Annotated in this window: 120 protein-coding genes, 2 pseudogenes and 2 riboswitches (2 of these 124 running past the window's edge); of the genes and pseudogenes, 27 read left to right on the forward strand and 95 right to left on the reverse strand. The window is 34.4% G+C overall.

The features are described 5' to 3' along the window. The 3 genes and pseudogenes from NCCP28_RS01090 to NCCP28_RS01100 all read right to left on the reverse strand — a co-directional run. On the reverse strand, positions 1 to 994 hold the 5' portion of the coding sequence (locus tag NCCP28_RS01090) for a sensor histidine kinase (protein ID WP_248559570.1). It extends 146 nt beyond the left edge of the window; only the first 994 of its 1,140 coding nucleotides appear in the window; it begins with the start codon at positions 992 to 994; the stop codon falls past the left edge of the window. A gap of 194 nt (positions 995 to 1,188) precedes the next feature. Next, the gene (gene desA / locus NCCP28_RS01095) at positions 1,189 to 2,220 is read right to left on the reverse strand and encodes a Delta(5) desaturase DesA (RefSeq protein WP_248559571.1); all 1,032 of its coding nucleotides are present in this window, start codon (positions 2,218 to 2,220) and stop codon (positions 1,189 to 1,191) included. Between the two features lie 228 nt (positions 2,221 to 2,448). Then, a pseudogene (locus NCCP28_RS01100) lies at positions 2,449 to 2,638 on the reverse strand (PH domain-containing protein); the annotation flags it as partial. Between the two features lie 291 nt (positions 2,639 to 2,929). On the opposite strand from NCCP28_RS01100, the gene NCCP28_RS01105 reads away from it, so the two are divergent. Beyond that, positions 2,930 to 3,640 (forward strand): DUF3298 and DUF4163 domain-containing protein, encoded by a 711-nt coding sequence (locus NCCP28_RS01105; protein WP_248559572.1) that lies wholly within the window; start codon positions 2,930 to 2,932, stop codon positions 3,638 to 3,640. A 144-nt stretch (positions 3,641 to 3,784) separates the two neighbouring features. Here the strand turns inward: NCCP28_RS01105 and NCCP28_RS01110 are convergent, their stop codons facing one another. After that, entirely contained in the window at positions 3,785 to 4,303 is a 519-nt protein-coding gene (locus NCCP28_RS01110) for a pyrophosphohydrolase domain-containing protein (protein ID WP_248559573.1), read from the reverse strand. A 235-nt stretch (positions 4,304 to 4,538) separates the two neighbouring features. Between NCCP28_RS01110 and NCCP28_RS01115 the strand changes: the two genes are divergently transcribed. Next, positions 4,539 to 4,865, forward strand: coding sequence for a hypothetical protein (locus NCCP28_RS01115; protein ID WP_248559574.1), 327 nt, complete (start codon positions 4,539 to 4,541; stop codon positions 4,863 to 4,865). Positions 4,866 to 4,974: 109 nt separating this feature from the next. Here NCCP28_RS01115 and NCCP28_RS01120 read toward each other — a convergent pair whose 3' ends face one another. Continuing rightward, positions 4,975 to 5,127, reverse strand: coding sequence for a hypothetical protein (locus NCCP28_RS01120; RefSeq protein WP_248559575.1), 153 nt, complete (start codon positions 5,125 to 5,127; stop codon positions 4,975 to 4,977). 428 nt (positions 5,128 to 5,555) lie between these two features. On the opposite strand from NCCP28_RS01120, the gene NCCP28_RS01125 reads away from it, so the two are divergent. From NCCP28_RS01125 to NCCP28_RS01135, 3 genes are all read left to right on the forward strand, one after another. Further along, the gene (locus tag NCCP28_RS01125; protein ID WP_248559576.1) at positions 5,556 to 6,425 is read left to right on the forward strand and encodes a LysR family transcriptional regulator; all 870 of its coding nucleotides are present in this window, start codon (positions 5,556 to 5,558) and stop codon (positions 6,423 to 6,425) included. Between the two features lie 215 nt (positions 6,426 to 6,640). Then, positions 6,641 to 7,012 (forward strand): CidA/LrgA family holin-like protein, encoded by a 372-nt coding sequence (locus NCCP28_RS01130; RefSeq protein ID WP_375709356.1) that lies wholly within the window; start codon positions 6,641 to 6,643, stop codon positions 7,010 to 7,012. Further along, on the forward strand, positions 7,009 to 7,704 hold the full coding sequence (locus NCCP28_RS01135) for an LrgB family protein (RefSeq protein WP_248559578.1): 696 nt from the start codon (positions 7,009 to 7,011) through the stop codon (positions 7,702 to 7,704). Before NCCP28_RS01130 ends, NCCP28_RS01135 begins: the two co-directional genes overlap by 4 nt. Before the next feature lie 49 nt (positions 7,705 to 7,753). Here the strand turns inward: NCCP28_RS01135 and NCCP28_RS01140 are convergent, their stop codons facing one another. After that, on the reverse strand, positions 7,754 to 7,957 hold the full coding sequence (locus NCCP28_RS01140) for a cold-shock protein (protein ID WP_193603778.1): 204 nt from the start codon (positions 7,955 to 7,957) through the stop codon (positions 7,754 to 7,756). Positions 7,958 to 8,242: 285 nt separating this feature from the next. Here NCCP28_RS01140 and NCCP28_RS01145 point away from each other — a divergent pair, with 285 nt between their 5' ends. Further along, the gene (locus NCCP28_RS01145) at positions 8,243 to 8,533 is read left to right on the forward strand and encodes a DUF6509 family protein (RefSeq protein ID WP_248559579.1); all 291 of its coding nucleotides are present in this window, start codon (positions 8,243 to 8,245) and stop codon (positions 8,531 to 8,533) included. 63 nt (positions 8,534 to 8,596) lie between these two features. Here the strand turns inward: NCCP28_RS01145 and NCCP28_RS01150 are convergent, their stop codons facing one another. The 16 genes and pseudogenes from NCCP28_RS01150 to ribE form a co-directional block, all read right to left on the reverse strand. Then, positions 8,597 to 8,992, reverse strand: coding sequence for a cytosolic protein (locus NCCP28_RS01150; protein ID WP_248559580.1), 396 nt, complete (start codon positions 8,990 to 8,992; stop codon positions 8,597 to 8,599). Between the two features lie 212 nt (positions 8,993 to 9,204). Then, complete coding sequence (locus tag NCCP28_RS01155; RefSeq protein WP_101177498.1) at positions 9,205 to 9,405, reverse strand: cold-shock protein; 201 nt, start codon at positions 9,403 to 9,405, stop codon at positions 9,205 to 9,207. A gap of 145 nt (positions 9,406 to 9,550) precedes the next feature. After that, complete coding sequence (gene cshA / locus NCCP28_RS01160; protein WP_248559581.1) at positions 9,551 to 11,026, reverse strand: degradosome RNA helicase CshA; 1,476 nt, start codon at positions 11,024 to 11,026, stop codon at positions 9,551 to 9,553. Between the two features lie 460 nt (positions 11,027 to 11,486). Then, entirely contained in the window at positions 11,487 to 11,687 is a 201-nt protein-coding gene (locus tag NCCP28_RS01165) for a cold-shock protein (RefSeq protein ID WP_248559582.1), read from the reverse strand. 235 nt (positions 11,688 to 11,922) lie between these two features. After that, positions 11,923 to 12,762 (reverse strand): bifunctional 5,10-methylenetetrahydrofolate dehydrogenase/5,10-methenyltetrahydrofolate cyclohydrolase, encoded by an 840-nt coding sequence (locus NCCP28_RS01170; protein ID WP_248559583.1) that lies wholly within the window; start codon positions 12,760 to 12,762, stop codon positions 11,923 to 11,925. 40 nt (positions 12,763 to 12,802) lie between these two features. Further along, positions 12,803 to 12,884: riboswitch (ZMP/ZTP riboswitch) on the reverse strand. A 569-nt stretch (positions 12,885 to 13,453) separates the two neighbouring features. After that, positions 13,454 to 15,127, reverse strand: a complete 1,674-nt coding sequence (locus NCCP28_RS01175) for a glycerol-3-phosphate dehydrogenase/oxidase (protein ID WP_248559584.1) — start codon at positions 15,125 to 15,127, stop codon at positions 13,454 to 13,456. Positions 15,128 to 15,338: 211 nt separating this feature from the next. Beyond that, positions 15,339 to 16,829 carry a glycerol kinase GlpK gene (gene glpK, locus NCCP28_RS01180; RefSeq protein ID WP_248559585.1) on the reverse strand — a complete coding sequence of 497 codons (1,491 nt, stop codon included), beginning with the start codon at positions 16,827 to 16,829 and terminating at the stop codon, positions 15,339 to 15,341. A 70-nt stretch (positions 16,830 to 16,899) separates the two neighbouring features. Beyond that, complete coding sequence (locus NCCP28_RS01185; RefSeq protein ID WP_248560259.1) at positions 16,900 to 17,718, reverse strand: MIP/aquaporin family protein; 819 nt, start codon at positions 17,716 to 17,718, stop codon at positions 16,900 to 16,902. Positions 17,719 to 18,173: 455 nt separating this feature from the next. Next, positions 18,174 to 18,719: a glycerol-3-phosphate responsive antiterminator gene (locus NCCP28_RS01190; RefSeq protein WP_248559586.1), complete on the reverse strand. Its 546-nt coding sequence runs from the start codon at positions 18,717 to 18,719 to the stop codon at positions 18,174 to 18,176. 64 nt (positions 18,720 to 18,783) lie between these two features. Continuing rightward, positions 18,784 to 19,452 (reverse strand): phosphatase PAP2 family protein, encoded by a 669-nt coding sequence (locus NCCP28_RS01195; protein WP_248559587.1) that lies wholly within the window; start codon positions 19,450 to 19,452, stop codon positions 18,784 to 18,786. A 262-nt stretch (positions 19,453 to 19,714) separates the two neighbouring features. Then, the gene (locus NCCP28_RS01200; protein ID WP_248559588.1) at positions 19,715 to 20,440 is read right to left on the reverse strand and encodes a thermonuclease family protein; all 726 of its coding nucleotides are present in this window, start codon (positions 20,438 to 20,440) and stop codon (positions 19,715 to 19,717) included. A 139-nt stretch (positions 20,441 to 20,579) separates the two neighbouring features. Next, entirely contained in the window at positions 20,580 to 21,572 is a 993-nt protein-coding gene (gene dapF / locus NCCP28_RS01205; protein WP_248559589.1) for a diaminopimelate epimerase, read from the reverse strand. A 328-nt stretch (positions 21,573 to 21,900) separates the two neighbouring features. After that, on the reverse strand, positions 21,901 to 23,199 hold the full coding sequence (locus NCCP28_RS01210) for an NCS2 family permease (protein WP_248559590.1): 1,299 nt from the start codon (positions 23,197 to 23,199) through the stop codon (positions 21,901 to 21,903). A gap of 456 nt (positions 23,200 to 23,655) precedes the next feature. After that, on the reverse strand, positions 23,656 to 24,123 hold the full coding sequence (ribH, locus tag NCCP28_RS01215) for a 6,7-dimethyl-8-ribityllumazine synthase (RefSeq protein WP_248559591.1): 468 nt from the start codon (positions 24,121 to 24,123) through the stop codon (positions 23,656 to 23,658). 23 nt (positions 24,124 to 24,146) lie between these two features. Continuing rightward, positions 24,147 to 24,743 (reverse strand): annotated as a pseudogene (gene ribB, locus NCCP28_RS01220) (3,4-dihydroxy-2-butanone-4-phosphate synthase); the annotation flags it as partial. A gap of 36 nt (positions 24,744 to 24,779) precedes the next feature. Next, complete coding sequence (gene ribE / locus NCCP28_RS01225; protein ID WP_248559592.1) at positions 24,780 to 25,433, reverse strand: riboflavin synthase; 654 nt, start codon at positions 25,431 to 25,433, stop codon at positions 24,780 to 24,782. Between the two features lie 420 nt (positions 25,434 to 25,853). Then, a riboswitch (FMN riboswitch) is annotated at positions 25,854 to 25,998 on the reverse strand. Positions 25,999 to 26,262: 264 nt separating this feature from the next. Between ribE and NCCP28_RS01230 the strand changes: the two genes are divergently transcribed. Beyond that, positions 26,263 to 27,063, forward strand: coding sequence for an EcsC family protein (locus NCCP28_RS01230; protein ID WP_248559593.1), 801 nt, complete (start codon positions 26,263 to 26,265; stop codon positions 27,061 to 27,063). Positions 27,064 to 27,202: 139 nt separating this feature from the next. Here NCCP28_RS01230 and NCCP28_RS01235 read toward each other — a convergent pair whose 3' ends face one another. Then, complete coding sequence (locus NCCP28_RS01235; protein WP_248559594.1) at positions 27,203 to 27,988, reverse strand: hypothetical protein; 786 nt, start codon at positions 27,986 to 27,988, stop codon at positions 27,203 to 27,205. Between the two features lie 106 nt (positions 27,989 to 28,094). Here NCCP28_RS01235 and NCCP28_RS01240 point away from each other — a divergent pair, with 106 nt between their 5' ends. Beyond that, on the forward strand, positions 28,095 to 28,658 hold the full coding sequence (locus NCCP28_RS01240; protein ID WP_248559595.1) for a YdcF family protein: 564 nt from the start codon (positions 28,095 to 28,097) through the stop codon (positions 28,656 to 28,658). Positions 28,659 to 28,703: 45 nt separating this feature from the next. Here the strand turns inward: NCCP28_RS01240 and NCCP28_RS01245 are convergent, their stop codons facing one another. Beyond that, positions 28,704 to 29,576, reverse strand: coding sequence for a patatin-like phospholipase family protein (locus NCCP28_RS01245; protein ID WP_248559596.1), 873 nt, complete (start codon positions 29,574 to 29,576; stop codon positions 28,704 to 28,706). Between the two features lie 261 nt (positions 29,577 to 29,837). Continuing rightward, positions 29,838 to 30,161: a DUF4870 domain-containing protein gene (locus NCCP28_RS01250; protein ID WP_248559597.1), complete on the reverse strand. Its 324-nt coding sequence runs from the start codon at positions 30,159 to 30,161 to the stop codon at positions 29,838 to 29,840. Positions 30,162 to 30,358: 197 nt separating this feature from the next. Here NCCP28_RS01250 and uptA point away from each other — a divergent pair, with 197 nt between their 5' ends. From uptA to NCCP28_RS01275, 5 genes are all read left to right on the forward strand, one after another. Continuing rightward, complete coding sequence (uptA, locus tag NCCP28_RS01255; RefSeq protein ID WP_248559598.1) at positions 30,359 to 30,958, forward strand: undecaprenyl phosphate transporter UptA; 600 nt, start codon at positions 30,359 to 30,361, stop codon at positions 30,956 to 30,958. Between the two features lie 313 nt (positions 30,959 to 31,271). Then, positions 31,272 to 31,832: a GNAT family N-acetyltransferase gene (locus NCCP28_RS01260; RefSeq protein ID WP_248559599.1), complete on the forward strand. Its 561-nt coding sequence runs from the start codon at positions 31,272 to 31,274 to the stop codon at positions 31,830 to 31,832. A 329-nt stretch (positions 31,833 to 32,161) separates the two neighbouring features. Continuing rightward, complete coding sequence (locus NCCP28_RS01265; RefSeq protein WP_248559600.1) at positions 32,162 to 33,520, forward strand: MATE family efflux transporter; 1,359 nt, start codon at positions 32,162 to 32,164, stop codon at positions 33,518 to 33,520. A gap of 433 nt (positions 33,521 to 33,953) precedes the next feature. Next, on the forward strand, positions 33,954 to 34,436 hold the full coding sequence (locus tag NCCP28_RS01270; RefSeq protein WP_248559601.1) for an Hsp20/alpha crystallin family protein: 483 nt from the start codon (positions 33,954 to 33,956) through the stop codon (positions 34,434 to 34,436). 29 nt (positions 34,437 to 34,465) lie between these two features. Then, on the forward strand, positions 34,466 to 34,888 hold the full coding sequence (locus NCCP28_RS01275; RefSeq protein WP_248559602.1) for an Hsp20/alpha crystallin family protein: 423 nt from the start codon (positions 34,466 to 34,468) through the stop codon (positions 34,886 to 34,888). Positions 34,889 to 34,970: 82 nt separating this feature from the next. Here NCCP28_RS01275 and NCCP28_RS01280 read toward each other — a convergent pair whose 3' ends face one another. Next, positions 34,971 to 35,474 (reverse strand): GNAT family N-acetyltransferase, encoded by a 504-nt coding sequence (locus NCCP28_RS01280; protein ID WP_248559603.1) that lies wholly within the window; start codon positions 35,472 to 35,474, stop codon positions 34,971 to 34,973. A gap of 444 nt (positions 35,475 to 35,918) precedes the next feature. After that, entirely contained in the window at positions 35,919 to 36,698 is a 780-nt protein-coding gene (locus tag NCCP28_RS01285; protein ID WP_248559604.1) for a CAP domain-containing protein, read from the reverse strand. Positions 36,699 to 37,232: 534 nt separating this feature from the next. Between NCCP28_RS01285 and NCCP28_RS01290 the strand changes: the two genes are divergently transcribed. Then, entirely contained in the window at positions 37,233 to 37,478 is a 246-nt protein-coding gene (locus NCCP28_RS01290; RefSeq protein WP_248559605.1) for a DNA alkylation repair protein, read from the forward strand. 75 nt (positions 37,479 to 37,553) lie between these two features. Here NCCP28_RS01290 and NCCP28_RS01295 read toward each other — a convergent pair whose 3' ends face one another. The 5 genes from NCCP28_RS01295 to deoD form a co-directional block, all read right to left on the reverse strand. Then, the gene (locus tag NCCP28_RS01295; RefSeq protein WP_248559606.1) at positions 37,554 to 38,390 is read right to left on the reverse strand and encodes a hypothetical protein; all 837 of its coding nucleotides are present in this window, start codon (positions 38,388 to 38,390) and stop codon (positions 37,554 to 37,556) included. Between the two features lie 97 nt (positions 38,391 to 38,487). Then, on the reverse strand, positions 38,488 to 39,399 hold the full coding sequence (locus NCCP28_RS01300) for a CobW family GTP-binding protein (protein WP_248559607.1): 912 nt from the start codon (positions 39,397 to 39,399) through the stop codon (positions 38,488 to 38,490). A gap of 66 nt (positions 39,400 to 39,465) precedes the next feature. Beyond that, entirely contained in the window at positions 39,466 to 40,962 is a 1,497-nt protein-coding gene (locus NCCP28_RS01305) for a lmo1851 family serine protease (RefSeq protein ID WP_282579512.1), read from the reverse strand. Between the two features lie 461 nt (positions 40,963 to 41,423). Then, positions 41,424 to 42,278: a M15 family metallopeptidase gene (locus NCCP28_RS01310; protein WP_248559608.1), complete on the reverse strand. Its 855-nt coding sequence runs from the start codon at positions 42,276 to 42,278 to the stop codon at positions 41,424 to 41,426. Between the two features lie 75 nt (positions 42,279 to 42,353). After that, positions 42,354 to 43,055, reverse strand: coding sequence for a purine-nucleoside phosphorylase (deoD, locus tag NCCP28_RS01315; protein WP_101176681.1), 702 nt, complete (start codon positions 43,053 to 43,055; stop codon positions 42,354 to 42,356). Positions 43,056 to 43,295: 240 nt separating this feature from the next. On the opposite strand from deoD, the gene NCCP28_RS23550 reads away from it, so the two are divergent. After that, on the forward strand, positions 43,296 to 43,421 hold the full coding sequence (locus NCCP28_RS23550; RefSeq protein WP_268877060.1) for a hypothetical protein: 126 nt from the start codon (positions 43,296 to 43,298) through the stop codon (positions 43,419 to 43,421). Between the two features lie 181 nt (positions 43,422 to 43,602). Here NCCP28_RS23550 and NCCP28_RS01320 read toward each other — a convergent pair whose 3' ends face one another. The 3 genes from NCCP28_RS01320 to NCCP28_RS01330 form a co-directional block, all read right to left on the reverse strand. Beyond that, positions 43,603 to 44,370 (reverse strand): sporulation protein, encoded by a 768-nt coding sequence (locus tag NCCP28_RS01320; RefSeq protein WP_248559609.1) that lies wholly within the window; start codon positions 44,368 to 44,370, stop codon positions 43,603 to 43,605. Between the two features lie 20 nt (positions 44,371 to 44,390). After that, entirely contained in the window at positions 44,391 to 45,155 is a 765-nt protein-coding gene (locus tag NCCP28_RS01325; protein WP_248559610.1) for a serine/threonine protein kinase, read from the reverse strand. Between the two features lie 380 nt (positions 45,156 to 45,535). Further along, complete coding sequence (locus NCCP28_RS01330; protein ID WP_248559611.1) at positions 45,536 to 45,706, reverse strand: YozD family protein; 171 nt, start codon at positions 45,704 to 45,706, stop codon at positions 45,536 to 45,538. Between the two features lie 162 nt (positions 45,707 to 45,868). On the opposite strand from NCCP28_RS01330, the gene NCCP28_RS01335 reads away from it, so the two are divergent. After that, positions 45,869 to 46,027, forward strand: a complete 159-nt coding sequence (locus NCCP28_RS01335; RefSeq protein WP_248559612.1) for a hypothetical protein — start codon at positions 45,869 to 45,871, stop codon at positions 46,025 to 46,027. 42 nt (positions 46,028 to 46,069) lie between these two features. Here NCCP28_RS01335 and NCCP28_RS01340 read toward each other — a convergent pair whose 3' ends face one another. The 4 genes from NCCP28_RS01340 to msrA form a co-directional block, all read right to left on the reverse strand. Continuing rightward, on the reverse strand, positions 46,070 to 46,765 hold the full coding sequence (locus tag NCCP28_RS01340; protein WP_248559613.1) for a hypothetical protein: 696 nt from the start codon (positions 46,763 to 46,765) through the stop codon (positions 46,070 to 46,072). Between the two features lie 772 nt (positions 46,766 to 47,537). Then, positions 47,538 to 47,768, reverse strand: coding sequence for a YozE family protein (locus NCCP28_RS01345; protein WP_248559614.1), 231 nt, complete (start codon positions 47,766 to 47,768; stop codon positions 47,538 to 47,540). A gap of 466 nt (positions 47,769 to 48,234) precedes the next feature. Beyond that, on the reverse strand, positions 48,235 to 48,666 hold the full coding sequence (gene msrB / locus NCCP28_RS01350; protein ID WP_248559615.1) for a peptide-methionine (R)-S-oxide reductase MsrB: 432 nt from the start codon (positions 48,664 to 48,666) through the stop codon (positions 48,235 to 48,237). Continuing rightward, entirely contained in the window at positions 48,656 to 49,195 is a 540-nt protein-coding gene (gene msrA, locus NCCP28_RS01355; RefSeq protein ID WP_248559616.1) for a peptide-methionine (S)-S-oxide reductase MsrA, read from the reverse strand. Before msrA ends, msrB begins: the two co-directional genes overlap by 11 nt. A gap of 191 nt (positions 49,196 to 49,386) precedes the next feature. Here msrA and NCCP28_RS01360 point away from each other — a divergent pair, with 191 nt between their 5' ends. Beyond that, positions 49,387 to 50,148, forward strand: a complete 762-nt coding sequence (locus NCCP28_RS01360; protein ID WP_248559617.1) for a DUF4397 domain-containing protein — start codon at positions 49,387 to 49,389, stop codon at positions 50,146 to 50,148. A 117-nt stretch (positions 50,149 to 50,265) separates the two neighbouring features. On the opposite strand, the gene NCCP28_RS01365 is transcribed toward NCCP28_RS01360, so the two are convergent. The 5 genes from NCCP28_RS01365 to ilvA form a co-directional block, all read right to left on the reverse strand. Continuing rightward, on the reverse strand, positions 50,266 to 50,847 hold the full coding sequence (locus NCCP28_RS01365; RefSeq protein ID WP_248559618.1) for a YpmS family protein: 582 nt from the start codon (positions 50,845 to 50,847) through the stop codon (positions 50,266 to 50,268). A 63-nt stretch (positions 50,848 to 50,910) separates the two neighbouring features. Further along, positions 50,911 to 51,726: an SGNH/GDSL hydrolase family protein gene (locus NCCP28_RS01370; RefSeq protein ID WP_248559619.1), complete on the reverse strand. Its 816-nt coding sequence runs from the start codon at positions 51,724 to 51,726 to the stop codon at positions 50,911 to 50,913. Positions 51,727 to 52,317: 591 nt separating this feature from the next. Next, positions 52,318 to 52,491: a DUF2639 domain-containing protein gene (locus NCCP28_RS01375; RefSeq protein WP_248559620.1), complete on the reverse strand. Its 174-nt coding sequence runs from the start codon at positions 52,489 to 52,491 to the stop codon at positions 52,318 to 52,320. A 110-nt stretch (positions 52,492 to 52,601) separates the two neighbouring features. Next, a complete protein-coding gene (locus NCCP28_RS01380; protein WP_248559621.1) occupies positions 52,602 to 53,444 on the reverse strand; it encodes a DegV family protein in 843 nt (280 codons plus the stop codon). 383 nt (positions 53,445 to 53,827) lie between these two features. Continuing rightward, on the reverse strand, positions 53,828 to 55,093 hold the full coding sequence (gene ilvA / locus NCCP28_RS01385) for a threonine ammonia-lyase IlvA (RefSeq protein WP_248559622.1): 1,266 nt from the start codon (positions 55,091 to 55,093) through the stop codon (positions 53,828 to 53,830). Between the two features lie 198 nt (positions 55,094 to 55,291). Here ilvA and trhA point away from each other — a divergent pair, with 198 nt between their 5' ends. Continuing rightward, on the forward strand, positions 55,292 to 55,915 hold the full coding sequence (gene trhA / locus NCCP28_RS01390; RefSeq protein WP_248559623.1) for a PAQR family membrane homeostasis protein TrhA: 624 nt from the start codon (positions 55,292 to 55,294) through the stop codon (positions 55,913 to 55,915). A gap of 52 nt (positions 55,916 to 55,967) precedes the next feature. Here the strand turns inward: trhA and NCCP28_RS01395 are convergent, their stop codons facing one another. From NCCP28_RS01395 to NCCP28_RS01425, 7 genes are all read right to left on the reverse strand, one after another. Further along, entirely contained in the window at positions 55,968 to 56,462 is a 495-nt protein-coding gene (locus NCCP28_RS01395; protein ID WP_248559624.1) for a dihydrofolate reductase, read from the reverse strand. Beyond that, positions 56,459 to 57,253, reverse strand: coding sequence for a thymidylate synthase (locus tag NCCP28_RS01400; protein WP_248559625.1), 795 nt, complete (start codon positions 57,251 to 57,253; stop codon positions 56,459 to 56,461). Before NCCP28_RS01400 ends, NCCP28_RS01395 begins: the two co-directional genes overlap by 4 nt. Before the next feature lie 86 nt (positions 57,254 to 57,339). After that, positions 57,340 to 58,047, reverse strand: coding sequence for an anthrax toxin lethal factor-related metalloendopeptidase (locus NCCP28_RS01405; protein WP_248559626.1), 708 nt, complete (start codon positions 58,045 to 58,047; stop codon positions 57,340 to 57,342). 267 nt (positions 58,048 to 58,314) lie between these two features. After that, positions 58,315 to 58,893 carry a TerD family protein gene (locus NCCP28_RS01410; RefSeq protein WP_248559627.1) on the reverse strand — a complete coding sequence of 193 codons (579 nt, stop codon included), beginning with the start codon at positions 58,891 to 58,893 and terminating at the stop codon, positions 58,315 to 58,317. Positions 58,894 to 58,987: 94 nt separating this feature from the next. After that, the gene (locus tag NCCP28_RS01415) at positions 58,988 to 59,596 is read right to left on the reverse strand and encodes a TerD family protein (protein WP_248559628.1); all 609 of its coding nucleotides are present in this window, start codon (positions 59,594 to 59,596) and stop codon (positions 58,988 to 58,990) included. A 36-nt stretch (positions 59,597 to 59,632) separates the two neighbouring features. Then, on the reverse strand, positions 59,633 to 60,727 hold the full coding sequence (locus NCCP28_RS01420) for a toxic anion resistance protein (protein ID WP_248560261.1): 1,095 nt from the start codon (positions 60,725 to 60,727) through the stop codon (positions 59,633 to 59,635). Positions 60,728 to 60,742: 15 nt separating this feature from the next. Then, a complete protein-coding gene (locus NCCP28_RS01425; protein WP_248559629.1) occupies positions 60,743 to 62,380 on the reverse strand; it encodes a YceG family protein in 1,638 nt (545 codons plus the stop codon). 684 nt (positions 62,381 to 63,064) lie between these two features. Between NCCP28_RS01425 and NCCP28_RS01430 the strand changes: the two genes are divergently transcribed. Beyond that, positions 63,065 to 63,313 carry a hypothetical protein gene (locus tag NCCP28_RS01430; RefSeq protein ID WP_248559630.1) on the forward strand — a complete coding sequence of 83 codons (249 nt, stop codon included), beginning with the start codon at positions 63,065 to 63,067 and terminating at the stop codon, positions 63,311 to 63,313. Positions 63,314 to 63,319: 6 nt separating this feature from the next. Here the strand turns inward: NCCP28_RS01430 and NCCP28_RS01435 are convergent, their stop codons facing one another. From NCCP28_RS01435 to NCCP28_RS01500, 14 genes are all read right to left on the reverse strand, one after another. Then, the gene (locus NCCP28_RS01435; protein ID WP_248559631.1) at positions 63,320 to 64,126 is read right to left on the reverse strand and encodes an HAD family hydrolase; all 807 of its coding nucleotides are present in this window, start codon (positions 64,124 to 64,126) and stop codon (positions 63,320 to 63,322) included. Then, complete coding sequence (locus NCCP28_RS01440; RefSeq protein ID WP_248559632.1) at positions 64,123 to 65,235, reverse strand: cysteine protease StiP family protein; 1,113 nt, start codon at positions 65,233 to 65,235, stop codon at positions 64,123 to 64,125. Before NCCP28_RS01440 ends, NCCP28_RS01435 begins: the two co-directional genes overlap by 4 nt. Further along, positions 65,235 to 66,602, reverse strand: a complete 1,368-nt coding sequence (locus tag NCCP28_RS01445; protein ID WP_248559633.1) for a phosphoribosyltransferase family protein — start codon at positions 66,600 to 66,602, stop codon at positions 65,235 to 65,237. The genes NCCP28_RS01440 and NCCP28_RS01445 overlap by 1 nt, the downstream gene beginning before the upstream one ends. Further along, the gene (locus NCCP28_RS01450) at positions 66,544 to 67,740 is read right to left on the reverse strand and encodes an HpcH/HpaI aldolase/citrate lyase family protein (RefSeq protein ID WP_248559634.1); all 1,197 of its coding nucleotides are present in this window, start codon (positions 67,738 to 67,740) and stop codon (positions 66,544 to 66,546) included. Before NCCP28_RS01450 ends, NCCP28_RS01445 begins: the two co-directional genes overlap by 59 nt. Positions 67,741 to 68,157: 417 nt before the next feature. After that, positions 68,158 to 68,934, reverse strand: coding sequence for a TerC family protein (locus tag NCCP28_RS01455; RefSeq protein WP_248559635.1), 777 nt, complete (start codon positions 68,932 to 68,934; stop codon positions 68,158 to 68,160). 238 nt (positions 68,935 to 69,172) lie between these two features. Further along, complete coding sequence (locus NCCP28_RS01460; RefSeq protein ID WP_248559636.1) at positions 69,173 to 69,754, reverse strand: TerD family protein; 582 nt, start codon at positions 69,752 to 69,754, stop codon at positions 69,173 to 69,175. Positions 69,755 to 69,844: 90 nt separating this feature from the next. After that, positions 69,845 to 70,438, reverse strand: coding sequence for a YpjP family protein (locus NCCP28_RS01465; RefSeq protein ID WP_248559637.1), 594 nt, complete (start codon positions 70,436 to 70,438; stop codon positions 69,845 to 69,847). A 152-nt stretch (positions 70,439 to 70,590) separates the two neighbouring features. After that, a complete protein-coding gene (locus NCCP28_RS01470) occupies positions 70,591 to 71,295 on the reverse strand; it encodes a polysaccharide deacetylase family protein (RefSeq protein ID WP_375709357.1) in 705 nt (234 codons plus the stop codon). A gap of 246 nt (positions 71,296 to 71,541) precedes the next feature. Further along, positions 71,542 to 72,327, reverse strand: coding sequence for a class I SAM-dependent methyltransferase (locus tag NCCP28_RS01475; RefSeq protein ID WP_248559638.1), 786 nt, complete (start codon positions 72,325 to 72,327; stop codon positions 71,542 to 71,544). Positions 72,328 to 72,460: 133 nt separating this feature from the next. Further along, positions 72,461 to 72,895, reverse strand: a complete 435-nt coding sequence (locus NCCP28_RS01480; RefSeq protein WP_248559639.1) for a BrxA/BrxB family bacilliredoxin — start codon at positions 72,893 to 72,895, stop codon at positions 72,461 to 72,463. 79 nt (positions 72,896 to 72,974) lie between these two features. After that, a complete protein-coding gene (locus NCCP28_RS01485) occupies positions 72,975 to 73,244 on the reverse strand; it encodes a YrhK family protein (RefSeq protein ID WP_248559640.1) in 270 nt (89 codons plus the stop codon). A gap of 178 nt (positions 73,245 to 73,422) precedes the next feature. Further along, a complete protein-coding gene (locus tag NCCP28_RS01490) occupies positions 73,423 to 74,550 on the reverse strand; it encodes a conserved virulence factor C family protein (protein WP_248559641.1) in 1,128 nt (375 codons plus the stop codon). A gap of 75 nt (positions 74,551 to 74,625) precedes the next feature. After that, entirely contained in the window at positions 74,626 to 76,521 is a 1,896-nt protein-coding gene (locus NCCP28_RS01495; RefSeq protein WP_248559642.1) for an ABC transporter ATP-binding protein, read from the reverse strand. Then, positions 76,502 to 77,152 carry an HD domain-containing protein gene (locus NCCP28_RS01500; protein ID WP_248559643.1) on the reverse strand — a complete coding sequence of 217 codons (651 nt, stop codon included), beginning with the start codon at positions 77,150 to 77,152 and terminating at the stop codon, positions 76,502 to 76,504. Before NCCP28_RS01500 ends, NCCP28_RS01495 begins: the two co-directional genes overlap by 20 nt. A gap of 621 nt (positions 77,153 to 77,773) precedes the next feature. Between NCCP28_RS01500 and NCCP28_RS01505 the strand changes: the two genes are divergently transcribed. Further along, entirely contained in the window at positions 77,774 to 78,355 is a 582-nt protein-coding gene (locus NCCP28_RS01505) for a MerR family transcriptional regulator (protein ID WP_248559644.1), read from the forward strand. A 146-nt stretch (positions 78,356 to 78,501) separates the two neighbouring features. Here NCCP28_RS01505 and coaW read toward each other — a convergent pair whose 3' ends face one another. The 4 genes from coaW to NCCP28_RS01525 all read right to left on the reverse strand — a co-directional run bounded on the left by coaW (position 78,502) and on the right by NCCP28_RS01525 (position 82,489). Further along, positions 78,502 to 79,302 (reverse strand): type II pantothenate kinase, encoded by an 801-nt coding sequence (coaW, locus tag NCCP28_RS01510; protein WP_248559645.1) that lies wholly within the window; start codon positions 79,300 to 79,302, stop codon positions 78,502 to 78,504. 204 nt (positions 79,303 to 79,506) lie between these two features. After that, entirely contained in the window at positions 79,507 to 79,983 is a 477-nt protein-coding gene (locus tag NCCP28_RS01515; RefSeq protein ID WP_248559646.1) for a glutathione peroxidase, read from the reverse strand. A gap of 216 nt (positions 79,984 to 80,199) precedes the next feature. Then, positions 80,200 to 80,736, reverse strand: coding sequence for a hypothetical protein (locus NCCP28_RS01520; protein ID WP_248559647.1), 537 nt, complete (start codon positions 80,734 to 80,736; stop codon positions 80,200 to 80,202). Positions 80,737 to 80,800: 64 nt separating this feature from the next. Further along, positions 80,801 to 82,489, reverse strand: coding sequence for a formate--tetrahydrofolate ligase (locus NCCP28_RS01525; RefSeq protein ID WP_248559648.1), 1,689 nt, complete (start codon positions 82,487 to 82,489; stop codon positions 80,801 to 80,803). A gap of 339 nt (positions 82,490 to 82,828) precedes the next feature. On the opposite strand from NCCP28_RS01525, the gene metA reads away from it, so the two are divergent. Beyond that, positions 82,829 to 83,737: a homoserine O-acetyltransferase MetA gene (metA, locus tag NCCP28_RS01530; protein WP_248559649.1), complete on the forward strand. Its 909-nt coding sequence runs from the start codon at positions 82,829 to 82,831 to the stop codon at positions 83,735 to 83,737. A 98-nt stretch (positions 83,738 to 83,835) separates the two neighbouring features. Here the strand turns inward: metA and NCCP28_RS01535 are convergent, their stop codons facing one another. Then, a complete protein-coding gene (locus tag NCCP28_RS01535; RefSeq protein WP_248559650.1) occupies positions 83,836 to 84,531 on the reverse strand; it encodes an AIM24 family protein in 696 nt (231 codons plus the stop codon). Between the two features lie 295 nt (positions 84,532 to 84,826). On the opposite strand from NCCP28_RS01535, the gene NCCP28_RS01540 reads away from it, so the two are divergent. Next, positions 84,827 to 85,036, forward strand: a complete 210-nt coding sequence (locus NCCP28_RS01540) for a DUF3892 domain-containing protein (RefSeq protein WP_248559651.1) — start codon at positions 84,827 to 84,829, stop codon at positions 85,034 to 85,036. Between the two features lie 54 nt (positions 85,037 to 85,090). Here the strand turns inward: NCCP28_RS01540 and mntR are convergent, their stop codons facing one another. The 19 genes from mntR to NCCP28_RS01635 all read right to left on the reverse strand — a co-directional run bounded on the left by mntR (position 85,091) and on the right by NCCP28_RS01635 (position 104,995). Further along, the gene (gene mntR / locus NCCP28_RS01545; protein ID WP_248559652.1) at positions 85,091 to 85,513 is read right to left on the reverse strand and encodes a transcriptional regulator MntR; all 423 of its coding nucleotides are present in this window, start codon (positions 85,511 to 85,513) and stop codon (positions 85,091 to 85,093) included. Positions 85,514 to 86,056: 543 nt separating this feature from the next. Next, positions 86,057 to 88,213: a type IA DNA topoisomerase gene (locus NCCP28_RS01550; RefSeq protein ID WP_248559653.1), complete on the reverse strand. Its 2,157-nt coding sequence runs from the start codon at positions 88,211 to 88,213 to the stop codon at positions 86,057 to 86,059. A gap of 926 nt (positions 88,214 to 89,139) precedes the next feature. Beyond that, positions 89,140 to 89,493, reverse strand: coding sequence for a Na-translocating system protein MpsC family protein (locus NCCP28_RS01555; RefSeq protein ID WP_248559654.1), 354 nt, complete (start codon positions 89,491 to 89,493; stop codon positions 89,140 to 89,142). A 10-nt stretch (positions 89,494 to 89,503) separates the two neighbouring features. Further along, a complete protein-coding gene (locus tag NCCP28_RS01560) occupies positions 89,504 to 89,914 on the reverse strand; it encodes a phosphate-starvation-inducible protein PsiE (protein WP_248559655.1) in 411 nt (136 codons plus the stop codon). A gap of 434 nt (positions 89,915 to 90,348) precedes the next feature. Continuing rightward, on the reverse strand, positions 90,349 to 90,828 hold the full coding sequence (locus tag NCCP28_RS01565) for a helical membrane plugin domain-containing protein (RefSeq protein WP_248559656.1): 480 nt from the start codon (positions 90,826 to 90,828) through the stop codon (positions 90,349 to 90,351). A 15-nt stretch (positions 90,829 to 90,843) separates the two neighbouring features. Beyond that, positions 90,844 to 93,798 (reverse strand): formate dehydrogenase subunit alpha, encoded by a 2,955-nt coding sequence (gene fdhF / locus NCCP28_RS01570; protein ID WP_248559657.1) that lies wholly within the window; start codon positions 93,796 to 93,798, stop codon positions 90,844 to 90,846. 349 nt (positions 93,799 to 94,147) lie between these two features. Next, positions 94,148 to 94,381: a molybdopterin converting factor subunit 1 gene (gene moaD, locus NCCP28_RS01575; protein ID WP_248559658.1), complete on the reverse strand. Its 234-nt coding sequence runs from the start codon at positions 94,379 to 94,381 to the stop codon at positions 94,148 to 94,150. Between the two features lie 3 nt (positions 94,382 to 94,384). Continuing rightward, positions 94,385 to 94,849, reverse strand: a complete 465-nt coding sequence (locus NCCP28_RS01580; RefSeq protein WP_248559659.1) for a molybdenum cofactor biosynthesis protein MoaE — start codon at positions 94,847 to 94,849, stop codon at positions 94,385 to 94,387. Continuing rightward, the gene (gene mobB / locus NCCP28_RS01585) at positions 94,830 to 95,378 is read right to left on the reverse strand and encodes a molybdopterin-guanine dinucleotide biosynthesis protein B (protein ID WP_248559660.1); all 549 of its coding nucleotides are present in this window, start codon (positions 95,376 to 95,378) and stop codon (positions 94,830 to 94,832) included. Before mobB ends, NCCP28_RS01580 begins: the two co-directional genes overlap by 20 nt. After that, the gene (locus tag NCCP28_RS01590) at positions 95,339 to 96,631 is read right to left on the reverse strand and encodes a molybdopterin molybdotransferase MoeA (protein WP_248559661.1); all 1,293 of its coding nucleotides are present in this window, start codon (positions 96,629 to 96,631) and stop codon (positions 95,339 to 95,341) included. The genes mobB and NCCP28_RS01590 overlap by 40 nt, the downstream gene beginning before the upstream one ends. 18 nt (positions 96,632 to 96,649) lie before the next feature. Beyond that, the gene (locus tag NCCP28_RS01595) at positions 96,650 to 97,666 is read right to left on the reverse strand and encodes a MoeB/ThiF family adenylyltransferase (RefSeq protein WP_248559662.1); all 1,017 of its coding nucleotides are present in this window, start codon (positions 97,664 to 97,666) and stop codon (positions 96,650 to 96,652) included. A gap of 527 nt (positions 97,667 to 98,193) precedes the next feature. Continuing rightward, positions 98,194 to 99,210 (reverse strand): GTP 3',8-cyclase MoaA, encoded by a 1,017-nt coding sequence (moaA, locus tag NCCP28_RS01600; RefSeq protein WP_248559663.1) that lies wholly within the window; start codon positions 99,208 to 99,210, stop codon positions 98,194 to 98,196. Between the two features lie 216 nt (positions 99,211 to 99,426). Next, positions 99,427 to 100,215 (reverse strand): formate dehydrogenase accessory sulfurtransferase FdhD, encoded by a 789-nt coding sequence (fdhD, locus tag NCCP28_RS01605; RefSeq protein WP_248559664.1) that lies wholly within the window; start codon positions 100,213 to 100,215, stop codon positions 99,427 to 99,429. 126 nt (positions 100,216 to 100,341) lie between these two features. Continuing rightward, complete coding sequence (locus NCCP28_RS01610) at positions 100,342 to 101,406, reverse strand: P-loop NTPase (protein ID WP_248559665.1); 1,065 nt, start codon at positions 101,404 to 101,406, stop codon at positions 100,342 to 100,344. A gap of 776 nt (positions 101,407 to 102,182) precedes the next feature. After that, positions 102,183 to 102,383 carry a hypothetical protein gene (locus NCCP28_RS01615; RefSeq protein ID WP_248559666.1) on the reverse strand — a complete coding sequence of 67 codons (201 nt, stop codon included), beginning with the start codon at positions 102,381 to 102,383 and terminating at the stop codon, positions 102,183 to 102,185. A gap of 60 nt (positions 102,384 to 102,443) precedes the next feature. Then, a complete protein-coding gene (locus NCCP28_RS01620) occupies positions 102,444 to 102,656 on the reverse strand; it encodes a hypothetical protein (protein ID WP_248559667.1) in 213 nt (70 codons plus the stop codon). A gap of 230 nt (positions 102,657 to 102,886) precedes the next feature. Continuing rightward, positions 102,887 to 103,870, reverse strand: a complete 984-nt coding sequence (locus NCCP28_RS01625) for an aromatic acid exporter family protein (protein ID WP_248559668.1) — start codon at positions 103,868 to 103,870, stop codon at positions 102,887 to 102,889. 2 nt (positions 103,871 to 103,872) lie between these two features. Then, positions 103,873 to 104,172: a biotin/lipoyl attachment domain-containing protein gene (locus NCCP28_RS01630; protein ID WP_248559669.1), complete on the reverse strand. Its 300-nt coding sequence runs from the start codon at positions 104,170 to 104,172 to the stop codon at positions 103,873 to 103,875. Between the two features lie 538 nt (positions 104,173 to 104,710). Next, positions 104,711 to 104,995 carry a hypothetical protein gene (locus tag NCCP28_RS01635; protein ID WP_248559670.1) on the reverse strand — a complete coding sequence of 95 codons (285 nt, stop codon included), beginning with the start codon at positions 104,993 to 104,995 and terminating at the stop codon, positions 104,711 to 104,713. Positions 104,996 to 105,452: 457 nt separating this feature from the next. Here NCCP28_RS01635 and cspD point away from each other — a divergent pair, with 457 nt between their 5' ends. Continuing rightward, on the forward strand, positions 105,453 to 105,653 hold the full coding sequence (gene cspD, locus NCCP28_RS01640) for a cold-shock protein CspD (protein ID WP_009332654.1): 201 nt from the start codon (positions 105,453 to 105,455) through the stop codon (positions 105,651 to 105,653). A gap of 53 nt (positions 105,654 to 105,706) precedes the next feature. On the opposite strand, the gene NCCP28_RS01645 is transcribed toward cspD, so the two are convergent. Both NCCP28_RS01645 and NCCP28_RS01650 read right to left on the reverse strand, forming a co-directional pair. Then, positions 105,707 to 105,892, reverse strand: coding sequence for a zinc-finger domain-containing protein (locus tag NCCP28_RS01645; protein ID WP_248559671.1), 186 nt, complete (start codon positions 105,890 to 105,892; stop codon positions 105,707 to 105,709). A 73-nt stretch (positions 105,893 to 105,965) separates the two neighbouring features. Then, complete coding sequence (locus tag NCCP28_RS01650; protein WP_248559672.1) at positions 105,966 to 106,622, reverse strand: reverse transcriptase-like protein; 657 nt, start codon at positions 106,620 to 106,622, stop codon at positions 105,966 to 105,968. A gap of 207 nt (positions 106,623 to 106,829) precedes the next feature. Between NCCP28_RS01650 and NCCP28_RS01655 the strand changes: the two genes are divergently transcribed. Together NCCP28_RS01655 and NCCP28_RS01660 are read left to right on the forward strand one after the other, a co-directional pair. Next, a complete protein-coding gene (locus NCCP28_RS01655) occupies positions 106,830 to 107,240 on the forward strand; it encodes a reverse transcriptase-like protein (protein ID WP_248559673.1) in 411 nt (136 codons plus the stop codon). A 14-nt stretch (positions 107,241 to 107,254) separates the two neighbouring features. Continuing rightward, positions 107,255 to 108,166, forward strand: coding sequence for a DMT family transporter (locus tag NCCP28_RS01660; protein WP_248560263.1), 912 nt, complete (start codon positions 107,255 to 107,257; stop codon positions 108,164 to 108,166). A 58-nt stretch (positions 108,167 to 108,224) separates the two neighbouring features. Here the strand turns inward: NCCP28_RS01660 and NCCP28_RS01665 are convergent, their stop codons facing one another. Then, positions 108,225 to 108,494, reverse strand: coding sequence for a DUF6123 family protein (locus NCCP28_RS01665; protein ID WP_248559674.1), 270 nt, complete (start codon positions 108,492 to 108,494; stop codon positions 108,225 to 108,227). Between the two features lie 27 nt (positions 108,495 to 108,521). Further along, a complete protein-coding gene (locus NCCP28_RS01670; protein WP_248559675.1) occupies positions 108,522 to 109,016 on the reverse strand; it encodes a divergent PAP2 family protein in 495 nt (164 codons plus the stop codon). A 110-nt stretch (positions 109,017 to 109,126) separates the two neighbouring features. Here NCCP28_RS01670 and sspL point away from each other — a divergent pair, with 110 nt between their 5' ends. Beyond that, positions 109,127 to 109,267: a small, acid-soluble spore protein L gene (gene sspL, locus NCCP28_RS01675; protein WP_248559676.1), complete on the forward strand. Its 141-nt coding sequence runs from the start codon at positions 109,127 to 109,129 to the stop codon at positions 109,265 to 109,267. Positions 109,268 to 109,537: 270 nt separating this feature from the next. On the opposite strand, the gene NCCP28_RS01680 is transcribed toward sspL, so the two are convergent. After that, positions 109,538 to 110,407, reverse strand: a complete 870-nt coding sequence (locus NCCP28_RS01680) for a 5'-3' exonuclease (RefSeq protein WP_375709366.1) — start codon at positions 110,405 to 110,407, stop codon at positions 109,538 to 109,540. A gap of 192 nt (positions 110,408 to 110,599) precedes the next feature. Then, a complete protein-coding gene (locus tag NCCP28_RS01685) occupies positions 110,600 to 114,184 on the reverse strand; it encodes a dynamin family protein (RefSeq protein ID WP_248559678.1) in 3,585 nt (1,194 codons plus the stop codon). Between the two features lie 746 nt (positions 114,185 to 114,930). On the opposite strand from NCCP28_RS01685, the gene NCCP28_RS01690 reads away from it, so the two are divergent. After that, on the forward strand, positions 114,931 to 115,343 hold the 5' portion of the coding sequence (locus tag NCCP28_RS01690; protein ID WP_248559679.1) for a chemotaxis protein CheX. The gene runs 40 nt beyond the window's last position; only the first 413 of its 453 coding nucleotides appear in the window; its start codon is at positions 114,931 to 114,933; its stop codon lies beyond the right edge, outside the window.

Consider the following 115,343-nt stretch of genomic DNA (forward strand, 5'->3'; position numbering starts at 1 on the left):
CAAAATCCTTTTCTGTCACAATCGATTCGCCATTATCTTGAATAATTAATTGCACCTCTGTTGCGTTTTCTTCGATTTTAACCCTGCAAACAGTTGCGTTACTATGTTTAACGATATTCGTAACCCCTTCTTTTAAACACATGCTTAAAATATTTTCTGCAATGGGAGAAAGCTTCGATAAAATGAAAGCTTTATTGCATATAAATTTAATATCTGCTGCTTGAAGAATTTGTTCTACAAGGACTATTTCTTCCTTTAATTTAATGCCTCTCATCGAAGAAACCATCACTCTTACTTCGTTTAAAGCGGTTCTGGCCGTTTGCTGAACATCTTTTAACTCTGATTTTGCTTTTTCAGGATCTTTATAAATTAATTTTTTTGCTAGATCCGCTTTTAAGCCAATAAGAGAAAGTTTTTGTCCAAGTGTATCATGAAGATCCCTGGCAATTCGCTGCCTTTCTTCTAATTTTCCCAGTTCCGAGATTCGTTTGTTTGCATCTTCCAGCTTTTCTTCTAATTGTCCTGTTTTTTTGCGATTATATATCGTTAATGGAAAAAGAATAACACCTAACCAAATAATAAGCACAAATGGCAGCTGCTTAAGCAATAGTTCATCTTGCAAAATGAATTTTATATTGATAGCAAGAGAAGTCAACACTACATGTACAATATACAAAATAATAAATGGCAGATGTTTTTTTATATTTCCAATCAAATAGGATAAGAAAAAAGCAAAATATACATAACTATAAAAATAAGTAGCCGCAATAGACATTGCAATCAACAAAGATGTCCAGATATAAATCGGCCACCCTTTTGTTTTATATGCAATGGTATAAAGCAAAAAAAAGAGCGCCGTTAAAAGGATTCCTATCACTACATCGGCTGTTTTAGACGCATGAAAAATAAAATAAAATGGCAAAATCGTTAGTAATGTCCAGATATAAAAAGAGATTCCTGTATTATTCTGCAAAATATTCCTTTTTTTTATCATAACTACCCCTTTATTTATAAATATCTGTACAAAGGATCACAGATAAACCGTATTACTTGTTATATTAACATAAATAAGCAACTACTTTTATAAAGCTTATTCCATCATGTGAATGCCTAAATCGGCGCCAACATAATTTCTGGCTATAAGCAATAAAAAAGATAGCTGCTTCTTCAGTGAAAAGACATATATGCTTAAACTTCTGTTTTAGAAGCCTTCAATCGTCGGATGGATGCAGAGTTTTTTAATTCATAAAAAGCAATAAATTGGTTGCTTTCTTCATCCCATAAACGAAACTTTAATGATTTTAAACTTGTGGCTAATGTGATTGTTGGCACATTTTGCAAGGGCGTTGTTTGGTTATGAACTTCTTCCAGCATATAATTTGGAACTCTTGGGCTTAAATGATGCACATGATGATAGCCAATATTTCCTGTCAGCCATTGCATCCATTTTGGCAGCTTGTAGAAAGAACTCCCTTCAACAGCAGCCTTTACATAATCCCAATTCTTATCTTCTTCAAAATACGTATCCTCAAATGTATGCTGAACATAAAACAGCCAAACTCCCATGCTGCCTGAAAGAAGAAAAATTGGAAGCTGCACCAGCAAAAAGGATGTCCATCCCAATACAGATCCAAGTAAAAAGATGATTGCAACAAGGGAAATGTTCGTTAAATACGTATTTAGCCTTTCCTGAATTCGGGCGTTTTTTCTGTTAAAACGATTCATAATCAGAAATTCGTAAATAGGGCCTAATCCAAACATAACAATTGGATTACGGTATAAACGATATTTTATTTTCGTAAAAAAGGATGCTTCCATATATTCATTTACCGTCATCATCCATAAATCCCCTGTTCCCCGCTTATCTAAATTGCCGCTCGTTGCATGGTGAACAGAATGACTGTGCTGCCATTTATTGTATGGAAATAATGTGAGGATTCCAGTAAGTGTTCCTAGTATTTTATTGGCTCTGCGATTCTTAAAAAACGAAAAATGGCAGCAGTCATGAAAAATAATAAAGATTCTTACCAAAAATCCTGCTGCTGGAATGGCAAAAGCCAATGTCAATAAATAAGAAATCGTTAAGCTTTGATATGCCAATACCCATAACACAAAAAACGGAACCACTGTATTAATCAATTGCCATAGACTGTTTTTCGTTTTGGGCTTTTCAAAAGGCGAAACGGCTTTACGCAATTGCTTTAAATTTTGGATATTCATGTCTTTTATCCCCTTTTTTTATCAATATAATAAGTATAAAAAAAAGGGATAAACTTATGAAGACATACATGTCATATACATAACATGACAAATGTCATACTCTGCTTTTTTTATTTTCTAGAAGCATTGCTTTAGTTATAAAAAAATGTTGTTATCTATGCTTTTGCCACATGCGCCTTCATCGCTTTTTGCACCTCTTAAATAGTTTTATCTTTTTCAAATTGTCGGCTGCATTGCACTTATCCAAATTTTCAACTCTGCATCTAGATCAAAGGGGCCTGCTGTTTCCACACTAAAACGATAAATGCTTTTATATGGAAATCATCTTTATTCCTGCTAAACCTTGCTTATCTGCTAAGAGTAAACGCAAATCAGTAAATACAATTAAATCTCTTACTAATTTATAGGCTGGCTCCACGCCGCTTTTGCTCTCCCGCAATCATCTCTAATTCTTGTCCATTAATCCATTAAAAAATCCCATCCTTTAGGATTATCTGTTACTGCCATAGTATCTTATCCATACTATATTTTTTATTATTTTATAAAACGTCATGTATGTTTTCCTTTATTCTACTTATCCTATACAGTGAAACTTCAATCAGGCTTTTACTCAACAAGTTTCTGCCCACCTAAACAGTTTCTCTTATCATCCATTAGGTGGAGCTCAAAAATTGATAATAAATGATAAAAACAAGATAAGGAGAATAAAATGCGTTCCATTCCATCCATGTTTATATGTAGTATTATATTCACTTTTCTTTTTTGTCTCCTGCCACCCCACTATACAAGTGCAGCGCCAATAAACAATGCAGCAGTGACGGCAAAAAAGTATCAGCAGAATTCACAGCTCATCTATCCTTATGTTTCTGGTTTAACAAACAAAACAGCAGAGAAAAAAATAAATGTTTCCTTAACCAAACATATAAAAAAATCAGCAGAAAATTATGAAGCATTGATGCAAGAAATGAAAAATATAAAGAATACAAATATTTGCAAAGATTCTCCTTCTGCCTGCATCTATGAATATACAACAAACTATGAGGTCAAATACAATAAGCATAATAAGCTAAGCCTCCTGCTGTACGATTATCAATTTACAGGAGGAGCTCATGGAAGCACAACCGTCACAAGCTATAACTTCGATTTAAAGACAGGTCAGAAATATACGCTTGATAACTTATTCCCTAGCAAAAAGATATATAAAAAAGTTACAGCATATACAAAAAGCTATATGTTGAAACAACCTGATATTTTTTACCCAGATTCAAAGGACTTTTCATCTTTTCAAATAACCAATCAAACACATTTTTACTTTGCAGATGGAGGCATCTATTTGATCTTCCAGCAATACGAAGTAGGCCCATATGTTTCCGGCAATCCAACCATTTTTATTCCAGCTTCTTTTTATAAAAATAGTTGAGAGCAAACAAAAAGAGGAGAATGTTTTATCCTTCTCCTCAGACTGTAGATAAACTCGAAAATTTTTAAAGTTTATCTGAACAAAAGGTCACAAGAGCACAGGCTCTTGTGACCTTTTGTGGGCAGTCTTGAGAGAAGAATGTTTTTATTCTCCCCTTTTTTGTCTCTCTATCTCTAATTTCAGTTTTCCTTCTGGTGCAAATTCTGCTTCCCAATGTGGGGGTTTAATAATTTTCCCGTCCCCTTCTCTAAATCTTGGTTTGCCATCTGGAAAAAGTTTGCCCATATTGGCATTTTGCACGATTTGAAATAAATTAAAAGGCTCCACTCCAGCAATCACAAAACTGCCTTGATTAAAATATTCAATGTCTGTTAATGCATCCATTTGTGCCACTAATACATCTTCTACTGGTTTTTTTTCTGCTGTTATTTTCTCTGCAGCCTTTTCTAGCCCTAAAAGCAGCCCTTGGAATAGTTCATTAAACTTATCTTCCTTGCCTGCAGCTGTGGCATAAAGAAATTCAACTATTTCCTCCCCAGTCCAAACAGCCCGGTTAAGTGCTGTTTCTTCTGATATAGCAGTTGGACTATTTTTCACTTCATGTCCAAATGCTTGATGAAATTCTTTCACCATATAATACATTTTATTATTTTCTTTACACATACTGACAAAAACTCCTTACCACTTTTTATTCTTTTATATTTTATCACTTGAAAATGGATTGTTCCTTATTTTTTTTAAACAAGTAGTCATTTTGCAGATTAAATGGAAATAACCTTTTATATAACAGTTTATTCCGTTACAAAATTCAGACTATTACATAAGATTAGCAAACATTAATTTACTAGCATTTACAGCCCTGTTATAATACTAGTTAGGAAAGAGGTGTTTTTAATCAATGGAGATATTTACTTTGATGGAATTATCAGAAATAATACATCACGTCGAAATTGAAGGACAAGGGGGTATTTTTAAAGAAGAGACTGGCAAATTGCCAAAGGATTATCCAAAAGAATTTCTGATCCGCTTATCAAATTACAGCACAAACAGTCAGCTAATTCAAAAAATTCATGGATTATCAGAGGATGAAGCACTTCATATTTTTGTTAAATCCGTTTATGTTGTCCGTACAAAACAATTAGAAAGCGCTAATTTTATAGAGGAAAATGGAATTATTTATAAAGTATTTGAAGATTATTTATTAGAAGCTCCGGCTCATTCCTAATATAAAGAAATGTCCCTTAGAAGTTTGTTGCATTCTATTTTAGCTGCGCAACTATTCAAGACTTCTAATGGGACATCCTTAAACCTGCCATCTAACTCTACCTATACTATCAGCGAATATTTTTATTTATATGAATTTTTTTCACCAATACTTCTATCTTATTTTTATTGCTGTATAAATTTTTAAATTTTTTATTTTCCAATAAATTATCTTTCCAGTTAGCTTTCATCTTTTTTTCCTTCAATTCGTGAAAAATGTACATCTTCTCACACACCTTTCAACCATCGTTATATTGTGTTTACCCCATTTTATTTTTCTTAAACCTCTTTTTATTTTTGTTTAAAAATCTTCCGGTAAAGCCACCCATTAATGAACATTAACCTTCTCTATTAAGGGGTGGAAGGAAAAGAGAAATCTAAATGGACAAAAATTCTCCATTATGAAGTGGCACTTTATGATAATCATATTTTATATACAAATTGTTTTCCCTTGAAAATATCGGTAAAATAAAGAGAAACTTCAATCAGTGGGGTTTTCCCTCACTGATTGCTAATTGAGCCAATCAGACTTTTACGAGCAAGTTTCTGCCCACCTAGATTTCTCGTCTTCTCTTATCATCTCAAGATGAGGGTCATACTGCCCGTTAATGCGTAATAAAAAGATTCTATAAAAAGATTGGAGAGAAAAAGGTTGGAGATTCGGCAACTGACATACTTTATTGAAGTAGTAAAGCAAAAAAATATTACAAAAGCAGCAGAAACACTGCATATATCCCAACCCGCTTTAAGTAAGGTGATTAAAAGTTTAGAAGAAGAGGTTGGCATTACCTTAATTCATCGTTCCAATAAAACCCATGAACTAACAGATGCTGGTCAAATTGTCTATGATTATGCTGTAAAAATCATTGCGCAAGTAGAAGAAATGTCTGCTACGCTTCATGATATGACAAATTTAACCCGAGGAACTATTACTATCGGCATTCCTCCTATTATCGGCAGTTTATTTTTTCCAAAAGTGATTGCTGCCTTTCATCGTGCCTATCCAAACATACATATCAATATCAAAGAATATGGAGCAGCTAAAGTGGCCAAAAGTGTTGAAGAAGGGGAATTTGAAATTGGTGTATCTGTATTGCCAATTGAAAGTGAAGCATTTCATATATTTCCATTTGTACAAGAAAAAATGAAATTAATTGTAAATGAGCAGCATGAATTGTCCACAAGAAAAGTCGTTCATATGAAGGAGCTTCGCGATGTAGAATTTATTTTTTATAGTGAAGAATTCGCTCTTTATGAAATTATGCGACAAAAATGTATTCAAGAAGGTTTTGAACCAAAAATTATTTTTAAAAGTTCTCAATGGGATTTTATTGCCGAAATTGTTGCAGCTAATCTGGGAATCAGCATGCTTCCTGAATCGATTTGCAATCGAATTACCAATAAACATGTTAGAATTATCGATTTAAAGCCTATAACAAAGTGGGAATTAGCAATTATTACAAAAAAAGAACGTTATTTATCTGTAGCTGGAAAAAGATTTATCGATTTTGTCATAAAATAAGAGAAGATTTCATATTTCTCTTGACAAAAAATAAGTACAAATGTAAGCGTTACCCCTTTTATGAAAGCCTTTTATATATTTACTATAACTTTTAGTTATAGTAAATATAATAACTATGTATTATACGAATAATAATACATAACGTATGATTATCTTATCCAAAAATAATTTATGTTATTTTCTAGAAAATTTTTATGGAAGGGAAGGTGATCATTTTGAAAAAATTTATTGTTATCCTTTTGCAAATTTTGTTTCTCCATATATTTTTATTATTAGGAATGGCAATTAAAATGATTATAGCTCTCCCTATCCCAGCTTCTATGGTGGGGCTTATTATTTTACTTATCTCCTTATTCACTAAAGTAGTCAAAGTAGAATGGATAGAAAAAGGGGCGGCTTGGCTGTTAGCGGAGCTACTGTTATTTTTTATCCCATCAGCAGTTGGAATAGTGAACTATGAGGAAATTTTTAATATAAAGGGAATAGAAACCATTCTATTAATTGCCATCAGCACTTTCACTGTCATGGTCGCAACAGGCTATACAGCAGAGAAAATCTATAATAGAAAGAGAAGTCTTTCCAAATGAAAATTATTTTATTGACAGTACTTACCTATTTATTTTATCGTTTTACAAAATGGGGCTATAAAAAATGGAATAATCCACTATTGCATCCATTGCTTTTAACGCCTATTTTATTAATTTTATTTATCAGTTTATTCCATATTTCCGCAAACAGCTATATGCAATCCTCTAAGGTATTAACTCATCTATTAGGTCCTGCAACCATTGCTTTTGCTGTTCCCATTTATAAACATTGGCACTTATTAAAAAAATACTTTGTTGTTATCGTTATAAGTGTAACAACAGGAACATTAGTAGCAATTATTTCTTCCTATTTTTTATCTATTTTAATAAATCTTCAATCTGATTTTATTATTAGCCTTATTCCAAGATCTATTACCACACCGATTGCGATAGAAGTATCTGAAGAAATTGGCGGTCTTCCAACTCTAACAACTGTTTTTGTTATAATAACAGGAATAATAGGGGGAATCATTGGCCCTTATGCTATTAAGTTTTTGGCATTAAAGTCATCAATTGCAAAAGGATTGGCACTAGGAATGGGAGCTCACGGAGTCGGAACATCAAAAGCAATGGAAATTGGCGAACAAGAAGCAACCTTTTCTACTCTTGCGATGATTCTTGCAGCCTGGATAACTGTTATTTGGGGAAGTTCTCTTATCCCCTTTTTAATGAAAGTGGTAAGCAGCAGCTAAAAATTAAAAAAGGATAAAATCCATTGGATTTTATCCTTTTTATATTATTTTATTTAGAATAGATGCTATTGTTATTTACCACTTGAAGTTCCCTTGTCGTTGCTACCATGTCACTTCCGCAAATTGGGCACTTTGGTTTTTCACTGCTCTTAAAATTGTCCCTAATCCAACACTTACATGTATCCGATACACAATCCCAAATCGCTACTTCTTCTTTTACAACTTCTTCATTATTTTTTCTGCCAAAACCCATTGCCAAATGAAGCACCTCCATAAAGTTTTTTTTAATAAAAAAACTTATCGCTAGAAAACACAATTAATACCTAAAATAAGCAACTATTATAAACTAAAAGAACTCATTCTTTCATTATAACACATCCTATGAAAATGTCAATATGCGGGAATTTCACCAAAAATATTATATTCATCCTTTTCTGTTTCTAAAAAAAAGAATTGGCTTTTTGCAGATAGATTGTGCTATTATTTTTTAGTATGTACATATGAGGGAACTGCTTTTCTCTTAAAGGAGGATAAATATATGGAAATTAGAGAATATACGATCGAAAAAATTAATGACCCTACAGGAATTTTATCAGGGGAACGATATGAATACTTTTTAAGCTTAGAAGTAGAAGAAGAGGATGATCTTGCATCAGAACAAGGTTTGCAATTAAAAGTGTTGTTTTTCATAGAGGAAGATCACGGAAAAATCTTAAATTATCACTTTTATAACAGTATTGAAGATAAATACTTGGATTTTGCATTAGAGGAAGAAGAATTAGCAGAAATAACAGCATTTTGCAAAGAACATTTTACCGAGGCAGAATAATTTTGCTGATTTTCACATCGTTAAAAAAGGACTATTCCATTATTTTGGATAGTCCTTTTCATTTTAAGCCTCTACTGCTTTTCCATCTTCTACGATATGATGCATTAAATGGGCCAAATAGTGGATGGGGCCAAATGCCTCTTCCTCTTCTTCCTCTGCTTCATCTAATTGCAAATCATTCAGATGAAGCGCCACAAATTGATAAAAATCCTTTAATTCAAATGAATAGCACGCTGCCGGTTCTTCTTTTTCTTCCTCATATTGAAGAACTAAATAAGATTCTTTTCCAGCTTCATCAACTGCATCAAAATAAATAAAAAAGCCAATATTCGTATCCAATTCAAACAGTTGTCTTGTTCCACCACTTGTCGCTGCGTTAAAATCATCTTCATTTAATTTGGTTACAACCATATTGCCCATTCCATCTTCTTTATGAAATTCCACTGTATATTCTTTCAATTATTACACCTCTTTCATCACTCTATTTTATAGAATCTTTTTGTTTTTAGCAAAATATAACCCTTGTTTCACTAAAAACACTGTCATCCAGCTTTTTATTCAAATATTTATTTTTATACTCTTCTATTGATTTATCTATTACAAAACAAAAACAAACGATTACATTCACTTCCACAAAAAAAGAGCCCGCTAATTGGGACTCTTTGTTATAGTTAAGCTTTCGTTACATTTACAGCTTGTGGTCCGCGTCCACCTTGCTCTATATCGAAATTAACTTCTTGGCCTTCATCTAATGTTTTAAAGCCTTCTGTTTGAATAGCAGAGAAATGAACAAACACATCTTCTCCACCTTCTACTTCAATGAATCCAAAACCTTTTTCAGAATTAAACCATTTTACTTTGCCTGTTGCCATTATATATTGCCTCCTAGATTTGAATAAAGAAGGATATTCTTAAAAAATATCCTTCATTTATTCAGTGTACCCAAATTTTGTCGATTTAATCGTTTATTTGGATAAAAATCTTATTTTAGGCAAAAAACTTAAAAATTGTTAGTTATTAATTGCTTTTATTACGGCTTCTGCTTCTTCTTTCTCCACCAGAACCGCCGCCGCGATTGCGGTCATAATTGTTGCGCTCTCCGCTAGGACGGTCACTGCGACGACGACGTCCACCGCCACCAGAACCAGAACGATACTCTTTTTTCGGCTTTTTCGAACGAAGTGGCTCAACAGCTGTTAATTTAACAGGCGTTGCATCCGGCTCTTTCGTTAGCAACTTTAATGCTGCAGCAAGCAATGTCACAGAATCCTGCTCTTCTAAAAGACTTTCTGCTACACGTTTGTATTCTGCATACGCATTTTCTTCTACTGTTTTTGTAATTTTATTAATCGTTGCTTGTTGGCTTCCAGCTAATACATCTGTTAAAGATGGAATTGGCTTTTTCGTCATTTTCTTTTTCGTTACATTTTCAATAATGCGCAAGTGATCTAATTCTCTTGGTGACACAAATGTAATCGCAAGTCCTTTTTTACCTGCACGACCTGTACGCCCAATTCTGTGTACATAACTTTCTGGATCTTGTGGAATATCAAAGTTATAAACATGAGAAACACCACTAATATCTAAACCACGTGCTGCTACATCTGTTGCTACCATAATATCAATTGTTTGTTCTTTAAAACGACGAATAACTTGATCGCGTTTCCCTTGTGGAATATCTCCATGGATACCTTCAGCTGAATAGCCTCGTTTAATCAAACCTTCTACTACTTCATCAACACGCTTTTTTGTACGTCCAAAAACGATTGCAAGTTCTGGTGATTGAATATCTAACAGACTGCATAGAACGTCAAATTTTTGGCGTTCTTGAACTTCCATATAATGCTGTTCAATATTTGTAACCGTCATTTCTTTTGCTTTTACTTTTACTATTTCTGGCTCTTTCATAAAACGTTCTGCCAATGATTGGATTCTTCTTGGCATAGTAGCAGAGAATAATAAAGTTTGACGGCTTTCAGGCGTTTCACTTAAGATTCTTTCGATATCATCGATAAAACCCATATTCAGCATTTCATCCGCTTCATCCAATACGATCATTTTCAAATCTTGCAAACGAATTGTTTTGCGCTCGATATGATCAATTAAACGTCCTGGTGTTGCAGCAATGATTTCTGGCTTCTTTTTTAAGCCGCGAATTTGGCGATTAATGTCTTGTCCGCCATATACCGGCAATGTACGAATTCCTTTAACTGCACCAATGCGATTAAGTTCTTCTGCTACTTGAACTGCTAATTCTCTTGTTGGCGCTAGTACTAAACCTTGTACTGCTTTGCCTACTTCAATAGCTTCTAATAACGGTACACCAAAAGCTGTTGTTTTACCTGTACCAGTTTGTGCTTGTCCAATCATGTCTTTTCCTGAAAGGGCGATTGGTAGCGCTTGTGCCTGAATTGGAGTTGGTTCTTCAAACCCCATATTTGATAATGCTTTCTCTAAACTGCTGCTTAAATTAAAATCTGAAAAAGTTGTCAATACTTTTTCCTCCTTGTATTTGGCTCTGCAAATCGATACTGTCTAATGAATGAACAAATGTCAAAGCATATAGAATGTTTTTTATACCGTAAGATTGTAATCATACAAAATTATAATGTCAAAAAAACATAACAAAAAACCTTCATTTATTTTTTCCAATGAAAAGAAAATATAATCTGTTTTGAAATATCTTTAGCAGAGCGTATTATTTTAAAAATGTATAAATATATACTCTCCATTTTACTTCACTTTTTTTCATTTCCAAAACAATAAAGATAATTTGTCCCTTATTCTATATACTTCAATAAGCGGGAAATAGGTGGATAGGAAACGGATGAAAGAAATGGAGTACATGAAATGGATAAGTGAAAATCCTTTAAAAGAAAGGAATACTGTCTTTGTCAATAAAAAAGATGATGCATTTTAGAAAGGCATCACCTTTTAATAAAAAGTGCTTTAATTAAGCTTTAGTAACGTTAGAAGCTTGTGGTCCACGGTTACCTTCAACGATTTCAAAAGTAACTTCTTGACCTTCTTCTAAAGTTTTGAAACCTTCAGTTTGGATAGCTGAGAAGTGAACGAATACGTCTTGACCTTCTGTAGACTCGATGAAACCGAAACCTTTTTCTGCATTAAACCATTTTACTTTACCTGTGTTCATTTGTAAAACCTCCAAAATTGTGTTACACCTTTAAGCACCTAATATAACTTTTAGGAATCGATAAATCTTCGCTACATAAAAGGTCGCACCCTTTATATGCAGGGATTAAATCGCCTACATCGTTTGCAGCTACGACCACTTATCCATAAAACATATACCGAACTTAATTGCGTTACATATATCATATAAAATTTATTCCTATTTGTCAAATAAACTTTTTTATTCTACTAAACTATTAAACGCTTTTTTCTGCTGAATCAACTGTATGCTTTAACAGCATGCTGATTGTAACAGGCCCTACTCCTCCTGGCACTGGAGTAATGGCAGAAGCTTGTTTTAAACACGCTTCATAATCAACATCGCCAATATTGCCTTTATTATAACCTGCATCTAAAATAATCGCTCCTGGTTTTACCCAATCTCCCTGAATAAAATTAGGTTTCCCTACAGCTGCAATGATAATATCTGCTTGTTTTACATGACTTGCAAGATTTTCTGTACGAGAATGGCATGTTGTCACTGTTGCATCTGCGTTTAGCAATAATGCCGAAACTGGTTTTCCAAGAATTGGACTTCTGCCAACTACAACAGCATGTTTGCCGCTTGCATTAATATTATAATATTCCATTATTTTAAGAATGGCTGCAGGTGTGCAGGATGGATATTTGCCAAACCCTAATGCTGTTTGTCCATAGCCGAAACTTGTTACACCATCTACATCTTTTTCAATGTCAATTGCTTCAAATGCTTTTCTTTCATCAATTTGGTGCGGTACAGGATGCTGCAGCAAAATTCCATGCACATTTGCATCTTCATTTAATTGGTAAATAACCTCCAGCAATTCTTCTGTTGTCGTTTCTTTATCTAAATGAATTTTTTTTGAATCGATCCCAAGACGTGCACATGCATTTCCTTTCATTTTCACATACGTTTCACTTGAGGGATCATCCCCAACTAAAATCGTTGCTAAACAAGGCGTTATCCCTTTTACTTTTAAATCTTCAATTCTTGCCTTTAAATCTTCCTTTACTGCGTTCGCTACTGCATTTCCATCTAGTATAAGTTTCTCAGTCATATATATCCCTCCGGAAAAATGTTAAAAGATGACTATTTGCATCTTTTGCCCAGACGACCGGCGATACATACACAGCTCCCATATGGTTAGTTCCATTATTGTCGTCAGTTACTGTGTAATTTCTTTTACAAACGTATCATAACATAGCTTGTTTGCAATTTAAATATTGTTTTTTCTAAACTGTCTATCTTTTTAAAAAACAGCGGCAAAATGAAAAAAACAGTGCCTTTTAAAAAGGAAACACTGTTTTTATGTGGCATATATTTAAGGAATAACACTTTTTCATGCAGTCGAAAAAATCCGAGTCGCACAGAAAAATTTAGCGTGTTTTCGCCTAAAACAATGAAAGCCCTACCTCTCTTTCATCCTTACGGTTCCTAGACCGTGCCAGTTTGAATTTAGGATGTTTCATAAGAACGGCAAAAATACATTACTGATTGTATTAAAAAATGGAAGGATTAATCCGCTAATTACAGAAGAATAAGAAATGTGTTTTTGAAGATGGGTTGAAGTGTAAATCTAATTTTGCAGTTTGTTTTTTATTGTGCTTACATATTGTTTAACTTACACATTATTACATAATTCCGTTCTAAACCTCAAATACATACAGGTAGTATCATATCCTATTATTTACAAATAGTCAACCACAGACCATTTGTAAATAATAGGAATTTTTATTCTAATCATCTAATTAAGCTAATTTTGCTTTGTTTTCTCCCTCCTCTGATACAGTTGCATTTAAAATTTCTTTTTCCAATTCTTTTATAAACTTCTCCTTTTCTTCCTTGCTCCAACTCCAATAATCTTCCATATATTGAACAACCTGGTCTTTATAAGTCTGCACTTCTTGTATATCAAATAAAATTAGCCCTGTTCTTCTTAACAGTACATCCACAGGTGTTACAGCCATTTCCCTTTCCATTGCATAACGGATCATTGCCCATAGAAGCAGCGGCAATGAATAGACTGACGCCTCCTGTTTATTTTCTTTCACCAATTGATAGATGAACTCTGCATTGCTTCCATATTTATTGACAATTGCCAGTGCATCTGATTCTGTCAGACCAGCATCTACTCCTTTTTGCAGGGTTTTCAACTGAAACTCTTTAAACTGTCTCGATCCTCCTACATCCCCCCCTGAAATAGGCAAATGTTTAGTTAGACAAGTTCCGAATTTTTTTCCATTTTGCTCAAAATGTTTGGCTACTAAATCCGTAACCGTTTGAGCCATTTTCCGATAGCCTGTTAATTTTCCTCCTGCAATGGTAATTAAACCAGATTCAGATTCCCAAATTTCATCTTTGCGGGAAATCTCCGAAGGATCTTTTCCATCTTCTAATATTAAAGGTCTGACTCCCGCCCAACTGGACTCAATATCTGCTGGGGAAATTTTTACTGATGGAAACATATAGTGGATAGCATTGATTAGATAGTCTCGATCCTCTGCTTGCACAGTCGGGCTAACAGGATCATCTCCATAAAATGTATCTGTTGTTCCCACATATGCTTTTCCTTCTCTTGGAATGGCAAAAACCATACGCTTATCTGGTGTATCAAAATAAATAGCTTGCTTCAATGGAAATTTGCTTTGATCAATTACAATATGAACACCTTTTGTCAATTGAAGCGCTTTTCCTTTTTTGCTGCCATCGATTTCACGAATGACATCTACCCACGGACCTGCTGCATTCACCACATATTCAGCAAAAATAGAGTATTTTTCTCCTGTCAGCATATTTTTTACAAAAGCTCCGTTAATTTTTCCTTTTTTATCATAAAGCAGCTTTTCCACTTTTGTATAATTAAGTGCATCAGTCCCTTTTTCAATCGCTTTTTTCATTACCTCTATTGTTAATCGACTATCATCTGTGCGATACTCTACATAATAACCGCCGCCTTTTAAATTTTCTTTTTTTATTAGCGGCTCTTTTAATAAGGTTTCTTCTTTTGAAAACATCTTTCTGCGCTCTGCTTTTTTTACCCCTGCTAAAAAGTCATACACTCTAAGCCCGATGCTTGTTGTAAACTTGCCGAAAGTTCCTCCTGTATGGAAAGGAAGCAGCATCCATTCAGGTGTTGTAACATGTGGACCGTTTTCATATACAACAGCTCTTTCTTTGCCTACTTCTGCTACCATGCCAACTTCTAACTGCTTTAAATACCTAAGGCCGCCATGAACAAGTTTTGTTGAGCGGCTTGATGTGCCAGCTGAAAAATCCTGCATTTCGACAAGAGCTGTTTTCATCCCTCTCGTTGCTGCATCAAGAGCGATTCCAGCGCCCGTTATTCCCCCGCCAATGATTAATACTTCATATTTTTGCATCTTTAATTGTTGTTCTATTTCTTGTCTATTTGTCATTTGCATGTTTTATTCCCCCAATTGATTCGATTAGTAAAAAAACAAAAAGAGACCACAAAGCAACATTACCAATAATTGATAACGACTTGTGGTCTCTCCATTTTCTCCAGACATGTTATTAACTTGACTTTATCATACCATAAAAATCTATATTTTCATAGTATTTACAATATTTTTATAAAAATGTTTTTTTAGACAATCTGATGGATCTTTCTTTTTATTTAAAAGCCATCGCCGCATGAATGGCCTTTTTCCAGCCTCCATATAAAACTTCTCGCTCAGCCTGATTCATTTTCGGCTGAAAGGATTTCTCTAAATTCCATTTTTCAGAAATTTCTTGTTTGCTTTTCCAAAAACCAACTGCTAAACCTGCTAAATAAGCAGCGCCTAAAGCCGTTGTTTCATTGATAACAGGCCTTTCTACTGGAACATCAACTATATCACCTTGGAATTGCATTAAAAAGTCATTTTTTACAGCTCCCCCGTCTACTCTCAATGTTTTCACTTTCATATTAGAATCGCTCTGCATAACAGAAAGTACATCTCTTGTCTGATATGCCAAAGATTCTAAAGTTGCTCGGATAAAATGTTCTTTTGTTGTGCCTCTTGTCACTCCAAATACTGCTCCTTTTACATCACTATCCCAATAAGGGGTACCAAGTCCAACAAAAGCCGGCACAACATAGACGCCATCAGTAGAGGAAACACGACAAGCATATAATTCGCTGTCTTTTGCATCTTTTATCATTCTTAACCCGTCTCTAAGCCATTGAATAGCAGAGCCTGCAACAAAAATGCTTCCCTCTAATGCATATTCTACTTTTCCATTTAATCCCCATGCTATTGTTGTTAATAGTCCATGCTCTGATTTTACTGCTTTTTCCCCTGTATTCATAAGCATAAAACAGCCAGTTCCATAAGTATTTTTTACCATTCCTTCTTCAAAGCATCCTTGCCCAAAAAGCGCCGCCTGCTGATCCCCTGCTACTCCTGAAATTGGAATATTTTCACCAAAAAAATGATAATCTACAGTATATCCATAAATCGCCGAAGAAGGTTTTACTTCTGGAAGCATTGATTTGGGCACTGTTAAGATATTCAATAACTCATCATCCCATTGTAAATCATAAATATTAAACATCAGCGTTCTAGAGGCATTGGAATAATCCGTTACATGAGTTTTCCCTCCGGAAAGTTTCCATATTAGCCATGTGTCAATCGTGCCAAACAGCAATTCTTCATTTTCTGCTTTCTGTCTAGCTCCCTTTACATTATCTAAAATCCATTTGACTTTTGTCCCCGCAAAATAAGCATCAATTAATAACCCTGTTTTTTCTCGAAAAAGTTCATTATATCCTTGTTCCTTTAATTCCTCGCATATTTCTTTTGTTTGTCGCGATTGCCAAACGATTGCATGATAGATAGGTACTCCTGTTTTTTTATCCCACACAACAGCTGTTTCTCTTTGATTGGTAATGCCTATTCCTGCAACTTGCTCAGCCTTTATATCAGACTCGGATAAAACGGTCGCAATCACAGATAAAATAGATCCCCAAATTTCGTTTGCATTATGCTCTACCCAGCCAGGATTAGGAAAAATTTGTGTAAATTCTTTTTGAGCCGAATGAACAATTTCCCCTTTTTGATTAAATAGAATAGCTCGAGAACTAGTCGTCCCTTGATCTAATGATAAAATATACTTCTCCATGTTGATCCCCCTAAAAACTGCTGATTTTATTCTCTTCAACTGGCTTATTTAAAAGAATTGATTATATGTATTAAGCCGCTTTTTTTACTATCATTCTGCTTCTATTGTTAGAGGCAAAAAAAGCAGCTGCTAGTATAATGATATCGGCAGCAATCACTATCCAAAAACTTGCAATCATAACCCCATTATAAATGAAAGGATAAATAACTGCTGCTAAAGAAGCTCCCATTACCGGACCTATAATAGGTATCCAAGCATATCCCCAGTTAGACTTTCCTTTTCCTGCAATAGGCAAAATAAAATGAGCAATCCGCGGACCTAAATCGCGGGCCGGATTAATTGCATATCCTGTTGTCCCCCCAAGAGACATGCCAATTGCTACAATTAATAGCCCTACTGAAATCGGGTTCAGTCCTTCTGCAAACTTATTAGCTCCAATAAACAGCAACCCTAACACTAAAATAAATGTGCCAATCGCCTCACTTAATAGATTAGAAAAAGTATGCGGAATCGCTGGACTTGTTGAAAACACGGCTAGTTTTGCACTTGGATCTTCGGTTGCCGCCCAATGGGGCAAATAATGCAAATAAACAATGACTGCCCCTAGTAATCCGCCAATTACTTGTGCAAGTATATAACCTGGAACCTGATGCCAAGGAAATGCTCCTGAAATCGCAAATGCAATGGTAACAGCTAGATTTAGATGTGCACCGCTAATATTCCCAACAGCAAATGCTCCCATTACAACAGCTAGTCCCCATGCAATGGTAATAACAACCCATCCCCCATTGTTAGAAAACGTTTTCTTTAGATTTGCTCCCGCTACTACTCCCCCTCCAATTACAATCAGAATCATTGTGCCGATTATTTCTCCCAAAAATGCTGTCATCGTTTTTCCTCTTTTCTTTTTCATCCATCAATCTACCTGAAACTTCCAATCACTCTGCACTCAAGCATTTTTGGATAAAGCGAAACTTCAATCAGTGGGAGTTTTCCATGTCCCCGCTGATTGTTAGTTGAACCAATCGGGTCTTTGCAGGCTAGTTTCTACCGCCTAGATTTTTCATTTCTTCCCACCATCCCTTAGGTGAGAGTTTTACTGCCCGGTCATGCCGGATAAACAAGAAAAAAGGAGAAGCACATCAGAAATTTCCCACATATATAATATGTGATTTCTGTTTGTGCATCTCCTTTTTCTCCGACACATAAATTAACTTGTGGATTTATTGTACGACAATCTGAAAACGCTGTCAACCATAAAAACATTTTCACTATGCAAAAATTTTTTCTATTTTCTAAAAAACAGAACACTTTTTTTCTTGCACTCGCACGCCAGAACCAATCTCACTCAAAATTTTCCCAAAGTTCTTTTTTAGATGTAGTAATTCCTGTAGCTCCAGCCTTTAATGCATTTTCCACATCTGCTTCAGTCCGAATCAATCCTCCTGCCAAAATTGGTGTATCTAACTTCTCTTTAATTTCGGCAATCATCCAAGGCATAGCTCCCGGCAACACTTCAATATAGTCAGGCTGCGTCCTTTTTACTAGCTTGATGCTTTTTTCAATGGCATGGCTGTCAAGCAAAAACACCCTTTGTATTGCCAGCACATGCTTTTGCTTTGCCTTTTGAATAACAGATGACTTAGTAGAAATCAGGCCATATGGTTTAAATTCTTGGCAAATATACTCAGTTGCAAAATCATCGCTTTTCAGTCCTTGAATTAAATCTACATGATAAATCATTTTTTTCCCTGCATGCTTTGCCATAGTAGCTATATTTTTTAATTGAGATATATGAATTTCTAAAAATACACCTATTTCAAAATCACTTTTTAAAAATTGTTCAAATTCTTTCATATTTGCAGAAGCTGGTATAATTTTCTGTTTCATCTTTCTCCCCACTAAACCAAATTTTCGCCATGCTTATGAGCACCCTATTGATTGAATTTTTCTTTTATCTATTTGTTTTCTTTTCATAATAACGAAAAACAATAATACAAATAAATAAAAATGCCATGCCAACTGAATAGCCCCCGAGCACATCTGTCGGAAAATGCACCCCTAAATAAATTCTGCTTATGCCAATAAGCAAAATAAACAGACAAAACACCACGACGGCAACCTTTCTTATTTTAGATGGTTTCATTAAATGAAGAACAACAAATGCTAAACTTCCATAAAACAAAAGAGAACCCATAGAATGGCCACTAGGAAAACTATAGCTTTTTTCAATGACAATTGGCAAGATATCAGGACGCTCTCGTTTAAAAAACCACTTTAGACTTATATTTAATAAGGCTCCTCCCCCAGATGCACTTAATAAAAAAAGGGCGAGAGCGTATTTTTTCTTCCAGCATAACAAACAAGCGATGATTATTAAGGCAACAGCAATCCACTTTATAGAACCAAAAAAACTAATGGCGATCATCAATAGAGTAAAACGGTCAGAAACAAAGGATTGAATAAATGCAATCACAGTGGAATCGAATGCAATTACATCCTTGCTTGTTACCCATTTAGCAATTCCTATAAATGCAGCCAATCCAGCCAATACGATAAATAAAACAAAAAAAACGTACTTCCTTGTCATTTGACTTTCTTTCTCCATCCTATATGTATCCATCTTAGATATATCCTCCTATACTTTCTTGCCTATTAACATACCCATAAATAAAAAAAAGCTAACAATCTTGCTTCTACAGGAAGTTATTCTTCATCTAGATTTTTTATGTTCACTCCCAATTTTTCCAAATTTCTCTTTTATTCACCTTAATTTTTTTTGGCGAATGCAGAAAATTTCCTTCTCTAAAAATACAAGCATGCAACCTTCCTGCAGCCATCGCAAAAATAACATGGCCTTTTCAACATAACTTTATGCTATCTCCTTATTTAGGTGCACGAAAACCCGCTGCTTTGGCTTCTTTTTCTGTGCAGAACATTTTTTCTGCTTTTGTTTGTTTATACCAAGGAGAATCGGGCGTATGATAAATTTTATCATCAGCTGTAATATTTCCTTTTATCAAACATTCCTTGCTCATATTCTCTTTAGAAATTTCGTCTGTTATAATCTCTTTATGAAAACCATCTTCCTGGACATAGTTTTCTACAGACCATATTCCAACTCCTAATTTTTGTGCTTTTTTTTGAATAGTGGTGAAAACATCCACATATCTCGTGTTGGGATCATAAATATATGCCACTCTTGCTAATCCTTTTTGAAGCAATTGTTTTTGCACCATTTCTCCATCTGCATACACATATGCCAAGAGTCGTCCGTACTTATCTCGATTTTGGCCAATATCAAACTCCAACTCCAGTGTATCTGCATTTTCCACTATTTGTTTCGTAAATTCTTTCGCTTCTTTCCCATATGGCTGTGCTCCTAAACGAGGATGCGCTGTTTCTGGTGTATCTATAAGCAAAAAACGTACACTTTCTTTATTTCCTTTATATCGTACAGAAATAGTGTCCCCATCAATTGCTTTCTCTAGGCTAACATTAACCCTTTTATTCTCCGTTTTTTCTTCTTCTACAGCTGAATCAATTAATGAACAGCCCGTTAAGACCATGGTTATAAACAAAAAAACAAAATATTTATATACATTTTTCATCTTAAAATTCCTTAATCCTTTCTTTTAAAACAAATATTTTAAACTCTTTATTTTTTCAAAAAAATAAGAAGCTGTCTCTACTCTTTGATAAAATTTCCCAAAAGAGAGAAGACAGCTTTTTAAAACAATAATTTTTATGTTATATAAGTTTTTCTTTTATATATTTTTGTGCAGAGTGCTGAAGTTTTTCATATTGAACTGCTTCTGCTTCATTCACGTTTTTCTCTATAATCGAAAAACGTTCTGTATCTTGCAGCTCTACTTCTATCTTAGCATCATATACATATGTTGCGTTCCCGATTAAATCAATGCGATACTTCCCATTGGTTTCATGGACAAATGTGCGAACCTTTCCTCCATTGTTATATACCTCTATGTATTCGCCCACCTTATTGAAACCATTTAAAATCGTTACAAGCGAAGACGCAGACATAGCTGTTCCACAAGCATTTGTAAAGCCGACTCCTCTTTCAAATGTACGGACATAAATACTTGCTTCATCTAAAATGGATACAAAACTGACATTTACTCCATCTGTAAATAACTCATTTGGACCATTTACATATTGGCTCATCTTTTCCTGCAAAGGAGAATCGATTTGTTGCTTATTTACAATGGAAATCAAATGTGGATTAGGAACTGCCAGTGCAGTAAAGTGCAATTCCTCATTTAATGCTTGCAACTTCTCATTTTTTAATGTCGGCTGCTCAATATGCAATGGCAAATCGGCCACATCAAATGATACTGGTGAGATTTCCACTAAATAAGTTGGAATTTCCGGAAAAATTTCTTCCTCTCTTTTCACTTCTAAATCGGCTTTCATTGTTTCAATAACTGCTTCTTCTACATCCAATAGTTCACAAACATAACGGGCCACACAACGAATTCCATTTCCGCACATAGAAGCTTCTGATCCATCTGCATTAAAAACACGCATTTTCGCATGACAGTTCTCGCTTTCACTTGGCAAAACAAACAGAATGCCGTCTGCACCAAGAAGAGAACTGCGGTCACAAAACGCCTTTGCCAATTCTGCCCGATTAGTTTCTGAAAAATGATAAGGATTCGAAATTTCATCTATAATAAGAAAATCATTTCCGCTGCCATGACATTTCGTTACTTTTATTTCCATATTAATTCCCCCAAGTTACCTCAATTAGTCTCTCTCATTGTACTAATGCATACATAAATCTGCAATTATCTTTTCAGATATTTTATAAAATAGATATGGTTTCCAAACTGTCCGCTGATTAATCGCACTTTAAAGGAATTATACAACGAACTATGAGGTTCCTTCTATTCTTTAGCCCTATTTAATGATTCTCCACCATATTCTAAATACATCCTTTTCCATAATCATTAACTATTCAAGAAATTATTTACGCAAAAAAGCTCTATTCTTTGCCGCTTAGACAAAAATAGAGCTTTGCCATCTAACCATTTGTTCCATCATTATTATTTTAATGCATATACTGAAGCACAAAATTAATTAGGAATAAAGAAGATATTAAATATAGAGGCAAAGAAACTTCCTTCGCCTTTCCTAAAGCAATCTTTAAGATTGGGTATAATATAAAACCAATTGCCATGCCATCTGCGATGCTGTACGTAAATGGAATCATTGCAATGATAAAAAAGCTCGGAAAACTTTCGCTTAAATCTTTTACATCTAAATTACGGATATTCTGAAGCATCAGTCCGCCGATAATTATTAATATCGGAGCAATCGCACTGTCTGGTATAAGCTTGATAACAGGAACAAAAAAAATAGAACACATAAACAATAATCCTGCCACCACAGCTGTTATACCCGTTTTTCCTCCAGCTGCCATACTTGCCGTACTTTCTACTGTCGATACTGTTGGGCTGCTTCCTGTTAAACTAGATAAAAAAACAGAAATAGAATTTGCTTGAAATGCTTTTTTAAATCGATCCGGTCTGTTTAAATAACTAACATGATTATGAACTAAACCGATATTTTCAAAAACCAATACCATCGTTAAAGAAAATACCGCAACCCAAAATGGGATTGTCATCAATTGTTCAAAGGATACATGCCCAAATACACCCTTATACTCCTCTAATTGAATACTAGTCCCCTTTATTGTGCTTATATCTAATAATCCAAACATCCAAGAAATCGCAGTACCTACAATAATCGTAATTAAAAAATTGCCTTTTACATTGCGAAGAAACAAAATAATACTTACAAGAAAAGTAAAAACGGTTGCCAACACATGGGGCTCACTAAAAGAACCCAAGGAAATTAAAGAATTGGTTCCTTTCTCTACAATTCCGCCTTTTTCTAATCCTATCAGCATCAAAAATAAACCTAAACCAACTGTTATGGATTCTTTAAGGCTTGCTGGAATCGAGGCGCTGACGATTTTTGCCAATTTTGTAAATGCAACAATCATAAACAGCAGTCCAGAAATAAACACTACTCCAAGAGCTTCCTGCCATGTAAGTCCCATCGACTGAACGATTGTATAAGAAAATAATGCATTAATGCCCATGCCCGGCACTAAAAGAACAGGTATCTTCCCCAAAAATCCCATCAACAAACAGCCAACAACAGAAGTGATAATTGTTGCAATAATTGCTGCTTCTAATGGAATTCCTGCTTCTGCCAGTATTAATGAATTAACAGCGACAATATATACAACGGTAAAAAAACCGACTGTCCCTGCAAAAAATTCACCCTTCCATGTAGCATCTAATCTCCCCAATTGAAAATAATCATTAAGCCATTTTTTCATTTTTATTCATTACCTTTAAAACAATAGCCCTCTCCCTACCCGCTCCATCTTTAATCTATAATTAAAGGGAGCCACAAATAATAATTTTAACAGCTTCCCATTAATATGCCAAATGTTTTTTCTGCCTGCCCAGAAAAAAATATTTCCTATTATTTTAAACCAAAGATATGATGCATTCTATTACTAATTTACTATGCTATTGGAAGAGGGAAGACCTCTGGGGAAAACATGCCACAGGAGAACATAGGCGAAAATGCAACCTCGCCTATACCAAAAAGACTGTAGGCAAATTCCTTTTTTCGAATTCTGACCTACAGTCTAAAATGTTTATTTTTTAATAAAATGAACCTTTTTCTTCATTATATAGCATTGCCTAGGATGGTATTGATTGCCCATCTAAAATTTTATTCTAACAAACTGAATATTTCAATAGGTCATTGGCAAAAAGGAAATGTTTTAAGCAAACTGTTTGTATAAATTCCCCATCTCAATTGCTCCAACTGCCGCTTCCCAACCTTTGTTTCCTGCTTTTGTTCCTGCTCGTTCAATTGCTTGTTCAATTGATTCTGTTGTCAGCACTCCAAAAATAATCGGCACACCAGAAGCTAGGGATGTACTTGCCACTCCTTTTGCCACTTCATTGCTTACATAATCAAAATGAGGCGTAGCCCCGCGAATAACAGTCCCAAGTGTAATGACCGCATCATATTCTTTTGATTCTGCTATTTTTTTTGCAGCAAGGGGTATTTCAAAAACTCCCGGAACCCAGATGACCGCAATATCTTTTTCTTCTACTCCATGTCTTTTCAACGCATCTTCCGCACCCGCCAGCAATCTTGTCGTAATAAATTCATTAAATCTTGATACAACCACTGCAATTTTCAGTCCACTGCCAACTAAGTGGCCTTCATATACTTTTTTCATTATATTATTTCCTCTTTTCTAATTTTTTTATATTCCACCAAGTCTGTTATTGTAATCATTTTCACATCAAATTTTTTGGAGATTTGCACCAAATCATTCACTCTAGCCATTGTTCCATCCTCATTCAGAATTTCGCAAATTATCCCTGATTTTATTGTGGATCCTGCTAGTTCTGCTAAATCAACAGCAGCTTCTGTATGTCCATTTCTTTCTAATACTCCACCACTTGCTGCAATAAGCGGGAAAATATGGCCTGGTCTTGTAAACTCCTCTGCTTTCGCCTCTTTATCCATCATTTTTTGAATAGTGAAAGCACGTTCATAGGCACTAATGCCAGTTGTTGTTTCTTTATGATCAACGCTAACCGTAAAAGCAGTTTGTCGAGGATCATTATTTTTAGCCACCATTGGGTCAAGCTCTAAATGCTCTGCTAATTCTTTTTGTATCGGCACACATATTAAGCCACGCCCTTCCTTGGCCATAAAATTAATCATTTCTGGTGTGACAAATTCTGAAAGGCCGATAAAGTCGCCTTCATTTTCCCGATTTTCATCATCACAGACGATAACAACCTTGCCTTTTTGCAAATCTGCGAGTGCTTCTTTTATTGAATGAAACATGCTATTTCCACCTTTCTAGCGAACGCTCTTTTCCCGTTAATAAAAACCATTTTCCTTTAAAAACGAGGAAGTGATTGCATTTGTTTTTGGGGAGGATTTCATCCCCCTTTGCATAAACTGATAAAAGTATTTTGCCATCATATCAAACTCTAGATTAACGATATCACCAGGCAATTTTTTCCCAACTATCGAAACATCTGCTGTATGAGGAATAATAGATACAGTTAGAGAATGATCACTGGCTTGAAAAATCGTCAAACTTGTGCCATCAATGCTCACAGATCCTTTTTCTAAAAGGAGATGGGTATATTCTTCAGGTACTTCCACCTCCATAACCAGACTGTTTTCCTGTCTTTTTTTATGTAAAATTGATCCCACACAATCTACATGGCCTGTAACAAAATGTCCGCCAAAACGGCCATTTGCTATGATTGCCCGTTCTAAATTGACTTCCGCTCCCATTTTCAGCAAAGCAAGCGACGTATCTTGAAATGTCTCTGGCATTACATCCACCGCAAAAAAGTGGCGGTCAAAAACAGTAACAGTTAAACAAACACCATTAACAGCAATGCTGTCGCCTAATTTCATATCTTCCATTATTCGATTTGCCTGTATGGTAAGTTTAAGAGAATGACCATCTTTTGTAATTTTTTTTACAACGCCTGTTTCTTCAATTATTCCAGTAAACAATAAACAACCCCCTTTCTAAAAAATAGCATCAAGAAAAAAAGCAATTAAATAGGACTTCGAGGACTAAAACGTAGAGTTATTTGAAGCATGGAACAGGAAAATAAGATTGGTTTTGTCATTTAAGATGCTGTAAATTTTAAGATTATTAAAACATCTAAGAACAGACTAATCTAAATGGAAGTCAACTGCGCAATCTTTCTTCTCCAGTTTCCTGGTATTTATAACACAAATAACCCGTATATAGTAGTATATACGGGAAAAGTGCATAACAAAGAAACGGTTTTAGCAGAATAAACAGTATATAAAATATACTTGCAGCACAATTAATATGTTCAACAAACAAACATGCGCAAAAATAACATTTTGCTATGCTAAAAATTCTACACTAAAAGATATGTAAAAGAATCTACACAAACTTCGCTATTCCTTCTCCCATCCAGACTGTACTGTCGGCTTTGGTTTCTCACCAAATCCACCGACTTATATTCCTATAAGCCGGGTCACGGGCTTAGAGTCTAAACTCATCACCGCCGGTTGGGAATTTCACCCTACCCCGAAGGCGATCAATAAGTTCCACTAAACAGAAGCTTAAAACAATGGGTGTCGATCAACACAAACTGCAGCACTTCTTGGTTTATTGTCACTTATGATCCTTTACTATTTAATTAATGCTATCTTACTGTATAAACTTTTTTAAAGCAAGACAAATGTTTCGAAAACTTTTATTCAGCCAATAAAGAGCAGATTTTAATTGACGAAACTTTTTTGCTGTTTATCCGTATAAACTCTCATACCATATAATACTGATTTAATAAAGGGGTTACTAGAAATGGAAGATCAGCAGTATTTGCTAAAAGAATTGGCAGACATTCATAAATGGGAAAAAGAGCAGCGGAATTTATGGTTTTGGGAAAAACTTGGCAGACTTCCATTTAAATTATTAGACAAATGGACACCTGCTTTTATGCAAAAAAAAATTGGACAGCTTCTTGATGAGATGGGCCATTATATTCAAAGCGGCGGGAAGTTTTTAAGCAGTATTTCTTCTGTCAAAAAAATTTACCAAAAACATTCTATCCAAACACTTGAAGAAGTAAAAACCTTGCCGATAGAGGAAATGAAAACTGCTGTCGAACAAATCACAAAAAGCAGAAAAAAATGGGCAACCTTGCAAGGGGCAAGCACAGGTGTAGGCGGTATTTTCACATTAAGCATAGATATTCCTGTACTGCTTTCTATGCAGCTCAAAATACTGCAAGATATTGCGATATGTTATGGATTTAATCCAAATGATAAAAAAGAAAGAATTTTCATCGTGAAATGTTTGCAGTTTGTTTCTGCCGATATTGTTGGAAAAGAAGCCATTCTTAAACAGATTGCCGATTTTGACCAAAACAACGAACATATTCAAAGAGAAGTGGTTTCCGAAATGCAGGGATGGCGAGAAGTCGTATTTGCATATAGAGACTCTTTTGGATGGAAAAAATTATTTCAAATGGTGCCTGTTTTCGGCATAATTTTTGGCGCTTTCTCCAATAGAGGCAGCATCGAAGCAATAGCCGAAGCTGGAGATATGCTCTATCGCAAAAGACGCATCAGGGAAAAATTGAATGCACAGACTGACAGCTAAAGGGAAACGGGAAATTTCTTTTTCCCTTTAGCTGTTTATTTTGTTTTTATTCCTTATTAACAAATAGAAAAACTCTCTTTTGGAAGTTTCCTTTTAGCCAAGTTGAAACTTTTCCAAACGCTCCCCGTCTAATATACTGCTAATGGTCTTTATAGGCATAAATTTTTGCAAGCAATGCATAAAGATGAATAATTTCTTTGTTGGAGAGGCCATGATTAATGGATAGCAATGGTATATTAGGTTTCAAAAATCTTTTGCTCCATTCCTTTGGCAATAATCCTTTTTGCAATATTGCCAGAGGCAAACCATTGGCCTTTTCAAAACGATAATCGGTAAAGGCCAAGCTTTTATTCATAATGATAGTATTTTCTCCATATGTAAATACAGATTTAGAAGGCTTATCCATTTTCTGTTCGATGATTTTACTGATTTTTTTTCCCTTTTTGTTTTTTATTTCAATCGTTTTTCCCTTTATTGTAAAAGTATATTGAAGCATGCCGCTGCTGCTATAAAAACCGTAATTTTTTGCATACAGCTTATCCAAAAAATAAGGAAGATACCAGCGTACAAGATGGAACTTTTCGTCTCTAATTTCACCAACTGCTACACCATCACAATCAAAAATCAGCATTCTCAAAGAAGGAGCTGGAAGAAAGGATAACACAACCGTCTTTTTTTCTAAAAGAGAGGATTCTTTTTCCTTCGAGTTTTCCAAAAGCGCCTCAATAGAACGCCTTTTATCCAATTGGTACAATACATAAGAGGTGATGCTATATATAGCAAATGGAAGCATATATAAAAAATATTTTGCACTTAGATGCATGCTAACAAAAAAAGAAGTTAAAAAGAAAATTGGAATACAGCTTATGACACTAGCATTTAAGGAAGCAAAAGCCGTTTGCCTATAATATTTTTGAATGTCCATTCTACTAATCTCCTTAACAAAAAAATCAACAGTTACTATTAGAAGCTTGTTTATTTTATTCTATTAAACGACATAGCATTCTATGAATAAAAAGGAGGAATCTTTTTTGAAAAAACTTTTTTATCTGGCGATTAGCCTAGTCGTTGCCTGTTTTGGCATGGTTGCATTTTATTACATACAAATAAAACAAACAGCTGCTATACCCCCTCCTAACAATATCCCTTATATTATTGTGCTAGGGGCAAAAGCAAATGAGCAGAAATTATCAAAACCATTAAAATATCGGGCAGAAACTGCATTTGCTTATTGGGAAAAAAATCAAAAAAGTCAAATTGTCGTAACAGGAGGCCAAGGAAAAGGAGAAACAACCACAGAGGCAGAAGCCCTGCAAAACTTTTTTCTAAAAAAAGGAGTACCAGAAAATCGTATTTTAGTAGAAAACAAATCTACCTCTACTTATGAAAATATTCAATTCGCAAAAAAACTTTTTGCCATAGAAGAAGCTGTTATTGTCAGCAATGATTTTCATCTATTCCGCGCCACCACTATTGCAAAAAAAGAGGGCATTCAAGCATATCCACTTGCTGCAAAAACCCCTTTTTGGGCAAAACTCCCCTTGTATGCAAGAGAATATGCCGCAATCGGAAAAATGAAACTAAAAGGCTATTAAAAACCAGGTGGAAGCGGAGAATGTCCGCTTCCACCTGGTTTTTCCCTAAAATTGAAATTGTTTAATAGAATGCATTGCTTTTTTTGCATCCTCATACCCTTGGAAATAAAGTGCAGAAAGCTTTTGAGGATTTCTTTCCATTCTCCCAACGGCAAGCCTCTCTAATGGTCTAATAATAATAATATTGCCGTTTTTTTCTTCTTGATCCAAATAATCCATCGTTTTATTATAATGAAAAAATCTTTCCTTCATCATCTTTTGCAACCCATTGTACTGGGGATATTTTTTCTCCACAAAATAGTGAAAACGAGATTTTGATTTTCTGTATCCCTTGTTTCTTGTTAAGATGACCACATTTTTTGTGTAGCCATCCTGTTTGGCAACATCAATGGGAACGCTCGCTGAAATGCCTCCATCTAATAATAACTTATCTTTAAATGCTACAGGAGGAGCTAAAAAAGGCAAAGAACTTGATGCGCGCAATACTTTTAATAGCTCTTCTTTGTAGTCTTCTTTGCCATAAAAAATACTTTCTCCTGTGTAAACATCTGTTGTTCCTATTTTTAATTGCGCAGAATTTGCATAAAAGGTTTCATAATCAAATGGCACTATTTTGGAAGGAATTTCATCATAAATAAAATCCATGCCAAAAAACTGGCGATTATGGCGAAAGTTGCGCCATGACATATAACGTGGATCTTTCACATAATCTAAACTTACCTTTTTGTTTCTTCCCATTTGTTTCGATAAGTAAGATGCAGCATAACTCGCTCCTGCCGATACACCAATTACATATGGAAAATGAATATCATGTTCCAAAAAATATTCTAATGCCCCTGCTGTATAGACAGCGCGCATTCCTCCGCCTTCTAATACGAGTCCAATTTTCTCCATCATCTCTCTACTCTTTCCTTCCATTAATCAATAACTTCTAACAGGAAATTATAGCATATTATCTTTTCCATTCAAAAAAAATCCTCTTTTTGCAAAGTTGGCAGCAAAAAAGAGGATTTTTTTATAAAGTTCAACTACCAATCAAGCTTTTACTCAACAAGTTTCTCCTCACCTAGATTTCTCTTTTCTCTTTTCATTCATTAGGAGAGAAAAAGCTGATAAGATAGGGGTAAGTGATTCCACCTGTATGATTGCAATCCAAAAATTAATGAAAATAGCCTATTATTACCGAATAATACGGATAACCATAGGAATACGGTATTCTTTTCCCTCATATGCTTTTATACAAGCAATGATTGTAAAAATAAACATCAATAGACTTACAATCGCACCTAATATAAACCCAATAAAAATAAGTGTTAAAATACCGCTTATCACAAAATAGATGGTATACGATATTAAGAAGTTAAAATACTCCTTGCCATGATAATTGACAAATTCGGAATCCCTTTTGATCAGCCAAATAATTAAGGGTCCCAAAAATATTGTAAAAAAACTAGAAGCATAGATAGCTAGTGCAAATAGTTTATCCTCATTTTTTATCTCCATATAAAATCCTCCACGATTTATCATATATTATTGCATATTTGTATTAGTATATACGGTTATTGGAAGTAAATGTTTCAATTATTTTTATTGATTGCTTGAATAAATTTTTCCTTTTAAGATTGGTCATGTATACTATTATTAACATCTTTTACATGATATACATAGATGTTTTCGAAAAATATATGGGAGAGATTATTTTGAGTGAATTTGTTTCTACTATTTTTGACTTTTTATCCTCTTTAGGATATTTAGGGATTGCACTTGGACTGATGATTGAAGTTATTCCTAGTGAAATTGTGCTAAGTTATGGAGGCTATCTTATCCATCTAGGGGAAGTTTCTTTCATCGGTGCACTACTTGCTGGAGTAATCGGCGGCACGATTGCCCAGCTGTTTATTTATTGGATTGGATATTATGGAGGCAGACCTTTTATTGATCGGTATGGGAAGTATCTGTTAATAAAAAAGTCACATGTTGATGCTGCAGAATCATGGTTTTTAAAACATGGGACAGGCATGATTTTTTTAGCCAGGTTTATTCCGGTTGTAAGACACGCAATTAGTATTCCTGCTGGCATTGCGAGAATGCCGATTAGCCAATTTATTTTATATACAACTGCTGCCATTATTCCATGGACAGTGCTTTTTTTATTGCTTGGCATGAAGCTTGGAAGCAGTTGGGAAAATATTGAGACATATGCCAAACCTTATTTAACACCAATTATTCTTATTGCAGTTTTTGCTATTCTTATTTATTTTTTATTTCAATTTCGCAAGAAAAAAATTAACATTAAGTAAACATAAAATTTACATTTTCCTATTTTCATTTCCAGTATTTTTTTGTAAAATAAAATTAATGAATTTATTATTACAACATAATAAAAATACCTAACAGGCACATAAATCTTCTCTGCATTTTTAAAGGATTAAGCCTGTCTTTTTTAGGGAATAAAATAATGGGAAGGCAAATGGTGCGCCACCGTATTGGTTCTAGTGGGTTCGATTCCCACCCCGAAATTTTTTAGAAAGCTATAAAAAATTTCGAGGGTGGGTTTGCTTTTTTGTCTTTAGAGAAAATCTGCCCTCATAGTAGAATCGGAGGGATTTTTTTATGCTCAAAAAAAGAGATCTTGAAGAATGCCATGTACTGTTTGAACTGATGAGCCACCCAGATGTTTTTCCATTCGTTCGCCAAAAAGCGTATTCTTATGAGGAATACTTATTTTTAACCAAACAAACCATTGAAGCAGAAGATCAAGGCGAGTTGATTTCCCGGACAATATTAGATGAATGGCAAAACCCAATCGGGACAATTAATTTATTTGATATCAGCGACAATACTGGATTTCTTGGCACATGGATTGGCAAACCATACCATGGTCTAGGATATAATAGACCCGCAAAAGAACAGTTTTTTTCTGAACTGTTTTATGAGCTGGATATAGAATCAGTTATTATGAAAATTAACAGCAAAAATATCCGCTCCCAAAAAGCTGCCGAAAAACTCCCATATGTTATTTTCGCTAATGACACAAGAAAAACTTTATTAGAAAAATTAAATAACAATGGAAACACTTATTTTTTATATGAAATCCCAAAAGACTTGTATACACTTCATTCATTGCGGAGTTCTGCAATGGAAGACAATCAGGATGATCGCTTGGAAGCCTAAAGTGCAGCTAACCAGGATTTTACTCAGCAGGTTTCTCCCCATATGTCTCATCCATCTATCAGGAGAATCTCGACTTGCTTTCTACTATATATAAAATGACAAAAGCTCTCGAGAGCTTTTGTCATTTTTTTGGTAGAATAGTGGTTGATTTCTGCTGCAAATGGCAACTTCTGCGGGAAAAACGCTCGATTCCGTTCCCGGAAATCTCTCTATACTGTATAAAAGATATACAAATCTTTTTTGTAGCCAAACAAAATACTTAGATCTCATTTTCTGTCTTTAGTATGATATAATACTTAGCGTTACTGATATGAAAGAGAGTATACTATATGAATCAAACCTATACAACAACACAGAAACTAAAACAATTATTTTTTATTTTGCTGCCAATTTTTATAACCCAAGTTGGCATGTTCGGATTAACTTTTTTTGATACCACTATGGCAGGGCATTATAATCCTATAGATCTTGCAGGGGTAGCTGTTGGAAGTTCCTTATGGACCCCCATTTATACTGGATTAAGTGGGATTTTACTGGCGATTCCGCCTATTGTATCCCAGTTGATGGGAAAAAAAGAGCAAAAAAAAATCAGCTTTTCTATTGTCCAGGCTGGTTATTTGGCCATCGTAATGGCTTTGCTTCTTATTATAGTCGGCTACTTTGCTTTAGACTCTGTTTTAGCATCAATGGGTCTTGCAAAAGAGGTGCAAAACATTGCAGCCCATTACTTGTATGCCTTAAGCATTGGCATCATTCCAATTTTTTTATATTTTGTTTTGCGCTCCTTTATTGATGCACTCGGGCAAACGCAAGTGACGATGTTTATTACATTAGTATCCTTGCCTGTTAATATTGCTTTAAATTATTTATTTATTAATGGCATATGGTTTTTCCCTGAACTTGGCGGCGTAGGCACCGGATTTGCAACAAGCATCACTTATTGGATTATGCTTATTATCGCCTTTTATATCGTCCGCCATAAGGAGCCTTTTGCTTCTTTTAAATTATTCAGCATGTTTCATCGCCTTTCTTGGACAAAATGGAAGGAAATATTAGCAATTGGCATCCCAATTGGTTTTTCCATCTTTTTTGAAACAAGCATTTTTAGTGCTGTTACCATTTTAATGAGCAATTATAATACTAATACGATTGCCGCACATCAAGCGGCCATTAATTTTGCTTCCTTGTTATATATGGTGCCGCTTAGCATTTCAAGTGCATTAACCATTTTAGTTGGGTTTGAAGTTGGCGCAAATCGCCTAAAAGATGCAAAAATATATAGTTGGATGGGAGTTAGTTTGGCAGTAGCCATTGCCTTTATAAGCGGCATCATCCTCCTTGCATTTCGAACAGATATTGCAGGCATTTATACAAATGACCAAAATGTGCTGCAGCTTACTTCCCAATTTCTTATATACGCTATTTTCTTCCAGCTATCTGATGCTGTTCAAGCACCAATCCAAGGGGCTTTAAGAGGATATAAAGACGTAAATATTACATTGGTCATGTGCTTAATATCTTATTGGATCATTGGATTGCCTCTTGGTTATTTATTTGCAAACTATTCTTCCTTTGGTCCATTCGGCTATTGGATTGGCTTAATTGCAGGACTTGGCACAGGAGCAATTTTTCTTACAACCAGATTGTATTTTATCCAAAGAAATAAATTCGTATTAAAAGCAATTTAATAGAATGAAAAAGTGGAATGTTGCAAAAGACAATCCACTTTTTATTTATCTTTTTCCCAGTTTAAAGCATTGTTGATTAGATCATTTTCTTGAAAGATATGAGAAGTAAATGACCCTCCATTCAATCACTGGCCAAGTTTAATAAAAATTCATCTTTATTATTCACCCACCTTCGTTCCCCCGCTGATTATTAGTGGAGGCTGCTGCCAAAGGACGTAGGTTCTATATATAAGCCTGTGTATTTTTCATTAAGCTTTTACAGGCAAGTTTTTCCTACCTAGATTTCTCGTTTTCTCTTACACTCCCTTAGGTACGGGTTTTACTGCCCGTTAATACATAATAAAAAGGAAAAACACCAATTAGGCATTTGTGCATAAGATAAAAAGACCTGTAAAGTAGGTTACTTCTTAAACACAGAAAGGAAGAATTTCATATGTTCCCTTGGAATTTATTCCCTTTTAATAAAGATGCAAAATCAAAAATGAATGGAATGAAGCCTGCTGATATACAAAACTATGTACAAGAAATGATGGATAAAATGATGCCCGACTCTTTGCAGAAAATGAATCCTCAAGATATGTTTAAAAATATAACTTCCGCAAATAATAGCAACACTGCTAATCAAACTGCAAATAAATTGTTCGACTATGTTGTATTTGAAACTCATCATCATTGTTTTGTCCGGATTCCAATTCTTGATGAAGCATGGCTGAAAAACATTAAAATTTATTATACTTCCAACCAAGTAATTATTCAGCATATCCCCAAAGAATCAGATAAACATATCATTACATTGCCTTCAGTCGTCCGCAAAAAAGGGTCAATCGCTGCCTTTAAAGAAGGTATATTAGAAATTAAAATTCAAAAAAGCAATGAAATGAGTTACTCTGAAATTGATGTAACCGAAATAAACTAATCAGTTATTAAAATACGGAGGCTATTTTTATGAATTTTGACAATTTAAAAAATATTTATCAATTTGCTGAGCACTTTCAAAAAGAAGAATATTGGCAAAACTTATTTCAACATCAATCTTCTAATCCATTACCTATCACAAACTCTCCTTCCATCAAAAACAGCAACATATTTCCTGTCTGTGATATGTATCAAAAAAACAACTACTTTTATATTGATATGGAGCTTCCTGGAATGGATAGCAACAAAATTCAAGTAAACTTATTGGATAATAATATAATAGAAGTTAAAGGCTATTACCGATCTTTGCAAGAAAACTGTGCTTATTATCTAAAAGAAAGACAAAACCTGCAGTTTATCAAACAAATTGCCTTACCAAACAGAGTAGAAGAACGCAATTTGCAATTTTCTTATAAAAATGGCATCTACACCATATATTTTCGACAAAATTAAAAGAAGGAGCCTATTTGTCTAAGCATTTTTTAGAGGCTGCCTTCTTATTTATTAGCTTATTTAATCATTTTTCTTCAATTACTTACAAAAAAGATTTATCATAACAATAAAAAGGATTTTCTTTTCCTTCAAAATGAAAAACTCCAACTTTATTATATCCATTTTTCACAAATAAATTTTGGGCCTTATCATTTAAAGCATACGTATCTGTTTTTATATAAAAAACATCCTGCTCGATTGCATACACTTCAGCAAATGCGAGCAGCTCACTTGCAATTCCCCCGCCTCTAATCTCTGGATTCACTACTAAACGATGTATGATAAAAAACTCTCTGTCTTTATACGTCCAATCAATTTGATCATAATTTTTCCCGCCAATTTGATCAATTGTAATAGAGCCAATAGGAACTCCATCTGATTCCGCTACAAACAATGTTTGATTTTCTATATCTTTTTTAAAATCATCCTCTTTTGGATACTTGGAGGACCATTGATCATTTCCTTCTTCATTCATTAAAATAACTGATCTTTGCACAAACTTCATAATCATCGGTAAATCTTCTATCATTCCTTGTCTTATTTTCACGCTTAATTCTCCTAAAAATCATATTTATGCTATTTTTCCCTTTCATGATTAAAGTATTTCATTTTTTTACTATTAATCATGCAGGAAAATATATTATATAAATTTCTTTTGGAAAAAACCACTTTTTTGTTTGATTTAATCAAAACAAAAAAACTTCTTTCAAAAGCGTTTCTAATAGCATTTCATCTAGGATAATAAAAGCATGTTTACATACTCTATAAGGAAAGATATAAAAAAATGCTCCAAAAGTTGTAAAGGAAAAATTCAAGCTGAATGAAAACACTCGACTATCAAATGGTCCTCCTTTTCAAAGAGCTAAGTTGTCATTTTTCAGGTGAAAAGCACCACGGAAATTGAGGGTGACCAAAAGAACGAGCATTTTTCACCAGTCTAAAAAACCTAAAAGGCTATGGCGCCTTTTAGGTTTTAAATTGCTGCTAGTTTTTATTTGCCAATAAATTGTTGTGTCCAGTAGTTGCCATTCGCTACATGCCCCACTCCAATATGCGTAAATTTGCTGCTTAAGATATTGGCACGGTGTCCTTCACTATTCATCCATGCTTTTACAACTTCTTCTGGAGTAGTTTGGCCTTTTGCAATATTTTCGCCTGCTGCTTTATAAGAAATTCCAAATTGTTTCATCATATCAAATGGGCTTCCATAGGTTGGGCTATTATGGTCGAAATAATTATTTTTACTCATATCCTGTGATTTCGCGCGAGCTACTTTGCTTAATTCTGTATCTAATGTTAATGCAGATAAGCCATTTTTTGCTCTCTCTTTATTTGTTAACTCTACTACTTGCTTTTCAAATGCACTTACAGTTGATGTTGCTTGTGTAGACGTGCTTGTAGCTGGAGTTGTTGCTGCTGGTTTTTGTGTTGCTGTATTTGCTGTTGCTGCTGGTTTTTGTGTTGTTGTATTTGTTGTTGTTGCTGGTTTTTGTGTTGTTGTAGCAGGTTTGTTAGTAGCGGTACTTGCTTTTGCCGCTTGTCCATTTTGCAATTCAGCCATTAATTTATTAATATCCACTGTACCTGTTGCTGCATATTTTTTTAATAGATTATTTATTTGATCTTGATTTAAATTATATGATTGATAAATAACTTTTGCATTTTGTACTGGTGCTGTATTCGATGCTGCATCTGCTTTGTTCACCATTGGGTTAGACATTAATAATGCTGACGCTGCTGCCACTGATAAAATCATGTTTTTCTTCTTCATATATTAAGATCCTCCTTGGATGCTGAACTTAGTAGTTTAATAGTTTTTTATTTGTGTGCTCCGTCTTACAAACAAATCATATCATAGGTTTTTTGTCATATTTGTGGAAATATCTCTCAAATTAAAAAGAGATTAAAAGATTATAAAATAAAAAATTAAGGAGAATTTAAGAAAGCTAGATATATCAATAACAAACTGAATTTATTTTTACAAAATATGCCACTTAAGAAATATCCATAAAAGGAGAAATCCATTAATAAAAACCATATTTTAGATCAAATTAACTATTGACAAGTTTTTAAAAATCGAGTAAATATGTCTTTTATTACAACCTGATAACATAAAATGCAATAAAATGGACTCTATTACAATTCAAAAAGGCATTAATAGGATAAATAAATTAATTATTGCTTATATGGATAGAAATGGTTGTTTTTTATATAACAAAAGCAAACATTCTATCTATGTGGATAAAAATACCGAAACGGGAAAAAATAATAAGGTAAGAATTTATATAAAGAATGGAGTAATAATATGACAGCACCGTATTGCTGCCCCAACTGCAAAACAAATAGAAGCAGATTTAACCTTATTCAGCAAGTAGCCCAGTCTGTTAAATTAGATCCTCAAACTGGAAATATCTTAGAAGAGTATTCACAAGAAAATCTATCTCCATTTCACATGGCTTACAAGGGGCCAGAGTATCGTATTCAATGTGCTGCATGTGGGTTAGTGGAAGATGAAAAAACATTCGCTAAGTTTGGAGAAATGAAACAATAAGCAAAGGCAAAAAACTGCCTCTTCCATTTTGAAGAATCATTTGCAATGGAAGAGGCAGTTTTTTTAATTTTTCACTTATTTGCTTTTGTTCAAATAATTAGGATATACAACCACTTTCCATGGTTCTAGTTCAGAGTTTCTGATTAACATGATTTTTTTTGTTTCTTTAAAAGGCTTTCTATTTTCTAAATAAATTTGCCATTCAACGGAATATTCCTTTATTGTACCGGCATCATAACTAGTTATTTCTTTCAAATCCATTAAACGAATATTTTCTAAGGAAGCTAATTCCTTTTTCCATTCAAGCTTTTCTGTTGCCATTTGTTTTAAGATAAAGGTGTCTTGTTCTTTTATTCCTGCGACAAAAGAAACTACTACTTCTTTTGCATCCAAATGGTCTAGATAGTCTGGAAGCGCACCAGCTGCTTTATAAACCATCAACATATGAGATATATCCATTTTATCGCTTTTATGTGTAGTGCTTCCAAGAAAATGGACACAAAAATGGCCAGGGAAATTATTATTTAATGCCCCAGCACCATGCGGCATGCCATGCATGGAAGCAGCAATCCATTGATCATTGGCCAGTACAATAATGGCTCTTCTTTTCCAACTCCATTTCCCATGATAAATCTCTTTTAAGATTTTTGTATCTTCTGGTGTAAGAGGTTGAACATCCGCATGCTGACTACCAGCTCTTCTTTGCACATGAAATATTTTCTTTGATTCTATATCTAAAATAGTAAACTTGCTGTATCTAGGCACTATTTTATCTGCTTCTGTCCATGGAAGCAATTCTATATCATGCCCCAAAGAAAAATCATCTGAATTTTCCTCTTTTGCATAAATAACATCTTGTAGTTGAAATAGCACTAAAAACCATATTGTCAGTAATAAAAGTTTTTTCAGCATGTTTACCATCCTTCTTTTTTTCTAATGAAAGTTTGCCCTTTATATGCAATTTTCACTACTGTAAAAAGAAGGTAAATCGAATAAGCTATATAGCAGATTATAATCGTTCTAATTTTTGTTCGATTTCTTTCCAATCGATATTTTCTCCAATAAACACCATATTCAAAGGTAGATTCATCTCTTCTTTCATAAAAATAGGAGTACCATAGGAATATTGAAAAAGATCCGGGTAGGCTGAATTTTCAAATTGCACATATCCTTTTATACGATAAATTGTCTCAGGCAATAATCTTAAAAAAGTGTCAAACTTCTCAAAAGAAATCTTCTTTTTGAATGTATATATATAAGAAGTCAGCTGCATGCTTTGAATGGTAGTGCGCTCTATCTCTTTATGAAAATGCGCTTCAATATTTTGGATTTTGCTGTAAGGAATTTTGCTATGATCGGTCAATAAAGCAGGAGCAAAAGGATTTATTCCCTGCACCTCCATCGTAATTCGTGCTTTCTGTTCTTCTGTTAATTTATCCTGTTTATTAATGATAAGTAAATTGGCATGGCGCACTTGCTCTAATAATAATTGCTGAATAACAGGACTAAGTTCCCTGCGATTAAGCCATTGTAATCCATCGACTACCGTAATAATGCCTTTAAGTTGCAATCTATGTGCAAGCAAGGGGGAAAGAATTGTATCTATTGTCTCTACAGGATGTGCTGCCCCTGTTGTTTCTAAATAAATCACATCTGGGTTTTCTTCTATTAATAATGTTTGCAGCTGGGCTTCCAACTTATCTTGAATGGTACAGCAAACACATCCTCCTAAAAGTTCCTTTAAAGGAATATCTTTATCCACTTCATTGGAATCAATGGAAATGCTCCCGAATTCATTCATAAGCACTGCCACTTTTCGATCTGCTTTTTTTTCTTTTATTAATAATTCTTTTAATAAAGTTGTTTTGCCACTTCCTAAAAAACCAGACAATATATAGATTTCCGTTTTATTTGTATGCATATATTGCTCCTTTAATTGCTTAAAGGGCGACATGTTGTAAACATGTCGCCCCTCAAGCAGACTTTTTTACTTTTTCATTTCTTTTTTCAACACTTCAATTGCCTTTTTCATTTGTGTATCATTCTTTTTAATTTTTTCGCTAAGCTTAGACATTAGCTTTGCTGTTGTATCTCCAGTAAGTACTCCAGTTTCTTTTAACTTTTCTTTTTTCTGGAAATCTTTTACTGCCTTTTCCGTACTTTCATCAAAATATCCATTTGCATGATCGAGTTTATAGCCTAATGCTTTAAGCATTTGCTGCGCCGTTTTTACTTCATCTGAATTGCTGTCTTTTTTTAATTTAGATTCTGGATTAATGATTGTTAAATTTGCATAGCTTGGCAACTGCACCTTATAAGTTGGTTCAATTCCTTTGCCGTGAATCCAGCTTCCATTTGGAGTCAGCCATTTATCTGTCGTATATTTTATATTGCTTCCATCTGATAAATCGGTAGCGCTTTGCACAGTTCCTTTACCAAATGATTTTACGCCGACAAGAGGAACTCCTGCAGACTGATTAACAGCACCTGCCAAAATTTCTGAAGCGCTCGCACTGCCCCCATCAATAATTACAACTAATGGCAGATCGGTGCCGCTGCTGTTTTCCGATGCAGCTTTTTCAATTTTGCCATTTTTATGTTCTACTTGGAAAATCACTTTCCCATTTGGAACAAAAAGATTGGCGATTTTTTGCACTTCTGTTAAGAGTCCACCAGGATTTTGTCTTAAATCTAATACAATTCCTTTCATGCCTTTTTCCTGAAATTCATTTAGTTTATCGACAAGTTCTGTGGATGTATTTTCAGAAAAACTGGTTATTTGAATTTCTGCAATTCCATCCTTATTTAATTCCCCATAAACGGTTTCAATTGGAATCGTATCACGAACAATTGAAATCTCCATTGGCTTTTCAACACCGGTTCTTTGAATTTGCAATTCTACTTTCGTTCCTTTTTCTCCGCGAATAAGTAGTACAGCTTCTGAAGAACTCATTCCTTGCAGAGCTTTTCCGTCAACAGAAAGAATTATGTCATTTGGCTTTAAACCCGCTTTTTCAGCTGGAGATCCTTTAATTGGGGACACAATGACAATTTCATTATTATTTTGTTGAATTTCTGCCCCAATTCCTTCAAAGGAAGAAGAAATGTTTTCATGAAAACTGCTTGCTTCTTCTTCATTCATATAATCAGAATAAGGATCATCCAATGAAGTGAACATGCCATCAATTGCCCCATTCACTAAATCCTTTGTATCAATATCTTTATAATAGTTTTCCTTTAATGTATCATAAGCTGAAAATAATTTATTAAATTCACTGCGGTCTGTCCCAACATTTACTGCTTTTTCATCGCCAAAAGCCAAAGCGATTGTTGTAATGCCTGCAGCTAATATGACGGTGAAAAAAATCAGCATCACAAAATAAAACTTTTTTATCCGTATGTAGCTTGACTCATTATCAGATGATTCCTTTTCTAAAGGTTCATTCTCCTTATTTTCATTCTCCAAATGCTTCACCACTTTCATTAACCAACATCATGTTTTATGCACTAAAATGCCTTAATGACTAAAATACCAAATAAAATGGAATATTCCTTAAACAAACAATGAACAAATTATGAACAAATCAAACTAATTCCTTGAAAGGTTTGTACTAATTCTACTCTCTCGCAAAAATTATTCCTTCCCATTTATCAAGAATAACAATTGGCTGATTAATGTTTATATTTGTTTTCTTTATGCAAGGCTGTTTTCGTAAACTTTGTTGCTTTTAAAAAAGCAGGATGATTTTCGTTTCAGGATGCTCGCTTTCCGTGGGGAGGGCGGTAAGCTGCAAGATCTCACTTGTCCCGTTAATCTCATAAAAGTCTCGCACCTTTCACTCCAATCAACCTGTTTTAACCATGGATTTACTCATGGAAACTATCCGAAAACAACAATCGTTTAGAAAACAGCCTTTTTTTAAAAAGATATTGTTTTATCTTTCCTTATATTTTCTTTACAATTTGGAAATATTCTTCAAGGGTCCAATCATTATCATAAATGTCCTTAGCCGATTTTTCCCCTACATAACGGAAATGCCATGGCTCAAATTTATAGCCTGTAATCTTGTCTTTGCCTTCTGGATAACGCAAAATAAAACCAAAATGATGGGCATTATCCTCCAGCCATTTTCCTTCAGCTGTTTTGCCGAAATCATCACTTAATAAAAAATCCGAACTTTCACTAGAAATATCCATGGCAAGTCCTGTTTGATGTTCACTATTGCCAGGATAGGCGACCGCTTGGATAGCCTTCTCTTCCCCTACCCGTTTCACTTCTGCATCAAATAAAACGGTTTGGCGGTCATAAGAACGATATCCTGAAACAGCGTATAATATAACCCCTTCTTTTTTTGCTTGTGCAAACATTTTTTCCAATGCCTCTGCCGCTGCTTTTCTCATATAGCTTTTTTCAATATCTTGATCGCCAAAAGAAAAAGCGACATTAGGCCTTACCAAATCTTCTGGTGCATATCCATCTGGAAGCCCATACTCTTTATTTACTAACGAAACAGTATTTGTTGGGTTTTGAATAATATTGCGGCCATCTACTACTTTTATTTCATTAAAATAATCAGCCTCTAATGTAAATGGAGATGTTTCCTGTTCGCTGCTTTTTTCTTTAGTTTCCTTAGATTCCGTACCGCTAGTATTGATTTCTTTTTTTTCTGGTTTCTCTTTTTCTGCCGTGTTCTCCTCATCTGAATGCAAAAACGGTATATTTTTTTCTAAATCATCCAGACTTTTACAGCCTGATAACAGCAAAACGGCCAAAAAAGAGAGAGCTGCTACTTTTTTCATTTTTTCACCTTTTTTTTCGAATATTTACATTTCCCTTTAAGTCAATCAGTTTTTGCTGATTTTTTTAAAACCACCTTATTTAATGGCTGCTTCTAATGCAACTTCAACCATATCGCTGAATGTTGTTTGTCGCTCCTCGGCTGTTGTTTCTTCCCCTGTTAGAATATGGTCGCTGACAGTTAAAACAGATAATGCTTTTCGATTAAATTTTGCAGCTAATGTATATAATGCCGCCGATTCCATTTCAATTGCTAAAATTTGATACTTTGCCCATTTTTCAAGCTCTGAATTATCATTATAAAACATATCTGCTGTAAAAACATTCCCTACCTTTAAGGATAATCCTTTTGCTTCTCCTACTTCATACGCTTTTTTTAACAAATCAAAATTTGCAGTTGGAGCATAATCTACTCCTCCAAATGTTAAACGGTTCATTTGTGAATCTGTTGAAGCGCTCATTGCTAAAATAACGTCGCGCACTTTTACATCTTTTTGGATTGCTCCGCATGTTCCGACACGAATAAGATTTTGCACATTATAGCTTGAAATTAATTCATTCACATAAATAGCAAGGGATGGAACCCCCATGCCTGTGCCTTGAACAGAAATTCTTTTGCCTTTATATGTTCCGGTATACCCAAACATATTTCGTACTTCATTATAACAAACTGCCGATTCCAAAAAGTTTTCTGCAATATATTTTGCTCTCAGCGGATCCCCCGGCAAAAGCACCGTTTCTGCAATTTCATCTGTTTTTGCTCCAATATGTACACTCATTTTTATGAACCTCCATTAATTAATGCATAAACCCATTTAATAGTATTAGCTGGACAATTGTTTTTACTATTTTGTCACTATTTGTACTATATCATATTCTATTTTTATGATAAACACATTTAATTTCAGGATAACTAACAAGTCCCTGGATAAACTAACATTAGTTTTTCTGATATAGCAGAAAAACATGCTTATTGATTTTTATTTTCTACAAATTCAAGAAATAAAAAGGAGACTATTATGGGCAAAAAACATCGAAATAGGATTAATTCTCCAAAAAAAAATAACCATATACCAAAAGAAGCAATAATCGCTGAACAAGAAGCACATGGGAAAGAATTTTCTGCAAAAGAACGAAAAAATTAGCAAAAAAATAGACGTGTGATTATTTTTTTCACACGTCTGAGGCTGTCGACAAACGCTCGCTTTTTTCGTTGCTCGCCCTGTTCGGATGCTAACCCACCCCGCTCCTTTCAAGGCTTTGTGACTTGATGCGACAAACGTTTTTGATCAGCCTCATATACTTTCAAACACTATAAATAAGCATTTAAGAGTATGTTTGCACCATATTAAATAATTGCTGTTTAATGATATCCTTTTCTTCATCCTTGATCGTAATGTTGATAAATCGTTCATCCAAATCAAGTGCTTCTGCAAATAAGCCGCCTAAACCTCTAGCTTTTTTATCGACTTGTACAACCAGTTCTATTAACTTATCGTCAACAGTTAAAAAAGATAGTTCTATTTCATCAAGTTTGCCATAAAATGAACCGGAAACGGGCACATATTCTAATTCTTGCACAAAAGGAATCCCATTCCTTCTGTAGGACGATTCTTTGCACTCTACTTGTTTCAGCTGAAAACCTAATTCAGATACAGCGGATAGCAGTTTATTCACTAATTTATTAGGCTGCACTTCTACATAATCTTGGTCACTAGGATCAATGGCATTTTTAATATCCAATCCTGTTGAAATCCAAACCTTTGTTTTTCCTAAAGTGAATGGAGCATATAGAGAGAGTGGAAATGAAAATGGGATCGTTTTTTGTTCATTTGCACCAATTTCCAGTCTTTCTCCTACTAAAAAGGAATCAATAACACATGATTCTGTATATGTTCGATCATTGGATTCCTTTTCATATGTTGCATGTAAACGCAAATAAATATTGTCAATTTTTTGTGCCAAATTGCCCCCTTTAATAACTATTTCTCCTTCCACTAATTTCCCGTGGGATAAGATATGCTGATGCAAAACCGTATCCACTTTAGCAGAACCAATTCCTATGCTTGCCAATGCTTTTTGAAAAAATGACATGATAAAGTTCCCCCAATTTTTTATTCCTTTAACAATAATAATGCTTTCTTTATTTGCTGGCAATTGCGAAAAGGCTCTTCTATTGCCAACAGCTTTTTTAACAGCGTTTGCACTTCCCCTGTCAGCTGCAATTCTTCTTGCCAGCTTTTCTCTTTTTGCTTGTCCTCCGATTCATAAGAAGAATATAATAAAAACAGCAAAATTTGACCAATGCCAAAAAAATCATCTGCAAACAAATCTGCTTCTTCTCTTTTGCACTTTTTTGCTAATCCAAAATCAATCAATTTCAATTGATTATTTGCCACGATAAGATTAGGAAGATGTATATCTCGATGCACAATATAATTTTTATGCAGTGTATCAACCAGTTCCACAAGTTTCAGCCCAAATTGAAATACTTGTTTTTCACTCCACTTTTGCTTTTCATCAAATAGCCATGCTTCCAGCGTTTTCCCTTTGATAAACTCCATCGTAAAATAAGGAATGTTTCCATCAATAAAACCCCTGTCATAAAACCTAGGAAAAAAAGAACTATTTAATGACAGCAATATATCCTGTTCTTGCTGAAATCTTTTTTTTTCTTTTTTTCTTATTCTTTTATGCAATCGCAGTGTTTTTAACACAACTTCCCGTTTTTGCATCTCATCATAAACTAAATAGATGTATCCATATCCTCCACGTCCAAGAAAAGAACGAATTATATATCGATCAGAAATAATTTTATTTTCTTTAAATGGATTTTCTAATATTTTTAAAAAAGTGCTTAATATAATTTTTTCCTCCAATATCAGCTGCTGTAAAAGCTTGATGAGCCTTTCCTTCGTTTTCCTTTATAATATTTATGCCCCATATGTTGCCCTCTATTTTTATAAGTGCTTTTCCATCTGCTGCTTGAAGAATAATATCTTTTATGTTTATTTTTCCCTAAAAAATATTTTAATAGTTTTTTTAGCAAGGTCACTCTCCTCCTTTCTTTACATACGTTCTACTTCTGAAAAAGGTTCCGGTTTTTATTTATTTTATTAGCTCTCTTTACAGTCTGCACTATCTTATTTTTCCAGAGCATCTATATGTAAAAAGGCGAGAAATCATCCCCTCCCGCAAACTGTTGATTAATACTATCCCAGTTTTGCACAATGGAATTTTCTCGCCCTCATTTATTCTATTATTCTTCCGTTTCTTCATCAATGATACATTTGTCTAATAAATATTCGAATGTAATGTCAGCCAATTCTTCAATCTCACCCTCTGTGGGAACGTATCCCCGCTTCAATAGCTCACGAAAGAAAAACTCTGCGATTTCCTCCGTATCTATTATTACATCAATTTCTTTCAAGCATATCGCCCCCTTTAAAAAGAATATATGTGACAATTACAAAAAGATGACTTTCTTTGTACAAATTATCTGATAAAACTGGGATTTTTTCAAGAAAAAAGAGACATGTTTTCCCTATTACCCTCATATGATTCAATATATTCTTTTTAGGGGGATTATTCGATGCACACTATCCAGCAAATTATCGATGTTGTCAAAACAGATCTAAATACAGAAAACAGTGAAATACTCTCTCTATTTCAAACATTATTAACTTTCCTTTTCTCCATTATGATGATTTGCGGCATTCCATTTTTGCTTTACTTGTTTTTTCTATTATAAAAAAAGTGAGTCTGCTTTTTGCTTATTTTCTGAAGGCTCCTTTTAAACAATATTTTTATCATCTGAATTAACAAGCATTTTCAGCTTTCGCACTGTAAGTTTCATAACATGTTCATATTCTCGATCATGAAACATTTTAAATAATGAATGATAATCATTATATATATCTAATAATCCATCAATCAATTCTTTTTTTTCCTTTATTCTTTCTAGCAGCTCTTTTTCCGTACCTCGGAAAGAGCTGTTTGTTTTTTTTAAATCTACTGGTTTTTTCTTTTTATCCATCAAATACAGAAGTCCAAGCTTTTGAATAAAAGTATCTGCATTTTCCGCATCCGCTACCAAAGTTAATTCTTCTTCTCCAGCCTCTAACCATTCTCCATCACTGACTCTTGAAAGTTCATAAATAATATCTTCCCACGCATCTGATTTATATCGCCATATTTCCGTCCGAAACCCCACAATTTTAAATAAATTGCTGCCATACCCTTTCACCTTTACCAAATCGCCAATAAAAAATCGATATTCAATATCAATCTTTTCTGATTCCATTAACTCCCCTTCATATTCCGACAACATTTGCAGACTTGATTCTAAATATAACCCTTCACTTTTATTGACTTCATATACATGCATATCATCTAACCATTTGACATCAGTGATTTTGCCAACAGTACCATAGATGGTAATAACAACAGTATCGCCTATTTTAAATTTCGGTTTTTTTCGATTGCTCATAGTTGAATGTCCTCTCTAAACTAGATTGTGAGTTTTATCCCGCAAATTACGGTTTATAAAACCCCCACTCTTTTGTTTAAAGACGTGTTTATGTTAAGGGTGGGGGATTATAAGGGCAGGAGAGTAATTTTCTCAAAAAATTCCATCAGATGTTCTCCTTTATTTTTTATCCTATCGTATATTTTTACTACTATTGTATGCTGAAAAATCACTTTCGCTCATTTTTCCCCTTATGATTACACAGAAAATATTTTTGAGTAATCCCTAAATGGAGCAGCTATTCTTTTATACTGCCTACAAGTGGGATGAAAAGAAGTTTATTTAATACTATGAAGAATTTTCAAACAATATAACGTGTTCATACAAAAGGAAAAAATTCTAAAGGCATTCAGTTTGTACTATTTTTGAGAAATTTCTCATTCATAGAATATTTTTACAGAAACTTCCTATCAGCCTTTGCATTAACACTTCATTTTTTACTACACTCTTTTGTTGCCGGTTTATTCCCCCTCAAAATATTTTTGCATTAAAAACATATTCTTTTCCGTTAAATTACAATAAAAAAAAGCTGTACTCAAAAGGCATTAAACATCATTTTTGAGTACAGCTCCTTATTTTCCACTCTGTTAAACTGATCTTTTGGTGTTCGCTTCAATCCATAAATCATCAAGCGAAAAACACACTTTGTATTTTTTTACCTGCTTTTATTGCAGAAGTTATTAGACAAATTCCCTAACCTGCCATTTAATTAATCAACTTGCCCGTTATTCCCCTAAATATTCTTTTCTTCTTGAAATAAATATGTTTCCCATGCATAATCAAAAGTTCTCATTCCACTTAAATAGTGGGCATTAAGCTCTAAATAGTTGCTGATTTCATCATAATCAGAACTATTTTTAGGAAAGCTATGATCATCATATGCATGATTAGCAAATTCGCTGATATCATCTTTTGGTGCTGGATGACGAAATTTCATTAAAAAATGGTAAAAAGATTTTCCCATAGCCTTTCCATCCTTTATCTAAATAATTTTAAACATACTATACCGAAGAATACTAGATTCGTCTAGTATCTTCTATCCTTAAACATTTTTCCCATCGCTGCAACAAGGTTGCTTTTTTTTCGCTTATTTCATATAAAGTGCTGTACTTCTCTTTCCCTTGAGCGAATATCGAGGGAAAGAGAAGCAGAAATGTTTACAGCCTGCTCAACAACTCTAAAAGCTTTGTTATCTTTTAACAAATGTTTAGAAGAACAGCCTATAACAAAAACCAGCTTAAGACTGCTTGCTGCAAAGTACTTAAACTGGTTTTTTATAAGTTTTCTAACAAATCACATATTTTTATCACATATTAACGGGACTTTGCCCCCAACAACCTAATGAGTTCGACTGACAATCAGTGGAAAATAGAAAAAATCTCTACTGATTGGCATTCGCTTTATTATCTCTACAATCAAGCTTATCTGACTTATTTAGAAAATAACGATAAGTATTTGCCGTACCCCTTCTCTTCCATTTCAGCCTTTGGAATAAACTTTAATGCAGCAGAATTAATGCAGTATCTAAGTCCAGTAGGGTGTGGGCCATCATTAAATACATGGCCTAAATGAGAATCTGCTTCTTTGCTTCTAACTTCTGTCCGAATCATAAAATGGCTAGTATCCTTTTTTTCTGCCACATCTTCTTCTTCAATCGGTTTTGTAAAGCTAGGCCAACCACAGCCAGCATCAAACTTGTCCAGCGAAGAAAAAAGGGCTTTCCCTGAAATGATATCTACATATATTCCTTCTGAAAATTCATCCCAATACTCATTATGAAATGGCGGCTCTGTCCCATTATTTTGCGTGACTTCATATTGAATCGGTGTTAGTTTTTCTTTTAATTCTTGTTTATTTTTCATTAGTATCCCCCCAACTAGTTTTGATAAAATTTGCTCTGCCACTTCCAATATGATAGGAATTATAATGAACTGGATTTTTTTTATAATAATCTTGATGATATTCTTCTGCAGGATAAAACGGTTTGGCAGGCAGTATTTTTGTTGCAATCGGTTTTGCGAAACGTCTGCTTTCCGAAAGCTCTTGTTTTGATTTTTCAGCAAGCTGCTTTTGCTCTTCATTATGATAAAATATCGCCGTTTGGTAAGATTGGCCTCGATCATAAAATTGGCCGAAAGCATCAGTCGGATCAATTTGCTGCCAGTAAACTTGCAATAATTTTTCATATGAATAAATTGTTGCATCAAAAGTTATCTGAACTGCCTCATAATGGCCTGTTGTCTCTGAGCATACTTCTTTATACGTTGGATTTTCCGTATAGCCTCCTGTATAACCAGACTCTACTTTGACGATGCCGGGCTGCTGGTCGAATGGTTTAACCATACACCAGAAACAGCCGCCTGCAAATGTTGCAACCTGATAATTTTGCATGCAAACACCTCTTTCTTTTCCTTCAATCATTCTAATCACACATAAATCGTATTCCCTATAATGCATGCATCTACTCTTACCTTACCTCACTTGACAAAAAAATTGCAAAAACAATGATTGCATAAATAGGCACTAGTTTAGTCAACTAATCATACATTATTAGCATCTATTTACTTACAGGAGTGATCCAAATGAATCCTCATCACGAAGCAAGTCCTATGCATGAAGCAGGTATGTATGACTTATTAGCAGATTACTATAAATATACAAATCCAAACCTTCATATCTTTTATTATCAAAAACATTTGCAAAGCTTACAAAAAGCTTTTGAACAGCCAAATTCGATATTCCCTGATACACAAAGACAAAAAGAGTATGGAAAAATCAGAATGTTGCATGCATCTTTTGATACACCCACTGTTGATATCTATATTAATGGAATACGCATATTTAAAGAACTATCCTTTAAGCAAATGAGCAATGATCTTACTCTTCCTGTGGGCAAATATCAAATCGATGTTTATGAAACTGGTAAAATGGTAAGTACGTATTGCAGCCAAAAGGTTATAGTAGAAAGCAACCTTTACCATACCTTTGCATTTATCGGACAAAAAGAAAAATTAAAGATATATTCCTATAATGAGCATCCTCATGTCCCCTATGGAGAAACAAAACTGCGTTTTATTCATCTTGCACCCAAAACAGATACACTAAAAATTGCCGTACAAAATGGAGATGTCATTTTCCCAAAACTAGAAGCGAAAACAGCTTCTTCTTATCTCGCTTTATCTCCAATGACTGTTTATTTAGAAGCTCGAAAAATAGGAACAAATGAACTTTTGTCTGTTTTTCCGCCTCTTGCTCTAAAAGAAAATAAAGCCTATTCTGCAATGCTGTTAGAGACAAACCGCACAGAATCCCCTATTGAGATTATATTGTTTGCCGCCAATTAATGGAGGAAATGATTAGAAGCAGATTATTGCTAGGGTTGAAAATCAAAAGATGGAGCTGATTCAATGATCTACTAAAACAGGGAAATGTTTTTCCCTTTTTACAGCCCCATCGATTTTTTATTTTGTCGGCAAGATCAGTTTAAGCTGTATTTTATCTTCCAGAAGATCAAATTCTTGCATATTGACACTAAGACCATTTGCTATTTTCATTTCCGTTAAATGCATATACACCGTTTCATCATTCGGATTAATTTCCACCCAGCCAGGCAGCTTATATTGCTGCTGAATAAATTTCATCACATAAGAAACAGGAAGTGGAAGCTTTCCAATGCTAATGGACTTTTGTCTTAAGAGCAAGTTTCCATTTTCTAATGCTTCTGGTTCAAATGTAAGCTTTAAATCGATATCTTGACCAAAAACAGGTAAATAGCCGTACAATTCCACCTCATCTGATAAATTTATTTCATAATGAACAGGTCCATCCAATCCTTCTTTTTCAATATAATAATTAATTATTTTGGTTAAATCTTCTTTATTTGTCGCAACATCCAGACCCACAGCATTTGTTTCGGAACTGCTTATATGATTTACTTTGCTGCTCGGTAAAAAAATTAAGACAGTTAATCCAATAACAATGACTAAATTAACAGCCAACAAGATTAAAAACGCCAATTTCCATTTTTTGTGTCCCACCATCATTCTCCTTCCCTTAAAACATAAAAACATTTCTTTTTTCTATTTTTTTATCCATACAAAAAAGAATTAATCTCCAGATACTTTTGCTAAAAAAGCTGGCAAAGCATCTTTTTCCATTTTTCCATATATTTTTTCTGCTATCAATTCATATCCTTTATCATTAGGATGAAAATAGTCTTTATAAAGCAAATTCATCTTTGCACTTAAAAATAGATCATCAATTTTCACAAAATAAGTATTATCAAATAAAGTTAAAATATTTTCCCCAGTCGCATTCCATTCTGTTACTACATCATTCATTTCATCAATATTAGAAAACCACTTTGTAAACGGATTATATACTCCAACTAAAACAATCATCGCATCAGGATTTTCTTTGCGTATGAGTGTTAATATTCGATGAAGATTCGTTTCGTACAATTTCATTTGTTTTTTAAAGTCTTGCAGCTTTAAATCGGACAAATTTTCACGAACTACTTTCATAATATCATTGCCGCCGATTGTTAAAATTACCAAGTCGCTTTTAGCAATTGATTTTTTCACTTTATCTGTTTGTAATTTTTTTAGCAATTGGTCTGTTTTATTGCCTCGGACTCCATAATTTTCAAATGTAGCTTTTCCAATTCCTTTTTCACTTTCCAACATGTCCTTTAAATAAGGAATATATCCACCTCTATTGGTACTGTCGCCAACTCCTTGTGTTAATGAATCCCCCGCAGAAACAATATGCATATCATAAAAACGAAAAGTTTCTGGCAACTTTTCTTTTGCTGATACCGTCGTCTCTTTTATACTGTTATATTGCAATCCAGTCGTTTGAGTACAAGAAGTTAATAAAAAAAGAGCGATGCATATACTAAGAAAGGTAAATGGTTTTTTCATCTTTAACACCTACCTTTTAGTCAATAATTTATTATAACATATGAAATTCAATTTTTTTCTACCATTATCTTTTATCATGTTATGTGCTACTATGCATAAAAGACAGCTACAAAATTTTTTTCATTTCACCTTTTTTATTCGTACAAAATATAGGGATAAAATAGCTTTCAAACAAAAAAAGACCTATAAAATAGATCTCCAAAGGACAGCTAAAGCAAAACAAACATAACTTTCAGGCTGATAAACGACTGTCTTTGAGGCATGAAGCTTTGAGAAGAGGAGAATTGCCAATTGAGGATTTGAACAAAGCAGGCCGCTCGACTTGTTCTATTCCACAATCAGGAAGATTGACAGTAAACAAACCTTCTCAAGAATGCTAAGTCATCCTTATTTCACCTGATTCCTTTCTTTTATCATCCTTCTTCTAATCAATAAACTCATTTGCAACTAAAGTTTATCTGATCCCCAATAAGTTTTAGCCCCCTTCAATAGCAAAAAACCAGGGGCTGATTCCCCTGGCGCCATTTCATTTTTTATTCCTTTTCTTTCGATAGTATAGAATAGCTTCACATATTGGCCAGAAATCCCATACTATCTAGATTCCCTGTTTAGTTCTTTATCTTGTTGCCCTTTTGTTTCATAATATAAATTGCGAATAATATAAGTTTTATACGTTTCTAGCTTTTTATGCTCAATTGGATGTTTTGAGATTCCTAACTCTTTTAACCTGCTGATATACCATCCCTTTGTACCATAATATGCCATTATCCTCCCTCCATTCCTCTTACTAAATGGATGCGCGTTTAAACAAAGTATTTCTACTTTGGACACTTTACCACCAATATATGAAGGATAAAAGGATATATGACAGAAACTTATTCAATATAATAGCTAAATCCAATAGCCCCTTGACCAGTATGTGTACTGATTACTGGTGTTGTAAAATCGATCTCAACCTTATTAAAACCAGTCAGATTTTCAATTGCTTCTTTTAATTTCAAAGCAAACTCATGGCTGTCAGCATGTGTAATCCCAACACGTTTAATGGTTTTATCTATCGCATCTTCTTTTAAAGCATTCGCCAAATATTTAATGGCCTGAGCTCTGCTGCGAACATTTGTTATTGGTGTATACACGCCCGCCTCTAGGCTGGCAATCGGTTTAATATTTAATAAAGAACCTATTAACGCTTTTGCTTTGCCGATTCTTCCTCCTTTTATTAAATTCTCCAGTGTATCCACCACCACAAATAATTTAGTGTTTTTTTTCACTTGCGAAATTTTTTCGATAATTTCTTTTTTTGTTTTGCCATTTTGTGCACATATTGCTGCCTCTATAACCTGAAAAGCTAACCCTTTTGAAATAAATTGTGAATCAATAACTGTTACATTTGTGTTGGTTAATTCACATGCACTTTGTGCAGAAGCAACAGTTCCACTCATTCCTCCTGTCATATGAATAGAAATAACTTCAAATCCGTTATTCCCTAGTTCCTCATATTTTTCAACAAAAGTTCCTGCAGCTGGTTGAGAACTTTTAGGCAACTCACTTGTTTGCTTCATCTTATATATAAATTCTTCCGGAGTGATATCCACTCTGTCCAAATATGTTTCACCATCTATGGAAATGGAAAGGGGCACTACTTCTATTTCGTATTTTTCTAATTCCTCTTGTGACAAATCTACCGTTGAATCGGTTACTATTTTTATTTTTTTCATAACACACTTCCCTAAATAATCTTTTTGCAAAAATCTTTAAGCGCTTTCTCTTTAAACACTTATTATACCGTATGCCAAATGTTTTGTATAATGATTTCCTAAGAGGCAGTTAGTATCCATAACTTCCAGCAGTTTTTTTGCGGACAGTTATGTTCCAAAAACAGTGTAATTAGCTTTTTATAGAAAAAAGGTTGCCTTTTTTGTGTCTTTTTTTTTGATTTTCCCTGCATTTTTTATTGCTTTGTTTCATTTTTTTTAAAATAGCTATTTTTTGACAAAAAATCAACATTTTCAAATTCAGCTTCTATTCACGTGCAAAACTGCAAATAAAAAAGCCTGCGTCATTCATTATCCGCAGAATTTTTTATTTGCTATCGATTAAGTTATACCAACAAATGGAATAGATTAGAGTCTTTATTAATTTCCTTGTATGAAAATCCTTTTTTATCCATTCTTTCAATTAAACCATTATAATCTTCTCTATATTTTAATTCTAACCCGACAAGTGCAGGTCCATTCTCTTTGTTATTCTTTTTTGTATATTCAAATCTTGTTATATCATCTTCTGGCCCTAATACCTCATCTAAAAATTCTCTTAATGCGCCTGCTCTTTGAGGGAAATTAACAATAAAATGATATAATAATCCTTCATGCAATAAAGATCGTTCTTTAATCTCCTGCATTCTGTCAATATCATTATTGCCGCCGCTTATTACAACAACCACATTTTTCCCTTTAATTTGTTCCTTGTAGAAATCCAATGCTGCAACTGGCAGAGCTCCGGCTGGTTCTGCTACAATCGCATGTTCATTATACAAAGATAAAATCGAAGTACATACTTTTCCTTCAGGCACAAGCACAATATCATCCAATAATTCTTGGCATATTTCCAAATTTTTCTGTCCTACACATTTAACCGCAGCACCATCGACAAACTTATCAATTTTATTCAGTGTCACTAGCTTGTTTTGTGCAATAGATTCTTGCATAGAGGGAGCGCCTAGTGGCTCCACTCCGATCATTTTTGTTTGTGGAGATACGCTTTTTACATAAGTGCTCAACCCCGCCATTAAGCCGCCTCCGCCAATGCTTGCGAAAACATAATCAATGGGATCATCACTGTCATTCATAATTTCAACTGCTACAGTGCCTTGGCCAGCGATCACATTTTCATCATTAAAAGGATGGATAAAGGCCCTTTCTTCCATCTCTGCACAAGCAACTGCCTCTACATAGGAATCATCAAATGTATCTCCTGTCAGAATAATCTCCACATTATCTTTTCCGAACATTTTAACTTGGCTTACTTTTTGTTTAGGTGTAGTTGCAGGCATAAAAATTTTTCCATGCACATCTAAATATTTGCAGGCATAAGCAACCCCTTGTGCATGATTTCCAGCACTTGCACAAACTATACCATTTTTGGTTTTTTCCTTTTCGAGCATTATCATGGAATAAAATGCTCCTCGTAATTTAAACGAGCGCACATGCTGCAAATCTTCTCTTTTTAGATAAATATTACACTCATATTTTTCAGAAAGTCTTTGATTTTTTTGTAAAGGAGTATGGGCTACTATGTCTTTAATTCTCTGGTACGCAATCATAATATCCTCCAATTGCACCCATTTTTTCATAACCTTTTGTTCCATATCCTCATACCTCATTTCTTCCCTATATTAATTTGTACATTATACCATGATACCGCATTAATTCCATCATATAAATTCAATTTTTTAGATATTTTGAATTTTTTAACTAAATTGAATGCGTAAAATTTTAAAATGATTGATTATTTGTTTTTCTAATAATATTGCGATAAAATTAATCTTTAAGGAGTGATTAAATCGATGGGTTTTTCCACAAAAGAAGAAATAGCTAATTCAATTACACATGGTATTGGTTTTATTTTAAGTATTCCTGCCCTTGTTCTATTAATTATTTTTGCAGCAAAAGACGGGGATCCTTGGCGCATTGTCTGTTTTACAATATTTGGATCAACCATGATTATTTTATATTTGTGTTCCACCCTTCTTCATAGCGCAAAAAATAAAAAACTGAAAGACTTATTTGAAATTTTCGATCACTCTGCCATTTATTTGCTAATAGCTGGCACCTATACCCCATTTGTGCTGCTTTCCATAAAAGGTGCTTTGGGATGGACATTATTTGGTGTTGTATGGGCACTAGCTATAGGCGGAATTGTTTTTAAATGTTATTTTGTAAAAAAATTTTTGATTATATCAACCGTTCTTTATGTAATAATGGGATGGCTCATTGTCCTGGGAATTGTACCCTTGTATCATGCAATTGGCACATCGGGATTTATTCTTCTATTTTTAGGAGGCATCCTTTATACAGTCGGCAGCATTTTTTATATTCTGCAGAAAATCCCTTATTTTCATGCAGTTTGGCATATTTTTGTGCTATGCGGAAGCACTTTTATGTACCTATGCATATTGTTTTATGTCTAAACAAAAAAACAGCCCCTTTTCTAAAAGGAGGCTGCTTTTTTTGCTACCGTTTTTAATTTTTTATTTGTTCATATACTAAAAAACGATAATCGACTGGATTGTTTTCATCCTTTTGCCCTTCCACTTCTGAAATAAGTTTCCAATTCTCCCATTCCAATTCAGGAAAAAACGTATCACCTGGATATTCAGCATCAATTTTCGTTATATACAGTCTATCTGTAAACGATAATGTTTCTTTAAAGATTTCAGCTCCGCCAATAATAAACATTTCTTGTTCCTTTTGCGTTTTGCTCCATTTCTTCCACTCGTCAATAGAATAAAACACGGTACACCCTTGCGGCTTATATTCCTTATTTCTTGTAATAATAATATTTTCACGATTGGGCAAATTTCTTCCAATAGAATCTCTTGTTTTTCTGCCCATAATTATCGGGTGTCCTGTTGTAACTTTTTTAAAATAGTTTAAATCTGCCGGCAAATGCCATGGCAAATCATTTTTATAGCCAATTGCCTGATTATTGTCCATAGCGACGATTAAGGAGATCATACACTCACCACTCCTTTAATTGGTGGATGTGCTTCATAATCAAGGATTTCAAAATCTTCATATTTAAAACTGAAAATATCCTTTACCTCTTTATTTATCTTTAATTGAGGCAATGGCTTTGGCTCTCTAGACATCTGCAGATTTATTTGCTCTAAGTGGTTTGTATAAATATGCACATCTCCAAAAGAATGAATAAATTCACCAACCTCAAGGTCACAACATTGTGCAATCATATGGGTCAAAAGTGCATATGATGCAATATTAAACGGCACCCCTAAAAACACATCTGCTGAGCGCTGATACAGTTGACAAGATAATTTCCCATTTGCTACATAAAATTGGAATAGACAATGACAAGGAGGCAGTGCCATTTTGCCTATATCTCCTACATTCCATGCATTTACAATCATTCTTCTTGAATCTGGATTGTTTTTAATCGTTTCGATCAACTCTGAAATTTGGTCAATGGTATCTCCCTCTCTTGTTGTCCAAGAACGCCATTGATGTCCATAGACTGGACCCAATTCTCCATTTTCATCTGCCCATTCATTCCAAATGCGCACATTATGATCTTGCAAATATTTTATATTCGTATCCCCATTTAAAAACCATAATAGCTCATAGATGATAGAACGAATATGCAATTTTTTTGTTGTCAGCAAAGGAAATCCTTCAGCTAAATTAAAACGCATTTGATAGCCAAATGTACTAATCGTTCCTGTTCCGGTACGGTCCTCCTTTTTAGCTCCATTTCCCAAAATATGTTCGCATAATTGCAAATATTGTTTCATCCATTCAACATCCTTTTTCTTCTATTTATACTCTAGCAATTCTCCCCTAATATTCCCAAAGTATTTATTTTGCCTATTAATTATTTTCAGTTGATTCTACTAATATATTGATATGTCAGCGGCGCTACAGCTTTTAGTTGCTGCTTTTCGGCTCCCCCAACATAAAACATCGCAAAAGTTTCCGCAAAGTATTCTTCTGCATAGTTTTGGAAATAAGGTTTATTTGGAAATAATTCAAACTTTTCCTTATTCCAAATGGCTAAATAATGGTTTGTTTTGCTGGCATATTTTAATACTTTTGAGTCAATGGAATGGGCGAGTTCATGATATTCCAAATTGACAGAACCATGTCCATTTCCCTTTTGGCTAGCCCCTATTTTCACAAGAATTGTTTGCCCACCGCCAATGCCTGGCACATTATCCCAAGTAGTTTTTGACTGATAACCGCGAGGAATTAATCCTGCAAGACTTTTAGCCGTTTCATTATCTGTTAATTTCCCTGTGAATAATTGTATATTTATCCCCTTTTGGTCAATTTTTTTTATAAGGGATTGTGGAAGTTTGTTTAATCTATTAATAATGGCAGCTGCTTCTTGTTCATCATACTTACTATATGGAAGCAAAATGATATTTTCAAAGTTTTTTTCAGCCTTTAAGGACAGCTCTTTTTTTAAAATGGAAGAGTTTGAAACCTCCTTTAACAGAATACCCTTTTGCTGCAGCTGTGAATTCCCCATTAAAAGAACAGACATGCCAATCATAAAAAATGGAAAAAAAAGTTTCCATCTCCTCATCTAATTTCCCTCTTTTCTCTTTTGCATCTTGTTGTTTTGGCTTCTTTAGGTGATAGAAAAGAAAATAATAGATTATGTAAATATTATTCTACCTATTATATCATACAAAAAAAGAGAGAAAAGATTGAAATTTATGGAGAACTAAAAAGAAGCCATTCAAATAAGGCAGCGTTCTACAGCAAACAAAGGATGAAAAACAGAATCTTTATCCTTCATGCATCGGCTCTTATCTAAATGGCTTTATGATTGCCCACTTATTATTTTATGTTAAACTTCTAATCCATAATTGCGGCAAAGCGCTGCCAGTCCACCGGAAAATCCGCTGCCGATTGCATTAAACTTCCAGTCACCATTATGTTTATACAGTTCACAAATCACTACCGCTGTTTCTACAGAAAAGTCTTCCCCCAAATCAAAACGAAGGATTTCTGTATTATTTTCCTCATTTACAACCCGTACAAACGCATTGCTGACTTGACCGAAGTTTTGGCTTCGAGAATCTGCATCATGAATGGTTACCGCAATGCCGATTTTATGTACATGGGAGGGTAATTTTGGAAAGTCAATGATAATTTGTTCATCATCGCCATCTCCATCTCCTGTGCGATTATCCCCTGTATGCTCTACTCCACCGCTTGCATGCTTTAAATTATTGTAAAAAATAAAATCAGTATCATTTATTACTTTCCCATTTTCATTTGCTAAAAAAGCAGAAGCATCTAAATCAAAATCCGCTCCGCCATCGTATCTATTTGTATCCCAGCCCAATCCAATAATCGCTCTTTTTAAACCAGGATTTGTTTTCGTTAAATCAATTCGTTGACCTTTTGATAAATTGATACTCACAACTTCTCCTCCTTATAAAAAATAACTCTATTATAGATAAGTTTTTATCTTAATTGGTTCTACTAACATTCTCGGGACAAAAAAGCCCACTAGTTTATGAAAATGATTTTACGACTTCACCAAGACTTCCGGCAGTTGTGCCTGTTCCAACAGCTGCAAATTTCCACTCTTGGCCGTGGCGATATAATTCTCCAACTATTAAACTTGTTTTTCCACTATAATCATCTGTTAAATTGTAATGAATTAAAGAAGCATTCGTATTTGGATTTACGATGCGGATAAAAGCATTTTGAATCATGCCGAAATGTTGTTTTCTTTTTACTGCATCATAAATATTAACCACAAATACTAACTTTTGAATACTTGCAGGAATACGAGACAAATCGACATGTATTTGTTCATCATCGCCATCGCCATCCCCTGTTAAATTATCCCCAGAATGCTGGATGCTTCCATCTTTGCTTTTTAAATTTCCAAAATAAATTACATCGCTGTTTGATAACACTTTATCATTTTCGCTTAAGCAAATAACAGATGCATCACAGTCTACATTTGCACCAGATCCGCCGCCAAATAGAGAGCCTAATAATCCGCCGCTTTTTTGCTGAACAGGATCCCAGCCAAGTCCTACCATAATTTTTGTTAACCCTGGGTTGCCTTTTGTTAAATCTACTCTTTGCCCTTTTTGTAAATTAATCGCCATAAATTTTTCCCACTCCTATTATTTACTATTTTTTGATTATCCTTTTAGCTTCATCTGTTTAAAATTATGCTGAAGCTGTTCGAGTTTTTTGGTTCCTTCTTCACGGAGGCGTTTATTATCCTCTTCAATAGACTTTGTCTCCTGCATGCCTTTCATGATAATATTCCAGGATTCTTCAATTGTTTCAATTTTAATGCTAGGGCCGCCTGCAAGTTTGGCAATTTCTACACTCTGCTGCGAAATATTCTCTGCATTGCGCACTAACATTTCATTTGTACGCCGGTCCAATTCACTCATACTATCTGCTACCAGCTTTTGTCTTTTAGCGGCGACTGCTTGAATTAAACCATTTTTAAAAATTGGTATTGTGGTAACAAACGCAGAATTGATTTTGCCAATCAATTTTGTGTTCCCCCGCTGCAGCAGCCTTATTTGCGGAGCTGTTTGCAAGGAAACCATTTTTGCCATCTCCAAATCATAGATGCGCTGATCCAATAGTTCAACCGCATTGCGCAAAGAATCAAGCTGCATGCTGGCAAGCTGATCTCCACTTGCTGCTTTTGCTTCAAGCTGCGGGAGCATATTTTGCTTTAGATCTTCTGATTTTAATTGGCCCGCCACAGCATATTTTTCTAGTGTCAAATAATATTGATAATTTTGTTCGTACATATTATCGAGCATTGTCGTGGAATCGACCATTTCATTTTGATATTTGGATATTTCCACATACACTTTGTCAATTTCTTGCCCCATCGATTGGTATTTGCCAAAAAGCTTATCCATAATCTTTTCGCTTTTTTTAAATAGTTTCCCGAAAAAACCACGGGGAGGCTGCTCAAAATCTTTTTTGTCGAATTTATCCATAATTCGTCCAAGCTGTTTCAACAGTTCCCCTGAATCTTCCACTTTGGTTGTTCGCATATTATTTAATATTTGATCAGAAAAGCGGGAGATTTGGACTGCTGGCTCTTTTCCAAATTCCAATATTTGAATTTGGTCTCGCTCATCAATCGCTTGCGCTAATGCTTGCACTTCTGGCTCCTTACGCAATGCTTGTTTAATATCTGTTACTTTATCCTCAGACAAAACATCCATTTCATTTTTATCTGTAAATGAATTAGATGGGTCCATACTACTCATCGCTTGTCACCCCTTCGATTTTTTAAACTGCCCCATACGCCATATTTTTTTTATAAAAGAAGCTTCTTTATATTCCATATCAAACACAACATCTTCTAGCCAATGCTCATCAAATATGCCTTCTTGCACATAATCTTCAATATCTAATTGTCCGGAAGGGCTATACATAATAACATCAACCCCAAATGTATTCAGAAGAAGAAGCACCGCAGCGTCTTCTCTTGTAAAATGGCCATTGCCTTCTGTTTTATATAAAATAACGCTTGGAACTTCCTGCGAATAATCAAATTTCTGCAGAAGTTTAATTATTTCTTGTGGCAATAATAGTCCTTGGGAAAAAAGAAAAATAGCTGCTTCTTCTTCTGTTTCGTTTGGCTGCCTTTTGAGCTGCATTTGCTGGCAAACAGATGAAATGGCAGAGGCAATTCCCTTTTGCAGTCCAATTGGGAGTCTGCCATATGACCAATAATTTGCTTCTAGCATTTTCTCTGGAATTAAATGACCTGATGCATCTAGCACATCCCGATAGTGATAGCGATAATCGCTGATAACAGCTCTTGTAAACGGAAAACTCTTTATTAACTGCGCATGATCACGTGACGCAATTTGGTGGAGGCGATCCCAATATTCTTTTCTGTTTTTGCTTACGCCAAATACTTTAGCAAATATAGTTGGAATTTTCACCAAACCATTATTCACTTCAAAATTCGGGCGGACCATCGCTGGTTCTTTTTCCAATAAAAATAATTCATCATAGGTTGTTTTTAATGTAACCGACATGGGCGTATAATCCCGCAGCTGCCATGGCTTATACAATCCGCTTCCTTCATGATTCAAAATCGATTCAATCTCTTTTGATGCCCGATAGGCAACGGTTGCTGTCCGTCTTCTTTTTTCCTGTGGGAATTTTTCCGGCTCTTTTTTCCCTGTATATCGATGAGTAAAAAAAGTTTTAGTAAGCATAAGCTGATTTAGCATATCCATGCCATTTGGGTGAACAATAATAACATCACAGCCTAATTCAAGCAAATAGTAGATAAAATAAGCTTGGCTTTTTTTTCCATCAGCATACCATAAAAACTTCGGCATATTCCCTTTGTCTTTGCAGGCCATCAATGCAGGATGCAGATGATTAATGGACCATTTAATCAGATCTACTAGCACTCTTCTTAATTCGCTATTAAGCAGGCCATTTTCTTCCACTTGAGCAAAATGCTGCAAAACGGCAATAAATGACTCTCTTAATTTTCGATGTGCAGCTGGAATGGATGATTTCAGCAATAAATTCTCCCCATCCAAAAATGCTACAAAACGATTAACAGATAAATTTTGCTCTATTAATAGATTCAGCACTTTTTGTATAGCTTGAAAATATTTATTATCCATTGTTCTATCTAAATGATCATCGGATAATAAAATGTAAGGATCCTTGCTTTCATATACCCACTCAAATAGTTCATTATAATACTCATCCTCATCCACCGGTATACCAAGCAGTTTTACTGCAACCTGCCCAAAGGACAGACTTTCATTATCTACCTTATATAATGGCCTTTCCGATAGCGGCATCGCTAGAAGCTCTTGCCAATTTTCTAGGGATAATGGAAGAATCTGATTATCCCATGTATGTATTTCGCTATTCATCCTCTGTCCACTTCCCTTTATGAGCAAAAAATAGTGATGCTTGCCCAATAATCAATAAATGGATATCTTCCTAATTTTAGGCTCTGTTCCAAAAAGATGCTGATTTTTTTCTTCGTACAGCTTTTAACAAAATCATTTTACCCACAATATTTTGCAACATTGCCATAGCAAAATGTTTCTACACATATCCCAAACCCTTTCAGCAAAAAAGAATATGCACAAAATGGCTCTCTTTAATCATAGCATAGCATCCTGTTAATTCTAAAATATTTCCTTTTATTTTTTATACGATTTCGTTCTAGAAAAAGTTTCATAAAATTTTATGGGGATAGTTTAAAAATGCTATGGAGTTTTAGCAATTGCTTTTTTTGTTAAACAGCTAGCATTTTTAACAGCCATCCCCCCTCTTTGGACAAAAAGAATATTTCGCTGCTTAGAATCCTAATGTCTTTCCATTAAAATAAAGGGAAACTTCAATCAAACTTTTGCTCAGAAAATTTCTGTCCACCTAGATTTCTCCTGTCATCCTTTAGACAGTGGCAAAATTACGGCAATGCATGTTAAATAAAAGTTTTATTGCACACATCCTTTGCAAAAACAACAGACAGATACAATAAGAACACCTCACCAATCCCTTCCTTTTTGCATATTCTATAGTACTTTAAGTAAGTAGGTGCTTAGTAGATGAGAATATTATTCCGCAACTCTTCTTCCAATGAACTTCGCCGTGAAATTGAGCAGGTTACAGCGGTTTTAAGTTCATCCTTTTTTATTTTTATCGACCTTTTCCTTATAACAATGATTTTCAGTTTTTTTGCAGGAGTATATTATCATTCCTTTTGGATAGGATTGATTGTAAATCTAACCAGTTTTCTTTTATTTGCAGCTTTGTACTATTTATTGCAGAAATGCTTTAAAGAACCTTCTGATTAACGCTATTTAATTCCTGCTTAAAGCAAATAATCTATGAATATGCTGGACGATTTCCTCTCCAGCATAAGCCCCATTACTTTTTGTCAAATCATCATGACTATTTTCATTTTTCCATTTCATTGCCAGTTCTCCATGACGAGGAATAAAAGCAGAATCGCAGACTGCCAGGAGAGGTTCATCAAGGATGGAATCACCTGCGCCAAAGACAGTCGCTATTCCCTCTCGTTTTTGAATATATTGAATAGCTTCTCCTTTGCAGATCGGCACTGGCATAAAATACAGTTTTTTTCCTTGAAGGGATACTTTCCAGCCAACTGCTTTGGCCATTTCCGCCATTCTGTTTTTTTCGTCTGCTGAAAGTTGCTGATTTAAAATATAATAAAAAAAGAGATCATCTGCGATTTTCAGGAGTCCTTTAATGTTAAATTTTTCTAATTGTTTTAATAACAGTTCTTTTTTTATACATTCTTCTTCTAAACGAAAAAGCACCTTTGTTTTCCACTCTTTTATCAACTTTCCACGATAATAAATATGAGACCCATTATTTGTGACACTATAGTCGACTGATATTTCTTTTTCAAAAATAAACACTCGCTTATATTGCTCATAGGTTCTTGTCGTAACAGGTACAAATAACCATTCCTTTGCTAATTCACGGAGAAGAAAAAAGGATTCTTTTGTCATAAAAGATATATCTTCATTATTTCGTTTTTCTACTGGCAGCATTTTTTCTGTTAAAGGAGTCTGCAGCGTTTCAAGAGCTCTTTGCGAATAAATTAAGGTTCTATCTAAATCAGATGCAAACATCTTCATTCTTTTTCTCCTACTTTTTTAATCAGTCCACAGCATGTATAGCTCATGTTAGGATAATGGATGATCTCGACATTTCTCTCTTTTGCCAGCATCACAATATGCTTAACATAAGGACTAAGAGGATCCTTCATTAATATTTTCCATGGTACCCTTCTTAATAGGACTCTTGTCGTTTCCCCGACTCCTGGTTTTACATAATGGGTAGACTCAATAGAAAACTCCTCTTTAATTGCCCGAACTTCCTCCATGCCTTTAAATGAAACCGTTCGATCTTTTTGATTATTTACAACAGCTCTTTTAATTTCCTTAAAAGGCAAACTAGAAAATTCCGCTGTTATTGCTTCTAAATAATCATTAGAAACATCAAAAGGGAATAATTCTTTATAAAATTTGGCGCCATGAAAATCCTCTTTTCCTATATAAGCAGAGTTAAGCACCGTTCTGCTGACAAGACCAGAAACGGTCGAATTCAAACAAGCGCTCGGAATCAGGAAATCCTCTCTTGTTCCATATACAGTCGTACAATGTCCTGGATCTGCTAATACAGCTAATGTATCATCAAGCTTCACCTGATATTTCTGTTCATAATCCTTACAAGCTTTTGTCAACTCTATGGAAATAGCACCTTTTCCTGTCCAGCCATCAATAAATTGAATCTTTGCTCCTTTATGTTTTTTTAAAATATAAGAAATAGCATTTTCATCTATTCCTTTATCTCGAATAATTGAGATGCTGTAATGGGGCAAATTACTATTATATTGCAGAAGGATATACCTTTTAATTAAAATCCCTATAGGAGTGCCAGCTCTAGCTAATGAAACAAGCACTGTTTCTTCCCCTGATTTTTGATAGATTTGCTCGGAAACAATTGCCGTGCAAGCTGCCACCTTTTGTTTATAATCTTTTAGTGTGCTTAAAAACAGTTCCATATATGGTGCAGGAGGATTATATTCAATTGGCAATGTTTCACTATAATGCTGGCCGTCTTGTATATTTTTTTCCCGTTCCTCTGTTTTTCCCTCCAACTGCACATCACTTAAATCTTTTAATAAAAAAACAACATCCTCTTCCTTATATGACCCCAGCCTTTTTTTTGCTTTAGACTCCATTATTGTTCCCTCCCATTGCAATAAACGATATTTATTTTTTTGAAATTTGCTCTATTTAATTGCTGCAATAATGGCGCTAACTTTTTATTGTCTATCTTTCTTTCAAAAATAATAAATACATCATCATAGCTTCCTTGTTTGATATTATATAAATAATGAGGGATATCCCCATCTTCAGGGTTAGGAAAACGATAGGCCGTTTTTGCGCCATAATGGGCTTTTTTATTCGGATAGATTGGGCTTCTTGTACTAGATTGATACCAAATGTTTTCTCCCATATAGCTTGCTATTTTCATTGGAATATACATAAATTCTCCTGTACCAATGACAAGAGTTTTTTTTCCTGTTCTCCTTAAAGTTAAATGATGTCCAGCTTTTTTCATCCATGCATCATCTGTTTGATGGGATTCTATTCCGAAACGGCCAGTATCTGCTAAATAATGAAGATTATTTTCCTCCATCGATAACGTTTTTGAAGTATATGGGACAAGACGATTGCCGATAAATTCTGTCAGTTCCAAATGCTCTACTTGGGGAACGCTGCTATTTTGCATATGGGTGAAATGATTCTCCTTAAACTCAACATGTCCATTATGCAAAGTGAATTGGCCCTTTAATAAGCTAACAAAATGAATTTTAATATGTAATTCTTTTTCTAATTCCAACATTTTTTTATGATCTTCTTCTGAACGCCAATCAAGTATAGAAACAACTGTATATAATTTCCTAGGAAATTTGCCTTGGATATCGCGAATAATATTAATCGCTGTTTTTCCTGTTGTGAGCTCATCATCTACTAATATCACTTCACGCTCATTTTTCAGCATTTCTTCCGCCACATAACATCTGTGGGAAGTCGCATGGGAATGCTCTTCCTCAAACGATATAATAGAAGCTGCTTCATTTACTATTTCTCTTGTTGTGTGAAAATAGGTTGCATGTTTAAAAGCTTGATAAAAACTATGTCCAAGAGATGTTGCGGTTTCTGCAAATCCAATAATAACAGGAGAAGAAACTGCTGCTTCGAGATATGGTCTATCAGAAAATAAGGCTACATCATGATGATAATAGGCAAGCAATGCTTCTTTTTGGGCAGAAGGCTGGTTGGTCTTTATTTCTTCATAACGAGCTGCCAGCAAAAAGCCTGTCAATAATCCCCTGTTCGGCTGGATTGGCAAGTGTTTGCCCAATAATTTGCTTACAAATAAAAAAGAGCGCTTTTTGTTAATTCGTGCTGCCATTAAAAAAAAATCTTCCATATTCAGCTGAAAGGGATTTTCTGTTATCTCGATTTGCATCTGCAAGTCATCAAGTATGGAGAGCAAAATTTTCTTGTTTGAGCAAGTCAATGTATGTAAATTCTTCATGAAACACCCCGTATACTTTGGATTTTAAAAGGATTTTCTGTGCCCAATAATAATGCGGCTTTATTTCATTCATTTTATTGGAAAAGCTGCTTTTTATGACACCAATCTCTCCATTTCCATTTTGGATAATATTATTAGCATCTAAATATTCTTCATAAGAGACCACATTTAGGGCTTGTACTGGTTTAATATGGGTTGGATGGATGATTGTTTTTCCTGTCAGCCCATTTGTAATGTCCATCAGAACCTCCCGAATGAGCCCATCCATTTGTTTATCAATCAATTGTGTCCGCATTTTGCTTCCCGCTTCCCCGTATCGTTTTCGAAAAGGGGTTTCTCTCAGTTGAGGAATAAGCATTCTTTCTTTTGTAGAAAAATATTCCCATACTGGCCCCGACACAACATATGGGCTATCTTCCCGCAAAAATACATTTACAATATCACTAATGCAGTCACGGATAATTGCCACATCATAAACCGTTGTATCGATATTGCGGCGGATTCCATATAATCCGCAAAAGTCAGTTGCTCCTATTCGGACATTTAAAATTAGGTGCTTATATGCATCAAGGACTGTTTTAATTGATAACAATTCTTCCATTCTTGTTTCTTTTTCAATAATTTTTTTCGTTTCAAGAATTGGCATTGCATACAATGTATGTCCACTATGATTATATGACTCTAGTTTTTTTAAAATAATACTGCCAATTGCTGCATTAAATTTAGGAATAACAATACCTGTCAGCAAATCCACACTATCTTCTAATCGGTTCATTATTCTTAAAAACTGTTCAACAGAGCGAATTCTTATAAAAACCAGCGGCATTTCGTTTTTTATCAATATTCCAGATTCTAAACTGTTCTTCATCATTTGAAACTCTTCCAACAATTTACTTTCTGCAGCCTCCACTTCATGATCACCAATTGAATCTTCCAAACAAATGACCATTGAAGTTAATGAAGGATGTTTTCGGTCGACAAGATCCTGATAGATATTCGGTCTTGTTGCCGGCATATAGAGAGTAGATGCAAGTGCATAACTTAATATTTTTTTGTCTGAATTATTCGTAACTGCTTCAGGTGCTTTATAAAATAAATGTTTTTTTTGATTTTCCGTTAAATCAGCGAATAATTTCATATTTATGCTCCATTCGTTAAATTCCACCATTAAAAATATTCAGATAATTACAGAATATAATTCAACCTTACTTTTTATTGTAATAAAATATATCATTTATTAACTAAAAATTCCATTAACAGAAAAGGAATCTTCAATCAGTTGGGCAAAAAACCGATAAATAGAAATAAAATAGAATTTCAATAAGTGGGATTTTTTTATATTCCCCTCATTAATAGTTGAACCATCAGAATTTTACAGGCAGTTATCCCCTGTTTAGATTTCTTCTTTCCTTTCCTAATCTCAAGATAAAGATCAAAAGCCCCTTAATGGGAATATATTACTTTTAATTCCTATATTTTTATATAACAAACAACAAAAGAAGCGCATTTATAAAAGAAAGGGAACCGACATAATGTCTGATCCCTTGTCTGATTTTTATCCTTCTTTTTGTGCTTCTTTCTTTTTGTTCATATAATGTACAACAAATGTTGCAGCAAAAGCTATCAATAAAATCCCGAAAAACACATAATGGGAAATATGAACGCCAAATACTCCTAAAAACATTTTAGCGGAAATAATTAATATTAAAATATAGGCAGTAGATTCTAGTTCAGGAACACGATCTATTAACTTTAAAAATACTCCTGCAACTCCACGCATCATTAATACCCCAAGCATACCTCCAACAAGCAATACCCATACCTGGTTGCTTACACCAAAAGCAGCAAGGACACTGTCTACAGAAAAGGCAATATCCATTAATTCTACAGAAATAACTGTTCCCCAGAATGTTCCAAACAAACGAAGCAAAAGGCCACTTTTGTTAATTCCATGTTCTTCTTCTGCATGTTCCTCTGGATTGCTGTTTTTTCTTTTATCCATAAAGTATTTAATGGCAAGATATGCTAAATATGCTGCGCCCAGCACTTTAACCCACCATAATTTGATTAAAAAGACCCCTATTCCAATTGCGATGAAACGAAATATATATGCACCTAATAATCCATAAAATAATGCTTTTTTCCGTTGTTCTGGCGGCAAATGCTTAACCATAACTGCAAGAACAAGCGCATTATCTGCTGATAACAAACCTTCTAATATAATAAGTGTCCCAATATATCCCCAGCTTACAGGATCTGTTAACACTTCTCCCCACATTTCCCAGTTAAAAAACTGTGAATACGTATGGATAATACTTTCTAAAATGCCCATTTAATTCTGTTCCTCCTATTTTTTAGCTTCCCTATATAGGAAAACTCGAACCCTTTCCATTTTTAAACAATACTTCCCCGTTGCTTAGAGCTTAGGAATGGGAATAAAAATTATTGTTTAATATGCTGTTATATCCACAAGAATTTTGCATATAAACAGCATGGAAATGTTCGAGTCAGCACCTATTAATTAATCTACCGCTTTTTATCCTTTAAAAGAAAGCTCATTCAATTATTAATTAACCTACCTGCAATCCAAAATCTGTTGCAAGTGCTGCTAAGCCGCCTTGATACCCGCTGCCAATCGCACTAAATTTCCACTCGTTATTATGACGATATAGTTCTCCAACTACTAATGCTGTTTCAATGGAGAAATCTTCCCCTAAATCATAACGAATCAGTTCTTCATTATTTTGTTCATTTAATATGCGAACATAGGAATTAGAAACTTGTCCAAAATTTTGATTTCGCGCTTCTCCATCATGAATAGTAATTGTAAAGGTAATTCGTTGAATAGTTGCCGGAACAGACTGCAAATCAATAATAACTTGTTCATCATCCCCTTCACCAGCACCAGTTCTATTATCTCCTGAATGAACAACAGCACCATTTCCTCCAGATGGGTTATTGTAAAAAACAAAGTCCCCATCAGATGTAACTTTCCCGTTGTCTCCTAATAAAAAGACAGAAGAATCCAAGTCAAAATCTTGACCGCCATCATACTTATTTACATCCCAGCCAACACCAACAACAACTTTTGTCAATCCTGGGTTTCCTTTTGTTAAATCTACTTTTTGTCCTTTTGATAAACTGATTGCCATAACTATTACCTCCAAAAATATTTAGAATACCTTATCTACGATAGCATCATCAAAAAAGTTTCATCATATGTATATTTTTTTTTACATATACTAGCTCATCCATTTAGGAGGAGTGTTTTTATCCCAATATATTTCCCCTAAATAGTAATGTGCCTGAAATTGATCATGATACGTATGATAATGGAAATTAAACCAATAGCCTTCTTGTGGGGGGCGATCCCGTCTTACATGGAAACGAATAATATCTTCATCATTTTTTTGTATATGAAAAATCCTTTCCGCCACTCCAGCGCTTGGAAATTCTGTAACCATCAATTGGCTTAAATCTTCTTCTGGAAAAATGCTCGTAACATTTGCAATTGCCTGTTCCATATTAGGGAGAATTGCCACTCGGAATTCCTCTTCTATTACTGGTTTAATTTTACTTCCAAACTTCATATAACTTTGCGTCTCCGCATCTTGCATTATTTGCGACAGAACTTTCTCCCTTTCATTTGGCGCTTTAACCTCTGCGCTCTCAAATTCAAGGTCTTTTTCTTCTAAAGCAAAAGGCGTTTTGCTTTCATCGCTCGGCTTTTTCTCATTGCTATTATTATTATAAAAAGAGGACGGGGACGGCGAAACAAGCCCAAATGTTAAAATAGAAACAAAAACAACAAGACTTTTACGTATCCAATTAGGCATTATCACACCTCCCTTTTACTCCGTTTTATTTATCTTGTTAGTAAATTCCCATTTGTTTTTCAGCTATAATAATGTTTTCTTCTATTATATAATAAATTTTTGCCATTCATCTACAAATATACTTTGCAAATTCCATTTTTTTATTGTTTTCATTAAGGTTGGTAGTTTCTTAATTCATTTACGGTAACAAATGAATATCCCTTTTTCTTTAGTCCTTTAATTATTCCTTCTATTGTCTGCAGTTCAGTCCCAGTTTTGTCGTACATAGGATGCAGCAACAGAATGGATCCTGGTTGAATATTTTTTATTGCATAGTCAATTTTTTCTTGCGCAGAATCATAATACGTATCTGGCTCAAGATTCCATGTAATTGTTTTTTTATTTATTTTATGTAAATAATAAGGCAAACCTATTAACTTTTTGCCATTTGGTGGCCGAAAAACAATTTCTTTATTGTAGCCCGCTTCTTTAATCAGCTTATCTGTTTTATCAATTTCTTTTTTTATATAAGAAGGAGTTTTAAAGACCATGCGTTGATGCGAATAAGTATGGTTGCCTACTTGATGTCCTGCTTCTACGATGCTTTTCGCCTCATTAGGATATTTTTCTATTTCATTTCCTATCAGAAAGAAGGTCGCTTTTATATTATATTGCTGTAAAATGCTTAATATTTCCTTAACATTTTCACTTGGACCATCATCAAAAGTTAAAGCGACTATTTTTTGATTTGTATCGACTTTATCTGTAATGCCTCCAAATACTTGAAAGGATCTTGAATTCATTAGCTTGTATGAAGCAGCCAATAAAATAACTAAGCAGATGATTGCTCCTCCCATATAGACCCATCTTTTTTTCATTGCTAAATGACACACATCCTTCTATTCTGTATAAAGTGAAACTCCGATCGATAGGGGTTCACATTCCCCATTGATCGTTAGTTGAACCACTCAATCTTTGACAGGCAATTTTTGTCCACTTGACATTCTCGTTTTCTCGTATCATTCCTTAGACTTAGACTAGGAGAAAGCCCGTGAATGCGTGAATTTCACTTTATCAGATTATTCATCAAAAATGTCTCCACATCCAATATTATATGGTTTCCTTTACTTAACCTTTTCTTTTAACAGAATGCCATAATGGAATGCCGCTGATTTTCGTTTAATAACAGAAAAATCGAACTTTTCAAATCGTTTGCTGCTAAAATGATCTTTTAGCACCACTCTGTCTTTTGCGACTCTTAAAGCTTCTTGAATTATTTCATCTGTTAAATCATGATAGAACGCAAGATTTCTTAAAGGGCCAATCCCTTTAGAAGAGAGAATTTCTTCCTCAAACATCGGATCAAAATAAACACAATCGATGCTGTTATCTTTTCTTTTCTTTAATTCGTCTAAAGCATTATTATGGGAAAGATGTATTCGTTGCATCGCCAAATTTGTTGCAAAACAATTCGTTTTCCACATTTTTATTCCTTTTTTCACTAAAAAGGCAATCATCTGACTTGCTTCGCATCCCTCTACTTTTCCTTGCTCCCCTACAACAAAGCTTGCAACAATGCTGTCAGATCCAAGTCCAAATGTGCAATCTAAAAAGGTCGATCCTAATTTTAAATTTGTTGCATCAATAAAAGGATCATGTTCTTTTCTCTGAATGCGTTTAATTCGAAAAACAGCTGAATTAGGATGAAAAAAAAACGGTTCCAATTGTGTGCGCATAAATAATTCATAACGATTTTTTCCAATGACCAAAACATCTGTATCATATTCGTTTTGCAGCAGGTCTACTGATTTTTTTTTTCTTTCCACAAATGGAAACTGTAAATATTCAGCGATTTCTGATGCTTCTTCTATCATTTTTCCACCAGTTCTTAAAGCCGTTGTTACAATCATATCTGTCCTCTTCCTTTTGTTTTACCTCTGTACTTATTGATAGCACTAGCATACTAAAAAAAAGAACATCTTTATAGATGCTCTTTTTTCCCTTCTGATAAGCAATCTTTTACACAAAACATCCGAATTCCAATTAACAATATTGCTCAAATGCAGATAACAAATTCTCCATGATTGCTTCCATTGAGTTTCCTTCAATATCATAGCGATGAATAAAATGAACCACTTTATTATCCTTAATTAATGCCATAGATGGGGAAGATGGCTCAATATCTCCAAAAAACTCTCTCATTTTTGCTGTTGCTTCTTTATCTTGGCCTGCAAATACTGTCACTAAGTGATCTGGTTTTTTTTCAGCTTGCAGTACACTTTGCGTTGCAGCAGGTCTTGCAAGTCCTGCTGCACATCCGCAAACAGAATTCACAACAACTAGAGAAGTGCCTTCTGCAATTTCAATGAATTTTTCTACTTCTTCTTCTGTAGCCAGCTCTTCAAACCCTGCATTTGTTAATTCTGCTCTCATCGGTTTTACCATTTGTTTCATATATTCTTCATATGCCATTGACATAAAATTCCCTCCTAAGTATGATTATTTATTCCTTTAGCATACTATACTATAATTCATCCATGCAATGCATTAAACTCTTTTAGACAGAAGAACCTTCTTTTTTTATTTTCAGATGACGAATAATTCGTACACCAGCAGCAAAAAGCAGCAAAACACTGCCTATAATAAAAGCAAAGCTTCCGTATAGTTTCCATTCTTTTTGACTAAATAAAATACTGCCTATGAAATAAATAGCGGCGCTGAAAAAAGACATCAAATTATTAAATAGCCCTGCCTTATCCACGATAATCTTCCATTTTCCTATTCGGAATACCATGTCTTTTTTTTGATGTTTTTTTCTTCCCGTCACTTTTAGCACCTCTTTTATAAAAAGAATATAATTCTTTTCCCAGACTATCGGCAAACATTTTCGATCAGCCTGAAAGTGTTCATTTCGACTTCTACACTCTACGAACAGAATATAATTCTTTTCCTCTGGATGCTGTGATAAAACATGGAAGATTTATACATAACCGGAAAGCGGCTCTCTATTTTCTTGCTTCCGTCATTTGTTTCCACACGGAACCTTTTGCTTCTTCCCCTAATTCAATCCGTTCAATCGCTAGCTTAATTTGCAGACTCACTTCAAATTCCGGATCATTTTCGTGTGCTTTTAATGCAGGTAGCACTGTTTCATCGCCTACTTCATAAAGATACATAGCTGCTCTCCATCTCACAAGTTTGCTGTTATCATTTAATGCCTCCATCATTTCAGGCATTGCTTCTGGAAAACCTAAATCGGATAAACAGTCTCCAGCCGTTCTTCTTACGGTGACCGTTTTATCTTTTAACGCCACATAAAGCGATGGCAGCACCGATTTATCTTCAATCATTCCTAAATAAACGGTGGCAAGTCTGCGAATCGATGGCTTTTCATCCAAAAGAGCCTTCGACAATACAGGAATATCTTCAAGCGTTGGATCATCTGCTTGCTCTAATTTTTGATATCTGACTTTCCAATCAGGATGATCTAAATCTTCTAATGACAACTTTATTTTTTTGCGTTTTTGTCTGCTTGACTCCTCATCATCTATCTCTGCATTTTTCGCCTGTTTTATCAGTGTTTCTAGTCTATTTTTAGGATAAGCGGCAAGCAATTCTTCTACAACAGTATGGCCAATTTCAGCAAACTCTCCATAACGAATCCCGAATTCTTTCCATTTTCTGCTTACAACTACATTATCATTTGGCATTCTGACTTCCGCTACTGCCTCCATAAACATTTCCGGCAAGCCAAAACGTTTTTCTTCCTCCCCATCGGATAATTTGACTTGCATCGGTATGCCTTTATACATTTGGACAAGCACTTTTATTTCTCCATAATGCTCATTTATTTTGTTTTCTTCAACCAAATCGGACTCTTCGCCAAAAGCGCCTCTTACATGCGCCAATAACCCTTTCCAATCATAGCGGGCATTTCTTTCGACTGCCAAAAAATCTGCAACATGGTAAACCCCTTTAATGCCCTCTATCGCTAAAATAGTTTGAATAGCCTCTGGTGCATCCCCAGCATTTCCTTGCTTATAATTATTGCTTTTGCCCATTGGCAATTCTTCATCTAATTTTATTTTCATTGTATTTGGACTTGGTGTTGGTTCAATTGAAATAATTCTCACAATAATCCCCTTTCTGTTCATCATTTATGATAGCACAGCAGCAGCATAAATCTAAATAAAAGGAATTTACCGCTCTTATTTTTCAACGATTTCGGATAAATAACTCCATCTTTCGATTAAATGCTCTAATTTTTGATTTAATTCTTCTGATTCCTTCAAAAGCTGATTTGCTTTTTCAAAATCACTGCCTACTGTTTCTAATTCCTTATCTATATCGGCAATTCTTGTTTCCACTTGCTCCATATTCTCTTCAATAGCATCCCATTCCCTTTGCTCATTAAAGCTAAGTTTCACTTTTTTCTTCGGAGCAGATGCAGAAGGAATTTCTATTTGCTTTTCTTTTTTTATTTTTCCTGCTTCTTGCTGTTCTTTTCTTTTTTCTGCTTCCAAATACTCCGAGTAGTTTCCATAATAAGAGTTCATTTGGCCGTTGCCTTGTACGATCAATAATGTCTCTGCCACTTTATCCAAAAAGTAGCGGTCATGGGAAACTGTAATGACAACACCAGCAAAATCTTCCAAATAGTCTTCCAATACCATTAATGTTTGTGTGTCTAAATCATTGGTCGGCTCATCTAATAACAATACATTTGGTTCGCCCATCAATATTTTTAAAAGATATAGCCGCCTTCTTTCCCCACCAGACAACTTTGCAATAATGGTTCCATGCGTATGCATAGGAAAAAGGAATCTTTCGAGCATTTGTGCAGCAGAAATGGTTTTTCCATCGGATGTATGAATAACTTCCGCTGTTTCTTTTAAATATTCGATCATCCTTTTGGATGTATCCATCTCTTCATTTTCTTGTGTATAATAAGCCACTTTCACTGTTTGGCCAATAATATAGTTCCCAGAGTCCAATGGTGTTTTTCCTGCTAAAATATTTAACAAAGTGGATTTTCCAGTTCCATTTTTGCCGATAATCCCAATTCGATCCCCTGGTTTTACAAGCAAATTAAAATCTTTTAATATCACGGTATCCTTATATTGTTTATTTGCATCCACTAATTCAAACACCTGTTTTCCTAAGCGGCTCCCCTTTAATGAAATATCTAGTTTTTCAGATGTTTTGACAGAAGAAATTTGTTGATCTAATGTATCAAAACGCTGAATTCTTGCTTTTTGTTTGGTAGACCTTGCTTTTGCTCCACGTCTGATCCATTCTAGTTCCCGGCGAAATAAATTTTTTTGCTTATCTAATGTTGCTGCTTCATTTTCTTCACGAATGGCTTTAGCTTGTAAAAATTCTGAATAATTCCCTTTATAGCTATAGAGATTGCCGCCATCTAATTCAAACATGCGATTGGTTACTCTATCCAAAAAGTAGCGATCATGCGTTACTAAAAGCAGAGCGCCACTGAATCTTGCTAAATAATCTTCAAGCCACTTTACTGCCTCAAAATCCAAATGGTTTGTCGGCTCATCTAAAATAAGCAAATCAGGGTTTTGAATTAAAACTTGCGCTAGAGCAATCCGCTTTTTTTGTCCTCCTGAAAGTTCACCGACTTTTTTATCAAAATTTTCAATTCCTAGTTTCATTAAAACTGTTTTTGCATTTGTGTGCACATCCCAGCCATCTAATGCATCCATTTTCTGCTGCACATCAAAAAGGGCTTTATGAAGACCGCTATTTTCTGAATCTGTATCCAATTGCAGCAATAATGCTTCATAGTTTTTTATTAATGTTAAAACAGGGGCATCCCCTTCATACACTTGATCAAGCACACTTAAATCAGGATTTACGTCTGGAGTTTGTGCAGAATAAGCGATGGAGTAATCTTTTGGAGCAATGATTTCACCGCTATCAGGGATATCGATTCCTGCCACAATTTTTAAAAGAGAAGATTTGCCAGTGCCATTAATGCCAATCAGCCCAATTCTTTCTTTTTCGCTAATAGCAAAAGAGATATTTTGGAAAAGTTCTTTTTCTCCATATGATTTTGATAAATTTTCAATTGAAATACTTTTCATAATTTCCATTCCATTCTTTATAAAATTCAGCTAGAAAAAACTCCATAATCTGATGTCTTTCTTCTGCAATTTTTTTCGCTGTATTTGTATGTAATAAATCTTTTAATTTTAATAGTTTTTCATAAAAATGATGTATAGACGTGGATTTGCCATGACGGTATTCTATTTCTGACATGTTTTCTCTTATTTCTATTGAAGGATCATATAGCATACTCCCTTTACTTCCTCCATAGGCAAAGGTTCTGGCAATGCCGATTGCTCCAATTGCATCCAATCTATCCCCGTCCTGAACTATTTTTGCTTCCACGCTTGCAGGCGGAATGCCACATCCCCCGTTAAAAGAGACGGACTCAATAACAGCTAAAATATGCTGCTGATCTTCTGCTGTTATCTTTGGCGTTTGCAGAAAATGATTGAGAGCATACAGGCCTTCTTCTTTAGAAACATTTAGTTTCACATCTGCTATATCATGGAGAAGAGCCGCCATTTCAATAATAAAAGGATTTCCCTTTTTTTCTTGTTTGCATATATAAAGGCTTGCTTTTCTGACACGATCAATATGGTACCAATCATGTCCGGTAGCATCATTTTTTAATCTTTTTTGGACAAATTGTTCTGTTTCTTTGATCACTTTCTACTTGCTCCCATCTTTTTAGCTAACGAACATATTTTAACATGAATTTCAAAGCAAGGAATATAAATCTATTTTGTCATGCCCCAACAATTATTTCATTTCTTTAGGAGTCATTTATTCAAAAGATAAAGGCTATATTCTCGCGGTTTGTTGTTTTTCATCAAAAAACAGGGAAAGTATTTCTCAAGCAAACGGAATGCATGCAGGCTTCTGCAGGAAAGCGAAGTATATAAAGGCCGCTGAAATTAAATGAAGCAAACTGTACAAAACAGCCAAAATAAAAAAGAAGGCTGACCAAAAAGGAAGTGAGTATAAAAATACTGCCGTTAAAATGAGATTAATAATATAAAGAAGATGTTGCTTTTTTATCTAATTTTTATGTATTAGCCAAAATTAGTTCTATCTCAACAAAACTAGACAAAGCTCGCTAAAGGAATTATTTCTTTTTTACAGAAATAGTTACATATAAAAATAATCCCACTTGTCCATTGTTGATTTGTATCTATTGCTGTTATTTTCATAAAGTTGTTGAGGAAAATAACATATATCAGCAGTAAATTTGACTATTTATTGTAGACACTAGTCAAAAATTATATTTTTTGAAAGGTGCTGTTTAGTATGAATGAAAAAAATGAATTAGTTTCAACAAAAAACAATGCCTATTTAAGTGTGAAAGAAGCCGCAGAAACGATTGAGGAAAGTCCTGGTGTAGTAAGAAATTGGCTACGAGAATTAAAAACACAAATTCCTACGATTGTCGGCAAACATGGCTATCGTTACTTTGACCAATCGGGCTTAGAAGTGTTAAAGAAGGTACAACAATTAAGAAGAGACGAAAATTTATCCTTAGCGGAAATTGCTGATAAACTTTCACCAGCTAAAACTAAAGATATAGCTCTTCCTTTCTCATCTAATTCAGATACAGCAGAACGTATTCTGCAAGATTTAAATACTATCAAGGAACAATTAGAGCTGCAGGTGAATTTTAATCAAGTATTGGTGCAGCAATTAAAGAAACAACAGGAACATATCGACGAACAGCAACAATTTATCCAATCTCAAAAACAGCATATCTCTGCATTATTGGATATTCACAAAAGAGACAAAGAAGAAGAGTCCTATGTAAAAATCAAAAAAGAAAAACCAGTGGAAACTATTTCGAAAAAACCGACCTTTTTTCGTTTATTTTCTTACAGATAAAATACCATCGCAATAAGTGCAAACCTAAAAAACCAATCAAATTTCTGTTACATTTGTCCATTAGCAGAAGCAAATAAAGTTCTGACAAGCAGCGTAAAAGGGAATTTCCCCTTTTATGCTGCTTGTTCATGGAGTGAGGCAATAAGCTAGATGGATAAGTATGCAGCGATTGCTCCGCAATACTCGCCATTTTCTAAAAAATACGGCGTGCCTTCCATTTGATCTTGAAAAGAAGTTAGAATCATTTTTAAGTGAGGATTTTCAGATATAGCCCCCCCAATGTACACTATTTTCTGTAAAGATTCCCTTTTTGCAGCCTGCTTTGTTAAAAGAAATAGTGTTTCTCCAATCATTTGCAGCAAAGCATTGGCAATATCCTCTTTTTTTGCCCCTTCCTTTAAATTAGCAAAATTACTTGCAGTCAACTCTCCATTTATTTTTGGGTCTTCTATTTTGTAAATGTCCTTGACCAGCATATCGACATTTTTTCGATCGCCAAAAGAAGCAAGTTTCACCAAAGAGCTAAAATCATCTGTTTTTGTCAAATATGATCCTAAGCCCATTAATGTACCGCCGCCAATGCCGCTGCCTAATATACGCTTACAATGATTATTCTCCACCTTATACCATGAGGTTCCTGTTCCTATATTTACAAGAAGATATTTCTCAAATCCAAACAAGTTTTTTTGCCGCAAGAGCCAATTAACACCTAAATGATTTCCTTCAAATTCATGAATAATTTTGGCATCAGGAAAAAATTTCTCTTTTATTCCGCCTGCTCTTCCACCAGTTAAAGCAATTGTATTTATTCCTATTATTTTTAGCCATTGAAGCACAGTCGCTACTTCTGATGCTGGATATTTTTTTAAGCGGATGCTTCCTTTTTCTTCAAAAGCCAATTTTATCAGTGATCCTCCAATATCGATGCCAATTTTTTTAGAAGTCACTTAAAAACCTCCATATATATGATTCTTTTTATCACTACTTAACAGACTGTTGTTCCATTTAAAGGATGATTAAGGGAAAACGAGAAATATAGATGGCAGAAACGTGCCCATTAAAGCCTGCTTGGTTCAGCTGGCAATCAGCGGAGATAAAAAAACTGATTGAGATTAAAATGTATGAAGGCAAATTCATCTGAAAAATAGTGTCTATAATAGTTTTTCTATATCTTCTTTCATTTCAGTTGGCGATGTATTAGGGGCGTACCTTTTTATCACATTTCCTGAGCGGTCTATCAAAAACTTTGTAAAATTCCATTTAATTGCTTTTATTCCAAGAGCCCCAGGTGCTTTTTCTGTTAAATATTGAAAAAGAGGACTGGCGTTTTTTCCATTTACATCTACTTTTGCATAAAGAGGAAAAGTTACCCCGTAATTCATTTCACAAAATTGTTGAATTTCTTCCTCTTCGCCTGGCTCTTGCCCCATAAATTGATTGCAAGGAAAACCTAACACCATAAAATCCTTTGGCTTATACTCTTCATATATGCTTTGCAGTTCTTTGTACTGGGGCGTAAAACCACATTTGCTTGCCGTATTAACAATCACCATTACATTCCCAGTAAATTCTTTTAATGTTTTTGTTTCTCCTTTAATAGTTTTCACTTCAAAATTATAAATGCTCATTTATCTCCGCTCCTTTTTTTATTTTGAAAAATCTTTTGCTGTTTAAACAACAAAAGATTAGTTGGTTTCCTCTCTGGTATGCTTGATTTCCGCAGGGTAGGCGGTGAGAACCCTCCGTTCCAATCCACTAACTTTTCAATGGTTTGAATAAACAAATTCAACCTAAAAAATAACAATCTTTTAAAATATAACCTTTCATTATAAGCTTTCACTTTGTTATAGGGAATAAAACATTTTGTTATCTGCTATTAATTGTAATGTTTTTTCCATATAATCAACCATCACTACTAAATCATCCATTTGATCTTCGGTTATTAATCGATTAAAAGCGATGGATAAATGATTTTCCACCATATTATCACAAGCATAAGGATTTAGTCTGATTTCTTGTTTAATCTCCCTCTTTTTCCCCCAAATGTTTTTTAACAATTCCTTTAACATTGCATAAACAGAAGAATCATTGGCATGTTTTACAACTATTTCAACAGCTATCGTGCATCCGACTTCCTCCTGAAGACTTTTTATCTCTAACAGCTCTCCAGCAAGATTTTGGGCATTAGCCAATAAACGAAATGTCATCAAAGCATTTCCTTGATTTTTCAAAGCGAAAGAAATGGAATATTCTCTCGCCAGTTTGCTGCTGTTAAAGATATCATTGCGGTCTAAAATCGCAATTGTTCCTTCTAAATCTTTATCATAAATCGCTCCTTCCATTACTGTTTTTATATTTTCAAATGCAGTTGGATCAAACATATTTTTTCCTTTCCAAAAAAAGTGCAAGTGTTTCGTAACCATCAAACACTTGCACTTTTTCTTATTAAAATAACCCGATTGCTTTGCCTTCTTCGTCTACATCCATATTTAATGCAGCAGGCATTTTCGGAAGTCCAGGCATCGTCATCACATCACCTGTTAATGCCACAATAAACCCAGCTCCTATAGAAGGTTTTAATTCTCGAACCATAATGGTAAAATTCTCAGGTCTGCCAAGCAATGCTGGATCATCAGACAAAGAATATTGCGTTTTCGCCATACAAATTGGAAGATTACCCCATCCATTTGCCGTGAAGTCTGCTATTTGTTTTTTTGCTTTTGTAGAAAACTCTACTCCCATTGCCCCATATACCTTTTGGGCAATCGTTGTGATTTTCTCCTCAATTCCTGCTTCAAGTGGATATAAATGGTCAAAGTTGTTTTGGTTTTCTTCTATAATAGAAAGCACTTTTTTCGCAAGCTCTATTCCGCCTGCTCCCCCTTTTTCCCATACCTCTGTTAATGCTACAGAAATTTGCAGCTGATCGCATAAAGAAATCAATGTATTGATTTCTTGGTCTGTATCTGTATAAAAACGATTGACTGCTACCACAAAAGGCAAACCAAATTGCTGAATATTTTCAACATGCTTCTGCAGGTTGCTAAAGCCTTTTTTAACTGCTTCTATATCTTCTTTTCCTAAATCAGCTTTTGCTACCCCCCCATGCATTTTTAATGCACGCAATGTAGCAACAATTACAACGGCCTCTGGATTTATTTCTGGATTTCTCGCTTTAATGTCCAAGAATTTTTCCGCTCCCAAATCAGCTCCAAAACCTGCTTCTGTCACCACATAATCCGCTAATTTAGCAGCAGTTGTTGTGGCAATAACGCTGTTGCAGCCATGAGCGATATTGGCAAATGGGCCTCCATGAATAATGGCAGGTGTATGTTCGATTGTCTGTACGAGGTTTGGTTTGATGGCATCTTTTAACAATAAGGTTAAAGCACCTTCCATTTTCATGTCGCCGACAGTTACCGGTTTTTTATCCTTATTATAAGCTACCACCATTCGCGCCAAGCGAATCTTTAAATCTTCTATATCAGAAGCCAAACATAATACGGCCATAATTTCTGAAGCAACGGTAATATCAAAGCCATCTTCACGGGGAACTCCTTCTAATGGACCTCCTAATCCAATAATGACCTTTCTTAATGCTCGGTCATTTAAATCAACAGCGCGTTTCCAGACAATTCTTCTTTGATCAATTTGCAGTTCATTTCCTTGATGGATATGATTATCAATAAATGCTGCTAAAGCATTATTCGCCGTCGTAATGGCATGGAGATCACCAGTGAAATGAAGATTAATATCTTCCATTGGCAATACTTGGGCAAAACCTCCGCCGGCTGCTCCCCCTTTAATTCCCATAGTAGGGCCTAAAGAAGGTTCACGCATCGCGATGGCCACGTTTTTATTTAATGCTTGCAATGCATCTCCCAGCCCTACTGTAACCGTAGATTTTCCTTCCCCAGCAGGAGTAGGATTAATTGCAGTAACAAGAATAATTTTTCCTGATTTATGTTTTTTTAGAGAAGCTAATTTACTAGCAGTGATTTTCGCTTTATATTTTCCATATAACTCCAAATCATCTTCTATTAAGTTTAGTTTTTTTGCGATATGTACAATTGATTCCATTTCTGCTTGTTGAGCTATTTCAATATCCGATTTTACCTTCACTTTTTGCTGCATATATAATCCTCCTGATACAGTATGGTTACATTGTACAAAATAACGAAAAAAAAAGAAATATAGTAACAAAATGTTCGTATTTATTAATGACCCTATTCTTCTAAAAAATCTATCGGCTATTTTTTTGCTATTTTTCCAAAATTTAAAACATTATCATTGCGAGGTTTAGAAACTATACTTATAATATAGGCTATGTCCCATTAATATCCTATTTATTTCTAATCTGGATGTTTTATTTATCAAACTATACAAAAACATCTTCTATTTATGCACTAAATGCGTTTTTAAAATTTATATTTACATACATTTTTATTATGACAAAAAAGGAGACGCTTTATTATGCCTATAAAAATCCCTTATTTACTGCCGGCTCGCGAGGTTTTAGAAGAAGAGCATATTTTTATTATGGATGAAAATCGTGCAAAGCAGCAGGATATTCGACCATTAAATATTATTATTCTTAATTTAATGCCGGAAAAACAAAAAACAGAAGTGCAAATCCTTCGTTTACTTGGAAATACACCACTGCAATTAAATATTTCTTTTTTGCGGACCGCTTCCTATGAATCAAAAAATACCAGCCCTTATCATTTGGATCAGTTTTATACAAACTTTGATGAAATCAAAGAAAATAAGTATGATGGAATGATTATTACTGGCGCCCCTGTCGAGTTATTAGATTTTGAACAAGTGCAATATTGGAAAGAGTTGACAGAAATAATGGAGTGGACAAATACAAATGTCACCTCTACTCTGCATATTTGCTGGGGGGCTCAAGCAGCACTGTACTATCACTACAAAATACCAAAATACGAACTAAATAAAAAATGCTATGGAATTTACTCCCATGCTATTTTTAATTCAAAAGAAAAATTATTGCGTGGTTTTGATGACAGCTTTTTAGCGCCGCATTCCCGCCATACTAATGTAGATAAAGAAGAAATCATTAAACATAATGAATTGGAGCTTTTGTCTGCATCAGAAGATGCTGGCGCCTTTATTGTAAGCGGAAACCATGGAAAGCATATTATGGTAACAGGCCATTTAGAATATGATTCTTGTACACTTGCAGAAGAATATACAAGAGACATCAACAAAGGAATGGATATTCATCTTCCCCTTGATTATTTTCCTGATAATGATCCAACAAAAAAACCATTAAATTATTGGCGCTCCCATGCCCATCTGCTTTTTTCCAATTGGCTAAACTATTATGTTTATCAAGAAACTCCTTATGATTGGAAATGAAAGGGCAAGAGCCTATTGGCAAAACAAAGATAACGTCTCTTTCTATTGGAATGGATCAAAAAAAAGCTGACTGCACTTAGTCAGCTTTTTTGCTTGAATTAGCTTTTCGACTCTGCATAATATACTTCTTCAAAAGGCTGCACAACAACAAATCCCTCTCCAGAAAACTTCATTTGAATCGATTCGCCGCTGCCTCGTCCAAAAAATGTTTTTAAAGAAATATCTGTTACAAAATCTGGCTGTAGATTTCCAGACCAAGCAACGGTTGCATTCGGATCTGTAAATACAGGATTATCTTTAGTCACCTTTAATGTCAATGGCTCATAATGGGATGTAATGGCAATCATGCCCGTGCCTGACAGACGAATATTAAATAGTCCCCCGCTCATCATGCCTGCAATTTTTCTCATCAATTTAATGTCCCAATTGATGCTTGGTTCAAAAGCCAATAAATCATTGCCATTTACGTAGATGGACTCATTTTGCAGATGAAGGATAGTAATTTTTTTCCCTTGGTCTGCCAAATATAATGTCCCTTTTCCTTCTGCTTTCATTAAAGAAGCGCCCTCTCCAGTAAATGCTTTCTTTAATAATGTGCCCAACCCATTTTCTAACACGCCTTCTCGCGTAAATTTAATGCGGCCTCGGTAAGATACCATGCTTCCAGCTTTTGCCCAAATTTGTTTGTCCAAATTAATTTCCAGCATTCTTGGTGTTTCTAATTCAAATAAACCTTCCTCTTTATCTTTTTGTTCTGTTTCTTTAATAAAATCCTGCAGTGAAAATCGGCTCATTTTACCCTCTCCTTTTTAAACAAAACATTTATCCAACTCGCAATTTTTGCTAAAACTTTTCTTTTATTTTAGGAAACTTTTAATCAATCTATCATATCTTATAAAAAAACTATAAAAATAATAAAAAAGAAGCAATAGAAAGATTATATGTATATAAGTTTACGGAACAGCAGAAAATAAGTTTCATGTTTATTTTATTTTCTTTTGTACATACTATTTGCATAATAATTTTAAATTAGGAAATATAACAAATAGTGAACCATTACTTCTATTTAAAAAGGGAGGAATAGGAAAGATGGAACAAATTATAGCTGTGGAAAGAAATTATTTAGGACAAATCATTAGCTTTAAAACATCAAGCGGCAGAGTCATCTCCTATCGCAAAGCATTATTAGACGCAGAAAGTGGAATTATTGATGGTGTAAACATTACAGAATCTACAGAAGAAAATGGCCTATCTGCAAAATTCGAAGATAACTTTGAAAATTATCCATTAATTTATTAATAACAGCCAAAAAAAGACTGCATCTAAAAATCAAACAGATGCACGTCTTTTTTGTTATTCTTCTTCATTTTTTTGTTGAATTACTTTTAATGCCTCAATGCGAGATTCGTCTTCCTCAAAAAATTGAACTAAGTCTCCTATTCGATCAATTGCATCCCAGCTTAAATGATGTTCAATTCCTTCTACATCCTGATAGATATTTTCTTCTTTTACACCAATAGCGCGCAATAGCTGCTCTAATAATTCATGGCGATATACAAGACGTTTGCCGATTTTTTTTCCCTTTGCCGTCAAAATCAGCCCTCTATATTTTTCGTATACTAAGTATTCATCTTTATCCAATTTTTGAACCATTTTTGTGACAGAGGAGGGATGAACCGATAATGCTTCTGCAATGTCGGATACACGGGCATATCCTTTTTCTTCAATTAAATTATAAATTTGCTCAATATAGTCTTCCATACTAGGTGTTGGCATTTATACTAATGACCCTCCTATTCGTGTTACTCATTTTTCCCATATAATAAGATGAAGGATTTAGTGAAATCATTTGTTCAATCATTTACCTTTTTGATAGTATATCTTCTTAAATAAAAACTGTGTTAATGACTGCCGCCACTAACATAATTTTTGGCTCATTTGCAAAAAAATCAGCAGGATTCTTTAACAGAACCTAAAAAGAATAAATATTATTCCTCATCCAAAAACTCATATCCTTTTAGCATTTTACTATATAAGAAACAGCGAAACAAGTTAATGCTTGTTTTCTTTCTGAATAGCTTCTTTTTTGCTGTTGCAGGTAAAAACGAGGAAGGATATAATCTTCAGGCTATTGAAAAACGCTTGCTTTCTTCATCGCTCCTTTTTTGAATGTGCTCATTACCCCAAAAGCTGATCTTCAAAAAAAGTACCCCTCAATAGTCAAACATTTTTATACACTCATACTTTTCACTTCAAAACTTTTTCCACACTCTGAGAAGATAATCTTCTGTTTTTATCTCGCTTCCATACTGCTTTCATTTATTTTTCAAATTCCATTTTCCAGCTATAATAATCATTGTCGTCATTTTTCCGATAAGATAAAATGGCATCAAATTTATTGCCCTTTTTGCTTGTTAAACCTTTTACAGGAGCAATCCCATTCTTCAATAATGCTTTTACCATCGTTTTTGTAGGCTTCTTTTTCATTGTCGCTAAGAACTTGTCATTTTTCCAAATCACAAATTTGCAGCCATTTTTCCAATTGCTGCAGCCAAATCCTTTTTGACCTTCAATTACAGCATGACCGCAAACCGGACATTTCCCTATTACCTCATTTTGCTTACGCTGAGAAGTCACTTCGTTAATCGTCACTTCTTTCTCATTCTTAATCATTTCTACTGATTTTGTAGTAAAGTCAAAAATCAGCTGTAAGAACTCCTCTTTCGTAAAGCTTCTTTTCTCAATATCGTTCAACGATTTTTCAAGACGGCCTGTAAATTCAAGGTTAAATAAATCTTTTATAGGGAATGTCTCAACAAGTTTTCTTCCCAGTTCTGTACACAGTAAATTTTTATTTTGCGTCGTTATATATCCAACATCTTTTAATTTTTTTATCGTTTCAGCTCTTGTTGCAGGCGTTCCAATACTGAATCCGCTTAATATAGCATTTAAGCTTTCTTCATCCGTACCTTCCCCATCGTAATTCTTTCCACATGTCTCCATCACTCGAAGCAACGTTCTTTCTGTATGTTGCTTAGGAGGCTTTGTAACATGTGTATTAATTTCATGCTTTATTAAGTCTACATCATCGCTAATTTGTACAAGAGGCAGAATCGTGTCTTTTGATTGCACTTTCTCCACCTTCTTCCACCCTTCTACCAGTTGAACTTTCCCTTTAGAGATAAATAAGCCTTTTAAATCAGCACCAGCAATTTTCGTTTCAATTCTTGTTTCTTCATACTCAGCAACAGGCATAAATTGCATAATAAATCTATTTTTAATTGCTTGATAGACTTCTTCTTCATCAGCAGACAACTTTTTAGGTTTTAAATAAGTAGGTACAATTGCACTATGACTCTCTACTTTGGAATTGTCAAAAATTCTTTTCGATTTAACAAACTTTACTTCATCTTTATAAGGCAAATCTTCTGTTAGCGTTTCTAAAACCTTTGCTGTTTTCCCTACCAGACTTTCTTCAAGAGCCAAGCTGGCCGTACGTGGATATGTAATAAATTTTTTCTCATACAAAGATTGCGCGACTTTTAATACTTTATCAGATGTCCATCCCTTGTATTTATTTGTAATATATCCTTGTAAATTAGACAAATTGAATAAGAATGGTGGATATTCCTTCTTCTGCTGCACCTGCTTATTGCTTACAATTCCTGATTTATCAGTTAGTGTCTGTTGAACCTCTTCGAGCATTTTTTTGCTTTTAAATTTTTCTTCTTTGCCTTCCATATATGTTCCTTCATACTCTTGATCATCTTGAGTTTTGAAGATTGCTTGAAGTTTGTAATAGTTTTCTGGAACAAAATTTTCAATTTCTTTATCTCGATCATAAATAATTTTTAAAGTTGGCAATAAAACCCTACCGATGTTCAAGGCTTTTCCTTTGCCTTTTTGATATTTGAGAGTAGCAACAGATGTCAGATTAATCCCAATAACCCAATCAGCCCATTGGCGGCTAACGCCAGCATCCTGTAAAGGCCTTAATTCTGTATTTAGCTTCATATTCTCTAATCCATTCATAACCTCAGCTGGTGTCCATTCATTCAATAATAGTCTATAAACAGTTTTATCAGTCTTAAGGTTATAGATGATACTATCGCCTATTACTTGGCCTTCACGATCATAGTCACAAGCAGAGATAATTCCATCAACATCTGGTCGCCTCATTAGACTTTGGATAATTTTCAGTTGTTTTTTGGCACCTGTATCAGGCTTTTCTCTATCACGAGGATTACTTTTAACTTTATATTTAAAGACTTGAGGAATAAATGGAAAATTCTCCATTCTCCATGTAGACATCTTATCATCATAATCTTTTGCATCGTATAATTGGAGTAAATGTCCAAATGCCCATGTAACAATATAGCCGTTTCCCTCAAAGTAGCCGTCTTGACGACCTCTTATTTTTAATGCATCCGCAATGTTTTTTGAAACGGATGGCTTTTCTGCAATAATTAACTTCATCTAATTAATCACCTTACATTTAAAATTTCCAAAATAAACTAACTCAATTTTATTATTTTATCATATAAAAGCTTCTGGCAATATAATGGGTAGAAAAGTAATCTAGCTGGAGTACTTACACATCAAATGTGCAATTAAGTATTTTCATAAAATCAGCATCTTGTTTGTACTCCTCATTTACGAAATACTTCAGTTCAGATTTTGCAAGTAGAAATCATTCTGTGGAATTAAAAAGTGGGCGGCATCGTTGTTTAAATCCCCTTTATTTAAATTCAACATTCTAAATTAACCGATAAATAAAGCGGAATCATTTAAGTAATTAGGATTGTTTTTCATCAAAAAAGTAAAATTTTGGTTTCACATTTGCTTATTAATTTTATAAGCATTAATTCCCTTCTCTTTAATCTTATAACTATAAGATCAATCGATTTTATCATAATACCCTTTCTAGAGATTTATACAATGAAAATTCATCAAAATAAAAGCATTATATTTTAACCTTTTTAAATAACATATTGGCGTCTTAAAAATCTCAATTTTGGAAAAAAAAGCATTAAACACTTTTCTTTCCAAAAAAATTCGTTTCCATCTCAGTCATATCAAAGCTAAAAATAAAAGCTATTCCTCAAAATAAAAAAAATAATTTTAAGCTGAACTGCTAATTCTAGCATATCGGTTTAAAGTTTATAAAATTGTTATTTACTTTTGCAACAAGTACTTCTGTGTCTATTTCGGTTATCTCCATTACCTCTATCATTTTTTATCACTATTACATCTTTTCCTTTCATTTTATACAGTCCTGCAAATTCATAAATCTATTAAAGGCTACCAATTTGTTATTTCAAAATCTACAATAGTAGTATCTTGACGGCTTGAAATACTCATCTAATTACAAAACAGATATTTTATTATAAAAAAATCCATCATTAATACTCTATAGGCTTATCAAATACATAAATTGTCATTGCTGTATCGATGTCTAAATCAATATCTGTAAAGATGCTCACAATTTTTGCATTCATCAATTCCTCAATTTTTTTCAAAACCATAGGATTCTTATAAATTTGCTTTACTAATTTAGTTCGTGCTTCATGAACCATCCGTTGTCCCTCTCTTGAACTAATCATAAAATTTTCTATATTGGTCATATTACCTTTCATCTCACTAATTGCCCAATTGTCCACAAAACGTGTATGAATTTCTTTTGGTCCATTTCCAACATATTCTTTACGTATTTCACGAATCAACATATTAAATTGATGTTCCATATTTTTTTTCATTCTATTTCTCCTATCTGATTCTTTTAGTTTTTTTCACTTCTGGTGGAGGTAATATTAGATAGCTTATTGTAAGCATAAAAATTACTATAGATAGCCATAAATTTTGAATCGAATTCCCATTGTTAACTATAATAAACCGGATTGTGGCTGTAATTCCGATATATAAAAGATACCTTAATGGAAAATGATGACTTTCTTTAAAATAAGTTAAAATCATAGAAATAAATCCAAAATACAAGAAAAAAACCAAAATTTTACTGAAAATTTTATGAACATTTCTATTTTCTAAAAAAATATCATTTAAAATGTAATACAGTTCCCTAAAAAGAAAATAAGCAAGGATAAAACTAAGAACAATTAATGCTATATTCAATACTATTTGATAAAGTTTTATCAACCATTTTTCAGCTGATCCAACCATCTGTATCCCCCATCTTTGGTATACCCCTTTAACCTAATTAAATTTTTCTTCTAAAGAAAAAATTCACTTTACTTTCTATTTCACTTCCATTGTCTTGCAAAAATTCAGTTGATTGATAGTCAATATGATATAATTCCTTACTGATGAGCTAGTTACTAAAATATATAAAGAAAAAAGAAGGTATATTAACTATTTAAAAAAGAACATACTCAAAGAGTTCCGAATAAAACAATCTAGGAGTATGAACTATAGAAAATTTCTTCTTTACTTTCCAACAATGTATAACCCTTTAGCTACCACTTACTTAGTTTGAAGATTCTCCATTTTACAATTAATCTGTGCTTCTCCTCTAAAAAGCATACTAAATAATTGCAAGAGTTTTATCGTTCTAATAAAACATAAGAGAAAGTCAGTAAGCTCTATATTCATTTAAGTTAATCTTTTAGCCCTTCACCTAGCCCCTTTAACAAATCAATAGAAAACCTTACAACACGATTCACATCAGGATCTCTTATTAGTTTCACTAAATCAAAAATATGAACTTTTTTGTTTGCTCGAAACCCCTCCTCTGCTCTTTGAAGACCTGTTGATAAGCCTCCGACTAATTTTTTTGTTATTTCAGGATCTAATTCTGTTAACACTCCAGCTGCAGCCATTGCATTATTTAGAGCATTTGTTACAGGCGGACGCAACATTTGTCCTACTGCAATTTTAGCTACATCTTCTTTTGCCTCGACAAGATTATTGATTGCTCCAAGAATTCCACTTTCATGAAGTTCTTGGAGAAGCTTAATTGTTTCTTTAATTCCATCTGCATTTCGAGATAAATCTTGTAAAACTTTTTCAAGCGTTTGGTTTTGCTGTTCTTTTTCAGTAAACACTGGTGCTTCTACCTTTGTAATTGGTTTTGCCATTGCTTGTTACCCCCATCACTTTCTATCTGCTGATATATTCAAATCAGCAATCGGCTCATAGTCATTTCGTTTCCATTTACGTTCCACCTGTACACCAAGCTGTGGATTTCGCTTTGCATAACGAGGATTATATAAAGGAAGTGGTTGGCTGCCTTTTACATTTATTAATTCCATTTTTACTTTTGTCTGTTTGTAGGCTGGTGTTTGTGTACGGACATCGCCGACACTTCCAGTTAATAGATTGATAGCATTTTCATGGCTTACTGAATGCATTGGCACATACAACTCTTTTCCTTGTACCCGATCTGTCACTAATGAGCGAAGCTTAATCGCACCATATGGCGATATAAGACGCACTAATGAACCGTCTTGTATCCCGCGCTCTTTAGAAAGTTCTGGTGAAACCTCTACAAATACCTCAGGTAATTTATACTGAATTCCCTTAGATTTATTAGTCATATTTCCCTCATGGAAATGTTCTAAAAGTCTTCCATTATTTAATGTAAGATCGAATTCATAGGCAAACTCAATAGGCGGAACATATTCTACAAGAGAAAAACGAGCCTTTCCATCTGGGAAGTTAAAACGTTTTGTATAAAGAAGCGGCTCATCTGTCCCATCTTTTTGTACTGGCCATATTAAACTGTTCCATCCTTCAAGCCGCTCATACGATACACCTGCAAAGATTGGAGATAAGCTTGCAATCTCATCCATAATTTCTCTTGGATGTTCATAGTTCCAATTAACACCCATATATTCCGCAATTTGTTGAATAATCCACCAATCCGGTTTAGATTCACCTATTGGATCAAGCGCACGATACAGACGTTGAATACGTCTTTCTGTATTTGTGAATGTCCCATCTTTCTCCAGTGACGGAGCTGCCGGTAAGATAACATCGGCAAATTGAGCTGTTTTGGTTAAGAAAATATCTTGGACAACAAAAAATTCTAACTTGCTAAGTATTTCATGCACATGATTGGAATTCGAATCCACCCAAGCCATATCTTCTCCCATTAGATACATGGCTTTTAATTCACCTTTCTCCACTGCTTCTAACATTTCAATATTTGTTAACCCTGGTTTCTTAGAGATTTTCACTCCATATGCCTGCTCAAACTTCTCTCGCGCTCTGTCATCTGATAGACGCTGATTTCCTGGAAGCCATTGTGGAAGGGTACCCATGTCACAAGATCCTTGCACATTATTATGACCACGAAGGGGATATGCGCCTGCACCAGGACGACCAAAGTTTCCTGTTACTAATAGCAGGTTAGCAATAGCTGCTGATGTATGTGACCCGGAAACATTTTGAGTGACGCCCATTCCCCATAAAATACACGTTCCATCTGCCTTGTAAATCATTTTGGCTGTTTCAATAAGATATTCTTTAGAAAGCCCTGTTATTTCTTCTGCGTATTCAAGTGTGTATTTTTCAAGGAGCTCTAGATACTCATGATATTGATTTACATGTTTTTTGATAAACACCTCATCATGCCAGCCCTGATCAATGATATATTTGGCAATAGCTGTTATCCATACATAATCGGTTCCTTGTTTTGGATGTAAAAATAAATCAGAGCGTTCAGCCATTTCATGTTTTCGAAGATCAGAAACAATTAATTTTTGTCCATGTAATTTCTTTGCACGTTTTACCCTAGTCGCTAGCACTGGATGACCCTCAGTTGGATTTGCACCAATAATGATGACAAGACCTGCACTAGCAATATCTTTAATAGACCCAGAATCTCCTCCATACCCAACTGTCGAAAGCAATCCATCTGTAGCGGGAGACTGACAGTATCTTGAACAATTGTCAATGTTGTTTGATTCAAATACTTGACGTGCTAACTTTTGCATAAGATATGCATCTTCGTTTGTTGTTTTAGAAGAACTGACAAAACCTAGCGAATGCCCTCCATAAATTTGTTTAAAATTACCCATTTTTTCTGCAATTAATGTTAAGGCTTCATCCCAAGTAGCAGGGACAAATGCATCACCTTTGCGAATTAAAGGGGTAGTAAGACGCTGTTCACTATTGACAAAATCCCATCCGAATTTCCCCTTAACACAAGTAGAAACGCTGTTTACAGGCCCATTTTCAGTTGGTTCAATTTTTAAGATTTCACGTCCCTTTGTCCATACTTCAAATGAACATCCTACACCACAGAATGTACAAACTGTTTTTGTTTTTTTCGTACGTTTATCACGCGCGGCTGCTTCCACTTCCGATAAGGCAAAAATTGTTTTATAATCTGGTTCGACTTCTTTAATAAGATCCACCATAGGGTCTAATAAATCCTTTGGAATGGCTGTCATAAGCCCAGCTTCGCCTAACATTGATTTTTCCATTAATGCGTTGCATGGACAAACTGTAGCGCACTGCCCACAAGATACACAAGAAGATTCATTGATAGATTTACCATCATCCCATACTACACGCGGCATTTCACGTTCCCAATCTATAGATAGGGTTTCATTCACCTGCAGATCTTGACATACTTCTACGCAACGCCCACACAGGATGCATTGATCTGGATCGTATCTGTAGAAAGGATGTGACATATCCACCTCATATCCTTTTTCTCTGTATGGTCGGGTTTGATGTTCAATTTCCAACAACTCTGCTGTATTATGAACACGACAATTTCCATTGTTATTATCACAAACCGTACAATACAGTAAATGATTCTCCAATATGCGGTCCATTGCTTCTGTTTGCGCAGTCTTGGCCAGTTCTGAGGAGGTCAAAATATTCATCCCTTCCTCAATTTCTGTCGAACAAGCTCTCATGATTTTTCCATCAATTTCGCACATACAGGTATCACAAGTTTGAATAGGACCTAAAATTTCTGAATAACAGATATGCGGGTGATCTACCCCTTCTTTTAAAAGATAGTCAAGAATTCGAGTCCCCTGTTCTACTTCATGTTGCTGTCCATTAATTTTCACTCGGACTGTTTCTGCCATTTTAAATGCTCCTTTTCTAAAAAATAAAAAAGCCCGCCATAAAACAGATTGCGTATAAATAAATACACAATCTATTTTATGGCGGGCTAATAGCTAAGCAGTTTTATCCTGCCAGCAATCCATCTCACCATGCTCAATAAAAAAACAGGATATCAAGGCAAGTTATCGTTACCTAATATCAATAATTTTTTATATTTAGCTTCTGTCTTATTATAATACTTTGAATGGTTAAGCTCAATAAAAAATTGTCTCTATCCTTGATGCATACAGTCTTGCATGGAACCCGTATCTATACATGATTATGTTCTATTGAACTGCCTGCCATTTTAAGATAAAAGAAAGGCTCGTTTTATCCGCCGCTTACTGGAGGAATAAATGCAACTGTATCTTGGTCTTTTATTATCTCTTCATCTGTTACAAAGGTCTCATTAATAGCCGTCATGCATTGATTAAAAGATAAAGAAGGATACTTACTTTCAAAATATTGTTTTAGCTGCAAAACTGTTATATTATTTTTTTCTACTATTAATTGATCGAATCCCATTTCTTCCTTGATTCCTGCAAAAAATAAAACGGTAATCATTTCTTATTCCTCCTTGCTTGGCTTTCCTTCTGCATATTCAGTAGTCTCTAATTGATCTCCAATCCACATTGTCCCATCTTCCCAAAATTCTTTTTTCCAAATAGGCACGATTTGTTTGATTCGTTCAATAGCATATTCATTTGCTTCGTACGCATTTTTACGATGTGGCGAGGAAACCGCAATAACAACAGCTATATCCGTTATTTCTAACCTGCCTATTCTATGAGTAATAGCCACCCAAGCATCTGGCCACTTATGTTTAATTTCTTCCCCTATTTGACTCAGCATTTTTACTGCCATTGATTCGTACGCCTGATATTCAAGAGACAGCGTTCTTTTTCCTTTTGTAAATTCTCTGACCGTTCCAATAAAGAGTGTAATTGCACCTGCTTCTCTTCGTGAAACTTGACTGATTGTATCCTCTGCCGATATCGGGTGACGCACTATTTTAAACAAACTTTGTTCCACTTTTTTTCACCACCTCTTCTATCAAAAAATCTATATAAAACTTTTCCTCATCTAATTGAAACACTCTATGTTTTTTAAACGTCTCTGTATCTAACTTAATATGACTAATCATACACTTAATATTTGTCAACGAATGGAGCAACGAAAGGTCCTTTTCACTTCGAATCATCACCACTTTTGGATAATGTTCCTTTTTATATCCTTCAATGAAAATAACATTCAGGGAAAAAAAACTATATAACTTAAGCATTTTTCCAAGATTCCAATTGTCATCCTTAGCATATAATTGTAAGGCTCCATCTCCTTCTACACTAGAAATGGCGGCTCCGGCGTTATAATGGCGTATGCTGTCTTTAGATTTAGAAAAACATCTGTCATCTGGAACTCCTCCATGCCCATGATGTTTAATGGATGCAGCCTTTAGTCCTTCTTGTTTAACTCTAATAATTAGTTTTTCCATTAAGGTCGTTTTGCCGCTGTTTTGGAATCCTACAACCTGTAGGATGGGACAATGTTCTCCCAAGGCCATTCACTTCCTTTTGCATCCTCTAGTAATAAAATATCCACAAGCATTCCCTTTTGATATCCTCTCGTGCCTCCTGGAAGAACAATAAGGACATCAGCTCTGGCTAAAGAGGAGACGGCATTTGATTTATTAAAGCCTGAAGGAGAAACGATTAACTCCCCTCTGTCATAGGAGAGTGTTCCTCTTATAAATCGGGTAAACGGATTAGGTTTTGTAAAATCTTCTCCCAACCAGGCACTTTCTCTTTTGAGATGTGGCTGGTCATTAAATAAGGAAAGCCGAATGACCGGGCGAACAAATAATTCACATCCAACGTAACAAGCAGATGGATTTCCTGATAAACCAAATAATAGTTTTCCGTTCAATTGCGCAACCGTTGTTACACTTCCGGGCCTCATCGACACTTTATTAAAAAGGACAGAAGCTCCCAATTTATCGTAGATAGCCGGTAAATAATCATAGTCGCCCACTGATACTCCGCCCGTTGTAATAAGCATATCCACTTCAAATAGAGCATTTTTGACAGCCATAAAACAGCTATCAAAATCATCATTTAATTTCCCGAAATACTTGACGTCTCCTCCAGCTCTTTCAATTTGAGAAAAAATCATATATGCATTGCTATTTCTAATTTTCCCCGGTGTAAGTTTTTCACTTACTTCAAGAAGTTCGCTTCCAGTAGCCAATACCCCTACTATAGGCTTTTTGGCAACAGGCACCTCGCTGTATCCAAATGTTGCTAATAATGCTGCAATACCTGGATTGATATATGTACCTCTCTTTGCCAAAATTGTCCCTTTTTTTGTATCTTCTCCTTTAAAGGAGATGTTGTCGCCTTTTTTGAAAGAACGTTTAATTTCAATAAGCTTTTGATTACTTTCTGTGTATTCTCTTGCTAATTCAAGCATTACTACAGCACTGCAGCTCTCAGGAATTTGAGCACCAGTCATAATTCGAACAGCTTCAAATGCTCCAACTTGTCCATTAAAAACTGTACCGGCACCAATTTCTCCCACCACTTTTAATGACACTGGATGATGGGAAGCAGCCGTTTCTGTATCTTCTGATCTAATGGCAAATCCATCATATGGCGAACGGTCAAACGCGGGAATATCATGATCCGCGATCAAGTCTTCCGCCAAGAACCGGCCATAAGCCAATTCAAGGGATATCATTTCCTTCCTGCCATTCTTAGCATATTGCATTACTTTACGTACACATTTATCCACAGAAATAGGGGTGCGTTTTTCTGCCATCAATTTCACTTCTTTCTCTTAGCCTAGTAGACGATGATAAAGACTTTTAGCAAGCTGTATATTATTGGTTCCGTGAATAAACACACGTCCATCCCTAAATATAACCAAACGATAATTCTGAAGCTGACAAGATAATAAATAAGGGTTTCTAGCTACTTTGCCATGAGCGCATAATCGTTTTTCCAATTGATCAAAACTATATCCTATACTTCTGGAAGGTCTAATCTGAACTGTATTCCTCCCGCATAACACCTCTGTTTTCATCTGATTTTCGTACGATAAATAAGGGTATGTCCTCATTGTTCCACAGGTTAAGCAGCCTTCTTTTTTCATTTTCGTCAATTTAATAGAATGATGCTGGTTGCTCCACACATCAAATAACAAAAAGGTGTTTCTCAGCATGGAAAAATCATCGACAAGAATTTTGAATGCTTCTGCCACTTGATAAGCAGAAACAATTTGAACAGCTGGGCTAATAATCCCTGCTGTATCACATGTTGCCCCTCCAGGAGGAACTTCCTTTAAGATACAATGCAAACATGGTGTTCTGCCGGGAATAATCGTATAAACTGCTCCATAACTTCCTACACATGAGCCATAAATCCATGGAATGCTGTACTTATGCGAAAGATCATTTAAAATAAATCGAATATCAAAATTATCTGTACCATCAATAATTACATCAACACCGCTTAATAAATTCCCCAGATTGTCAGATCTTGCCTCCATAACAAGAGCTTCAATTTCAACTTCTGAATTAATTTGTTTCAAATGCTTTTCCGCAGCTATGGCTTTTGGAATTTGGTGTTCAGCATCAGCCTCGTTGTATAGCTGCTGGCGCTGCAAATTGCTCCATTCAACATAATCACGATCAATAATAGTCAGCTTTCCAATCCCTGCCCGTACAAACGCTTCAGCACCAGCACTCCCCAATGCTCCAGCTCCCACAATTAGTACATGCTTATTTTTAATTTTTTTTTGCCCATTAGAACCTATCTGTTTAAACAGCTGTTGCCGTGAATAACGATCAGTCAACAAACTCTCTTCCTTTCTTTCAAAAATTATTATTCTATTTCTCGTTATACTCTCTATGCCTACATATATAATCTTTGATGCTCTTCTTATATTAAGGGCAAAACAGCAATCTACGTGTTAATGTAATATATTTATGAAAAGAAAAAACCTAATGACTATGTCAAAGGAAATACGCACTTCAAAGTCTGTCTATCTTTCTTCCAAAAGAGTATATCAAAAAATGATGCATAATCACGATTCAAATCAACCTATCTCAGTTGGTACAGCAGTACTAATAGTTAGCTAGTGATACAAAAATATCACACGACCACAAGATTGAAAAAAATTCATCATCTTCTAACAAAGCAGCAGCATGTCATACATGAATATTGTATTGTTAAAGATTAGATATCATCAATTACTTCTACTATTACATCTTGGTGTAACAATTCATTTATTCAAAAGTATTTATTTATAGGATAAAATGCATTTTAACTATTAAAATCAATAAAGAAATATAATAAATCTTCATTGCCATGCTAATAATTTCAACCACCAATATGTGACATTTCTACCTTTGAGCTGTTTCTTGGACTATTACCATTTGCTCTTTCATCCGAATATCGATCCTTACGATGATTCCAAATATCAGTAATTTTATTAGTAATCACATCATCCGATTCTTCTGAGCGAAGCAAATGACGAAGATCATATCCTTTTGATGCAAATAAGCATGTATATAATTTCCCTTCAGCAGAAATTCGAGCCCTTGAACAGGACGAACAAAAAGAATCGGTAACAGATGAAATGATTCCAATTTCTTGATCACTGTCTATATACCGATACCTAGTCGCCACTTCTCCTACATAATTTGGCTTAATTTTTTCAAGTGGCATTACTTCTCCAATTCGATTCAAAATCTCTTGTTTGGTCATTACTTCTGCCATTCCCCAGCCATTTGAATTCCCTACATCCATATACTCAATAAAGCGAAGAGTATGCTTATTTTCTTTAAAGTATTTTGCCATTGGTATGATATCTTGATCGTTTTTTCCTTTTTGAACAACCATATTCACTTTCACTTTTAACCCTGCGTCAGAAGCTATCTGAATTCCTTCTAAAACTCTCGCAACTTTGCTTTTATTTCCATTTAACTGATTAAAACGTTCATCATCTAAAGAATCCAGACTGACTGTCACCCGTCTTAACCCCGCATCAAATAACAGAGGGGCAGACTTTTTAAGAAGAGATCCATTCGTCGTAATAGCAATATCTTCTAATCCATCAATCAAATTCAAACGACGAATTAATTCAGGAAGATCCCTGCGTAATAGAGGTTCTCCCCCTGTAATACGTACTTTTCTAACACCTAAAGAAACAAATATCCGGGTTAAACGCTCCATTTCATGAAAAGACAGAATTTTATCAGAAGCTAAAAAGGGATAATTGGGACCAAAGATTTCTTCGGGCATGCAATAGCGGCAGCGAAAATTACAACGATCTGTTACAGATAATCGCAAATCTTTTAATGGACGCTGTAATTTATCTAAGATAGTATCTTCCATATTATTCCTCTCTCTTCCATCAGATAGAAAACTAACATTAATTGCAAAATATTTTTGCTGCTCTTATCACGCAATAATAGGCAGTAATACCCCCATCTCAAGGTTATGAGAGAAAACGAGAAATCTAAGTGGGGGAAAACTTCCCATAAAAGCCTGATTGGTTCAACTAACAATCAGTGGGATATGGAAAAAACCCCCACTGATTGAAATTTCACTTTATAAAATTCGTTCTGGACATGTATAAATATTAAAAGATTGATTTCGAATAAAACCTATTGTCGTAATTCCTAAGCCTTCTGCCAACTCTAACGCTAATTCAGTAGGAGCAGATTTTGAAAGTACTATTTCGCAACCAATCTTTGCTACTTTCAATAGAATTTCTGAAGATATCCGTCCGCTGAAAACAATAATCTTATTTCCAACCGGTATATTATTTTTCAAGCAGTATCCGTATATTTTATCTAAGGCATTATGCCTTCCTATATCTAGGCGGCTTAGCATAAAATCTTTCCCGTCACACAAAGAGGCGTTATGAACCCCTCCTGTCTCATGAAAAACAGTAGCCGAATTTTGTAAATTTTTCATTAAACGCAGACAATCGTCCGCAGAGATTTTAACTCGGATTTCCTTCATCTTCTTAGCAGTTAATGCATCATTAACAAACACAAATCCTTGCCTGCTCATTCCACAGCAAGAGGTAATGTAACGCTTGTTCTGGAAGTTTTGATAATAAGGATTTAGCTTATCTATTTTCACATGTATATAGCCTTCTTTTTCTTGAAACCAAATATTTTTAATCTCTTCATATTTCTTTATAATTCCTTCAGATGCTAAATAGCCGATGACCATATCTTCAATGTATTCTGGTGTACAGACCATCGTAACAAATTCTTCTTCATTAATTTTTACCGTAACAGGAAACTCTGTAACAATTACATCCTCAGCACTTTCAATATGCCCATTCGCAAATTTCAGAATCTCCCTTTTCTTCACCGTTGGTTTCATATAATCATTCAGCCTTTAAATTATATTTTCATTAAAAATTCTATACTTGTTCATGTCTGAGAATAAATTAATCCATTTGTTCCTACTCATTGACCATAGTTTAAAATTCACTAGTATAATATAGAATCATTGTCTTAAGACTTGTTCTCTATAAACGAGATCTTGAGCTAAAGACGTAAACATTTCTCCAGTAAGCGAATCTTCATCATATACATTTAAATTTTTATTTTCCTCTCGCTTTGCAAAAGGAATTCTTGCAATAACTGCAGCATCTATCTGTTGAGCTAACATATCACCGCCACCTTTTCCAAAAAGGTAGTTTCTTGAGCCATCTTGCTCTTCATAATAAGACATATTCTCCACAATGCCGAGGATGTCATGATTAGTATGTTTAGCCATGACTCCTGCTCTAGAAGCAACAAAAGAAGCGACATTATGAGGAGTTGTGACAATAATTTCTTTTGCCTGAGGAATCATGGCAGCTACGTCAATCGCTACGTCTCCCGTGCCAGGTGGCAAATCCAGAAGAAGATAATCTAGTTCTCCCCAATGTGTATTCGCAAGGAAGTTTTGAATCCATTTATTTAGCATCGGTCCTCTCCACATGACTGGATTGTTATTATTTGTAAAAAATCCCATAGACATAACTTTAACACCATGACTTACAACCGGAATAACGGTCTTATCAATCATGGTTGGTTTTTGTTTTACTTCCATCATTGCCGGAATACTAAATCCATAAATATCAGCATCTAAAATACCTACCCTTTTTCCCATACGAACCAACGCAGTAGCAAGGTTTATGGTAACCGTTGATTTTCCCACTCCTCCTTTGCCACTTGTCACCGCAATAAATTGAACTCCTGAATCCGGTCGCAGCATGTTGGGCATTCCAGTCTCTGTTGTAGCACTTTTTTTCAAATTTTTTGTTAATGAAGCACGTTCTTCTGGTGTCATAGAACCAAAGGTTAATAAAACACTTGAGGCCCCAATACCTTTAAGAGAATTTTCAACTTCTTCTTTTATGCTAGCTTTTAAAGGACATCCCTGGATTGTTAAAACGACTTCAAGTTCAACATTTGTACCATCCATTTTAATATTTCTTACCATGTTTAATTCCACGATGCTTTTATTCAATTCAGGATCTTCGACGTGTTTTAGAGCTTCCATAATTTCTTCGTGTGTCAGCATATATTTCATTCCTTTTTTATTTAAGGCTGTTTTCTAAAAGATTGTTGTTCTTCAGATAGTTTCCATGAGTAAATCCATGGTTAAAACAGGTTGATCGGAGTGAAAGGACTCCTGTTGGATTAGCGGGACAGATGAGACACCGCCTGCCCCATGGAAAGCGAGCATCCTGGAACGGAGATCAACCTACTCCTTAAAATCAAAAAAGTTTACGAAAACAACCTTATTTAATAACTTCATTTTCTTACGACTAATCAATTTAGAGAAATATTCAATTTTTTAACATTCTGCTTGCAGTAAATAAAGATATAAAATTCCCATCGAACGATATAGCAATTACTTTGAACTCTTTTATTTTCTCTATGACAATTTCCATTCATTTTCGGGTCGGATATTTTTATTGCTAGAATTTCTCTGAAAAACAAAAAGCCCATCATAAAATAAATTGTGTACATGCAATACACAGTTTATTTTATGATGGGCTAATCACTAAGCAGTTCCCCTACTAGTTATCCATCTCATCACGTATAATAAATATAAAAACCATGATATTAAGGCAACTTGTTATTACCTAATATCAATGAATTTGTATAATTTTATTATAATACTTTAGATCTCTGAGCTCAATAACAAATTATAAACAAAGTTATCAAGATTTTCCTTAAAACAAAAATGAACACATTTGCCCTTCAAATATTTTTAAGAGACTTTTCCAAGTGTCTTTCTGATTTATAGTAGCAAAAAACGTCTTTTTTAGTATTTTAGCGTTGCAACAGTAGTCATATTAAAGCCAATCTGCCCAATGTCTGCTGTCCCAAATTCTCGATTATCTTTAAGCTGATTAACATTTCAGTTGATGTCCATTCATTCAACAAAAGCCAAAATACTTTTTCCCTTTCTTCAAATTGCAATCCAATTATTTGCCCTTTCCTGTCATAGTCACAGGCGGAAATAATCGCTTCCATATCCTCGCGTTTCATCACCAGCTGCTGAAACGCTTCTTTGTCTGATTCTCCCGATTTTTAGGATTATTTTTTACTTTATACCGAAAAACCAGAAGAGGTAAATGGAAAATTATCCATCTTCCAAGAAACCATTTTTGCATCATAATCTTTTGTGCCTTTTAATTGCAGCAAATAGCCATGTAACAATATATCCATTACCTTCAAAATAGCTATCTTGTCTATTTTTATTTTTAATGCATTTGCTATATTTTTAGGAACAGATGGTTTTTTCGCTAAAATTAATTTCATTTTTTCCTGCTTTGTTCAAATAAGAATTGATTAGTGAATACAAGTCTATGTTAAAGATATAAATTGTCAGGCGCAAATAAAATTATGCTCTCAAAAACTTATCTACAAAGGAAAAAGGATAGAAGAAAAAAGGAGAGATTTTTTAAACTATGCAGAAACAAAAAATAACTGCATTTTTTTCCGTCTTTGACCAGACTAGAAAACATGCAGTTAAATCAAGGCTCTACCAATTATTGATACGCCACTTTTAATGATTTTTTTATAACTAAATATTGTTCAATTTCTTTTAAGATATAATAAACTTGGGCCTGTTCTTCAAATACTTCCCAATTGTTTGGAAGATCTTCATTTTTTATTTTATCTTCTATTTTTTTTAATTTGCTTAAAAATAGCTGGGCTGTATTGCCTGAATGAACACAAAGGCTCAGCTCTTCCAAAAAGGCAGCCACTACTTCTCTTTGCTCTATTAATGTAGAAACCCCTGTTACTCTAGCAAATAGACGATCCATAACATCCAGCTGTTTTTCACGGATGGTAAAATACTTATAATAGTAATTTTCTTTGCGGGTAAAATGATTTTCAACATCTCGGAATGCAAGGCTTTTGGCTATTTGCACTTCTTTAGAAGTGGCTTTTAATTTTTTTTGAAAATTTATATCGCATTCATTTTCTCTTAGAAAATGAACCATTTCCATTAATAATTCTTGAAAATGCTTTTCTATTTTTTTCTGATAGGTTTTCATCTCTTTATCCAGACTTGGCATATAGCTATTCACAAGCAATGCAGCACCTATGCCAATGACAATCAAACCTAATTCATTTAAAATAATATCCCAGTTCATATTATTTCTTGAGTAAATATGAAGAATGATAACGGTGCTCGTTACAACCCCTTCATTTACTTTTAATAGAACTGTTGTTGGAATAAACACTAATAGAAGCAGCCCGATTACATAAGGCTGATAAGCTATTCCTTCAAAAAAAACATAAGAAAAAGGAATAGAAAGCATACATGCCACAAAACGGGCAAAAGCGCTATGAAGTGATTTTTTTTTAGAATTTTGCACACATAATATTGTAATAATCGCAGATGAGACAAAAAAATCCAAGTTGCATAATTGCGCAATCGTAATGCCTACACTTACAGCAACTGCTGTTTTAGCCGTTCGATAGCCAATCTTATACTTTTTTAAGCTTTTTATTGCAACATGCATGATTAATCACAACCTGTTACTAACAAATCATCCTGTAAAGAAGCAAGCTTCGTATTAATTGAAATTTTATCACCAGGTTTTACTAAAAGAGATACAACTGATCCACTGAAGGGAACACTTATTTCTTGTATTTCTTCACTAGCTGTTTTAATGGTTAGAATCGGTTCCCACTCATAAAAATAGGACTTTTCTTGAATAAAAACATGTTCCACAATTCCTTCAACAGGGCTTAATATCAACTGGTCTTCTTTTGAAATTTCATAATACGGACTTTGACTGCTTTTTACAATCGTTTCAATCATTTTTTTAAAACTTCCTTTTTATATAGTTTTTTTATCATACAGGTTTTGTTAAAAATGCTGTCAATTTTCGTTCGTTCTTTTCCTGAATAAACGAAAAATCATTGCATTACAGAACCTATTATAAATGGAAAACAAAAAAGCTTTTTCATCTCAGCTGCCTTTTGCAAGAAATTCTTACAATATCTCGTTTCTTTTGTTTTCTGAGTCATGTTAATAAAAACATATTTCCCTATACTTTTCAATGATTTCTAACAAGATTTTTACTTTTTTTTTATAGAAAATTAAGGAAAAAAAATGAATGCGATCACATAAGAAATTTATAAAAGATATCCTCTATTTTTTACTAGCAAAATCTATTGAAAACAAACATTTTCTACATGTTTTCTCATTAAATGCTTTTATTTTCCACTAATTCCAGAGGAAGGGAAATAAAGTGAAACTTCAATCAGTGAGGGTTTTCTTCATCCTCCACCTGAATTTCTTGTTTTGTCTTACAATCCCTTAGATGGGATCAAAAGTCGGTTATTGCGTAATAAATTTAAAGAAAAGGCCTTATTCCCTTTTTTTCCTGTACATACCATTTCTCTTTTTCGACTCGATTAGAAACGGTTAAAATAAAAGAGGGAATTTTTTCTACATTCAATACAGTTAAGCCCATTTCTTCATTCATAATGACAAAAGATTGTCCATGTGATAATGTCGATAATTCTTTGCCTAATTGAAGAATTCCTTTTATAATCGATTCTTTTTCTTCTTCCTCTAATACAACATTTGGAGAAAACCTTAATATCCAATTTTCATTTCCAATCGAAAATCGATACATGCATTCACCCTCCTATATATGGTTAATATATAGCAAAATAGCCTTCCTTCAGCTAAAAAATGTTTATGTCAAAACACAGCCTCTAAATTTTTTCTATTAAGATTATTTCTGTCTCTATGTATACATAAATATGTTAGATTATCTTTTTTCAGAACATATTCACTCTAATCAGAAAACAATGAATTTAGCGTATGCCTTGTTATTCAATTGACGTTATGCTGTTCGTTATTCCGATAAAATGTACACGCTTACCCATACATTTTTGCGAATATAAATAGAATAAAAAAATATCGAAAAAGTGCCTAGAAACCTTGACTGTAAAGGCTTAATCGTGTATATTATAGACATCATTTAACAAAATTCTGAAAAATTGTTTTCTATTATTATTTTGTTCTATGAGAATATTTATTTTATAGGCACTACAGGGTGTCTTGAAAGTCTTAGGAGGAAATTTAATATGCAAAACGGTAAAGTAAAATGGTTTAATAACGAAAAAGGATTTGGATTTATCGAAGTTGAAGGTGGAGACGATGTATTCGTGCATTTCACAGCTATTCAAGGCGAAGGATTCAAATCATTAGAAGAAGGACAAGAAGTTTCTTTTGAAATCGTAGAAGGAAATCGTGGGCCTCAAGCTGCTAACGTTGTAAAACTATAATAAAATATTATTGCTAAATAATATGAATCTAGAGCTGACAACTGTCAGCTCTTTTATTTTTCCCCCATTATCTTTTCTCCATATGCTTTAATTTTTTCTCCAACAGTGCATTGAGAGATGCAAAAGCGATGGGCATACCTTTTGCCTTTTTCATTTTTGTGATGCTGATATAAAAAACAGTCTTTACAAAAATCATTCATTAATATTTCTAATTCTTGCATCCATTTTTTTCTTTCCAATGTTTATCGCCTACTTTTGCCATATTCTATAACCTTTTGTTGGAAAAATCATACCACTTTATTTACTCCCAGCTTAGATGATTTGCATCTTGCTGTATATTCGTTTGCCTTCAAGGGCTTGTGTTGCCAATTTATCCGCTTCTTTATTTTCATTGCGGCCTATCGGGGTGTAAATAGCTTGAATCTTTAATTCAGCAGTTTTTTTCTCTATCCGATCAAGCCATCTATTTAACTCTTCTTCATAACATGGCCACTCTCCCGCAAGCTGCTGCAAAACGACTTGGGAATCGCCCTTAAACTCACATGTTGCTCCTTGCACATTCAATTCCTGCAATAAATTTAAAGCATGATAAAATGCCGCATATTCTGCTTCATTATTTGTTTCCATTTCATGAAAAACTTCGTTTGCCCGAATCCGGTACTTCTTTTTCCCTTGGTGAAAAAAAAGAACAACCCCAATTCCTGCCACTTTTTCTGTCTTTTGATAACCACCATCGAAATAAATCAAAAAATCATGTGGTTCTTCTTCTACTTCCACCGCCAGTTTTTTCAGCTCTTTTAACTGCCAATCTGTTCCATTTTCATCATAAAAGGTGAGTTCTGTGCCTTTTTGGCTTTTTTCAACATCTTCTCCTATTATAATGGCATCTTCTAACGCTATCCAATCAGAAGTAAAATATACAGAATTGCCTTTTTTTATTCGATACTTCCACTCTAATTTATATTTCATCTCTTTATGATTCCTCCATCCACTTTAGCTTGTTATCATTATATTTGATGAAACTTTTCTTTACTTTACTTTCTATTTTCACGTTATAATAAAGGGAAACTTCAATTAGCCAACCGCTTTTTCCCCCGACATTACTAGGAAAAAATCCGGATGCAGCTTAAACAAATAAATCTACCTTATCATACCAAAACTATTGGAGGGATAAAAATGATTGAAGTGTATATTGATGGAGCCAGTGCAGGAAATCCCGGTCCAAGCGGTGCTGGCATATTTATTAAAGGCCATGGGAAAGGAGATAAATATTCTATTCCCCTTGGAACAATGAGCAACCATGAAGCAGAATTTTACGCCTTAATTAAAGCTTTAGAAATCTGCATCGAAAACAATTACCAAACAGTAAGTTTTCGAACAGACTCGGAACTTGTTAGTCGTGCAATAGAAAAGGAATTCGCAAAAAACAAACAATTTGCTCCACTGCTTGAACAGGCTTTAATATTATCAAAAAGACTCCCCTTATTTTTCATTAAATGGGTGCCAAGCAGCGAAAATAAAACAGCCGATGAACTGGCGCGTCTAGCGATAAGAAAAAATGGCAGCAAAGGAGCAAAATCAAATTGACAAAAGGAGCAAAAATGGCAAATGGCCTATTATTGCTAGTAGCAGGAATATGGGGCTTTACATTTGTTACTGTGCAACAGGCTGTTTCTTTTTTAGATCCCCACGCCTTTAATGCCCTCCGATTTAGCATTGGGGCACTTTTTTTAATGATTTGGCTGTTGCTATTTGATCGTCCGCAGCTGCAAAAATGGAATAAAGGTTCTGTAACAGCTGGTTTTATTCTTGGTTTATTTCTATTTATCGGATATTCTTTTCAAACAATTGGGCTTGTTTATACTACTAGTTCTAAAGCCGGTTTTATTACAGGATTAAGCGTTATTTTAGTTCCATTATTTTTATTTATGTTTTATCAAGCTAAATTAACAACTACTAATATAATCGGTGTCTTATCTGCTGCTTCAGGGTTATATTTATTGACGCTTGCAGATCCAGTTTCCGTAAATATTGGCGATTTATATGTTTTTGTATGTGCTGTTGGTTTTGCACTGCAAATTATTTTCACAGGAAAATATGCATCTGCTTATCCAACTTTACTATTAACTATTATTCAACTAGCAACTGTTTCAATCCTGTCTTTTGCTGCAAGTTTTCTTTTTGAAAATACAGCAAATAATTTTCAGCTTTCTGTTCTCTATAAAAAAGAAGTATGGTCCGCTTTATTGATTACTTCTTTGTTCGCCACAGCTCTTGCCTTTATTATCCAAACAGGAGTGCAAAAATATACAACATCTACAAAAGTAGCTCTTATTTTTGCAATGGAACCAGTATTTGCTGCAATAACAGCCTATTTTTATAATCAGGAAAGATTATCAAGCAGCGCCTGGATTGGTTGTATCCTTATTTTAGCAGGAATGATTTTTGCTGAGCTTTCCTTTAAAAAAAGCATAAAACTAACTAAACAAAAGATAAAACGTTTAACTGAATAGATATTTCTAAATACATCAATCAACAAAAAATTCCCGCTTTAAAGACCATTTATATTCTTTAAAGTGGGAATAATTCATTATTTCGAATAAAATGAAATGCTTGTCTTTTTGTTTTTACATCATTATTAACAAATATTTCTAATAATGAAATATAGAAGCTGCCATCAAAACTTTTTTGTATTTTTAATGTACATTCTATCGCTGCCATGCTTAACTCGTCAGGGGCATTTGTTAAAGCCTTTCCAAAATAGATAAAACCAATCGTATCTTCTTTAAAGAAAAAACCTTTGCTTTGCAAAAAAAGCAAGTAATCATCTAATGTGCTCAAAGTTGTGCCAATTCCTCTCCGTGCCTTTTACCGTAATGTTACTTTATTTTTCGACCATTTTCTATCTTTTTTTGATAAAATATGGCCGATAAAACCAATCAGTATACCAAGCAGTGCCCCACCAACCACTTCTTTTGGCTGATGTCCAAGCATTTCTTTTAATTTTTTCGGCTGTTCTTCTTCAAAAGGCAATTTTTCATCATGATTAATTTTATTCATTAAATCATCTAAATTATTTACTTTTAATGTTAATTCCCCGGTTTGCCGCCTTATTCCTTGTGCATCATACATAACAATCAATCCATAGACAAGAGAAAGGGCAAAATCAATCGTTGGTATCCCTCTTTTTAGTGCAATAAAAGTGGTTAGCGAAGACACTCCTGCAGAATGGGAACTTGGCATGCCACCTGTTTGAAAAAATAATCCAGGTTTCCATTTTCCCGTTTTTATAAAATATAATGGTATTTTTAACCCTTGTGCTGCTATGATGCTAGTTAGCGCTACATATACCCCTTTGTTCATTTTCTCACCTCGAAGTTATTTTCTTTTAAAGGCGATTAAATTATTCGATATGGCTTATACTAACCTTGAAGTTTTTATTTCCAACGCATAAATTGTTTAAAGGAGGGTTTATGGTGAGCGTAAAAAATCATACAAATAAAGGCATTGCAGCAGGGGGCGTTAATCCCCAAGGCTATGGCCAGGACGATGATCAAACAAGAAGTCCAAAAAGCAAACTAGAAAATGCAGCAAAAAAAAAGAATACAAAATAAGACAGGGACAATCCAATAAGCCCAATGCATCGGCTATTGGATTGCCCTTTGCCTATTCAAAAAACTGTTTTCTCAAAGTTTTGATTTTAACAGAAAAAGTAAATTCCGAGCAGCCTGCATACACGGAGACTCCTGGGTGGAATGCGAGAAAACGAAGCCTAAGCAGAAGCGAAGCGGCTCATGAAAAATGAACTTTGTCTGCACCCTGCAGTTCACGTTTTTAATTTTCGCTTTTTCATAAAGATTTTTCTTTAAGACAGCTGCATCTATCTAAAAATTAATCGCTTCTTGTTTTTGCACAAAACGGTGAAAATGCTTAAATTCCAATTCATTAAATTTATTGATGGCTAATTCTGGATTAATATTTAAAATGCTTTCTTCCAATAAACAATTAATAGGAACATCACATTTTATTTCCGCTAAAACTCTGCTTAAATGAAGCATGTCTAAATCTGTTTCAATTTTTAGACGCTGAGTCTTTGTCAGCTTCTCTAAATTTGCGAGTATTCCATTTATGTCGCCATAAGATTGCAATAACTTTAATGCTGTTTTTTCCCCTATTCCTCTAACACCAGGATAATTATCACTAGAATCACCCATCAATGCTTTTAAATCAATCATTTGCTGTGGCGTTATGCCTTTTTCCTCAATAAATACTGAAGGTGTATACAAAGAATAATTCCCATAGCCTTTTTTTAATAAAGCAACAGAAATATGCCCATCCAAAAGCTGAAGCATATCTTGATCTCCTGTTAAAATGGTTACATTTGCTGTTTCCTTCATATTTTTGGCAATTGTACCAATACAATCATCGGCTTCAAATCCGACCATCCCAATATTAAGGAGTTGAAAGCTGTCCACTACTTCTTTTACTAAATCAAATTGAGGAATAAGTTCAATCGGCGCGTCCGAACGATTGCCTTTATAGTTTGGATATAATTCGGTGCGAAACGTTTTGCTTCCCATATCCCAGCATACCGCAACATGCGATGGATTAAAATGTTCAACAGCAGTAAAAAAGTGTTTGATAAAACCGTATATTGCGTTTGTTGGCACACCTTTTGAATTAACCATAAACTGCCCTGTTACACTTGTAGCAAAATAAGCACGAAACAATAAAGCCATCCCGTCGACTAGCATTAAATGAGGTTTATTTTTTTCATTCACATTCATCGCTCCTTTACAATCATAACCACCATTATAACAGATTTTTCTTCTTAAGATATTGGTACGTTTTTTCTTTTACAAGTTGTAAAAAGCATGATTGAATGAGCTAGTGCTAGTTCTCGCATCCCCATAATTGTTACTTTTCCATTTTACGCATTTCAGCTATTACTCGATTTCTTTTATTTCCTTTAATATGCTGACTATTTTTTCGACCTGTTCCTCTTCGGTAAACAGCGCCTCTTTTCCTTCATAATAATCTGCTGCTTGCAGGAGAAACTCGCTTCGTTTCTGAATGCTTTCCTTGTTCCATTGATTCAAATAAACAGAACTAAGAGTTTCTATTTCCTGTTTCATGTAGCTTTGACTATGTTCATCCAGTATTAGCTGAATTTCATCTCCTAATTTTTTTCGGTCGTTTTTTTCAAAAAAGGATTTAGGATTTTTAAAATGAACAAGAGCTTTTTTAAATAAAGAGTATTCCATTTCTCGAAATGGCGCATGGAAAGTCAGCTTTGCATCTGATTTAGACATTTCAACAAACTGCAGCATGATTTCTTCATTGACTTCATGAAGCTTATTTAATATCCCATAAAAAGCTTCTTGTTGTTTTTTTGCATAAAAATTTTCAATACGCACAGTAGTTGCCCTTAATTCTTGCTCCATTTCATAGCTGAAGGTCCTTAAAAACTGATCCAATGCTCTTTGCAGTTCATTATTTTTATCCTCTCCTTTTAATAGGCTAGGATGGAAGGCATCAACTAAAAAATCATTAAAACGAAAGAACATCCGCTGTTTCACGTAAAAAAGCTGTTCTTCTATTTCCATCTGAATTTTTTTCTTCAAATAATTTGTATCAAACTCTTGAATAATGGCCGCAATTTTATGATGTTCTTCTTGCAGGCGATGTGCTTCTTGATGTTTTTCTGCTTTTTTCTCAAGAGAAGATTGTACAAACTTCTGGAGGAGCTCTACCGTCTTTTCGCAATCGGCTTTTGCAGAACGAAGCATCATAGCATTCCAATCTTCTTCAATAAAAGCAAAAAGCTTCTCTTTAAAATGAATCATTCTGTCGCTAAAGCTTTTATCTTGATAATACAAACTAGATACAGAAGAAATTTTGGGATTTCGAATACCGTGCAATTGCAGCTGCTCTGTTAAATATTCTGTCACTGCTTGTATTTCCGGTTCATCTTGTGCCAGATCTATGGCATTTACAATAAAAAACATTTTATCTGTTTCCATCGCATCCTTCATACGCCCTAGCTGCATCAAAAAGGATTTATCTGCTTTAGAAAAGGAGTGATTATAATAGCTGACATAAATAATCGAATCCGCTTCCTTCATATATTCAAAGCTGACTTCTGTATGCCTTGTATTAATGGAATCCCCGCCTGGTGTATCAATTAATATCATGCCTTTTTTTGTAAACTCACAATCGAAGTAAACATCAATATTGGCAATCAAACAGGAGTTTTCTTCTATTGCAACATAACGTTCAAGCTGTGTATAGTCTGTTTGCGTGTGTTTCCCTAATAACTCCTTATTTTTTTTATAGCCTTGCAAAAAGAATTGAAAATACCGGATGATTGCCGGAAAATCTGCTGTCTGCTCTCTAATCAATTCCTCGATTACAGGAATGCTTTCCGTTAGATTTGCCGCCGTTTTTTTAAATAACTGCAATTGTTCTTTTATTTCACTCCAAATCTGCTCTTCATTTTTCCACTTTACACTAACCGTTCCATGTGGATGTTGATTGTCTACTGGAACAATTCTATTAATGGCAGCAGTTGTAGGATTAGGTGAAACAGGGAGCAGCGGATAGTCTAATAAAGCATTGGCAAAGGATGATTTTCCAGCACTGAATGCGCCAAATAAACAAATCGTATATTGTTTATTGATGATGCTACCAGCTTTTTTTTGTAAATTTGCCGCTATTTGTTTAAAACCTTTTATCTCTTTTGCATGATCAGATAAAAACTGCAATTGTTTTAACACTTTGTTTTTTTCAGGAATAGCTTTGTTTTCTATCGTTTTTTCTGCAGTAGGAGCTATTTCTTTTGTCTCCACCGCTTTAAGTATAGAGCCGGTAATAGGTTTTGCTTTTTTTTCTTTGATTAAATCTAAAAATAGTGGATGATCTTCTGTTTTTTCGTGAAGTAATCGATATTCTTGTTTCTCTGATTTTTCCCAAGCTTCTATTATTTTTTGTCTATTGTTTTTTGCGGCAATTAGCTCCTCTAATACTGCTATTTCCCCTTGTATCTCCTTTGTTTTATTTGCATTGGCTTTTTGAAAATCTTCTCCAATAACCCCCAATAGCTGGATGGCTTCTTTTTTTATCTTTCTTTTAATAAATTTTTCCACTTCTTCACAATAAACAAGAAGATAATTTTCAGATAAATCCGCTTTATCATTAACAAGCTGCTTAAGGGATGTATCTTTAATCGAAGATTTCCACACTCTTACTTTTCCCAGCACTTCCATGTTTGCGTTTTCAAAATTATTTGCAGTTTGTTCGAAAAATTCAATCAACGGAGCCACCAATTGAATTTTTACCGTATGTTCTAACTGTTCCAAAAAATGGGCCAATCGTTTTTCTTTCTCTTTTTGCACTTTTTGTTTAGTGGTAAACAAACCCATCTTAAAATTCTTCTGCTCTGTCTGCAAATATGCTCTAGCAAGTTCTCGATTTTGATACGGCATAATATAGGCATTTTCAATTGTTGATAAAATGGTCGTTTCCCATTGTTTATATGTTTCACTGGCAGCATTCTGCCGTTTGGTTAACTCTATTGTTTTCCTCTCAAGCGTCTCTTCCAATACAAACTGCTCTTTTTCTGTCAGTATAGATAATTGATTCAGATAAGGTGTCAACTGCTCTTTTTTTCTATTTTCCCGAAATAACTGATGATCTTTTTGGATTTTCAAACATGATTGCTCAGTTGTTTTCGGCAAAATAGCATGTTTATTGTCCATTTGTTCTTTTATGTATTGCTGCAATTTTCCTAAATCATTATACTGCCACTTTTTATCTTTTACACTTGTAAAAAAAATCTTAACAAGTGGTACACCATATGATTGAAAGGCTCTCTGGACGCTTTCTTTAAAGTCTGCTAGCTTTAATTGTGCTTCCTGGTGTTTATCCATTTGATTGACGATAAGTGCCACTTCTTTACCCTTTGTAACTAACTGCTTCATAAACTCCAAATTTACTTCTGACTGAACATGATTATAATCGACAACATAAAAAATAAGATCTGCCAAATGGATGCTTGACTCAGTTGCCAATAAATGAGCTTGATCTGTACTGTCAATGCCAGGTGTATCCATCAACAGAACATTGTCCGGCAAATTAATTCCTGATAAACAAATCTCTATTTCTTTCACATCTTGACTATTTTTGCAATAGCTTTGGATTTCCTTTAAATTAGCCGCCTCTTGATAAAGAAATGCCTCTCCATTATGAAGGGTAATTTTTGCTGTATTATTGCCAGAGCGAATACGAACTAAATTAGCGGAAGTTGGAATAGGGCTTGCCGGCAAAATAGGTTTATTCATTAAGGCGTTTATCATGCTAGATTTACCTGCAGAATAGTGCCCGCAAAAACTAATCGAAAATTCTGATGAATATGCTTTTTTTAGCAGCTCTTTTATTCGATTGGCTGAAATAATATCTTCTTCTTGGAAATACAGCTGATGAAGTTTTGCTAAACGATTAAGATTTTGTACAGAACTAGTTGTTAGAACCATAGACGCCTCCTTTTTTTCTATTTTACCATGTTCTATGATCTAATTGTTTACAAGAAGTTTATAAAATAAAACTTCCCGTATACCGTGCAGTCCTCCATTTAAATTTCTTGTAGCAAAGTTTAAAAGCTTTTGGCTGTTGCACTCTGTTATCGTCAGATGAAAACACAAAAAATCCAATTTTTAAAATTGGATTTCATTTTAGCATGCTATGTATTTCATTATATTATTTTTGATGGACTGATTTTGTCGTATTATTTAAAACATATTTCATTACAAATAAATAACTTGCGATGGTCACCCCGATAGATACAACTAACATGGTTATCCCTTCTTTCTGTTAATGAGAATAACTATCAAGTTCAATTAGATTGTATCATTAACGATAATCATTTTCAATATGTCCTATTATTTTTTTTTGAATTTTTTATTTATTTAAACAAAAAAAGGATGCCATTACTATCTTAGGCATCCTTAACTGTTTTGAAGGAGTTGCTGTGCATCTCTATTATAAAGAAAGAATTATAAAATTTCATTATAAAAAATTTCCACGTTGAGAATATTTTTCATACTAACTACTCAAAAATAGGCCTTTTCACATAGTTAAATAGATGGTATTGTTTTGAATAATACTATAGGATTAGAGAGAAAATAATGAAAAATTTCAAAGCATATTTTTAGATGTCTTTGCATATGGGCAATAAAAATATGATAAGATGAAGCTAATTGATTATTTGGGGGAATATAAAATGACATTAACAAAAAGTGCAACAGAAATATTAAACGGGACTATTGAATCTGTCAAAAGTGTTCTCCCTTTTGAAATTTCCATCCAGAAGCCTTTACAAATTTCAGCTCCTTTTTTTCAGAAATCTTTTGGTGTATTAATTGGTATAACTGGAGATTTGCGCGGCAGAATTATCATTGACGGCAATGAACATGTTTTTAGCAAACTAGGAGAAACGATGTTTGGCATGCTGTTGGAAGGAGAAATGTTAGAGTCTTTTTCTGGTGAACTTGGCAATATGATTGCTGGAAATTTATCTACCTTTGTCTCACAAAATGGCATCGAAATGGATATCACTCCACCAACTGTCCTTATTGGAGAAACAAAAATGTATGGTTTTGACAAAGCGCTTCAATTGCCAATCTTTTTAAATGA

The sequence above is a fragment of the Niallia sp. NCCP-28 genome, from assembly GCF_023168165.1.
Lineage (GTDB): Bacteria > Bacillota > Bacilli > Bacillales > Cytobacillaceae > Niallia.

Bases quoted from the DNA above. Each gene is read 5' to 3' on its own strand.
- desA (WP_248559571.1), bottom strand. From the start codon at position 2,220: ATGAATATCCAAAATTTAAAGCAATTGCGTAAAGCCGTTTCGCCTTTT.
- NCCP28_RS01105 (WP_248559572.1), top strand. From the start codon at position 2,930: ATGCGTTCCATTCCATCCATGTTTATATGTAGTATTATATTCACTTTT.
- NCCP28_RS01110 (WP_248559573.1), bottom strand. From the start codon at position 4,303: ATGTGTAAAGAAAATAATAAAATGTATTATATGGTGAAAGAATTTCAT.
- NCCP28_RS01115 (WP_248559574.1), top strand. From the start codon at position 4,539: ATGGAGATATTTACTTTGATGGAATTATCAGAAATAATACATCACGTC.
- NCCP28_RS01120 (WP_248559575.1), bottom strand. From the start codon at position 5,127: ATGTACATTTTTCACGAATTGAAGGAAAAAAAGATGAAAGCTAACTGG.
- NCCP28_RS01135 (WP_248559578.1), top strand. From the start codon at position 7,009: ATGAAAATTATTTTATTGACAGTACTTACCTATTTATTTTATCGTTTT.
- NCCP28_RS01140 (WP_193603778.1), bottom strand. From the start codon at position 7,957: ATGGGTTTTGGCAGAAAAAATAATGAAGAAGTTGTAAAAGAAGAAGTA.
- NCCP28_RS01145 (WP_248559579.1), top strand. From the start codon at position 8,243: ATGGAAATTAGAGAATATACGATCGAAAAAATTAATGACCCTACAGGA.
- NCCP28_RS01155 (WP_101177498.1), bottom strand. From the start codon at position 9,405: ATGGCAACAGGCAAAGTAAAATGGTTTAATTCTGAAAAAGGTTTTGGA.
- NCCP28_RS01165 (WP_248559582.1), bottom strand. From the start codon at position 11,687: ATGAACACAGGTAAAGTAAAATGGTTTAATGCAGAAAAAGGTTTCGGT.
- NCCP28_RS01170 (WP_248559583.1), bottom strand. From the start codon at position 12,762: ATGACTGAGAAACTTATACTAGATGGAAATGCAGTAGCGAACGCAGTA.
- NCCP28_RS01175 (WP_248559584.1), bottom strand. From the start codon at position 15,127: ATGCAAATGACAAATAGACAAGAAATAGAACAACAATTAAAGATGCAA.
- glpK (WP_248559585.1), bottom strand. From the start codon at position 16,829: ATGGAGAAGTATATTTTATCATTAGATCAAGGGACGACTAGTTCTCGA.
- NCCP28_RS01185 (WP_248560259.1), bottom strand. From the start codon at position 17,718: ATGACAGCATTTTTGGGAGAAATAATCGGCACAATGATTCTGATTGTA.
- NCCP28_RS01190 (WP_248559586.1), bottom strand. From the start codon at position 18,719: ATGAAACAGAAAATTATACCAGCTTCTGCAAATATGAAAGAATTTGAA.
- NCCP28_RS01195 (WP_248559587.1), bottom strand. From the start codon at position 19,452: ATGGATACATATAGGATGGAGAAAGAAAGTCAAATGACAAGGAAGTAC.
- NCCP28_RS01200 (WP_248559588.1), bottom strand. From the start codon at position 20,440: ATGAAAAATGTATATAAATATTTTGTTTTTTTGTTTATAACCATGGTC.
- dapF (WP_248559589.1), bottom strand. From the start codon at position 21,572: ATGGAAATAAAAGTAACGAAATGTCATGGCAGCGGAAATGATTTTCTT.
- NCCP28_RS01210 (WP_248559590.1), bottom strand. From the start codon at position 23,199: ATGAAAAAATGGCTTAATGATTATTTTCAATTGGGGAGATTAGATGCT.
- ribH (WP_248559591.1), bottom strand. From the start codon at position 24,123: ATGAAAAAAGTATATGAAGGCCACTTAGTTGGCAGTGGACTGAAAATT.
- NCCP28_RS01230 (WP_248559593.1), top strand. From the start codon at position 26,263: ATGGAAGATCAGCAGTATTTGCTAAAAGAATTGGCAGACATTCATAAA.
- NCCP28_RS01235 (WP_248559594.1), bottom strand. From the start codon at position 27,988: ATGGACATTCAAAAATATTATAGGCAAACGGCTTTTGCTTCCTTAAAT.
- NCCP28_RS01245 (WP_248559596.1), bottom strand. From the start codon at position 29,576: ATGGAAGGAAAGAGTAGAGAGATGATGGAGAAAATTGGACTCGTATTA.
- NCCP28_RS01250 (WP_248559597.1), bottom strand. From the start codon at position 30,161: ATGGAGATAAAAAATGAGGATAAACTATTTGCACTAGCTATCTATGCT.
- NCCP28_RS01260 (WP_248559599.1), top strand. From the start codon at position 31,272: ATGCTCAAAAAAAGAGATCTTGAAGAATGCCATGTACTGTTTGAACTG.
- NCCP28_RS01265 (WP_248559600.1), top strand. From the start codon at position 32,162: ATGAATCAAACCTATACAACAACACAGAAACTAAAACAATTATTTTTT.
- NCCP28_RS01270 (WP_248559601.1), top strand. From the start codon at position 33,954: ATGTTCCCTTGGAATTTATTCCCTTTTAATAAAGATGCAAAATCAAAA.
- NCCP28_RS01275 (WP_248559602.1), top strand. From the start codon at position 34,466: ATGAATTTTGACAATTTAAAAAATATTTATCAATTTGCTGAGCACTTT.
- NCCP28_RS01285 (WP_248559604.1), bottom strand. From the start codon at position 36,698: ATGAAGAAGAAAAACATGATTTTATCAGTGGCAGCAGCGTCAGCATTA.
- NCCP28_RS01290 (WP_248559605.1), top strand. From the start codon at position 37,233: ATGACAGCACCGTATTGCTGCCCCAACTGCAAAACAAATAGAAGCAGA.
- NCCP28_RS01295 (WP_248559606.1), bottom strand. From the start codon at position 38,390: ATGCTGAAAAAACTTTTATTACTGACAATATGGTTTTTAGTGCTATTT.
- NCCP28_RS01300 (WP_248559607.1), bottom strand. From the start codon at position 39,399: ATGCATACAAATAAAACGGAAATCTATATATTGTCTGGTTTTTTAGGA.
- NCCP28_RS01305 (WP_282579512.1), bottom strand. From the start codon at position 40,962: ATGAAAGTGGTGAAGCATTTGGAGAATGAAAATAAGGAGAATGAACCT.
- NCCP28_RS01310 (WP_248559608.1), bottom strand. From the start codon at position 42,278: ATGAAAAAAGTAGCAGCTCTCTCTTTTTTGGCCGTTTTGCTGTTATCA.
- deoD (WP_101176681.1), bottom strand. From the start codon at position 43,055: ATGAGTGTACATATTGGAGCAAAAACAGATGAAATTGCAGAAACGGTG.
- NCCP28_RS23550 (WP_268877060.1), top strand. From the start codon at position 43,296: ATGGGCAAAAAACATCGAAATAGGATTAATTCTCCAAAAAAAAATAAC.
- NCCP28_RS01320 (WP_248559609.1), bottom strand. From the start codon at position 44,370: ATGTCATTTTTTCAAAAAGCATTGGCAAGCATAGGAATTGGTTCTGCT.
- NCCP28_RS01335 (WP_248559612.1), top strand. From the start codon at position 45,869: ATGCACACTATCCAGCAAATTATCGATGTTGTCAAAACAGATCTAAAT.
- NCCP28_RS01340 (WP_248559613.1), bottom strand. From the start codon at position 46,765: ATGAGCAATCGAAAAAAACCGAAATTTAAAATAGGCGATACTGTTGTT.
- NCCP28_RS01345 (WP_248559614.1), bottom strand. From the start codon at position 47,768: ATGGGAAAATCTTTTTACCATTTTTTAATGAAATTTCGTCATCCAGCA.
- msrB (WP_248559615.1), bottom strand. From the start codon at position 48,666: ATGAAAAATAAACAAGAATTAAAAGAAAAACTAACACCGATTCAATAT.
- msrA (WP_248559616.1), bottom strand. From the start codon at position 49,195: ATGCAAAATTATCAGGTTGCAACATTTGCAGGCGGCTGTTTCTGGTGT.
- NCCP28_RS01360 (WP_248559617.1), top strand. From the start codon at position 49,387: ATGAATCCTCATCACGAAGCAAGTCCTATGCATGAAGCAGGTATGTAT.
- NCCP28_RS01365 (WP_248559618.1), bottom strand. From the start codon at position 50,847: ATGATGGTGGGACACAAAAAATGGAAATTGGCGTTTTTAATCTTGTTG.
- NCCP28_RS01370 (WP_248559619.1), bottom strand. From the start codon at position 51,726: ATGAAAAAACCATTTACCTTTCTTAGTATATGCATCGCTCTTTTTTTA.
- NCCP28_RS01375 (WP_248559620.1), bottom strand. From the start codon at position 52,491: ATGGCATATTATGGTACAAAGGGATGGTATATCAGCAGGTTAAAAGAG.
- NCCP28_RS01380 (WP_248559621.1), bottom strand. From the start codon at position 53,444: ATGAAAAAAATAAAAATAGTAACCGATTCAACGGTAGATTTGTCACAA.
- ilvA (WP_248559622.1), bottom strand. From the start codon at position 55,093: ATGGAACAAAAGGTTATGAAAAAATGGGTGCAATTGGAGGATATTATG.
- trhA (WP_248559623.1), top strand. From the start codon at position 55,292: ATGGGTTTTTCCACAAAAGAAGAAATAGCTAATTCAATTACACATGGT.
- NCCP28_RS01395 (WP_248559624.1), bottom strand. From the start codon at position 56,462: ATGATCTCCTTAATCGTCGCTATGGACAATAATCAGGCAATTGGCTAT.
- NCCP28_RS01400 (WP_248559625.1), bottom strand. From the start codon at position 57,253: ATGAAACAATATTTGCAATTATGCGAACATATTTTGGGAAATGGAGCT.
- NCCP28_RS01405 (WP_248559626.1), bottom strand. From the start codon at position 58,047: ATGAGGAGATGGAAACTTTTTTTTCCATTTTTTATGATTGGCATGTCT.
- NCCP28_RS01415 (WP_248559628.1), bottom strand. From the start codon at position 59,596: ATGGCGATTAATTTACAAAAAGGGCAAAGAGTAGATTTAACAAAAGGC.
- NCCP28_RS01420 (WP_248560261.1), bottom strand. From the start codon at position 60,727: ATGGACCCATCTAATTCATTTACAGATAAAAATGAAATGGATGTTTTG.
- NCCP28_RS01425 (WP_248559629.1), bottom strand. From the start codon at position 62,380: ATGAATAGCGAAATACATACATGGGATAATCAGATTCTTCCATTATCC.
- NCCP28_RS01430 (WP_248559630.1), top strand. From the start codon at position 63,065: ATGAGAATATTATTCCGCAACTCTTCTTCCAATGAACTTCGCCGTGAA.
- NCCP28_RS01435 (WP_248559631.1), bottom strand. From the start codon at position 64,126: ATGAAGATGTTTGCATCTGATTTAGATAGAACCTTAATTTATTCGCAA.
- NCCP28_RS01440 (WP_248559632.1), bottom strand. From the start codon at position 65,235: ATGGAGTCTAAAGCAAAAAAAAGGCTGGGGTCATATAAGGAAGAGGAT.
- NCCP28_RS01445 (WP_248559633.1), bottom strand. From the start codon at position 66,602: ATGAAGAATTTACATACATTGACTTGCTCAAACAAGAAAATTTTGCTC.
- NCCP28_RS01450 (WP_248559634.1), bottom strand. From the start codon at position 67,740: ATGAAATTATTCGCTGATTTAACGGAAAATCAAAAAAAACATTTATTT.
- NCCP28_RS01455 (WP_248559635.1), bottom strand. From the start codon at position 68,934: ATGGGCATTTTAGAAAGTATTATCCATACGTATTCACAGTTTTTTAAC.
- NCCP28_RS01460 (WP_248559636.1), bottom strand. From the start codon at position 69,754: ATGGCAATCAGTTTATCAAAAGGACAAAAAGTAGATTTAACAAAAGGA.
- NCCP28_RS01465 (WP_248559637.1), bottom strand. From the start codon at position 70,438: ATGCCTAATTGGATACGTAAAAGTCTTGTTGTTTTTGTTTCTATTTTA.
- NCCP28_RS01470 (WP_375709357.1), bottom strand. From the start codon at position 71,295: ATGAAAAAAAGATGGGTCTATATGGGAGGAGCAATCATCTGCTTAGTT.
- NCCP28_RS01475 (WP_248559638.1), bottom strand. From the start codon at position 72,327: ATGATTGTAACAACGGCTTTAAGAACTGGTGGAAAAATGATAGAAGAA.
- NCCP28_RS01480 (WP_248559639.1), bottom strand. From the start codon at position 72,895: ATGTCAATGGCATATGAAGAATATATGAAACAAATGGTAAAACCGATG.
- NCCP28_RS01495 (WP_248559642.1), bottom strand. From the start codon at position 76,521: ATGAAAAGTATTTCAATTGAAAATTTATCAAAATCATATGGAGAAAAA.
- NCCP28_RS01505 (WP_248559644.1), top strand. From the start codon at position 77,774: ATGAATGAAAAAAATGAATTAGTTTCAACAAAAAACAATGCCTATTTA.
- NCCP28_RS01515 (WP_248559646.1), bottom strand. From the start codon at position 79,983: ATGAGCATTTATAATTTTGAAGTGAAAACTATTAAAGGAGAAACAAAA.
- NCCP28_RS01520 (WP_248559647.1), bottom strand. From the start codon at position 80,736: ATGTTTGATCCAACTGCATTTGAAAATATAAAAACAGTAATGGAAGGA.
- NCCP28_RS01525 (WP_248559648.1), bottom strand. From the start codon at position 82,489: ATGCAGCAAAAAGTGAAGGTAAAATCGGATATTGAAATAGCTCAACAA.
- metA (WP_248559649.1), top strand. From the start codon at position 82,829: ATGCCTATAAAAATCCCTTATTTACTGCCGGCTCGCGAGGTTTTAGAA.
- NCCP28_RS01535 (WP_248559650.1), bottom strand. From the start codon at position 84,531: ATGAGCCGATTTTCACTGCAGGATTTTATTAAAGAAACAGAACAAAAA.
- NCCP28_RS01540 (WP_248559651.1), top strand. From the start codon at position 84,827: ATGGAACAAATTATAGCTGTGGAAAGAAATTATTTAGGACAAATCATT.
- mntR (WP_248559652.1), bottom strand. From the start codon at position 85,513: ATGCCAACACCTAGTATGGAAGACTATATTGAGCAAATTTATAATTTA.
- NCCP28_RS01550 (WP_248559653.1), bottom strand. From the start codon at position 88,213: ATGAAGTTAATTATTGCAGAAAAGCCATCCGTTTCAAAAAACATTGCG.
- NCCP28_RS01555 (WP_248559654.1), bottom strand. From the start codon at position 89,493: ATGAAAAAAAATATGGAACATCAATTTAATATGTTGATTCGTGAAATA.
- NCCP28_RS01560 (WP_248559655.1), bottom strand. From the start codon at position 89,914: ATGGTTGGATCAGCTGAAAAATGGTTGATAAAACTTTATCAAATAGTA.
- NCCP28_RS01565 (WP_248559656.1), bottom strand. From the start codon at position 90,828: ATGGCAAAACCAATTACAAAGGTAGAAGCACCAGTGTTTACTGAAAAA.
- fdhF (WP_248559657.1), bottom strand. From the start codon at position 93,798: ATGGCAGAAACAGTCCGAGTGAAAATTAATGGACAGCAACATGAAGTA.
- moaD (WP_248559658.1), bottom strand. From the start codon at position 94,381: ATGATTACCGTTTTATTTTTTGCAGGAATCAAGGAAGAAATGGGATTC.
- mobB (WP_248559660.1), bottom strand. From the start codon at position 95,378: ATGGCCTTGGGAGAACATTGTCCCATCCTACAGGTTGTAGGATTCCAA.
- NCCP28_RS01590 (WP_248559661.1), bottom strand. From the start codon at position 96,631: ATGGCAGAAAAACGCACCCCTATTTCTGTGGATAAATGTGTACGTAAA.
- moaA (WP_248559663.1), bottom strand. From the start codon at position 99,210: ATGGAAGATACTATCTTAGATAAATTACAGCGTCCATTAAAAGATTTG.
- fdhD (WP_248559664.1), bottom strand. From the start codon at position 100,215: ATGAAACCAACGGTGAAGAAAAGGGAGATTCTGAAATTTGCGAATGGG.
- NCCP28_RS01610 (WP_248559665.1), bottom strand. From the start codon at position 101,406: ATGCTGACACACGAAGAAATTATGGAAGCTCTAAAACACGTCGAAGAT.
- NCCP28_RS01615 (WP_248559666.1), bottom strand. From the start codon at position 102,383: ATGAAACGCGAGGATATGGAAGCGATTATTTCCGCCTGTGACTATGAC.
- NCCP28_RS01620 (WP_248559667.1), bottom strand. From the start codon at position 102,656: ATGAAATTAATTTTAGCGAAAAAACCATCTGTTCCTAAAAATATAGCA.
- NCCP28_RS01625 (WP_248559668.1), bottom strand. From the start codon at position 103,870: ATGCATGTTGCAATAAAAAGCTTAAAAAAGTATAAGATTGGCTATCGA.
- NCCP28_RS01630 (WP_248559669.1), bottom strand. From the start codon at position 104,172: ATGATTGAAACGATTGTAAAAAGCAGTCAAAGTCCGTATTATGAAATT.
- NCCP28_RS01635 (WP_248559670.1), bottom strand. From the start codon at position 104,995: ATGTATCGATTTTCGATTGGAAATGAAAATTGGATATTAAGGTTTTCT.
- cspD (WP_009332654.1), top strand. From the start codon at position 105,453: ATGCAAAACGGTAAAGTAAAATGGTTTAATAACGAAAAAGGATTTGGA.
- NCCP28_RS01650 (WP_248559672.1), bottom strand. From the start codon at position 106,622: ATGAAATATAAATTAGAGTGGAAGTATCGAATAAAAAAAGGCAATTCT.
- NCCP28_RS01655 (WP_248559673.1), top strand. From the start codon at position 106,830: ATGATTGAAGTGTATATTGATGGAGCCAGTGCAGGAAATCCCGGTCCA.
- NCCP28_RS01660 (WP_248560263.1), top strand. From the start codon at position 107,255: ATGGCAAATGGCCTATTATTGCTAGTAGCAGGAATATGGGGCTTTACA.
- NCCP28_RS01670 (WP_248559675.1), bottom strand. From the start codon at position 109,016: ATGAACAAAGGGGTATATGTAGCGCTAACTAGCATCATAGCAGCACAA.
- sspL (WP_248559676.1), top strand. From the start codon at position 109,127: ATGGTGAGCGTAAAAAATCATACAAATAAAGGCATTGCAGCAGGGGGC.
- NCCP28_RS01680 (WP_375709366.1), bottom strand. From the start codon at position 110,407: ATGCTAGTCGACGGGATGGCTTTATTGTTTCGTGCTTATTTTGCTACA.
- NCCP28_RS01685 (WP_248559678.1), bottom strand. From the start codon at position 114,184: ATGGTTCTAACAACTAGTTCTGTACAAAATCTTAATCGTTTAGCAAAA.